Annotated in this window: 104 protein-coding genes, 2 tRNA genes and 1 pseudogene (2 of these 107 only partly in view); 58 read left to right on the top strand and 49 right to left on the bottom strand. The window is 68.6% G+C overall.

The window, feature by feature from the left end:
* From AC1RIF_RS12235 to AC1RIF_RS12210, 6 genes are all read right to left on the bottom strand, one after another.
* A protein-coding gene (locus AC1RIF_RS12235; protein ID WP_492601632.1) for a transglycosylase domain-containing protein crosses the window boundary here: on the bottom strand, positions 1-1,563 show its 5' portion. The gene continues 726 nt to the left of window position 1, outside the view; the window shows 1,563 of its 2,289 coding nt (coding positions 1-1,563); it begins with the start codon at positions 1,561-1,563; its stop codon lies off the left edge, out of view.
* Positions 1,564-1,803: 240 nt separating this feature from the next.
* Positions 1,804-2,001: a hypothetical protein gene (locus AC1RIF_RS12230; protein WP_492601631.1), complete on the bottom strand. Its 198-nt coding sequence runs from the start codon at positions 1,999-2,001 to the stop codon at positions 1,804-1,806.
* A gap of 1 nt (position 2,002) precedes the next feature.
* Positions 2,003-2,818, bottom strand: a complete 816-nt coding sequence (locus AC1RIF_RS12225; protein WP_198285458.1) for a carbohydrate ABC transporter permease — start codon at positions 2,816-2,818, stop codon at positions 2,003-2,005.
* Positions 2,819-2,973: 155 nt separating this feature from the next.
* On the bottom strand, positions 2,974-4,062 hold the full coding sequence (locus AC1RIF_RS12220) for a carbohydrate ABC transporter permease (protein ID WP_492601630.1): 1,089 nt from the start codon (positions 4,060-4,062) through the stop codon (positions 2,974-2,976).
* 37 nt (positions 4,063-4,099) lie between these two features.
* Positions 4,100-5,383 (bottom strand): ABC transporter substrate-binding protein, encoded by a 1,284-nt coding sequence (locus tag AC1RIF_RS12215; protein WP_492601629.1) that lies wholly within the window; start codon positions 5,381-5,383, stop codon positions 4,100-4,102.
* 146 nt (positions 5,384-5,529) lie between these two features.
* Positions 5,530-6,612: an ABC transporter ATP-binding protein gene (locus tag AC1RIF_RS12210; protein WP_492601628.1), complete on the bottom strand. Its 1,083-nt coding sequence runs from the start codon at positions 6,610-6,612 to the stop codon at positions 5,530-5,532.
* 148 nt (positions 6,613-6,760) lie between these two features.
* Between AC1RIF_RS12210 and AC1RIF_RS12205 the strand changes: the two are divergent.
* The 7 genes and pseudogenes from AC1RIF_RS12205 (at position 6,761) to AC1RIF_RS12175 (ending at position 15,158) form a co-directional block, all read left to right on the top strand.
* A pseudogene (locus tag AC1RIF_RS12205) lies at positions 6,761-7,092 on the top strand (nuclear transport factor 2 family protein).
* Between the two features lie 672 nt (positions 7,093-7,764).
* Positions 7,765-8,964, top strand: a complete 1,200-nt coding sequence (locus AC1RIF_RS12200; protein ID WP_492601627.1) for an Ig-like domain-containing protein — start codon at positions 7,765-7,767, stop codon at positions 8,962-8,964.
* Between the two features lie 29 nt (positions 8,965-8,993).
* Positions 8,994-10,127: an Ig-like domain-containing protein gene (locus AC1RIF_RS12195; RefSeq protein ID WP_492601626.1), complete on the top strand. Its 1,134-nt coding sequence runs from the start codon at positions 8,994-8,996 to the stop codon at positions 10,125-10,127.
* Between the two features lie 465 nt (positions 10,128-10,592).
* Positions 10,593-11,387: an LLM class F420-dependent oxidoreductase gene (locus AC1RIF_RS12190; RefSeq protein ID WP_492601625.1), complete on the top strand. Its 795-nt coding sequence runs from the start codon at positions 10,593-10,595 to the stop codon at positions 11,385-11,387.
* Between the two features lie 14 nt (positions 11,388-11,401).
* Positions 11,402-13,207 carry an ABC transporter substrate-binding protein/permease gene (locus AC1RIF_RS12185; RefSeq protein ID WP_492601624.1) on the top strand — a complete coding sequence of 602 codons (1,806 nt, stop codon included), beginning with the start codon at positions 11,402-11,404 and terminating at the stop codon, positions 13,205-13,207.
* 4 nt (positions 13,208-13,211) lie between these two features.
* Positions 13,212-13,955 (top strand): amino acid ABC transporter ATP-binding protein, encoded by a 744-nt coding sequence (locus tag AC1RIF_RS12180; protein ID WP_492601623.1) that lies wholly within the window; start codon positions 13,212-13,214, stop codon positions 13,953-13,955.
* A gap of 114 nt (positions 13,956-14,069) precedes the next feature.
* The gene (locus AC1RIF_RS12175) at positions 14,070-15,158 is read left to right on the top strand and encodes a cellulase family glycosylhydrolase (protein ID WP_492601622.1); all 1,089 of its coding nucleotides are present in this window, start codon (positions 14,070-14,072) and stop codon (positions 15,156-15,158) included.
* A 10-nt stretch (positions 15,159-15,168) separates the two neighbouring features.
* Here AC1RIF_RS12175 and AC1RIF_RS12170 read toward each other — a convergent pair whose 3' ends face one another.
* Together AC1RIF_RS12170 and AC1RIF_RS12165 are read right to left on the bottom strand one after the other, a co-directional pair.
* Entirely contained in the window at positions 15,169-16,659 is a 1,491-nt protein-coding gene (locus tag AC1RIF_RS12170) for a glycosyltransferase (protein ID WP_492601621.1), read from the bottom strand.
* Positions 16,656-18,257 carry a hypothetical protein gene (locus tag AC1RIF_RS12165; protein ID WP_492601620.1) on the bottom strand — a complete coding sequence of 534 codons (1,602 nt, stop codon included), beginning with the start codon at positions 18,255-18,257 and terminating at the stop codon, positions 16,656-16,658. Before AC1RIF_RS12165 ends, AC1RIF_RS12170 begins: the two co-directional genes overlap by 4 nt.
* A gap of 399 nt (positions 18,258-18,656) precedes the next feature.
* Here AC1RIF_RS12165 and AC1RIF_RS12160 point away from each other — a divergent pair, with 399 nt between their 5' ends.
* The 3 genes from AC1RIF_RS12160 (at position 18,657) to AC1RIF_RS12150 (ending at position 24,575) form a co-directional block, all read left to right on the top strand.
* Positions 18,657-20,609 carry a hypothetical protein gene (locus AC1RIF_RS12160; protein ID WP_492601619.1) on the top strand — a complete coding sequence of 651 codons (1,953 nt, stop codon included), beginning with the start codon at positions 18,657-18,659 and terminating at the stop codon, positions 20,607-20,609.
* Positions 20,585-22,345, top strand: a complete 1,761-nt coding sequence (locus tag AC1RIF_RS12155) for an ArnT family glycosyltransferase (RefSeq protein ID WP_492601618.1) — start codon at positions 20,585-20,587, stop codon at positions 22,343-22,345. Before AC1RIF_RS12160 ends, AC1RIF_RS12155 begins: the two co-directional genes overlap by 25 nt.
* 136 nt (positions 22,346-22,481) lie before the next feature.
* Positions 22,482-24,575 (top strand): PhoX family protein, encoded by a 2,094-nt coding sequence (locus AC1RIF_RS12150; protein ID WP_492601617.1) that lies wholly within the window; start codon positions 22,482-22,484, stop codon positions 24,573-24,575.
* A 70-nt stretch (positions 24,576-24,645) separates the two neighbouring features.
* Here AC1RIF_RS12150 and AC1RIF_RS12145 read toward each other — a convergent pair whose 3' ends face one another.
* The 6 genes from AC1RIF_RS12145 to AC1RIF_RS12120 form a co-directional block, all read right to left on the bottom strand.
* A complete protein-coding gene (locus AC1RIF_RS12145) occupies positions 24,646-25,434 on the bottom strand; it encodes an SDR family NAD(P)-dependent oxidoreductase (RefSeq protein WP_492601616.1) in 789 nt (262 codons plus the stop codon).
* 17 nt (positions 25,435-25,451) lie between these two features.
* Positions 25,452-26,186, bottom strand: coding sequence for a glycoside hydrolase family 25 protein (locus AC1RIF_RS12140; RefSeq protein ID WP_492601615.1), 735 nt, complete (start codon positions 26,184-26,186; stop codon positions 25,452-25,454).
* Between the two features lie 96 nt (positions 26,187-26,282).
* A complete protein-coding gene (gene ggh, locus AC1RIF_RS12135; RefSeq protein WP_492601614.1) occupies positions 26,283-27,620 on the bottom strand; it encodes a glucosylglycerate hydrolase in 1,338 nt (445 codons plus the stop codon).
* A 16-nt stretch (positions 27,621-27,636) separates the two neighbouring features.
* Positions 27,637-28,662, bottom strand: a complete 1,026-nt coding sequence (locus AC1RIF_RS12130; RefSeq protein ID WP_492601613.1) for a PHP domain-containing protein — start codon at positions 28,660-28,662, stop codon at positions 27,637-27,639.
* 36 nt (positions 28,663-28,698) lie between these two features.
* On the bottom strand, positions 28,699-29,121 hold the full coding sequence (locus tag AC1RIF_RS12125) for an organic hydroperoxide resistance protein (RefSeq protein WP_492601612.1): 423 nt from the start codon (positions 29,119-29,121) through the stop codon (positions 28,699-28,701).
* Positions 29,118-29,600: a MarR family winged helix-turn-helix transcriptional regulator gene (locus tag AC1RIF_RS12120; RefSeq protein WP_492601611.1), complete on the bottom strand. Its 483-nt coding sequence runs from the start codon at positions 29,598-29,600 to the stop codon at positions 29,118-29,120. The genes AC1RIF_RS12125 and AC1RIF_RS12120 overlap by 4 nt, the downstream gene beginning before the upstream one ends.
* Before the next feature lie 112 nt (positions 29,601-29,712).
* On the opposite strand from AC1RIF_RS12120, the gene AC1RIF_RS12115 reads away from it, so the two are divergent.
* From AC1RIF_RS12115 to AC1RIF_RS12105, 3 genes are read left to right on the top strand one after another with little or no spacing between them, the layout of a single operon-like run.
* Positions 29,713-30,069 carry a hypothetical protein gene (locus tag AC1RIF_RS12115; RefSeq protein WP_492601610.1) on the top strand — a complete coding sequence of 119 codons (357 nt, stop codon included), beginning with the start codon at positions 29,713-29,715 and terminating at the stop codon, positions 30,067-30,069.
* A 16-nt stretch (positions 30,070-30,085) separates the two neighbouring features.
* On the top strand, positions 30,086-30,445 hold the full coding sequence (locus AC1RIF_RS12110) for a hypothetical protein (RefSeq protein WP_492601609.1): 360 nt from the start codon (positions 30,086-30,088) through the stop codon (positions 30,443-30,445).
* A gap of 22 nt (positions 30,446-30,467) precedes the next feature.
* On the top strand, positions 30,468-31,151 hold the full coding sequence (locus AC1RIF_RS12105; RefSeq protein ID WP_492601608.1) for an SDR family oxidoreductase: 684 nt from the start codon (positions 30,468-30,470) through the stop codon (positions 31,149-31,151).
* A 10-nt stretch (positions 31,152-31,161) separates the two neighbouring features.
* Here the strand turns inward: AC1RIF_RS12105 and AC1RIF_RS12100 are convergent, their stop codons facing one another.
* Together AC1RIF_RS12100 and AC1RIF_RS12095 are read right to left on the bottom strand one after the other, a co-directional pair.
* Positions 31,162-31,719: a HutD family protein gene (locus AC1RIF_RS12100; protein ID WP_492601607.1), complete on the bottom strand. Its 558-nt coding sequence runs from the start codon at positions 31,717-31,719 to the stop codon at positions 31,162-31,164.
* 229 nt (positions 31,720-31,948) lie between these two features.
* The gene (locus AC1RIF_RS12095; protein WP_492601606.1) at positions 31,949-32,320 is read right to left on the bottom strand and encodes a nuclear transport factor 2 family protein; all 372 of its coding nucleotides are present in this window, start codon (positions 32,318-32,320) and stop codon (positions 31,949-31,951) included.
* A gap of 163 nt (positions 32,321-32,483) precedes the next feature.
* Between AC1RIF_RS12095 and AC1RIF_RS12090 the strand changes: the two genes are divergently transcribed.
* A complete protein-coding gene (locus tag AC1RIF_RS12090; protein WP_492601605.1) occupies positions 32,484-33,995 on the top strand; it encodes a lipase family protein in 1,512 nt (503 codons plus the stop codon).
* 69 nt (positions 33,996-34,064) lie between these two features.
* On the opposite strand, the gene leuS is transcribed toward AC1RIF_RS12090, so the two are convergent.
* Complete coding sequence (gene leuS / locus AC1RIF_RS12085; RefSeq protein ID WP_492601604.1) at positions 34,065-36,965, bottom strand: leucine--tRNA ligase; 2,901 nt, start codon at positions 36,963-36,965, stop codon at positions 34,065-34,067.
* A 114-nt stretch (positions 36,966-37,079) separates the two neighbouring features.
* Here leuS and AC1RIF_RS12080 point away from each other — a divergent pair, with 114 nt between their 5' ends.
* Together AC1RIF_RS12080 and AC1RIF_RS12075 are read left to right on the top strand one after the other, a co-directional pair.
* Positions 37,080-37,475, top strand: a complete 396-nt coding sequence (locus AC1RIF_RS12080; RefSeq protein WP_492601603.1) for an SdpI family protein — start codon at positions 37,080-37,082, stop codon at positions 37,473-37,475.
* Between the two features lie 27 nt (positions 37,476-37,502).
* Entirely contained in the window at positions 37,503-38,510 is a 1,008-nt protein-coding gene (locus AC1RIF_RS12075; RefSeq protein WP_492601602.1) for a DUF1648 domain-containing protein, read from the top strand.
* 12 nt (positions 38,511-38,522) lie between these two features.
* On the opposite strand, the gene AC1RIF_RS12070 is transcribed toward AC1RIF_RS12075, so the two are convergent.
* Positions 38,523-39,365 (bottom strand): LysR substrate-binding domain-containing protein, encoded by an 843-nt coding sequence (locus AC1RIF_RS12070; RefSeq protein WP_492601601.1) that lies wholly within the window; start codon positions 39,363-39,365, stop codon positions 38,523-38,525.
* An 84-nt stretch (positions 39,366-39,449) separates the two neighbouring features.
* Between AC1RIF_RS12070 and AC1RIF_RS12065 the strand changes: the two genes are divergently transcribed.
* From AC1RIF_RS12065 to AC1RIF_RS12055, 3 genes are all read left to right on the top strand, one after another.
* Positions 39,450-40,436 (top strand): bile acid:sodium symporter family protein, encoded by a 987-nt coding sequence (locus tag AC1RIF_RS12065; RefSeq protein ID WP_492601600.1) that lies wholly within the window; start codon positions 39,450-39,452, stop codon positions 40,434-40,436.
* Between the two features lie 150 nt (positions 40,437-40,586).
* Complete coding sequence (gad, locus tag AC1RIF_RS12060) at positions 40,587-41,936, top strand: glutamate decarboxylase (protein WP_492601881.1); 1,350 nt, start codon at positions 40,587-40,589, stop codon at positions 41,934-41,936.
* Positions 41,937-42,004: 68 nt separating this feature from the next.
* A complete protein-coding gene (locus AC1RIF_RS12055; protein WP_492601599.1) occupies positions 42,005-42,982 on the top strand; it encodes an alpha/beta hydrolase in 978 nt (325 codons plus the stop codon).
* A gap of 68 nt (positions 42,983-43,050) precedes the next feature.
* Here the strand turns inward: AC1RIF_RS12055 and AC1RIF_RS12050 are convergent, their stop codons facing one another.
* The 6 genes from AC1RIF_RS12050 to AC1RIF_RS12025 all read right to left on the bottom strand — a co-directional run bounded on the left by AC1RIF_RS12050 (position 43,051) and on the right by AC1RIF_RS12025 (position 47,626).
* Complete coding sequence (locus AC1RIF_RS12050; protein ID WP_492601598.1) at positions 43,051-43,821, bottom strand: 1,6-dihydroxycyclohexa-2,4-diene-1-carboxylate dehydrogenase; 771 nt, start codon at positions 43,819-43,821, stop codon at positions 43,051-43,053.
* Between the two features lie 36 nt (positions 43,822-43,857).
* On the bottom strand, positions 43,858-45,156 hold the full coding sequence (locus AC1RIF_RS12045; protein WP_492601597.1) for an MFS transporter: 1,299 nt from the start codon (positions 45,154-45,156) through the stop codon (positions 43,858-43,860).
* 364 nt (positions 45,157-45,520) lie between these two features.
* Positions 45,521-46,126 carry a YqgE/AlgH family protein gene (locus AC1RIF_RS12040; RefSeq protein WP_492601596.1) on the bottom strand — a complete coding sequence of 202 codons (606 nt, stop codon included), beginning with the start codon at positions 46,124-46,126 and terminating at the stop codon, positions 45,521-45,523.
* A 53-nt stretch (positions 46,127-46,179) separates the two neighbouring features.
* A complete protein-coding gene (locus tag AC1RIF_RS12035; protein WP_492601595.1) occupies positions 46,180-46,452 on the bottom strand; it encodes a YgaP family membrane protein in 273 nt (90 codons plus the stop codon).
* Positions 46,453-46,478: 26 nt separating this feature from the next.
* Positions 46,479-46,808, bottom strand: coding sequence for a rhodanese-like domain-containing protein (locus tag AC1RIF_RS12030; RefSeq protein WP_492601594.1), 330 nt, complete (start codon positions 46,806-46,808; stop codon positions 46,479-46,481).
* A 125-nt stretch (positions 46,809-46,933) separates the two neighbouring features.
* Complete coding sequence (locus AC1RIF_RS12025; RefSeq protein WP_492601593.1) at positions 46,934-47,626, bottom strand: TetR/AcrR family transcriptional regulator; 693 nt, start codon at positions 47,624-47,626, stop codon at positions 46,934-46,936.
* 141 nt (positions 47,627-47,767) lie between these two features.
* Here AC1RIF_RS12025 and AC1RIF_RS12020 point away from each other — a divergent pair, with 141 nt between their 5' ends.
* Together AC1RIF_RS12020 and AC1RIF_RS12015 are read left to right on the top strand one after the other, a co-directional pair.
* Entirely contained in the window at positions 47,768-48,715 is a 948-nt protein-coding gene (locus AC1RIF_RS12020) for an NAD-dependent epimerase/dehydratase family protein (protein WP_492601592.1), read from the top strand.
* A gap of 9 nt (positions 48,716-48,724) precedes the next feature.
* On the top strand, positions 48,725-50,020 hold the full coding sequence (locus tag AC1RIF_RS12015) for an MFS transporter (protein ID WP_492601591.1): 1,296 nt from the start codon (positions 48,725-48,727) through the stop codon (positions 50,018-50,020).
* Between the two features lie 4 nt (positions 50,021-50,024).
* Here the strand turns inward: AC1RIF_RS12015 and AC1RIF_RS12010 are convergent, their stop codons facing one another.
* On the bottom strand, positions 50,025-50,558 hold the full coding sequence (locus AC1RIF_RS12010) for a hypothetical protein (protein WP_492601590.1): 534 nt from the start codon (positions 50,556-50,558) through the stop codon (positions 50,025-50,027).
* 162 nt (positions 50,559-50,720) lie between these two features.
* Here AC1RIF_RS12010 and AC1RIF_RS12005 point away from each other — a divergent pair, with 162 nt between their 5' ends.
* A complete protein-coding gene (locus tag AC1RIF_RS12005) occupies positions 50,721-52,253 on the top strand; it encodes a glycoside hydrolase family 183 protein (protein WP_492601589.1) in 1,533 nt (510 codons plus the stop codon).
* Here the strand turns inward: AC1RIF_RS12005 and AC1RIF_RS12000 are convergent.
* The 7 genes from AC1RIF_RS12000 to AC1RIF_RS11970 all read right to left on the bottom strand — a co-directional run bounded on the left by AC1RIF_RS12000 (position 52,226) and on the right by AC1RIF_RS11970 (position 59,278).
* Positions 52,226-54,001, bottom strand: a complete 1,776-nt coding sequence (locus AC1RIF_RS12000) for an alpha/beta hydrolase (protein WP_492601588.1) — start codon at positions 53,999-54,001, stop codon at positions 52,226-52,228. The genes AC1RIF_RS12005 and AC1RIF_RS12000 overlap by 28 nt on opposite strands.
* Complete coding sequence (locus AC1RIF_RS11995; protein WP_492601587.1) at positions 53,998-54,321, bottom strand: hypothetical protein; 324 nt, start codon at positions 54,319-54,321, stop codon at positions 53,998-54,000. Before AC1RIF_RS11995 ends, AC1RIF_RS12000 begins: the two co-directional genes overlap by 4 nt.
* A gap of 180 nt (positions 54,322-54,501) precedes the next feature.
* A complete protein-coding gene (locus AC1RIF_RS11990) occupies positions 54,502-55,575 on the bottom strand; it encodes a sulfate/molybdate ABC transporter ATP-binding protein (protein ID WP_492601586.1) in 1,074 nt (357 codons plus the stop codon).
* Complete coding sequence (locus AC1RIF_RS11985) at positions 55,572-56,378, bottom strand: ABC transporter permease (RefSeq protein WP_492601585.1); 807 nt, start codon at positions 56,376-56,378, stop codon at positions 55,572-55,574. The genes AC1RIF_RS11990 and AC1RIF_RS11985 overlap by 4 nt, the downstream gene beginning before the upstream one ends.
* A complete protein-coding gene (gene modA / locus AC1RIF_RS11980) occupies positions 56,375-57,136 on the bottom strand; it encodes a molybdate ABC transporter substrate-binding protein (protein WP_492601584.1) in 762 nt (253 codons plus the stop codon). The genes AC1RIF_RS11985 and modA overlap by 4 nt, the downstream gene beginning before the upstream one ends.
* A 5-nt stretch (positions 57,137-57,141) precedes the next feature.
* Positions 57,142-57,549 (bottom strand): TOBE domain-containing protein, encoded by a 408-nt coding sequence (locus tag AC1RIF_RS11975; protein ID WP_492601583.1) that lies wholly within the window; start codon positions 57,547-57,549, stop codon positions 57,142-57,144.
* A gap of 259 nt (positions 57,550-57,808) precedes the next feature.
* Entirely contained in the window at positions 57,809-59,278 is a 1,470-nt protein-coding gene (locus AC1RIF_RS11970; protein WP_492601582.1) for a CCA tRNA nucleotidyltransferase, read from the bottom strand.
* Here AC1RIF_RS11970 and AC1RIF_RS11965 point away from each other — a divergent pair.
* The 5 genes from AC1RIF_RS11965 to AC1RIF_RS11945 all read left to right on the top strand — a co-directional run bounded on the left by AC1RIF_RS11965 (position 59,273) and on the right by AC1RIF_RS11945 (position 68,132).
* The gene (locus AC1RIF_RS11965; RefSeq protein ID WP_492601880.1) at positions 59,273-59,944 is read left to right on the top strand and encodes an NUDIX hydrolase; all 672 of its coding nucleotides are present in this window, start codon (positions 59,273-59,275) and stop codon (positions 59,942-59,944) included. The genes AC1RIF_RS11970 and AC1RIF_RS11965 overlap by 6 nt on opposite strands.
* Positions 59,941-62,373, top strand: coding sequence for a DUF6049 family protein (locus AC1RIF_RS11960; protein WP_492601581.1), 2,433 nt, complete (start codon positions 59,941-59,943; stop codon positions 62,371-62,373). The genes AC1RIF_RS11965 and AC1RIF_RS11960 overlap by 4 nt, the downstream gene beginning before the upstream one ends.
* A gap of 464 nt (positions 62,374-62,837) precedes the next feature.
* A complete protein-coding gene (locus AC1RIF_RS11955; RefSeq protein ID WP_492601879.1) occupies positions 62,838-66,647 on the top strand; it encodes a murein biosynthesis integral membrane protein MurJ in 3,810 nt (1,269 codons plus the stop codon).
* Positions 66,648-66,709: 62 nt separating this feature from the next.
* Positions 66,710-67,291: an RNA polymerase sigma factor SigM gene (sigM, locus tag AC1RIF_RS11950; RefSeq protein WP_492601580.1), complete on the top strand. Its 582-nt coding sequence runs from the start codon at positions 66,710-66,712 to the stop codon at positions 67,289-67,291.
* Between the two features lie 64 nt (positions 67,292-67,355).
* Positions 67,356-68,132: an RsmA family anti-sigma factor gene (locus AC1RIF_RS11945; RefSeq protein WP_492601579.1), complete on the top strand. Its 777-nt coding sequence runs from the start codon at positions 67,356-67,358 to the stop codon at positions 68,130-68,132.
* Positions 68,133-68,139: 7 nt separating this feature from the next.
* Here AC1RIF_RS11945 and AC1RIF_RS11940 read toward each other — a convergent pair whose 3' ends face one another.
* A complete protein-coding gene (locus AC1RIF_RS11940; RefSeq protein WP_492601578.1) occupies positions 68,140-68,760 on the bottom strand; it encodes a TetR/AcrR family transcriptional regulator in 621 nt (206 codons plus the stop codon).
* 466 nt (positions 68,761-69,226) lie between these two features.
* Here AC1RIF_RS11940 and AC1RIF_RS11935 point away from each other — a divergent pair, with 466 nt between their 5' ends.
* The 6 genes from AC1RIF_RS11935 to AC1RIF_RS11910 all read left to right on the top strand — a co-directional run bounded on the left by AC1RIF_RS11935 (position 69,227) and on the right by AC1RIF_RS11910 (position 74,660).
* Positions 69,227-70,354, top strand: coding sequence for an ABC transporter permease (locus tag AC1RIF_RS11935; RefSeq protein WP_492601577.1), 1,128 nt, complete (start codon positions 69,227-69,229; stop codon positions 70,352-70,354).
* A 32-nt stretch (positions 70,355-70,386) separates the two neighbouring features.
* Positions 70,387-71,085, top strand: a complete 699-nt coding sequence (locus AC1RIF_RS11930) for an ABC transporter ATP-binding protein (protein WP_492601576.1) — start codon at positions 70,387-70,389, stop codon at positions 71,083-71,085.
* Positions 71,086-71,112: 27 nt separating this feature from the next.
* Positions 71,113-71,706, top strand: coding sequence for a TetR/AcrR family transcriptional regulator (locus tag AC1RIF_RS11925; RefSeq protein WP_492601575.1), 594 nt, complete (start codon positions 71,113-71,115; stop codon positions 71,704-71,706).
* A gap of 215 nt (positions 71,707-71,921) precedes the next feature.
* Entirely contained in the window at positions 71,922-72,911 is a 990-nt protein-coding gene (gene trxB / locus AC1RIF_RS11920; RefSeq protein ID WP_492601574.1) for a thioredoxin-disulfide reductase, read from the top strand.
* Between the two features lie 53 nt (positions 72,912-72,964).
* Complete coding sequence (gene trxA, locus AC1RIF_RS11915; protein WP_492601573.1) at positions 72,965-73,288, top strand: thioredoxin; 324 nt, start codon at positions 72,965-72,967, stop codon at positions 73,286-73,288.
* A gap of 169 nt (positions 73,289-73,457) precedes the next feature.
* A complete protein-coding gene (locus AC1RIF_RS11910; protein WP_492601572.1) occupies positions 73,458-74,660 on the top strand; it encodes an N-acetylmuramoyl-L-alanine amidase in 1,203 nt (400 codons plus the stop codon).
* Positions 74,661-74,708: 48 nt separating this feature from the next.
* Here the strand turns inward: AC1RIF_RS11910 and AC1RIF_RS11905 are convergent, their stop codons facing one another.
* From AC1RIF_RS11905 to rsmG (AC1RIF_RS11890), 4 genes are all read right to left on the bottom strand, one after another.
* Positions 74,709-75,407 (bottom strand): GNAT family N-acetyltransferase, encoded by a 699-nt coding sequence (locus tag AC1RIF_RS11905; protein ID WP_492601571.1) that lies wholly within the window; start codon positions 75,405-75,407, stop codon positions 74,709-74,711.
* Positions 75,408-75,624: 217 nt separating this feature from the next.
* Positions 75,625-76,791 (bottom strand): ParB/RepB/Spo0J family partition protein, encoded by a 1,167-nt coding sequence (locus tag AC1RIF_RS11900; RefSeq protein ID WP_492601570.1) that lies wholly within the window; start codon positions 76,789-76,791, stop codon positions 75,625-75,627.
* 2 nt (positions 76,792-76,793) lie between these two features.
* A complete protein-coding gene (locus tag AC1RIF_RS11895; protein WP_492601569.1) occupies positions 76,794-77,801 on the bottom strand; it encodes a ParA family protein in 1,008 nt (335 codons plus the stop codon).
* Between the two features lie 70 nt (positions 77,802-77,871).
* Entirely contained in the window at positions 77,872-78,552 is a 681-nt protein-coding gene (rsmG, locus tag AC1RIF_RS11890) for a 16S rRNA (guanine(527)-N(7))-methyltransferase RsmG (protein WP_492601568.1), read from the bottom strand.
* 728 nt (positions 78,553-79,280) lie between these two features.
* On the opposite strand from rsmG (AC1RIF_RS11890), the gene AC1RIF_RS11885 reads away from it, so the two are divergent.
* Positions 79,281-80,231: an esterase/lipase family protein gene (locus AC1RIF_RS11885; RefSeq protein WP_492601567.1), complete on the top strand. Its 951-nt coding sequence runs from the start codon at positions 79,281-79,283 to the stop codon at positions 80,229-80,231.
* A gap of 44 nt (positions 80,232-80,275) precedes the next feature.
* Here AC1RIF_RS11885 and rsmG (AC1RIF_RS11880) read toward each other — a convergent pair whose 3' ends face one another.
* The 6 genes from rsmG (AC1RIF_RS11880) to rpmH form a co-directional block, all read right to left on the bottom strand.
* A complete protein-coding gene (gene rsmG / locus AC1RIF_RS11880) occupies positions 80,276-80,962 on the bottom strand; it encodes a 16S rRNA (guanine(527)-N(7))-methyltransferase RsmG (RefSeq protein WP_492601566.1) in 687 nt (228 codons plus the stop codon).
* Positions 80,963-81,064: 102 nt separating this feature from the next.
* A complete protein-coding gene (locus AC1RIF_RS11875) occupies positions 81,065-81,616 on the bottom strand; it encodes a Jag family protein (protein WP_492601565.1) in 552 nt (183 codons plus the stop codon).
* A 21-nt stretch (positions 81,617-81,637) separates the two neighbouring features.
* The gene (gene yidC / locus AC1RIF_RS11870; RefSeq protein WP_492601564.1) at positions 81,638-82,750 is read right to left on the bottom strand and encodes a membrane protein insertase YidC; all 1,113 of its coding nucleotides are present in this window, start codon (positions 82,748-82,750) and stop codon (positions 81,638-81,640) included.
* Positions 82,751-82,825: 75 nt separating this feature from the next.
* Entirely contained in the window at positions 82,826-83,167 is a 342-nt protein-coding gene (yidD, locus tag AC1RIF_RS11865) for a membrane protein insertion efficiency factor YidD (RefSeq protein WP_492601563.1), read from the bottom strand.
* On the bottom strand, positions 83,164-83,541 hold the full coding sequence (rnpA, locus tag AC1RIF_RS11860; RefSeq protein ID WP_492601562.1) for a ribonuclease P protein component: 378 nt from the start codon (positions 83,539-83,541) through the stop codon (positions 83,164-83,166). The genes yidD and rnpA overlap by 4 nt, the downstream gene beginning before the upstream one ends.
* 27 nt (positions 83,542-83,568) lie before the next feature.
* Entirely contained in the window at positions 83,569-83,712 is a 144-nt protein-coding gene (gene rpmH, locus AC1RIF_RS11855) for a 50S ribosomal protein L34 (protein WP_005516618.1), read from the bottom strand.
* A 661-nt stretch (positions 83,713-84,373) separates the two neighbouring features.
* Here rpmH and dnaA point away from each other — a divergent pair.
* From dnaA to AC1RIF_RS11770, 17 genes are all read left to right on the top strand, one after another.
* On the top strand, positions 84,374-85,963 hold the full coding sequence (gene dnaA / locus AC1RIF_RS11850) for a chromosomal replication initiator protein DnaA (RefSeq protein WP_492601561.1): 1,590 nt from the start codon (positions 84,374-84,376) through the stop codon (positions 85,961-85,963).
* A 551-nt stretch (positions 85,964-86,514) separates the two neighbouring features.
* Entirely contained in the window at positions 86,515-87,699 is a 1,185-nt protein-coding gene (gene dnaN / locus AC1RIF_RS11845; protein WP_492601560.1) for a DNA polymerase III subunit beta, read from the top strand.
* 67 nt (positions 87,700-87,766) lie between these two features.
* Complete coding sequence (gene gnd / locus AC1RIF_RS11840) at positions 87,767-88,672, top strand: phosphogluconate dehydrogenase (NAD(+)-dependent, decarboxylating) (protein ID WP_492601559.1); 906 nt, start codon at positions 87,767-87,769, stop codon at positions 88,670-88,672.
* Complete coding sequence (recF, locus tag AC1RIF_RS11835) at positions 88,672-89,898, top strand: DNA replication/repair protein RecF (protein WP_492601558.1); 1,227 nt, start codon at positions 88,672-88,674, stop codon at positions 89,896-89,898. The genes gnd and recF overlap by 1 nt, the downstream gene beginning before the upstream one ends.
* Positions 89,895-90,458 (top strand): DUF721 family protein, encoded by a 564-nt coding sequence (locus AC1RIF_RS11830; protein WP_492601557.1) that lies wholly within the window; start codon positions 89,895-89,897, stop codon positions 90,456-90,458. Before recF ends, AC1RIF_RS11830 begins: the two co-directional genes overlap by 4 nt.
* A 116-nt stretch (positions 90,459-90,574) precedes the next feature.
* Complete coding sequence (locus tag AC1RIF_RS11825) at positions 90,575-91,486, top strand: metal-dependent hydrolase (RefSeq protein WP_492601878.1); 912 nt, start codon at positions 90,575-90,577, stop codon at positions 91,484-91,486.
* The gene (locus tag AC1RIF_RS11820; RefSeq protein ID WP_492601556.1) at positions 91,483-92,604 is read left to right on the top strand and encodes a PDR/VanB family oxidoreductase; all 1,122 of its coding nucleotides are present in this window, start codon (positions 91,483-91,485) and stop codon (positions 92,602-92,604) included. Before AC1RIF_RS11825 ends, AC1RIF_RS11820 begins: the two co-directional genes overlap by 4 nt.
* Positions 92,605-92,640: 36 nt before the next feature.
* Positions 92,641-93,582 (top strand): alpha/beta fold hydrolase, encoded by a 942-nt coding sequence (locus AC1RIF_RS11815; RefSeq protein ID WP_492601555.1) that lies wholly within the window; start codon positions 92,641-92,643, stop codon positions 93,580-93,582.
* 265 nt (positions 93,583-93,847) lie between these two features.
* Positions 93,848-95,884, top strand: a complete 2,037-nt coding sequence (gene gyrB / locus AC1RIF_RS11810) for a DNA topoisomerase (ATP-hydrolyzing) subunit B (RefSeq protein WP_492601554.1) — start codon at positions 93,848-93,850, stop codon at positions 95,882-95,884.
* 330 nt (positions 95,885-96,214) lie between these two features.
* Positions 96,215-98,935 carry an ATP-binding protein gene (locus tag AC1RIF_RS11805; RefSeq protein ID WP_492601553.1) on the top strand — a complete coding sequence of 907 codons (2,721 nt, stop codon included), beginning with the start codon at positions 96,215-96,217 and terminating at the stop codon, positions 98,933-98,935.
* Positions 98,936-98,949: 14 nt separating this feature from the next.
* Complete coding sequence (locus tag AC1RIF_RS11800; protein WP_492601877.1) at positions 98,950-99,372, top strand: roadblock/LC7 domain-containing protein; 423 nt, start codon at positions 98,950-98,952, stop codon at positions 99,370-99,372.
* A 13-nt stretch (positions 99,373-99,385) separates the two neighbouring features.
* Entirely contained in the window at positions 99,386-99,760 is a 375-nt protein-coding gene (locus AC1RIF_RS11795) for a DUF742 domain-containing protein (RefSeq protein ID WP_492601876.1), read from the top strand.
* Positions 99,761-99,776: 16 nt separating this feature from the next.
* Positions 99,777-100,328 (top strand): GTP-binding protein, encoded by a 552-nt coding sequence (locus AC1RIF_RS11790; protein ID WP_492601875.1) that lies wholly within the window; start codon positions 99,777-99,779, stop codon positions 100,326-100,328.
* A gap of 207 nt (positions 100,329-100,535) precedes the next feature.
* On the top strand, positions 100,536-103,049 hold the full coding sequence (gene gyrA / locus AC1RIF_RS11785) for a DNA gyrase subunit A (protein ID WP_492601552.1): 2,514 nt from the start codon (positions 100,536-100,538) through the stop codon (positions 103,047-103,049).
* Positions 103,050-104,312: a DUF3566 domain-containing protein gene (locus AC1RIF_RS11780; RefSeq protein ID WP_492601551.1), complete on the top strand. Its 1,263-nt coding sequence runs from the start codon at positions 103,050-103,052 to the stop codon at positions 104,310-104,312.
* Between the two features lie 75 nt (positions 104,313-104,387).
* A tRNA-Ile gene (locus AC1RIF_RS11775) sits at positions 104,388-104,461 on the top strand.
* A gap of 165 nt (positions 104,462-104,626) precedes the next feature.
* Positions 104,627-104,699: transfer RNA gene (locus tag AC1RIF_RS11770), tRNA-Ala, on the top strand.
* 142 nt (positions 104,700-104,841) lie between these two features.
* Here the strand turns inward: AC1RIF_RS11770 and AC1RIF_RS11765 are convergent.
* Positions 104,842-105,783, bottom strand: a complete 942-nt coding sequence (locus AC1RIF_RS11765; RefSeq protein ID WP_492601550.1) for an ABC transporter substrate-binding protein — start codon at positions 105,781-105,783, stop codon at positions 104,842-104,844.
* Positions 105,784-105,954: 171 nt separating this feature from the next.
* Here AC1RIF_RS11765 and AC1RIF_RS11760 point away from each other — a divergent pair, with 171 nt between their 5' ends.
* Positions 105,955-106,872 (top strand): ferredoxin family protein, encoded by a 918-nt coding sequence (locus AC1RIF_RS11760; protein ID WP_492601549.1) that lies wholly within the window; start codon positions 105,955-105,957, stop codon positions 106,870-106,872.
* 117 nt (positions 106,873-106,989) lie between these two features.
* Here AC1RIF_RS11760 and AC1RIF_RS11755 read toward each other — a convergent pair whose 3' ends face one another.
* Positions 106,990-107,364 carry a nuclear transport factor 2 family protein gene (locus AC1RIF_RS11755; RefSeq protein ID WP_492601548.1) on the bottom strand — a complete coding sequence of 125 codons (375 nt, stop codon included), beginning with the start codon at positions 107,362-107,364 and terminating at the stop codon, positions 106,990-106,992.
* Between the two features lie 692 nt (positions 107,365-108,056).
* On the opposite strand from AC1RIF_RS11755, the gene AC1RIF_RS11750 reads away from it, so the two are divergent.
* Together AC1RIF_RS11750 and AC1RIF_RS11745 are read left to right on the top strand one after the other, a co-directional pair.
* The gene (locus AC1RIF_RS11750; RefSeq protein ID WP_492601547.1) at positions 108,057-109,316 is read left to right on the top strand and encodes a TetR/AcrR family transcriptional regulator; all 1,260 of its coding nucleotides are present in this window, start codon (positions 108,057-108,059) and stop codon (positions 109,314-109,316) included.
* 31 nt (positions 109,317-109,347) lie between these two features.
* Positions 109,348-110,610: an alpha/beta fold hydrolase gene (locus AC1RIF_RS11745; protein WP_492601546.1), complete on the top strand. Its 1,263-nt coding sequence runs from the start codon at positions 109,348-109,350 to the stop codon at positions 110,608-110,610.
* Here the strand turns inward: AC1RIF_RS11745 and AC1RIF_RS11740 are convergent.
* Positions 110,607-110,786, bottom strand: a complete 180-nt coding sequence (locus AC1RIF_RS11740; protein ID WP_492601545.1) for a hypothetical protein — start codon at positions 110,784-110,786, stop codon at positions 110,607-110,609. The genes AC1RIF_RS11745 and AC1RIF_RS11740 overlap by 4 nt on opposite strands.
* Before the next feature lie 58 nt (positions 110,787-110,844).
* Here AC1RIF_RS11740 and AC1RIF_RS11735 point away from each other — a divergent pair, with 58 nt between their 5' ends.
* The gene (locus AC1RIF_RS11735) at positions 110,845-111,366 is read left to right on the top strand and encodes a peptidylprolyl isomerase (RefSeq protein WP_492601544.1); all 522 of its coding nucleotides are present in this window, start codon (positions 110,845-110,847) and stop codon (positions 111,364-111,366) included.
* A gap of 10 nt (positions 111,367-111,376) precedes the next feature.
* A complete protein-coding gene (locus AC1RIF_RS11730) occupies positions 111,377-112,279 on the top strand; it encodes a rhomboid family intramembrane serine protease (protein ID WP_492601543.1) in 903 nt (300 codons plus the stop codon).
* A gap of 16 nt (positions 112,280-112,295) precedes the next feature.
* Here the strand turns inward: AC1RIF_RS11730 and AC1RIF_RS11725 are convergent, their stop codons facing one another.
* Positions 112,296-112,793 (bottom strand): PH domain-containing protein, encoded by a 498-nt coding sequence (locus AC1RIF_RS11725; RefSeq protein ID WP_492601542.1) that lies wholly within the window; start codon positions 112,791-112,793, stop codon positions 112,296-112,298.
* Positions 112,794-112,901: 108 nt separating this feature from the next.
* Positions 112,902-113,165 carry a cell division protein CrgA gene (gene crgA, locus AC1RIF_RS11720; protein WP_492601541.1) on the bottom strand — a complete coding sequence of 88 codons (264 nt, stop codon included), beginning with the start codon at positions 113,163-113,165 and terminating at the stop codon, positions 112,902-112,904.
* Between the two features lie 190 nt (positions 113,166-113,355).
* Between crgA and AC1RIF_RS11715 the strand changes: the two genes are divergently transcribed.
* Entirely contained in the window at positions 113,356-114,120 is a 765-nt protein-coding gene (locus tag AC1RIF_RS11715; RefSeq protein WP_492601540.1) for a DUF881 domain-containing protein, read from the top strand.
* A gap of 34 nt (positions 114,121-114,154) precedes the next feature.
* On the top strand, positions 114,155-114,820 hold the full coding sequence (locus tag AC1RIF_RS11710; RefSeq protein ID WP_492601539.1) for an aminodeoxychorismate/anthranilate synthase component II: 666 nt from the start codon (positions 114,155-114,157) through the stop codon (positions 114,818-114,820).
* Between the two features lie 24 nt (positions 114,821-114,844).
* Here the strand turns inward: AC1RIF_RS11710 and pknB are convergent, their stop codons facing one another.
* Positions 114,845-115,343: the 3' end of a Stk1 family PASTA domain-containing Ser/Thr kinase gene (gene pknB, locus AC1RIF_RS11705; RefSeq protein WP_492601538.1), read on the bottom strand. The gene runs 1,436 nt beyond the window's last position; 499 of the gene's 1,935 nt are visible here — the last part of the coding sequence; its start codon lies off the right edge, out of view — the gene reads right to left on this strand; its stop codon occupies positions 114,845-114,847.

The raw sequence follows: 115,343 nt of genomic DNA, 5'->3' as shown, positions 1-115,343 counted from the left end.
GTCCAACAGCACCTGGCCGTCGGCGTTCACGACCTTCTGCACGAAGTACGGCTCGTGGAACTTCCCCGACGCCGCCAGCGTCGCGTACGCGGACGCCATGTCGATGGGCCGGGTCTGATACTGGCCCAACACGATTCCCGTCTCGGGCGGACCACCGAACTGTGTGAGCGTCTCGTGGTCGAGACCGGGGATCTGCTTGGGGATGCCGGCCTGGTGGGCGGCGTCGGCGATCTTCTGCGCCCCGTTCTCCATCGACAGCGTCAGCCGGTAGTAGCTGGTGTTGAGCGACCGTTTGAGTGCCTCGGCCAGGCTGCACGTCCCGCACGTCTCGCCCTCGACGTTCTTGATGGTGAGGTCGCCGACGGTGAGTGGCGCGCTGCTGAACTGCGCCGTCAGCGGCACCTTGTCCTCGAGTGCCGCGAGCGCGCCGAACACCTTGAACGACGACCCCGTCTGCAGCCCGGCCTGAGCGAAGTCGAATCCGGCGCCCTCCGCACCGCCGTAGTAGGCCCGCACCGCCCCCGACCGCGGATCGATCGACACCACGGCCGCCCGCAACTGGTCGGGCTGCCGGTCGAGGGTTCGGTTCACCGCGTCCACCGCCGCCTGTTGCGCCTTCGCGTCGATCGTCGTGGTGATCTGCAGCCCGCCTGTGTCGATGTCGCGTTGACTGATTCCGGCGGCATCCAGTTCGCGGGCCACCGCCGTGCGGATCAGGCCCTCCGGCCCGGGTGACATCTCGGACGCCTGCATCGGCGCGACAGGCAGGACCTCGGGGAACTGGGTGCTCGCGCGCTCGGCCGCGGCGAGCACCCCCATCTCGACCATGCCGTCGAGGACGTAGTTCCACCGGGCCCGCAGCGCGTCCGGATTGCTCACCGGATCGAGCGCGGACGGACTCTGCACCACGGCCGCCAGCACCGCGCCCTCCGCGAGCGTCAACTGCTCCACCGGTTTCCCGAAGAACGCGTGGGACGCCTCCGCGATGCCGTACGCGTTACGGCCGAAGTAGATGGTGTTGAGGTACGCGCCGAGGATCTCGTCCTTGGACCACTGCCGGGCCATCTTCGCCGACACCACCAGCTCGCGGGCCTTCCGGATCACGTTCCGATCGGTACCGACCAGCGCGTTCTTGACGTACTGCTGCGTGATCGTCGAGCCGCCGCCGGCGCTCTCGCGGCCCAGCAGGTTGTCCCGCCCGGCCCGCAGGAACCCCGAGATCGAGTAGCCGGGGTTGGAGTAGAAGTCACGGTCCTCCGCCGAGAGCACCGCGTTGCGAACGTATCCGGGGACCGCGTCGAGCGGCACCTCGGTCCGGTTGCCCTCGGGCGGCACCACCTTCGCGACGACGGTGGAACCGTCCGAGGCGAGGATCGTGGCCACCTGTTTGGTCTGCATCTGCCCGGGACTCGGCACATCCACCAGCAGATACGCCGCGGCAAGCAGGACGATCGGGACGATCACGACTGCTGCGAGGATGCGTATCAGCGTGCGGCGGCGGGGTCGAACCCCACCCTCGGGCCGCTTCGGTTTCTCGGGGTTCGTGCTGCTCGTGGAGTTCACGCGCGCAACTTCCGGTCCGCAATCGGCGATCCGACCAAGTCCCCAACCGGGGTCGGTCGAATCCGGTCGTCCTCCGATCGTCGCATCTCACGGCCGGGACGGCACGCGAACGTCGAACGACCGAGGACGGACCCGACATACCCGGCGCACCCCATCACCCCCGCGTTTTGCGCACTTGTCGCTCCCGAGTGGGCCCCCGGAGGACCGACAAGTGCGCAAAACGCGGAACAGGAGGGGGAGCTAGGTGCGGCGGTGCAGCACGATCACGCCCCCGAGCGCCGCGACGCAGCCGAGGAGGACCAGCGACGCGGTCGCCGACGGCTCGCCGCGCACGATCGGGACGACCGCGGCGAGGAACGCCATGAACGTGAAGAACCCGAGGATGCCGATCAGCATCTCGAGGGGCTGACGGCCCCGCGGCGGCTTACCGGACGGCATGTCAGCTCTTCACGCCGCCCGCGGTCAGACCCGAGACGATGCGGCGCTGGAACAGCAACACCATGATCACCAGCGGGATCGTCACGATCGTGCCGGCCGCCATGATCGCCGCGTACGGCTGCTCCCACGAGTTGGCGCCCGCGAACCGGGCGATCGCGACGGTGACCGGCTCGGTCTTCTCCGTCGACAGCAGGCTCGCGAGCATGAACTCGTTCCACGTCGCGATGAACGCGAGGATCGCGGTGGTGAACAGCGCCGGCGCGGCCAGCGGCAGGATGACCAGCCGGAACGCCTGGAACCGGCTCGCGCCGTCGATGCGGGCGGCCTCCTCGAGTTCCCACGGCAGATCCGACAGGAACGACGTGAGCGTGTAGATCGTCAACGGCAGCACGAACGAGATGTTCGGGATGATCAGCGCCTGGTACTGGCCGATCCAGCCGAAGTCGCCGAACAACTGGAACAGCGGTGTCATCAGCGCGACGGTCGGGAACATCGACGCACCCAGGATGATGCCGGTGACGATGTACTTGCCGCGGAACTCGATCCGGGCGAGCGCGTACGACGCGAACACGCCCAACAGCAGGCCGACGGCCGTCGTGACGACACCGATGACGAGGCTGTTGACGATCGCGCCGAGGAAGTCGTTGCCCTTGTCCGTGGACAGCGCGGCGCGGAAGTTGTCGAGCGTGAGGTACGTGGGCCACGGCGTGGTGTCGAAGGTGTGGTCGACCTGCCGGAACGCGGTGACGACCATCCAGTAGAACGGCGCCAGACCCCAGATCAGGATGATCGCGACACCGAGGTAGGTGCGGGCCATCTTGCCGCGGTCGGTGCGCCGGCGCGGCTTGTCGAGGACCGTGGACGTCTTGGCCTCCGGTGGGGGAGCGACCTGAGTGGCGACCGCAGTCGGCACCGACGCGGTGGATGCCACCACGTGGTCGTCGAGGTCCTCGGGCTTGCTGTGGCGTCCCATCAGCGATCAGCTCCCTTCCGCTGCTCGTCCTGGGTGCGCACCGCGTTGGCGCCGAGGAACTTCACCATCACGAACGCGACGGCGAAGATCAGGAGGAAGATCAGCGTCGACAACGCCGACGCACTCTGGAAGTTGCCCTGCCGGATATCGGCCATCACCAGGATCGACAGCGTCGTGTTGGGTGTCGCGCCGGACGTGCCGGACAGGATGGCGGGCAGGTCGTACATGCGCAGCACGTCGAGGGTGCGGAACAGCACCGCCACCATGAGCGCCGGCTTCACCAGCGGGAGCGTGATCCTGGTGAACCGCTGCCACGCGCTGGCGCCGTCGACCTTGGCGGCCTCGTACACGTCCTGCGGAATCATCTGCAGGCCCGCGAGGATGAGCAGCGCCATGAACGGCGTCGTCTTCCACACGTCCGCGATGATCACCGCGAACCGCGACGCCCATGGGTCGGTGGTCCACGCGATCGAGGTGCCGAGCAGCTTGTTGGCGATGCCGTTCTCGGCGAAGATGAAGAACCACAGCTTCGCGGTGACCGCCGTGGGGATAGCCCACGGGATCAGCACGCTGGCGCGGAGCAGTGAGCGACCCCAGAAGGTCTTGCCCATGACCGTCGCCATCCACAGACCGAGGAGCACCTCGATCGTGACCGTGACGACGGCGAAGAAGATCGTGACGCCGGCGGCGGACCAGAAGTCGTGCGCCAAGGTGCCGGGAGGACAGGTCCCCGCGCCGCCACCACAGTCCTGCACGATCCACTGCAGGTAGTGCTTGAAGCCGGCGAAGCCGCCCTCGGTGAACCGCCCGGTGTCCGGGTCGATCCCCTTGTTCGCCTGGAAGGACAGGTAGACCGCGCGGATCACCGGATACACGATGACGACAGCGAGGATCGCCATGGTGGGGGCGATCAGCCAGATCGGCCGGAAGTCGCGCTTCTTTCGCGGAGCGACCACCGGTGGTTCGTCGTGACCCGTGCGCGGCGTTCCGGGTCCGTGCCCGGAAGCGCGACCGCCGTGGTCGGGATCGTCGATCCCGACCACGGCGCGGGCCTCGTCTGCTCGCCTCAGCCCAGCAGAGTCAGCCATCGTGCGTTACCTGATCTCTCGTGTTCGAACCGCGGAACTACTTGGCCGCGTTGTTGATCGCTGCGGTCATGTCGGTCGCGGCCTGGTCGACCGTCACCTTGCCCGTGAGCGCCGCGTTGGCATTGTCCATGATCGCCTTGGAGATGGCGTCGTAGTACGGCGTGACCGGGCGCGGCTTCGCATTCTCGAGTGCGGACTTCAGGGCCGGCAGGTACGGGTACTTGGCGATGAGCTCCTGGTTGTCGTAAACCGACTTCAGGACCGGCGGGAACGCAGCATCCGCGAACGACATCTGATTCTCCTCGTTCTGGATGAACGCGATGAAGTCACGTGCGGTCGCCTTGTTCTTGGAGAAGACGTTGATGCCGTTGTTGTAGCCACCAACGGTGGATGCGCCGGCGCCGGTCGGTCCGACGATCGGAGCGACGGCGACGTTGCCCTTGACCTTCGAACCGTCCTTCTGGGCGTTGTCCCACATGTACGGCCAGTTGTAGGCGTACATCGACTCGCCGCCGACGAATGCGAGGGCGGTCTCCTCCTCGGTGAAACCGATGGAACGCTTCGCGATCTGCCCGCCCTGGTAGGCGTCGACCAGGGCCTGCATGCCGGCCTTGGCCTGCGGGGAATCCACCTCGGGGGTGCTGCCGTCGGCGCCGACGACCGAGCCGCCCCACGAGTTGATGAACTGCGTGGTGTTGATGACCAGGCCCTCGTACTGCTTGAGCTGGGTGACCATGCAGTCCTGGACGCCCTTGTCCTGGGCGATCTGGCAGCTGTCGGTGAGCGCCTTCCAGTCCGCGGGGGCCGCGGGGGTGAGGTCGGTGCGGTAGTACAGCAGCTGCGCGTTGGTGTTCTGCGGCGCGGCGTACAGCTTGCCGCGGTACGTCGCGGACTCGACGGTGGCCGGCAGCAGCGGCGCGGTGTCGATCGCAAGTCCACCCTCGAGCGGCTGAATCCAGCCGTTCGCGGCGAACTCTGCCGTCCAGGGCAGGTCGAGAGCCATCACGTCGTAGTCGGCGTTGCCGGCCTGCAGCGACTGCACGAGCTTGGTGCGCTGGTCGTTCGCCTCGCCCGGCAGTTCCTTGAGGGAGACCTGCTCGTCCGGGTTGGCAGCGTTCCACTTCTCGATCACCGGCTGCAGCTTGTCGGTGTCGTTCTTGCCCATCGCGAACGAGATCGCGCCGCGGCCGTCGAGGTTCTGCTTGACGGCGTCGTCGGCGCTAGCGCTGCCGCCGTCGTCGCTAGAGCACCCGGCGAGGGCGAGCAGCGCGACGGCCGAGGCCGCCACCGCAACACGCGAACGCGTCTTGAAAGAACGCATGGTCCACCTTTCAGATAGACGTCTCCGGCCCCGGCGAACGAACACTGCGGACGTGAACTCCGCCGGACCGAGGCATATGTCGCCGCTTACTCTGGCACGGACGGGGGCAAATTTCGGTCATTACCCCCGGACTGGATCGGTCAGGGTCACCCGAGCCGTCGGCCGTCGGTGACCGAGAACAGATGTACCTCGGACGGATCGACGTGCAGGTTCACCCGTTCGCCACGGGCGGGAGGGTTGCGCCAGTCGGTGCGGGCAACCATCTGGTGTTCACCGGGGCCGCCCAGTCCGGTGCGCCCGTAGACGAAGGCGTCGGCGCCGAGTTCCTCGACGACGTCGACGTCCAGTGCGATGCCGGTCGTGCCGGGTGCCGGCTCCAGGTGCTCGGGACGGATACCGAGCACGACCTGGCCCTCGGGGATCTCCGCGATGGTTTCACGGGAAACCGGGATCACCGCGTCGCCCAGTTGCACGCCGCCGTCGGTGACCGGCAGCGTCAGCATGTTCATCGACGGCGAGCCCATGAATCCGGCGACGAACTGATTGACCGGACGGCTGTAGAGCTCACGCGGCGGGGCGCACTGCTGCAGGACACCGTCCTTGAGCACCGCGACCCGGTCGCCCATCGTCATGGCCTCGACCTGATCGTGCGTCACGTAGACGGTGGTGGTGCCGAGTCGGCGCTGCAACTGCGCGATCTGGGTGCGGGTCTGCACACGCAGCTTCGCGTCCAGGTTCGACAGCGGCTCGTCCATCAGGAACACCTGCGGGCTGCGGACGATCGCGCGTCCCATCGCGACGCGCTGCCGCTGGCCGCCGGACAGCGCCTTGGGCTTGCGGTCGAGGTAGGGCTCGAGGTCGAGCATCTTCGCGGCTTCCTGCACGCGGCGTTTGATCTCGTCCTTCGGTGTCTTCGCGAGTTTGAGCGCGAAGCCCATGTTCTCGGCGACGGACATGTGCGGGTAGAGCGCGTAGTTCTGGAACACCATCGCGATGTCCCGCTCCTTGGGCTCCTGGCCGGTGACGTCGTGGTCGCCGATGAGGATGCGCCCGTCGTACACCTCCTCGAGCCCCGCGAGCATGCGCAGCGAGGTGGACTTGCCGCAGCCGGACGGGCCGACCAGCACGAGGAACTCGCCGTCCTCGATATGGAGGTCCAGCTTGTCGACCGCGGGGGTCGTCGCGCCCGGGAACAGGCACGTGGTCTTGTCGAATGTCACCGAAGCCATGGTGGAGCGGTCCCTTCACCGGCAGGAACGTGCCGGACGATCCGAGTTAGGGGTGATGCGCGCAGATTATCCCCCGATGAGTTTTCGCGCCACGCCGAGTCGACACCGGGGAGACGCCCGCACAGGTTCGGGAGCGAAGGGATCGACCATGAACAGCGACCGCGAGCAGATCCGCGTCCTCATCGAACGCTGGGCCGCCGCCGTGCACCTGGGCGATATGAGCGGGGTCCTCGCCGACCACGCCGACGACATCGTGATGTTCGACGTTCCGCCGCCGCACGACGGCGTCCGAGGGATGGCCGCGTACCGCGAAACCTGGCCGCCCTTCTTCGAGTGGCAGGCGCAGGGCGCCGTCTTCGAGATCGTGTCACTCGAAGTCACCGCCTGCGCCTGACGGTGGGGTTACGCCGCGAGCGGGGGAACTGGCTCGTCGCGCACGAGCACCACTCCTTCGCGGACGTCGGCGCGACGGTGTCGTGACCTGGCCACCGTGACGTCGGCGCGAGCCGTACGAGATGGAGATTCCGGCCCGCCTCCGCACAGGCTCGCCCCAGCTGCCCTGCACTCACCCTGATCCACGGACGCGGCGACTTTCGGTCGTCGTCCTTCCGGTCACTGTCACGGCATCGGGCTCGAATTGTCTTCCACCAGTGGGTCGTCAATCCGGGCGAACGGCTTCGAGCTTCCTGCGGCCGTGGACCCCGAATCCCGAATGAACTACCGAACCCAGTGCTTCCGAGAGCTTTTCACGGCAGCTCGGAGATACAGCCTCGACAGTCGGCCCGACACCCCGAGTACCCCCGCAGCACCATCAACCGTCGCTCACCCGATCAGGACCTGTCACCGCCATCGCATCACACTGCGATGGCACCGTGCGACTCCGCCGCCGATGGCAAGAATGTCGCGAATACTGTTCTCCAGCAGCTAGTTTACCCACGTTGCGCTGACCTACCCGCCGTGGCGCCTTACCGGTTCTCGAACGGCCGCGAACAACCAACCCCCAACCGGCGCCGTTCCGGCAGGGGAGTCGTCTTCCTCGCATAGCGAGAGGTTTGGAAGTTCTTTACCTAGAAGTTGATCACCCGTCCAACTCGAACTGTACGTTGCATCGTGCTCCGACCGATCCGGTTACCCTCACGCTGAAAGGACGCCATGTCGTCCCGTGCACTCCGAATTACCACGATCGCCGGTCTTGCCGCCGGAATCGCTGTCGCAGGCCTCCCGTCCGCTGCGGCCGCACCTGCCCCGACCACCACCACGTCGTCCTTCCAGGTGACCTGCCAGGCGGTACCGAGCGCCTACTCGGGTCCCAGCTCCGACGGCCGGGTTGCCACGGTGAAGGTGTCCGCGCCCTCCACGGTGGCTCCGGGCGAGCGCTTCGACATCGAGATCGACCCCGGCATGGTGGAGATTCCGAACACCGTCAGCGGCGCGAACGTGCAGAAGATCTCCCGCGCCAAGATCGATATTGCCCTTCCGGCCAATGCCCGGTTCGTTTCGGCGGTCGTCACTCACCCCGGCAATCTGTTCGCGGGCACGTCGGCGTCGGCCATCCGCGTCGACGAGTCCGGCACCCCGTCCCGCACCGGCTCGATCCTGCGAGTCTCCGGCGGCAATGCGACCATCGGCAACGGCCCGAACTCGTCGACCACCTCGCACGACGGCATGGCGATCAACGCCCAGTCCGGGCCGTCGACCAGCATCGTGTTCCCCAAGGTACGAATCACACTGGACGCCGGGAAGTCCGGAACGATCGAGCCGGCAGTGCGCACCGCAGGTGCCGCGGGCACGTTCGGCACTCCGGAGTCCTTCCTCACGTTCCTCCCCCAGGTGAACCACTGGCTGGCGGGCAACATCTGGGCACCGAGCTACTGTTCGCCGCGCGACAACGAGAATGCCGAGTTCAATTCGGGTGCAGGACCTCTCGCGACAATCGGCATCGAAGGCGATCCGGTCGACCCGGTCGACCCGGAACCCAGCACCGAGGTGCTCGCCCTCGTCGAGGGGCCGACGACTGCGGCCACCGGCGCGAACCTCGCCTTCGCCACCAAGGTGGATCCCGAAACATCCACCGGTACAGTTCAGTTCATGGTCGACGGGAAGCCGGTCGGCGATCCCCGTCCGGTCGTCCGCGGCATCGCGGTGCTCGACCTGACCTTCGACAAGGCAGGCACCAAGTCGATCACCGCCGTGTTCACCGACCAGGACGGTAACCAGCACACCACCACCGCTCATGCCCTCACCGTCACCGGTGGCGGCACGGGCCCGGTCGACCCTGACAACCCCAGCGGCTCCGGCAGCCTTGCCGGGATCCTGCCGGGCCTCGACACCGGTTCGCTCAGCGGACGCTGATCCAACATCCTTGCACCGAAAGGCGTTCAATGAAGCTCGCTCCCTTGACTACCGCGCTCGCCACGTCGGCGATGGCGGCAGGCCTCCTGACGGTCGGCACCCCCACGGCCGTTGCTGACACCGTCACCAAGTACATCCCCTTCCAGCATTCCTGCCGGGTCGACGGGGCCCCACGCTGGGATTTCACCTTCACGGACAATCTCGAAGTCAATGCGCCGGAGGCGGTCCGCCCCGGAGAAGAGTTCACCGTCACCCTGCACCCCGGCGTCATGCGTTCCGGCGGCGCGGACACCGGCCGAATCAAGTACGACCTTGCCGTGCCGCAGGGCGCGGAGCTGCTGGCCTACACCCTCACCCCCGACAGCTCGAGCAACCTCGTCGGTGAGACCCCGACGCTGCTGCGCGTCGGCGCCGACGGCAATCCGAGTGACACGGGCGAGTTCCTCCGGATCACCGGCACCGGAAACAAGACGGTCATCGACGGGCCGAGCCCCGACGACAGCACTTCCAGCGAGGGACTACAGGTCAAGGCCGACACCGATTTCCAGCTCCCCAAAGTCGAATTGACCCTACGGGCCGGTGAGACGGAGGGTTCGTCGATCACCACAGCCCTCCGCACGGGTGACGCGTACCCGAGCACCAAGATCAGGAACTCCAGCATGAGCTTCCTCGAGTCGCACGTGAGGTCGAGCGGCGAGACGCAGTTGAGGCCGGCCGCCGGCTACTGCGTCGCGACGGGCGCCGGTCGCGACGCCCTGTCCGTCACCGAGGTGTTCTCGCCGGACCAGACCGAGACGGCGGTTGACGTCGCGCTCGAGGCGCTGGCCGGGGACGAGGTCAAGATTGCGGCAACAGTGAATCCCAGCCCGGGCGAGGGCACGGTCGAGTTCTTCGACGGCACCACGCTGATCGGGAGCGCGGAGGTCGACGCGAACGGCAGTGCCGAGATGATCTGGTCGTTCCGGGACCGCGGCGAACACCCGATCACCGCGAAGTTCACCGGCAGCAAGAGGTTCGGCGCGTCCACCTCGGATGACAAGACGGTCACCGTCACCGCGCCCGGCGTTGTGGTGGTCGAGCCTGCCGATCCGGTCACCACGGGCGGCGGCAGCCTGGAGAATCTGCTCTCCGGCCTGATGGCCGGATCCGCCGGCGGCCGCTAGCCTGCCGGGCAGGGTGGCCGGTCGGGCAGGGTGACCGGTCGGGCAGGGTGACCGGTCGGGCGTGTGATCCTCACAATCCACCTGCCCGATCACGTCGCCACGCGTCGCCCCAGGCCGACAGGAGACTGCGACGATCCGCGACGAGCGCGGGTCGTCGCAGTCGCGGCCTTGCTCGTCTGTCCCGACGGGAGCTCGGTCTGGCCGCGATCGGTCGGACCCGGCGCCTCCGGGTGACAGCGGCGTGGATGGGCCATCGGAAGTCGGCCGTAGCGGGTCGAACGGTTGGAACACCTTCGATCAACCCCACCGTGCATCCGACGATCACCGGGAACCTCGAAACAAAGACACGGTCTCGGGCAACCACTGCAACCGTTGTCAGACACGTCCCAACCTGGGCGCAACCCCGTGCAGCGGGGCGCATGCGGGTTTACGGTGAGAACGAACCCCCGCACGAAGGAGTCGCCCATGACCCGAGCTGTGCGCATCGGCCTGCAACTGCAGCCGCAGCACGCCCCCGATTACGGCATGATTCGCGACGCCGTACTGCGCGCCGAGGACGCCGGGGCCGACGTCGTCTTCAACTGGGACCACTTCTATCCGCTGTACGGCGACCAGGAGGGTGCGCACTTCGAGTGCTGGACCATGCTGGGCGCGTGGGCCGAGCAGACCGAGCGGGTCGAGATCGGCGCGCTCGTCAGCTGCGCCGGCTACCGCAATCCGGACCTGCTGGCCGACATGGCCCGCACCGTCGACCACATCAGTGGCGGACGGCTGATCCTCGGGATCGGCGCCGGCTGGTTCGAGAAGGACTACGACGCCTACGGCTACGAGTTCGGTACCCCCGGATCCCGTATCAAGCTGCTGGGGGAGTACCTGCCCCGCATCACCGGACGTCTCGGGAAGCTCAATCCCGCTCCCACCCGGCACATTCCGATGCTGGTCGGCGGTAGCGGCGAGAAGAAGACACTGCGCCTGGTCGCCGAGTACGCCGACATCTGGCACGGATTCGGCGATCGGGACGAGTTCGTCCGCAAGTCGGCGATCCTCGGCGAGCACTGCGGCGACGTGCAGCGGGACCCGCACGCGATCGAGCGCTCCACGTGGTGGCACGGCGTGGACGAGGCCGCGGCCTACGTCGACGCCGGCGTCACGTTGTTCACCGTGAATGCGAGTGGACCCGACTACGACCTGACCAGCCTGCGCGAGGCCGTCGCGTGGCGCGACGAGCACACGCCGCCGCAATTGTCCGGGCTCGCGTAGGCCCGAGCACTCCGATGTCCACCGCCGCCGCTTCCCGATCCAGGGCGGGAGCGGTGCTGCTGGCGATACTGCTGCCGCTGTTGGCGTTGGCCGCCTGCTCGTCCGGCGACACCTCGAGGTCGGCGGGCGACCTGTGCACCCCTCCCGGGGTGAGCAGCGCGACGGCGCTACCGCCCAACCTCGACACCGCGGCCTCGGCCGCAGCCGAGGACCGGTACACCACCCCGAACACGATGCCGCTCAGCGGCATCGACACGTCGAAGCTGAATCTGGTCAAGCCCGGGACCCTGACGGTCGGCACGCTGTCGGATGCACCGCCGAGCATCTGCGTCAACTCGCAGAACGTCTTCACCGGATACGACAACGAACTGCTGCGGGCGGTCGCGGCGAAACTCGGCCTGCAGGTGGAGTTCGTCGGCACCGACTTCGCGGGGCTGCTCGCACAGGTCGCCGGTCACCGGTTCGACGTCGGATCGTCGTCGATCACCACCACCGACGCCCGCCGGGAACTCGTCGGGTTCACCAACGGCTACGACTTCGGCTACTTCTCCCTCGTGGTGCCGAACGGGAGTGCGATCAAGGGCTTCTCGGACCTGACCGAGTCCACCCGGATCGGGGTGGTGCAGGGCACCGTGCAGGACGACTACGTCGTCAACACCCTGGGGCTGGACCCGGTGAAGTTCCCGGACTACAACACGGCGTACGCCAACCTCAAGACCGGGCAGATCGACGCCTGGGTGGCGCCGTCGCAGCAGGCCGAGGGCGCGATCGCGCCCGGCGATCCGGTGTCCATCGTGCAGAACACCTTCAGCCTCAACAACTTCGTGGGCTGGGCGGTCGCGAAGGACAATCCGGCGCTGATCGATGCCCTGAACTCGGGGCTCGACGCGGTCGTCGCGGACGGCACCTGGGCGCAGCTGTACTCGGACTGGGTGCCGCGCGCCCTGCCGGAGGGCTGGAAGCCGGGCAGCAAGGCCGCACCGGCGCCCGAACTGCCCGACTTCGCGGCCCTCGCGGCCGAGAAGGAGCCCGAGTCCGAACCGGCCGCGACGCAACCGAAGTCGACGCTGCAACAGCTCGGCGACACGTTCTTCGACTGGGAGTTGTACCAGCGCGCCTTCCCCGACCTGCTCCGCACCGGGCTGCCGAACACCCTGATCCTGGCGTTGACGTCAGGCATCGCGGGCACGGTGATCGGAATGCTGCTGGCGGTGGCCGGGATCTCGCGCACCCGGTGGCTGCGCTGGCCGGCCCGAATCTACACCGACATCTTCCGTGGCCTGCCCGCCGTGGTGATCATCCTGCTCGTCGGTCTCGGCGTGGGTCCGGTCGTCAAGGGGCTCACCGGGAACAACCCGTACTGGCTGGGTGCGGCGGCACTGTCGCTGCTGGCCGCCGCGTACATCGGCGAGATCTTCCGGTCCGGCATCCAGAGCGTCGAACCCGGGCAGATGGAGGCCGCTCGTGCGCTGGGCTTCTCGTACCGCCGGTCGATGGTGCTCGTGGTGATCCCGCAGGGCGTGCGGCGGGTGCTGCCGGCGCTGATGAACCAGTTCATCTCCTTGATCAAGGACTCGTCACTGATCTACTTCCTGGGGCTCTTGGTGACGCAGCGGGAACTGTTCGCCGTGGGCCGGGACCTCAACGCCCAGACCGGGAACCTGTCGCCGCTGGTCGCCGCCGGCCTGTTCTATCTGGCGCTCACGATCCCGCTCACACACCTGGTGAACTACATCGACCGGCGGCTGCGCACCGGACGCGCCGACACCTCGGGCACGCTCGACGAACTCGACCAGGCCATCGTCGTGGAGAGGGGCTGACGCCATGAGCGACATCGCGACCGAGTCGGTGTCCCTCACCGGGACCGGGCTGCACCTGGCCTTCGGAACCAACAAGGTGCTGCGCGGGGTTGACCTGCACGTCGACGCCGGCAAGACCGTCACCGTGATCGGGCCGTCGGGGTCGGGCAAGTCGACCCTGCTGCGGGTCCTCAACCGGCTGCACGAACCGAACGCGGGCGACGTTCTGCTCGACGGACGTTCGGTGCTGGCCGACAACCCGGATCACCTGCGCCAACGGATCGGGATGGTGTTCCAGCACTTCAACCTGTTCCCGCACAGGACCGTCGCCGACAACATCGCGCTAGGACCCCGCAAGCTCAAGAAGCTGTCCAAGGACGCGGCACGGCAACTGGCGCTCGAACAGCTCGAACTGGTGGGCCTGACCAACAAGGCCGATTCCCGCCCGGGGAACCTGTCCGGTGGTCAGCAGCAGCGCGTCGCGATCGCCCGGGCCCTCGCGATGAAGCCGCAGGTGATGTTCTTCGACGAGGCCACCTCGGCGCTCGATCCCGAACTGGTCAAGGGCGTGCTCGCGCTGATGGCCGACCTCTCGACCACCGGCATGACGATGGTGGTGGTGACCCACGAGATGGGCTTCGCCCGATCGGTGTCGGACACGGTGATGTTCATGGACCGGGGTGTCGTCGTCGAATCCGGCGAGCCCGACCAAATGTTCGACAAACCCGCGACTCCCCGTCTGCAGGCATTTCTGTCCGAGGTTCTCTAGGGTGATGCGCGGATGGGATTCGGACTTCGTGGTTCACCGGGGGTGTTCGCAACCCGTTCGGGGGCCACGCCCTGAGGAAGCGAGACGGTCCTGAGAAGCGTACGAAGATTCAGATTGCTGCTGATAGCGCTGCTGTCGGTGGTCACGCTTGCCAACTGCGGTGCGGGCCTGCCCCCGTCGCCAGACTCTGCGGGCCGTGTGACGGCGTCGGCGGACGGACTGCGCCTGGACGGGGAGAAGTGGTGGCCCGCCGGATTCAACGCCTACCAGCTGTCGACCGACTGGGCCGTCAATCGCGGCTGCGGTGGAATGGTCGACCGGCCCAGCTACTTCGGCTCGCTGCCGCCGCATTCGCTGACGCGGTTCAACGCGTTCCAGGAGCTGGCGATCAACAAGTTCACCGGCGAACTCGATTTCACGGCGATGGACGCGGTGTTCGCCGAGGCCGAGGCCCACGACCAGATGATCATTCCGGTCCTGTCGGCACAGGACGGCGCCTGCGAGAGCGAGCAGTTCAAGGACCGTCAGTGGTACGTGGGCGGCTGGAAGACCGAGAACGACAACGACACCCGGCTGACGTTCGAGCAGTGGGTGCAGACCGCGGTGAACCGGTGGAAGGATTCGCCGGTCGTCGCCGCGTGGGAGCTGGTGGGCGAACCGGATCCCGGTGAGTGCGTCGACGGCAACTGCGACTGGTGGGTGCGCACGTGCCCCACGGACGCCGCCGAGGTCCTGCGCGACTTCATGGAGGAGGCGGGCGCCCAGATCAAGTCGATCGCCCCGGATCACCTCGTCACCGCCGGGCTGATCGGCGGCGGCCAGTGCGGCACCGGCGGCGACGACTACCAGTACGTGACCGAGTCGGACAACGTCGACTTCGTGCAGTACCACGACTACGGCGCCGACGGCGTGCCTCTACCGGGTGACCAGTGGAACGGGCTGGCTCGGCGGATCGACCAGGCCGAGGCGGCGGGAAAGCCGTTGCTGGTGGCGGAGATCGGCGAGAACGCCGGGTCGTGCAAGACGCTGCAGGACCGGGCGTCGAGCATCGGCCGGAAGATCACCGGTCAGCGAGCTGCGGGGACGGCGGGTGCCCTGCTGTGGGCGTTCGTGCCGGACCCGCGCGAGAGCGAGTGCACGATGGACATCGGCGCCGACGATCCCCTCTTCCCACTCATGGCCGGGTTCAACACGGTCGGGTAGCCCTCCGCGGTCAGGGGGTGTCGGGGGTGCTGCCGGGGGTGCTCGGAGTGCTGGGGGTGCCCAGGCCGTGGAAGGTCTTCTCCCAGTACGACGGATTGCGCAGCAACTGCCAGCAGCCCTTGGCGGCAGCGATGCTCATCATCAGCCAGTAGATCGGCACGGTCACGCAGGCGAGCAGCAGGTGCGAGTTTCCGGTCTCGCGGCAGCCGACGATGTTCATGTAGATCGCGGCCGCATTGCCGAACACCAGCGAGATCAGGGCGCCGTAGTAGATGTACGGCGGAAACACCTCGGCGACGACGAGTGGTTGGCCCAACAGCCAGGTGAGCGTGATGAACCAGAACACCAGGTTGAGGCACGCGATGATCGGGGTGCCGGCCAGCAGCAGCGTGAACCGGACGAAGCTCACCGGGCCGATGGTCCGCCACAGCTCCAGCGGGCGCCGGGTGTGCACCAGCCACGATTGCAGATAGCCCTTGTACCAACGGGATCGCTGCCGAATCCAGTTGATCGGGTCGCTGTTGGCCTCCTCGATGGTGGTCGAGTCCAGCACCGCGGTGGAGTAGCCCGACGCCGCGATCCGCACACCCAGGTCGGCATCCTCGGTGACGTTGTAGGCGTCCCACGCGCCGATCTCGTCGAGGACCGACCGTTCGAGATGATTCGACGTGCCACCCAACGGAATCGGCGACCGGGTCTTCATCAGGCCGGGCAGCAGGAAGTTGAACCACACCGCGTACTCGGCCGTGAACCATCCGGTGAGCAGGTTCTGGCGGCCGTTGTCGTACGCCAGCTTGGCCTGCACGCATGCGACGTCGTCGGGCTGACGGGCGAAAGTCGCGACCACGCGACGCAACTGCAGCGGGTCGGGCTTGTCCTCGGCGTCGTAGATGGTGACGATCTCACCGGTCGCGAAGTGCAGTCCGTAGTTGCACGCCTTGGGCTTGGTGCGCGGCTCGGCGGCCGGCACCAGCAGCACGGTGACGATCTCACCACCCGGCACCGCGATCGCGTCCTTCGCGGCCTCGACGGTGCCGAGGTCGTCCTCCTCGAGCAGCAACAGCACCTGCAGCTTGTCCCGCGGGTATTCGATGGCCGTCATGCCCGCGACGAGGTCGTAGATCACCTCGGTCTCGTCGTACGCCGGCACCAGGATCGTGTACGTGGGCAGTTCGTCGTCCGGGATCGCGCGCGCCTCCTCGTCGGTGACGGTGACGATGGCGTCGCGGTCGAGTCCGCGAGCGAAGATGATCAGCCGGTCGATCATGGTCGCGACGTACGCGATGGTGCACACCGCGGTGAGGATCGTGATCGTCACGATCGGGAAGAACACCACGCACACCGCCACGACCAGCGCCGACGCGATTCCGAGGTTGCGCTGCCACGGCACGAACGCGACGGACGCCGACGCCAGCGGATGCTGCTCCCGCAGCCCGGAGACGGCGTCGTGCAGCGCCGCGGACTTGAATGCCTCGGTCGCGAGGGCGTCGCCGGCGGTCATGCCCCGCCCGCCTGCCACTGCGCGTCCACGAGCTGCGTACCGAAGACGGTGAGCATGTCGCGATCCTTGTACTGGGGGTTCTCGTCCACGGTGACTGCGTTGCCGCGAACCAGCACGTTGAACGTGTTCGTGACGTCGGACGCCATCGACGGCGTCGGCTGCGGGAAGCGCGCGTCCGGCCGATGGTCGTCGACGGTGATGAGGTTGACGCGCTGCATCCACTCCCCGCGCGACCACGTGAACGTCAGCAGGCTCCAGGTCAGCAGCGCGTCCTGGTCGACGATCGTCGACAGTTCACCGGCCACACCGTGCCCGAGGTCGACGGGCACGCCGGGACTGCGGCGGGCCTCGGTGAGCCGGTAGAGGGTATCGGTGGGATACACCGTCAGCAGGGCGGGTCGCACGGTGTCGAGGGTGTCGACGACGACGCGGCGCGGGCGCGACTGCGCGTCCCAGTCGGGGTTGCCGTCGGTGGCCACCACCGTCTGCCGGGTCAGTGTCGCGTTGCTCCCGAAGAAGCGGTCGGCCCAGTCGAACTCGGCCTCACGTTCCTGCTTCCAGCCGTCCGGGACCGTCAGCACCGCATCGGTGGACGGCGGTCCGGTCGCGATCACGGTCGCGGGGGGATCGGGCAGGGGGAAGAACGACAGCAGCACGGCGACGGCCACCACGAACAGACCGGACCGTACGAGGCCGCTGCGGACGGCGGCGGGTCGCTGCGGCGCCACCGAGTACGCGGCCCGCCGGTCGGTGAAGAAGTAGCCGTACTGCAGATACATCGCGACGCCGACGACGATCGCGGCCACGGCGGCCGGCACGAACTGCACCACCAGGCGGTGCGCGTCGGGGAACACGAACCGGATGACCGCGAGGACGGCCAGGCCCACGACTACTGTCGCCGTCGCGCCGATCAGTCCCCGCCGCCGGGACCGACCGACCGCGATCGCGGTGGCCGCCGCCGCGAGAGCCGTGAGCACGACGCTGACGTGCTGAGACTGTCCGCCGATCATCACGACGACCATCCGATAGGGGAGCGGCGCGACGACGACGAGCATCAACCACACCGGCCAGAAGCGGCCCACCGGGCGCAGGCCGAACAGCAGGACGGCGGCACTCATCACGAACAGCAGCCACGCGAGCACGTCGATGCGCAGGAGACTGAACTGCGCCTCGTAGCGCGGCAGCAACTGCCACTGGATCGCCACCGCGACCACCATCCCCATGCCGCCGACGATGCTGTCGATCTGACGGTCGTGGATGGGCAGTTCGTCGGTGCGCCGGCGCGCGACGCCGATCGCCGCGACGGCGGCCAGGAACGGCATCACGAATATGTACCCGAGCAGGTCACCGCCGCGCAGGTCGTCGACGGTGCGGAGGATCGACGGCCAGAACGCTCCGAGTGAGCACACCACGATCAGCAGCCATCGCGCCGTGATCGACAGCGTGGTCGAACGCGCGAGCGAATATGCAGCCGAAGGACTCTCGGCGGAGCCCGAGGCCGCGACGGCGTCCGCCACAGCGGCTGTCGGGGAATCGACCGGCACGGCGAGGCCGCCATCGGCGGGGGACGTCTCGACACCCGGGGTGGCACGCGACACTTCCGGCTCCCTCCCGCACGCACTCGAACAGATGTGTGGTCGTTACGTTTTCGCGACACCCGGGCGGCGTGATCGACTCCGACTCGCTTCCGTTCCCATCTTGACTCATCGCCCACGCAGGCGCGACGTTACCGGGTGTGACGGGTGTCGCGAGGTGACAGAACTCTCCGAATCACATGGATGAAACTTCAACTAGTGAATGCCCGTTTGGTGAGGCATCGTGATTGAATGACCGGCGAGCGAAGCTTGCGTCTCAACAGGTTCGAAACGGACCCCATCGGCGCACAACGAGATTCGAGGGGCTCGATCCCCGACTTCTTCGTTCGGTCGACCCGCGCGCATCTCGTCCGGCGCCGGGGGAACGGCAGCAATCGGGGTACGACGACACGGGGAGAATCCATGGTGACCATCGGCAGTGCGCCACCGCGACGCACGCTCGCGACGCTCGCGGCGGGCACGTTGATCGCGATCGCATCACTGATCCCGGCCGCCGGCGCAGCGTCGGCTCAGGACGACGACCCGACAGCTGTTACCGGACAGTCAGTTACGTTCACCGAGTTGGGCCGGCCGTCCGACATCCAGTTCGCGTCGGACTCGACGCCGGTGACTGTGACCCTTCCCGTACCGGACGGATTGTCCGCACAGCGTCTCGTCGGAACCCTCACCACCCCAATGGACTTCCGCGAAGGCTGGCTCGAGGTCCGCGCGGAGGGTCGCACCGTCGCGCGCATCGACATTCCCGCCGCATCCGAGGCCGGCGTCCCGTTCTCGGTTCCGCTCGACGGCCTCACCGTCGCCGACCGCTCCGTGACGCTGTCGATCGCGAGCCATTCCATCCCGCTCGACGACCGGTGTTACGACCGCAGCCAGTTCGCGCCGATGACGCTGCGCGACGCGTCCGTCGTGTACGGCGGCACCGAACGCCAGCCCACCACGCCCGCGGAGTTCCTGCCGCCGATCCTACGGAAGCTGAGCATCGTCGTCGCCGACGGCACGTCGCAGGCGGAGCAGAACGCGGCGCTGACGCTGAGCACCGCGATCGTCAACCACTACGGCAGCCAGCCGACCCGGGTCGAGCTCGCCGAGCTGCCCACCGGCGGCGCCCTCCCCGACGTCCGACCGGCCCCGTTCGAACGGACCATCGTCGTGGGCGGTGCGTCCGAGGCCGGGATCGGTCTCCAGCCCGCGCCGTCCGGCGTCCCGCTGCTCCGCATCACCGGCAACGACGCCGCGCTGTCCTCCCAGATCGATCTGTTCGTCGCCAACCTCGACGGGTACGCGGCCGCGAGCCGCGCAATCGCGACCCCGGACAAAAAGGTCCCCGCGGTCGCGCAGGACGTCGTCACACTCGGAGAGCTCGGGATCGGCTCGCTCACCGCGTCCGGACTCAACCACATCGCGGTGCCGATCGAGATCAACCAGACCCAGCTGGGCCGCCCGATCCGCGACCTGTCGGCACACCTGACCGGCACGTACGTTCCGCTGCCGGCGTCGCGCAGCGGCATCCTCACGGTCAGCCTCGGCGGCGTGCAGCTGACCAGTGCCGCACTGGACTCCTCCGGGAAGTTCGACGTGCAGGTCACCGTCCCGAACAACCTGCTCGCGCGGTACATGGTGCTCGACGTCGCCCTCGACATCACCGGCGACTTCCAGTGCGGTACCAGCGACGCGTCGTCGCTGACGGTCGATCCGCGCAGCACCGTCGCGTCCGAGGTCGCGTCGCCGCCGCTGCCCGGCGGGTTCCCGTCGCTGCCGCAGACGATGCTGCCCACCGTGGACGTCGGGCTGGGCGGCGGTGACTTCGCGGACCTGGTGCGCGCCGACCGACTGCTCGTGCAGATGCAGCGCGGCAGCTACCTGCCGCTGCAGCCGCGGGTCCGCTCGTTCGACGACGCGGCGTCCGGCACGCTCCCGGCCATCCTGATCGCCGCCGACGGCGACGTCCCCGACTTCGTCGACCAGCCGCTGCGATCGGCCGACCCGGCGCTGCTGGCGCTGCAGGGTGTCACCGGCAACACCGCGTACGGCGCGATCCAGGTCCTCGAACCCGGCAAGCGGACGCTGGTCGTGGCCACCTCGAACGGCTCGGCGGGTGATCTCGACGCGCTGCTCGACTGGCTCGATGCCGACCCCACCCAGTTCCCCAGGCTCACCGGCGACGTCCTGATCGGTCCCCGCGACGCGGCACCGTTCGCGATCGGCGTGCGCGTCACCGACATCGCCGGGCAGACCGCCGCCGACGACGACTCCGGAATCGGGGCCGGGACCATCGTCGCGATCGCCGCCGGCACCGCGGTACTCGCCGTGGTCGTGGTGGGCGCGACAGTATGGCAGCGCCGGCGCAGGGCATGACGGCCACGACGGCTCCGAGCTCGGCGACGGTTCCGGCCGCCGGGCTCGACCGCGCGCCGACGCCGCGGCCACGACGCAAGCCGTGGCTGCTGTACACGCTGGTGTTCGTCGCCTACCTCGCAGTGGGCGTGTACATGAACCTCGGTATCGGCTTCATCTTCACCGACTCCCTGTCCCGGGTCGCGGCCGTGTCGGGCGTACTCCTCAGCCGTGATCCGCACCTCGCGGCCATCGGCTTCGTGTTCACCCCGCTGACCGCGCTGGCTCAGCTTCCGCTGGCGACACTCGGCCACTGGTGGCCGGAACTGTTGCGCTGGAACCTGACCGCCGTCGTGATGTCGGCGTCGTTCATGGCCGGCGCGGTGATCCAGATTCGCGGAATCGCCCGCGACCGAGGCTGTTCCACGATCCTCGTCGTGACGCTCACGGCCCTGTTCGCGCTCAACCCGATGATCGTGATGTACGCGGCCAACGGGATGAGCGAGGCCCCGTTCCTGTTCTTCGCGTGCTGGGCGGTGCGCCGGCTGATCCGCTGGATCCGCAGCGACGGCGTGCACGACCTCATCACCGCCGGAATGGCTTTCGCGCTCGCGTACCTCACCCGCTACGACGCGATCGCCCCGATGTTCGTCGCCGGCGCACTCGTCGCCCTGATCAGCCTGCTACGGCACCGGAGCGGCCCGCGCTCGACGCGCAGCGACCGATGGTGGGCCGCCGCCGTCGACGCCACCCTCGTGATCGGGCCCGGGGTCGCGGCGTTCGTCGCGTGGTCGTTCACGAGTTGGCTGATCACCGGCACGGCGTTCCAACAGTTCTCGTCCGTGTACGGCAACAGCGCGATCCTCGAACAGTCCGGCGGCGGCACCACCACTGCGGTGGAACGCGCGCTGTTCTCGCTCACGGAGATGGCGGTGCTCGCCCCCGCCCTGCCGCTACTGTTGGTGGTCGCCGGTGTCTTGGCCGTCCGGCGGCGTGACGCCGAGATCCTCGTGCCCGTCGCAGTGTTCGGCGCGGTTCTCGGAACGCAATCGCTTCTCTACCTGATGGATTCGACGTTCCCGTTCCTGCGGTTCTACATCACGATCATTCCGTTCGCGTTCGTGCTGGTGATGCTGTTCGCACCCAGTCGCGCGCCGGTGATCTCGCACCGTCCCGGCCACTCGGCCCCGCCCGCGCGGCCCGTTCCGCCGTATCCGGGCCCGTCGCCGCTGGTGGCCTTCGCGGTGTGTCTGCTGGTGGGCTCCACCGCGGTCACGACGGTCGCGATGGGCAATGCCCGACTCGCGGCGCTCGAACACTCGATCGCCAGCGCGATCGTGCCCGGACGGAACGACCCCGCCGAACTCGCGATCCTGCGCACCTTCGGCGCCGAGCGGCGCATCGCCGAGTACCTCGACAACCTCGACCTGCCCGACGGCTCCGTGCTGCTCGACACCGTCGAGGGCTTCGCGGTGGTGACCGCGTCGACCGATCCCAAGCAGTTCGTGATCACGTCCGACACCGACTTCTCCCGGATCCTCGAGGACCCGGCCGGACACGGCGTGCAGTACATCCTCGCCGTGCCCAACACCAAGCGGGGCGTTGCCGATGCCGTCAACCGACGCTATCCGACGATGTTCGAGACGGGGTCCGGTGGTGTCGGCGCGCTCGTGCTCGAGATGCGCAACGACGGTGGCACCGAACCGGAGATGTGGCGCCTCTACCGGGTCACCGGGCAGCTCACGCCGGGCGGCTGAGCAAGGACACCCAACCTCCGATCGCTGTTGGCCCGCCGTTCACCCGGGGGTCGCCGAAGGCTCGTTCCCGGCTTCTACGGTGCGTGCGTTGCCGACGTATGTCGGCGTTGTCCGTTTCCGAGTTCGGGAGTCCACGGTGAGCCTCAAACCCCTCGCACTGTTCGTCAAGCACGACGGTATGTCCTCGCGCGCGTCGATCACCTGCCAATACAAGTGCGGCAATGCCTGTGCGCACGACGTTCCCAACGACTCGCAGGGCGAGTATTTCGGCGACATCGTGCGCAACGCGGTCACCCGCCGCGGAGTCCTGCGGGGCGGAGCGGCCGCCGTGCTCGCGGTCGGCGCCGGCAGCGTGCTCGCCGCGTGCTCCGACGACACCGCCACCGCCCAGTCCGGCTCGGCCGACGGCGCCGCATCCGGATCCGGTTCGTCCGGCAGCACCCCGGCCCCCGGCACGAACTTCGAGGCGATCGCACCGAACAAGGAAGACTTCGTCACCGTCCCCGAGGGTTACGAGCAGGCCGTCGTGATCCGCTGGGGTGACCCGATCTTCGAGGACGCGCCCGCGTTCGACTTCGACAACCAGACCGCGGCCGCCGCCGAGAAGCAGTTCGCGTTCAACAACGACTTCGCGGGTCTGCTGCCGATCGAGGGCAAGCCCAACACGTACCTGCTGGTCGTCAACCACGAGTACTCCACCGAGCCGTTCATGTTCCGTGGCTACGACAAGGAGAACCCCACCGAGGAGCAGGTGCGCATCGGCTGGGCCAACCACGGCCTGTCCGTCGTCCAGGTCCAGGGCGAGGCCGGGTCCGGCAAGCTCACGCCGCAGTTCGGCGCCTACAACCGCCGCATCACCGGGCTCACCGACTGCGTGGTCACCGGCCCCGCCGCCGGCAGCCCGCTGCTGAAGACCTCGGCCGACCCCACCGGCGCGCTCGTCAAGGGCACGCTCAACAACTGCGCGGGCGGCGTGACCCCTTGGGGCACCGTGCTTTCCGGTGAGGAGAACTTCAACCAGTACTTCGCCGGAGCCGAGCGGGTGACCGATCCGGCCGCCGCCGCACAGCTCAAGCGATACGGCATCGAGGGCGACGCCTCCGAGCGCAAGTGGGAGCGCTTCGACCCCCGCTTCGACGTGGTGGCCGAGCCCAACGAGTCCAACCGCTTCGGCTGGGTCGTCGAGGTCAATCCGTGGGACGCATCGTCGACCCCGGTCAAGCACACCGCGATGGGCCGCTTCAAGCACGAGGCCGCGACGATCTACATCACGAGTGACGGCACCGTGGTCGCGTACAGCGGCGACGACGAGCGCTTCGACTACATGTACAAGTTCGTCTCGTCGCGCAAGATGCAGCCCGGCAACAGCCAGGCCGCGATGCGCCACAACATGACGCTGCTCGACGCCGGCACCCTGTACGTCGCGAAACTGACGGGCGACGCCCCGGACGCGATCGACGGCTCCGGCAAGCTGCCGCCGTCGGGCGTGTTCGCCGGCAAGGGCCAGTGGATTCCGCTGCTGCGCACCGGCGAGGACGGGCGTGGCGAGTCGCTGGTCGACGGCATGAGCGCCGACGAGGTCGCCGTGTTCACCCGCATGGCCGGCGACAAGGTGGGCGCCACCAAGATGGACCGCCCCGAGGACTTCGAGCCCAACCCCAAGACCGGCAAGGTCTACGTGGCGCTCACCAACAACACCAAGCGCGGCGAGGAGGGCAAGGCTCCCGCCGACACCGCGAACCCGCGCAACAACAACAAGAACGGCCAGGTCCTCGAGATCGACGACCAGCACGCCGGGACGTCGTTCACGTGGAATCTGCTGCTGGTGTGCGGCGATCCGGCCACCGCCGACACCTACTTCGGTGGCTTCGACAAGTCTCAGGTCAGCCCCATCTCGTGCCCCGACAACCTCGCGTTCGACCCGCACGGCAACCTGTGGATCTCCACCGACGGCAACGCCCTCAAGTCCAACGACGGCCTGTTCTCGGTCGTCCTGGAGGGCGAGCGCCGCGGCGAGACCAAGCAGTTCCTCACGGTGCCGATCGGTGCGGAGACGTGCGGCCCGATCGTCGACGAGAAGCGCGTCGTCGTGTGCGTGCAGCACCCCGGTGAGACCGACGGTGCCAGCATCGAGACGCCGTCGTCGCACTGGCCGGACGGCGGCACCTCGCAGCCGCGTCCGTCGGTGGTGGCGGTCTGGAAGTCCGGTGGCGGGCGGATCGGCCTGTAGTCGCACCCGATCCTGAACACAGCGATGGGGTGGAGGACTCACGTCCTCCACCCCATCGCTGTGTCTGAGGCTATGACTGCTCGGCGGTGTGGGCGCCGACGAGGTCGGCGATCGACGGATTGCGTCGCAGCGTCTGCCCGCCGCTCACCTGCAGCACCTGGCCCGTGACGAACGCGGATTCGTCGCCCGCGAGCCACGCGGCCACGTTCGCGACGTCCTCGGCGACGCCGACCCGCCCGAGCGGGATCTCCCGCAGGTAGAGCGACCGGATCGGCGGGTAGTTCAGCCCACCACCCGACATCGGGGCGTCCGCGACACCGCCCGGGGCGATGGAGTTCGCCCGGATCCCACGGTGGCCGTATTCGTTGGCGATACAGCGGATGACGTGGTCGATACCGGCCTTCGTGCCCATGTAGGCGGCATGGTTCTCGAACATGATCGACGCGGTGACCGAGGAGATCTGGATGATCGAACCGCCGTCCGCCAGGTTCGCGACGAGCCGCTGGAAGAACTGGAACGGCCCGGTGAACTGGACCGCCGCCATCTTCTCGAGATCCTCGCGCGTGGTCTCCTCGAACGGGGCGAGCAAACCCCACCCGGTCGCGTTGACGCCGACGTCGATGCGGCCGAGGCGTTCTCGGGCCGTGGCGACGAGTGCGTCCAGGTCCGACTCCGACGTGATGTCGCACTGCTGCCACTGCGCGCCGATGTCCTCGGCAACCGACGCCACCGCGTCGGGGCGTCGTCCGGCGATCAGCACCGCGGCGCCGTCGTCGACGTAGCGGCGGGCGATGGCGTGTCCCACGTTGCCGGGCGCGACGCCCAGCACGATTGCGGTCTTACCGCTCAGTTTCGTCATGCGGACAACTATCCCTGTCAGCTCCCGAAGAAGTTGCGCGCGTACATGTTGATGTCGCCCATCGACCCGCTGTAGACGTTGAGGTCGATGTTCGCGCTCACGCCGGGGATCCGGCCGCTGTCGGTGTACTGCCAGAAGGCCCAGTTCTTCCAACCACCCGGCAGCGGGCCGGGGTAGTTGCCGCCGTTGTAGTCGGCGATCCACAGCGGGTAGTTCGAGAACTCGGTGGTGTCGGCCATCGCGGTGCGCCAGAAGTTGGGGTATGTGTAGATGATCGGGGTACGGCCGGTGAGGCCCTGCACCGCGTTGAGGTAGCGGCGCGTCCAGTCGATCAGCTGCGGCGCGGCGAGGCCGCCGGTGCTCTCGAGGTCCAGGACCGGCGGCAGTCCGCCGATCTGGTTGACGGCGAGCGCGTTCGCGGCGAAGAACGCGGCCTGCGCCTCGGGCGAGGCGGACGGATCCGCGTAGTGGTACGCGCCGCGCGCCACCCCCGCAATGCGCATCGCGAACGAGTCCTGCGCGAAGTACGGGTTGGTGTAGAACAGGCCCTCGGTGGCCTTGACCATGCCGAATTCGTACCCAGCCCCGCGCACCGCCGACCAGTTGATGGCAGCGCCGTTCGGGTGCTGCCACGACGCCACGTCGACACCCTGCGGGTTCGCCACCGCGACCGCGGGTGCCGCGACAGTCACCGCCCCCGCCAGGAGAAGTGCAGCGACACGCGGAAGGGAGCGACGACGGTTCCTCGGCATTGCCCGAGACTAAATGACTTCCTCACCGGGCGCGCCGATTTCGTGCCGTTGTTCATCTGCTCTCAGCCGGTTCACAGGCTCGTTCGAAACCGTGTACTAACCGAGCCAGTCCAGCACCGCCGCCGCCGTCCACGACTGCTGCATGCTACCCAGCGGCTCACCCGTGAACGGCTCGTAGTACTCGGCGAAACTGCCGTCCGCGGCCTGCCGCAGTCCCTCCGCACGCAGCATCAGCGACCGCTCGGCCCACCCGCGGCGCGCGAACGCCCACGAGAACAACCACGTCATCACCGGCCACACCGGGCCCCGCCAGTACTCGCGGGCCCGGAAGTCGCGGGACACCGGCGACGTGGACGGTGGGACCGCGTACCGCAGATCCGGGTGCGTGCAGAAGCGAGGCCCCTCGAACGTGTGCAGCAGGGCCCGTTCGGCGTGACGATCCAACCCGCCGCACAGCAGCGGTGCGAACATCGCGATCGTCTCGGTGCCGATCCACCTTCCGGTGCGCACGTCGAAGTCGCGCGCCGCGCCCGTCCGCTCGTCGGTCGTCGCCGCGACCCCCTTGCGGAAGTGGTCGGCCCAGTAGTGCAATTCGCGGACGTCGGCGTTGGGGCGTGAATGCTCCTCCCCGATCACCGCGAGCACGTCGCACGCCAGCGCGAACACGGCGCTGACGAACACGTCCTGCACCGCGAAGCTCATCTTCTCGGCCAGTGCGTCGTCGTCGTACCGGGCGCTCTTCATCTCCTCGAGCAGCCACAGGTAGCGGTCGTACTCGCCGTTGCTGGGACGCTGCGAGACGTCGGTGACGACCGTGACGTCCTCGCGGCGGTACGGCGGGACGAGGCCGGGAATCACGTTGGTGTAAGCCGAATCCCAGCGGGGCGAATTGTCCATTCCGGACTCCCAGCCGTGATACAGCGTGATACGGCCGGCACCGTCGCGATCCCGGGCGTGCGCAAGCCACCGGTGCCAGCGCATCAGATCCGGCCAGCGCCGGTCCAGGAACTCCTCCGCGACCGCCCGGGTGCTCCGACCGTGCCGCCGGGAGTGGTCGAGAATCCGCTGCACCGCAATCGCGTGCACCGGCGGCTGCATGATGCCGGACGTGTCGACCCCGATCGGCGCGTATCCCGCCAGTTCCCGGCACGCCCAGCGAGCCGGTCCGGGGAAGTAGCCGTCGACACCGTTCGCGAACACGATGTGCGGGATCATCCCGTTGGACCACTGCGCCGACAGCAACGTGTCGAGTTCGACGACGGCCCGTTCGACGGACAGCGGCGCCAGACCGACCGCGACGAACGCCGCGTCCCAGCTCCACATGTGCGGATACAGCCGCGGGGCCGCGGTCGTCATCGCGCCCAGGTCGTTGCCGCGCAGGAGGTAGGCGGCGCGAGCCGCGAGCTGCGTCGGAGTGAATCCGGGGTCGATCATCGTCCCATTCTGCGACTCACCCGGCGAACGCGCGCGTCCAGGTGAGCAGGTCGTCCACCGGCCACGTGTTCACGACCCGGTCGGCCTCGACGCCGCAGCGGATCGCACGCTCGCATCCCAGCCCCTGCCACGCCAACTGCCCCGGAGCGTGCGCGTCGGTGTCGATCGAGAACAGGCAACCGATGTCGACGGCCAGATCGATCAGCCGGCTCGGCGGATCCCGGCGCTCGGGCCGACTGTTGATCTCGACAGCGACGTCGTGGTCACGGCACGCCCGGAACACCTTCTCGGCGTCGAACTTCGATTCGGGGCGGTTACCACGCCTGCCCTCGACGAGTCGTCCGGTGCAGTGCCCCAGCACGTTCACGCGCGGGATCCGGACCGCTCCGAGCATGCGCCTGGTCATCTCGCCACGATCGGCGCGCAGGTGTGAGTGCACGCTCGCCACCACCACGTCGAGTTGGTCCAGAAGGTCCGAATCCTGGTCCAGTGCACCGTCGTCCAGGATGTCGACCTCGATGCCGGTGAGGACCCGGAAGGGCGCCGTCACCCGATTGAGGTCACGCACCACCCGGAGTTGATCCCGCAGACGCTCCGCCGACAGGCCGTTCGCGACCGTCAGCCGTGGCGAATGGTCGGTGAGCGCACAGTACTGGTGGCCCAGGGCGGCGGCCGTCCGCATCATCTCGTCGATCGGGCTGCCACCGTCGGACCAGTCGGAGTGCACGTGCAGATCGCCGCGCAGCGCCGACTGCAGATCGCCGCCGTATCCGATCGGCTCGGCCGCGTCCCGCAGTTCCCGCAGATAGTCGGGGACCGCGCCCGACATCGCCTGCTCGACGATCGCCGCGGTCTTCGCTCCCAGACCGGGCAGCCCGGTCCAGCCGCCGGTGCGCTGACGCGTGTCCCGCTGAGCTTCGGTGAGCCCCGCGACGACGTCGGCGGCCCGCCGATACGCCCGGACGCGATAGGTGTCGGCGCGGCCGCGCTCGAGCCAGAACGCGACCTCGCGCAGCGCCTCGACCGGATCCGGGTTCGCCATGTGTCCATGGTGCCCCGCGACCCGCGACGACAGGGCCTATTCGTCGGTGACGGTGAGGGTGACCTCGATGTTGCCGCGCGTCGCGTTGGAGTACGGGCACACCTCGTGCGCCTTCTCCGTGAGCGTCAGCGCCTCGCCACGCTCGAGGTGCGGCAGCGAGACCTCCAACGTCACGGCCAGCCCGAAGCCACCGGAACCGTTGGGGCCGATACCGACCCGCGCGCCGACCGCGGAATCGGTGGTGTCGGCACCGGCCTGACGTGCGACCAACTGCAGCGCGGAATGGAAGCAGGCCGCATAGCCGGCCGCGAACAACTGCTCGGGGTTGGTGCCGTTGCCGCTGCCACCCATTTCCTGCGGAATGGCCAGGTCCAGGTCCAACCGGCCGTCGGACGTGCGGGCGCGGCCGTTGCGACCCTCGCCGGTGGCCAGTGCCTCTGCGGTGTAGACGATGTTCACGGTGCCTCTTCTCGGTTGTCGGACAGTGGGATCGGGGGAATGTCGAACTCGGTGGAGTGCAGATTGCGGCCGACGCCCAAGAGGACGTCGCGCAGCCGTTCGAGGTCCGGCCCGCTCAGGCCGGTGGCCCGCGCGAGACGGGCGGGGATGTCGGACGCCCGCGCCCGCTGTGCCGCGCCGGTCGCGGTGAGTCGGACGGTGACGCGACGCTCGTCGTCGGCCGCCCGCGTCCGCTCGATGAGCCCGGCGACCTCCAGCCGCTTGAGCAGCGGCGACAAGGTGCCGGTGTCGAGCTGGAGGGCGTCGCAGATCTCCTGCACGCCCTGTCCGTCCCGCTCCCACAACACCAGCATCACGAGGTACTGCGGGTACGTGATGCCCAGGTCGGCGAGCAGGGTCCGGTAGGCCGCGGTGGTGGCTCGGGACGCCGAGTACAGCGCGAAGCACACCTGCCGGTCGAGGGCCAGATCGTCGGTCACACCCACGAATGTAGACCACAATAATATTGTGCACAATATAAATCTGCGGTGAGGTCGCGACGGTGCCATGCTGGAGGAGGGTGCCGACATTTCCGGCGCGAAAGGCATGACGATGAGCCAGCAGAGACACGGACAGCACAATCGGATGCTCGTAGCGGCCACAGCGGCCGCGGCAGGACTCCTCGGCGGTGCGATCACCGGGTGCGGCGACATCATCGATTCGAGTCCCGCAACGCTCACCACCGAGGAGGAGGGCACCGACACACCCGAGAACCCGAGCGGACTGGAGCAGACGAACTCGTTCGGCTACATCCCCGAGCACGAGGAGACGTCCCTCGACACCGACCCGATCGAACCCGAGGGCGGCGGCATCGAGGACGACCCGTTCCAGCTGGGGGGAGGAACGATCCTTCCCGGCAGTGACGTCCGACTACCCGCCGAGCCGACTCTCACCACACCCGCCGGCTGACCAGGAGCGCGCCATCATGTTGCGACAGAGCGGCGGACCGGTACCGCGGCGGCTTGCGGTCGCCGTGACGGCGGTGTGCACGGTCCTGCTGCTCGGGGGCGCAACCACCGCGTGTGACGACAACATCGGGTCCACACCCGAACTCACCACGACCGAGCAGGGCAGCCCCGAGGACACCAGCGGCCTGCAGCCGTCGGACTCGTTCGGCTACATCCCGGAACACGAGTCACCGCTGCCGAGCGCACCGATCGGGCCGGAGGGCGGTGGACCCTTCGGCAACGGCCCCTTCGACAATCCGGGACCGCCGCTGCCGGGAGGCCCGGGACTGCCCGCGCACGCCACCGTCGCTCCGACGCTGACCTCACCCGCGGGATGATCTTCGGTCTAACCTCGAGGGCATGTCCACACCGCACCCCACAGCCCTCGTCACCGGCGGTAGCCGCGGACTCGGTGCCGCGATCGCCCGCGAACTCGCGCCCACCCACCAGCTGATCCTCGGTGGTCGCAGCGCCGAGTCCCTCGAACCGATCGCGGGGGAGCTGGGCGCCGCGCCGTGGCCCGTCGACCTCACCGACTACGCCGCGGTGGCCGACGCCGTCACCGACATCGACCGACTCGACGTCCTGGTGCACAACGCCGGCGTCGCGGACATCGGCACCATCGAGGAGACGTCGATCGACACGTGGCATCGGACGTTCGAGGTCAACGTCATGGCCGTGGCGGAACTGACCCGGCTGCTACTGCCCGCCCTGCGCGCCGCGAACGGGCATGTCGTACTGATCAATTCGGGCTCGGGACTGCGGGCCAACGCGAGTTGGGGCGCATACGCGGCCAGCAAGTTCGCGCTGCGCGCATTCGGGGACGCGCTGCGACTCGAGGAGCCGACCCTGCGGGTGACCTCGATCCATCCCGGGCGCATCGACACCGACATGCAGCGTGCGATCGTCACGACCGAGGGTGGCGAGTACGACGCCGGCAAGTTCCTCACCCCGGAAACCGTGGCGGGCGCGGTCCGAAACGCCGTCGAGACACCCCGCGACGCGCACCCCACCGAAATCGTGCTGCGCCCCGTACCGAGGTGAGGACGTCCCGTCAGGGACGGGCGAGAGTCGTGATGGAGACGATCGCGCAGGGCCCGGTGATCTCGGGTGCGTCGACGCACCCGGGCGGGAGCAGCACCGCATCCTCCGTCGCCGGATCGACGAGAACGACGAGCGCGGCGGAATCGGCGGCCAGGGGTGGTTCGCCGAACCGCATCGTCGCCGCGGCCGAGCCGCGCCGGACCATGACGTTCAGCGCCCGGGTGGGCACCTCCACCCGGCATGCCGGCGCCCACTCGCCGGGAAACGCGATCGTCTCCTGCGGTTCGACCACGTGGCGCACGGGCGCGTCGTCCGGCGCGACTCCCGGTCCGAAGGGCGCGCCGGTCAGTTCGATCGAGACCTCCCCGATCGGCATGAACAGCCGGTCGTATCCGTCGATCACCGAGAACGTCGACGACGTCGGCTCGTCCGCGATGCTCACCCGCCACAGGTCGGTCTCGGCGACCACCTGCGTGGTGCCCTGACCGTTGCGCCAGCGGACCGACTCCCGGTCGTCGCGGCTGGTGCGGAGCGCCGGTGCGCTGAGCGAGTACGGTCCGTCGTTCACAGTTCCTCCGGTGACATCTCCCGCCAATACTTGTCCAGTCTTGTATATACAAGTCGCGCCGGTCAATCCGTCACCCGAACCGCCACAGGGGCAGCTGCCGCCTGGAATCCGCCGTAAAGAGTTGGTGTGCAGAATGATTGATCATTCCGTCTCGACGACAGTGGGGTGCGACGCGGCGCCGCCAGGACTCCGAGCCGCACCCCACCGACAGCGGAGCGGTGCCGTCTCGTCAGCTGACGATCATGTCCTCCTGCGCCCAGTAGGCGCGGGTGCTGGTGATCTTGGCGTCGTCGTCGAAGGTCATGACGTCGATGGGCTCCATGACGTAGGTCGTGTCGCCTACCTTGGAGACGGTGCGGAAGTGGAAGGCGGCGCTGTTGCCGGCGACGCGGATCGTCAGCAGCTCGGCGGTCTGGTCCATCGCCTCGATCGCCTTGAAGAAGGCGCGGATCTCCTCGACGCCCCGCTTGGGCTCGGTGCCGACCGGGTCCTCGACCGTGGCGCCCTCGGCGAACAGCGCGGCCACCTGGTCGGCGCTCTTGCTCTCGAGTGCCTTCATGTAGGAGGCGACGGTGTTCTTGATGTCTTCTGCGGATGCCATGCTCGCTGAACCTTTGCTCGTGGAACGAATTTCAGGGATTTCTCGGCGGCGAGCGTATCCCGGCCCACGCGGGCCGCACAGCGCTCGGTCCCGCCCACCGGACACTCCAGACAAAGCTCCGAAGCGACGTGAGCCGTGACAATGCGGTGCTAGCGTCCGGCGCATGCCGATCCAGCACGGGGGTTTCTGGGGCCGAATACTCGTCGCCGCACTCGCGGTGGGTGTCGTGGGCGGAGGTGGTACCGCAGGCACAGCCGCGGCCCAATCGAGTGGCAGTGCGCTGCCGAACACCAGCATCGGCGGTGTGGGATCGACCGGCAGCGCGGCCGGACAGGGATTCATCGGCCCCGGGTCGCTCACCGACGGCACCGGCTCGGACGGCACCGGGTCCAATGGCACCACCCCGATCACGGGGTCGTGGGGGACCGCGTCGCTGGCCCGGTCGGCGTTCGGGTCGTGGATGCCGGGTCTGGTCGGCTCGTTGATCCCGGAACCCGACCTGGCGCCGCCGCCGCTGGACACCCTGCACCAGGAGTCGCTGCCCTCGCCGATCGGGGAACCGTTCTTCGACTTCTACCCGCCCGGCCTGCCCGGGATGGCGAACGGCCAGGTCATCGAGGTCCGCGATGTCACGCCGGTCGCGAAGAACCTGCTACTCGGCCCGGTGCGCGAGGTGAAGCAGATCAAGGTAAAGACCACCGATGCGTCGGGCGCACCATCCTTCGCGACCGCGACGCTCGTCATCCCCGCCGGGGTGTGGCCCGGCCCTGGGCCGCGTCCGGTCCTGGTCAACAACGTGCCGATCAACGGACTCGGACGGGCCTGCACGCCCTCCCACACCCTGGCCAACGGGATCACGCCGTCGACCAACTTCATCGAATTCCTGCGGCCCGTCACCACGAAGGCCGAGGAACGCGGCTACGCCGTCCTGATCCCCGATCACGAGGGGCCCTCGATGGCGTACGCGGAACCGTACGTGGCCGGGCACGCGATCCTGGACACCATCCGCGGCATGCGGAACGAGTTCCCCGCCGAGTTCGGCACCAGCAAGATCGCCATGATGGGCTACTCCGGCGGGGCGATCGCGACCCACGGCGCGGCCAAACTGCTCGACGGCTACGCGCCGGAGCTGGCCCCCGACATCGTCGGCGCCGCGATGGGCGGCGTCCCGGCCGACTTCGAGATGCTCGGACGCACCATGAACGGTAACCTCGCGAGCGGACTGTTCCTGGCGGCGGTGTTCGGGATCTCCCGGGAGAACCTCGAGATCCTGCCGCTGATCAACAGCCTCGGGCAGCGCATCGGCATCTCGTCCATCAAGGACCAGTGCTCCACCAACCTGGCGGTCTCGGGCATCTTCGGGCTTCCCGCCGAGGCACTCGCGAACGTCGAGGATGCCCTGAATTCACCTGTCGCCCATGACATCTACGCCAAGATGAAGATGGCGGACCTCGTCTCCGGAACCCCGCTGTACATCTACAACGGCGGGCAGGACTTCTGGATCCCCGCCCTCGGCGCCCGCAACCTGTTCGACGAACAGTGCGGCTACGGCGTCGCCGCCGTCTACCGGCAGGTGCCCGGCGAGCACCTGCTCGGCGAGGCCCTCGGCAACTCCGGCGCCTTCGACTGGATCGACGCCCTCTTCCGGGGGGAGCCGGCGCCGTCCGAGTGCTGAGGCGGCTGCGCCACCCGTGCGCCTTTCTGGTGGTTCCAGCTACCAGAAAGGCGCACGGGCGCGGAGCGCCTAGAGGACGACGTTGACCATCTTGCCGGGCACGACGATCACCTTGCGGGGATCGTTGCCGTCCAGCAGTGCGACGATCTTCTCGTCCGCGAGTGCGATCTTCTCGATGTCCTCACGTGCCGCGTCGGCGGCGACGTTGATGCGACTGCGAACCTTGCCGTTGACCTGGATCGGGTACTCGACGGTGTCCTCGACCAGCCACTTCTCGTCGGCGGTCGGGAACGGGCCGTGCGCGAGCGAGGCGGTGTGGCCCAGGCGCGACCACAGTTCCTCCGCGAGGTGCGGTGCGATCGGACCGAGCATGAGCACCAGCGGCTCCACCACCGACCGCGGGGAACCGGCGGGGTACTCCTTGGTGAGGTGGTTGGTGTACTCGATCAGCTTGGCGACAGCGGTGTTGTCACGCAGGGCCGCGTAGTCCTCGCCGACACCGGCGATCGCCTTGTTGAGCGCCCGCAGCGTGTCCTCGGACGGCTCGGCGTCGGTGACGCGCAGGTCACCGGTCTCCTCGTCGACGACGACGCGCCACGCGCGCTGCAGGAAGCGGTGCGCACCGATGACGTCCTTGGTCGCCCACGGACGGGACGTGTCCAGCGGACCCATCGCCATCTCGTACACGCGAAGCGTGTCGGCACCGTACTCGTCGCAGATCTGGTCCGGCGCAACGGAATTCTTGAGGCTCTTGCCCATCTTTCCGTACTCGCGCTTGACCTCGGCGCCCTGGTAGAAGAACTTGCCGTCCTCCTCGGTCACCTCGGCGGCCGGCACGTACACGCCGCGCTCGTCGGTGTACGCGTACGCCTGGATGTAGCCCTGGTTGTACAGGCGGCGGTACGGCTCGCTCGAGCTGACGTAGCCCAGGTCGAACAGCACCTTGTGCCAGAACCGCGAGTACAGCAGGTGCAGCACCGCGTGCTCGACACCACCGACGTACAGGTCGACGCCACCGGGATCGTTGGGGCCGTGGATGTCCGGGCGCGGACCCGTCCAGTAGGCCTCGTTCTCGGGCGCGACGAACTGCTCGCTGTTGGTGGGGTCGATGTAGCGCAGCTGGTACCACGAGCTGCCCGCCCACTGCGGCATCACGTTGGTGTCGCGGCGGTAGTCCTCGAGACCGTCGCCGAGATCGAGCTCGACGTTGACCCAGTCGGACGCCTTGGCGAGCGGGGGCGAGGGCTCGGAGCTGGCGTCGTTCGGATCGAACGACACCGGCGCGTAGTCCTCGACCTCCGGAAGTTCCACCGGCAGAGCCGATTCCGGCAGCGGATGGGCGACGCCGTCGGCGTCGTACACGATCGGGAAGGGCTCGCCCCAGTAACGCTGGCGCGCGAACAGCCAGTCGCGCAGCTTGTACTGGATGGTGCCCGTACCGACGCCCTCCGCCTCGAGCCGCTCGATGACGGCCTTCTTGGCGTCCGCGACGTCCAGGCCGTTCAGGTAGTCGCTGTTGACGAGCGGTCCGTCACCGGTGAACGCGGCCTCGGACAGGTCGCCACCCTTGATGACCTCGACGATGTCGAGACCGAACGCGGTCGCGAACTCCCAGTCGCGCTGGTCGTGGCCGGGCACGGCCATGATCGCGCCGGTGCCGTAGCCGGTGAGCACGTAGTCGGCGATGAACACCGGCAGCTTGTGCCCGTTGACCGGATTGGTCGCGTACACGCCCAGGAAGACGCCGGTCTTCTCCTTGTTCTCCTGGCGCTCGAGATCGGTCTTCGCCGCGATGGACGCGCGGTAGGCCTCGACTGCCTCGGCCGGCGTGGCGGCGTTCCCCGTCCAGCGCGGGTCGACGCCCTCGGGCCACTCGGCCGCCACCAGCTGGTCCACCAGTTCGTGCTCGGGCGCCAGCGTCACGTACGTGGCACCGAACAGCGTGTCCGGGCGGGTGGTGAACACCTCGATGTCGTGATGCTGCGCCGAACCCCCGTCGCTTCGCTCGGACAGGGCGGCGAACTTCACCTGGGCACCGTGCGAGCGCCCGATCCAGTTGCGCTGCATGGACTTGACCTTGTCCGGCCAGTCCAGGAACTCGAGGTCGTCGACCAGGCGGTCGGAGTACGCGGTGATGCGCATCATCCACTGCTGCAGGTGCTTCCGGAACACCGGGAAGTTGCCGCGCTCGCTGCGGCCGTCCGCGGTGACCTCCTCGTTGGCCAGCACCGTGCCCAGACCGGGGCACCAGTTGACCATCGAATCCGAGTGGTAGACCAGGCGGTACGAGTCCAGCACCTTGCTGCGCTCCACGGCGTCCAGCGACGCCCAGTCGCGACCGTCGTCGAGCGTGCGCTCACCCGAGGCGAACTCGGCCTCGAGCTCGGAGATGCGGCGCGCCTTGCCCTGCGCGGTGTCGTACCAGGCGTTGTAGATCTGCAGGAAGATCCACTGCGTCCAGTGGTAGAAGTCCACGTCCGTGGTCGCGACGGAGCGGCGCTCGTCGTGGCCCAGGCCCAGGCGGCGCAGCTGACGCTGCATGTTCGCGATGTTGGCCTCGGTCGTGGTGCGCGGATGCGTGCCCGTCTGCACCGCGTACTGCTCGGCCGGCAGACCGAACGCGTCGTAACCGAGGGTGTGCAGGACGTTGTGCCCCTGCATGCGGTGGTAGCGCGCGAAGACGTCGGTGGCGATGTAGCCGAGCGGGTGACCGACGTGCAGGCCCGCGCCCGACGGGTACGGGAACATGTCCTGCACGAACAGCTTGTCGGCGGGCACGGCGGGCACATCCCCCGTCGCTTCGCTCGCCTGAGGCGCCAGCGGACCCACCGGGTTCGGGGCGTTGAACGTCCCGCGCTCGCTCCACAGGTCCTGCCAGCGCTGCTCGATCCGGCCGGCGAGCTCCGCGGTGTAGCGGTGCTGCGGCGTCGAGTCGTCGGGGGATGAGGCGTGCTGAACTGGCTCGGTCACTGTGGTCGCTATCTACTTGGATGACGGGAATTCCGTCAACCAGGGTAAAGCGTCGGCGGTCGCCCCGAACACCCAGCAACACCAGCCCGCGCGCCCGGGTCGTATCGTGTAGGCGTGGTCATCGTTGCGCTCGTGCTGTTCGTCGCCGCTCTCGCCCTCGCCGGTCTGGGCATCGCTGCACTCACCGGCCGCCTGACGCGCAACCGCTGGGCCGGTGTCCGCACCCCCCAGTCGCTGCGCGACGACGAGACGTTCGCCCTGGCCAACAAGGTCGCGGCCCCCAGCATGCTCGGCGGTGCCAGCGTGTTGGCCATCGGCGGCCTCGCCGTCCTGATCCTGCCCACCGTCGCCGGCGTGATCGCGACGATCGTCGTGATCGCCGGGGCCCTGTTCACCGTCGCAGCCGGTGGCGCGCTCGGCTCCAAGGCCGCGGGCGCGATGCCCGACACCAGCGGTTGCGGCACGTCCTGCGGCGCCTGCAGCCTCAGGGGCGCGTGCGAACCGGCCTGATCCGCCCGGCCTGATTGAATCCGGTGTGTGACCACACCCACACCGGACTCCTTCCCGCCACCCGCGCCGGCCCGCACGATCGATCCGGCCGGTGCCGTCTTCGGTATCGGCGTCCCCGTGCTGGCCGCCGCCGCGGGCATCGTGCTGACATACATCCTCGAGCCCCGCCTGCCGGAGCAGATTGCCACCCACTGGTCCGGCGACGGTGGCACGCCCGACGGCTTCATGAACCCCACGTCGAGCGCGTGGATGGTAGCCGTGATCCTGCTGCTCGTCGGTGGCGGCTGCTGCGCGATCGCGGCGCTCGCACAGGCGCAACTGATCATGCGCCGGATGATGCTGTTGGTGGGGCTCGTCGTCGTCGGCGTCATCCTCGCCGTCGAGGTCGCGATGATCGTCGGTCAACTCGACGCGACGTCGGTAGTCGACACCCCGCTGCCCACGACCCCGATCGGTGTGGGGGCCGCCCTCGGCGCGGTCGTCGGGTTGCTCGGCGCGTCGTTGCTGCGGGACCACCGCGTCCGCACCGTCGCCCTCGAGCCTCCCGCCGCGGGCCTGCCCCGCGGCGCCGTCGAGCTCCCGATCACCGACCAGGTCGGCATGAGCGCGGGCGGGCTCGCCGGGGTCGCGCTGGTGGTTGCCGCGCCCGCGGTCGGGGTGTCCTACCTGGCCGGGGCCTGGTGGCCCCTCGCCCTGTTCCTGCCCGCGGTGCTGCTGCTGGTCACGCTCCTGCAGTTCCGCGTCGTCGTCGACGGCGACAGCATCCGCGTGCAGAACCTGGGGATGTCGGCGATCGAGTACGGGACCGACGAGGTTCTCGGCGCCCGCGTCGACGAGATCCGGCCGTTCCAGGACTTCGGCGGTTGGGGGCTCAAGACGAAGGGCCGCGGCAACTACGGCGTCGTCACCCGGACCGGACCGGCCGTCGTGGTGAGCTTCGCGGGCGGGCACCGGCTCACCGTCACCACCCCGAAGGCGGAGGAGATCGCCGGCGCTCTCAACACGCTGGCCGATCGGCGATTCGCACGATCCTGAAGGTTTCGAGGGTCACAACGCCGAAGCCCGGATCGCCTCCATGAGTGCCGCCTCGGGCTCGCTGGGCGTGCTCGCGCGACCCAGCAGCACGAACTCGACGTCGCCCGGGTCCGGCAGGCCCAGGCTCTCGCCGACGGGCCGCAGCTCGGTCGGCAGCAGCGACTGCGCGTGCACGATGAATCCGAGCCCGGCCAGGACGGCGGCCCGCAGCCCGGCGCGGCTGTTCGCCAGGCACGTGATCCGACTCGGCAGCCGCGCCGCCTCGAGGGCGCCGAGCGCGCACGCCCGGGTGATGCTCGGCGGCGGATACGCGACGAGCGGCACAGGCGTCGTCGGATCCCACTCCGCTTCGGCCGTCCCGCCCCACACCAGCCGGTCGCGCCACACCAGGTCGCCGTGTGTCTCGCCGGGGCGTCGCATGACGAATGCGAGATCGAGGTCGCCGGCCCGCAACTGCGCGTGCACGGTGCGGCTGAGGCCGACGGTGAGCTGCAGGTCGACGAGCGGGTGGGTACGCCGGAAGTCCCGCAGAATCTGCGGCAGTCCCTTGGCGACCAGATCCTCGGCCGCCCCGAACCGCAGCCGTCCGGTGAGCGTCGAGCCCGCGAAGTAGCGGCCGGCGCGGTCCTGGGCGTCGAGTATCGAGCGTGCGAAGCCCACCATCGCCGTTCCGTCCGCGGTGAGCTCGACGGTGTGGGTGTCGCGGCTGAGGAGGTGGCGTCCGGCAGCCTTCTCGAGCCGCGCGATGTGCCCGCTCACCGTCGACTGCCGCAGCCCCAACTGCCGGGCGGCGGCGGTGAAACCACCCGTCTGCTCGACGGCGAGGAACGTCCTGAGGAGTACCGGATCGAACATCCGTCCTGCTTATCACGAAACGTGATCACAGTTAACGGGTTGAACGGCTTTCATGATCAAATCCGGGGCAGATACCGTTGACCGGTGAAGTTTCTGAGCAGGTTCTACATCGATGGATTCATCCTGGCCATCGTCACGGTGGCGATCCTCGGCAGCCTGTTCCCCGTATCCGGCAGCGGACAGACCCTCCTCGACTGGGCCACCAAGATCGCGATCGGCTTCCTGTTCCTGCTCTACGGCGCGCGACTGTCACCGGCCGAGGCGCTGCAGGGCCTCAAACACTGGCGCCTGCACTCCGTGGTGTTCGCATCGACGTTCGTGCTGTTCCCGCTCATCGGCCTGGCGCTGCGGATCCTGGTGCCGACCGTCATCACCGACGAGATGTACACCGGCATCCTGTACCTGTGCCTGGTGCCGTCGACGGTGCAGTCGTCGATCGCGTTCACCTCGATCGCGCGCGGCAACGTCGCGGGCGCGATCGTGAGTGCGTCGTTCTCCAACCTGCTGGGCGTGTTCGTCACGCCGCTGCTGGTGATCCTGCTGATGAACACCACCGGCGAGGCGACGGTCGACTTCTCGTCGGTGCTCGACATCGTGCTGCAGTTGCTGCTGCCGTTCATGATCGGCCAGCTCATCCGCCCGCTCGTCATCGACTGGCTGAAGAGGTACGCGGAACCGACCAAGCTCGTCGACCGCGGGTCGATCCTGCTCGTCGTGTTCTCGGCGTTCAGCGAGTCGATGAACGAGCACGTCTGGAGCACCGTGACGGTGCTCGAGGTCGCCGCCGTGGTCGCGGTGTGCTGCGGCATCCTGGCCGCCGTCCTCGGCATCACCGCGTTCGCCGGCAAGAAGCTCGGGTTCTCGCTGCCCGACCGGATCGTCATCATCTTCTGCGGCTCGAAGAAGAGCCTCGCGACCGGCCTGCCGATGGCGTCGGTGCTGTTCGCCGGCCAGCCCGTGGGCCTGATCGTGCTGCCGCTGATGATCTTCCATCAGATCCAGCTGATCGTGTGTGCCGCACTCGCGCAGCGCTACGCGAAACGGACGGATCCGGACCCGGTCACCACCTGACCGCACTCGCGTTCGCGCACACCGGCGTCACTCCTGGGGTTCAATGGGTGCAGGCCAGGTGTGTCCGAGCTAGCCGCAGTCCTATCGGAGGCGAGCGTGAGCAACAACCATCACCACCACCATCATCATCACAAGTCCCGCGACGTCATCATGCCCGCCTACACGGGCCGCATCGCGACGAATCCCGTTCCCGCGCTGCGGCTACCCGAGGACGACATGGATCCGCGCGCCGCCTACCGGTTCATCCACGACGAATTGATGCTCGACGGCAGTTCCCGCCTCAACCTCGCGACCTTCGTGACGACGTGGATGGACCCCGAGGCCGGCACCCTGATGGCGGAGACGTTCGACAAGAACCTCATCGACAAGGACGAGTACCCGGCGACGTCGGCGATCGAGCAGCGCTGCGTCAACATGGTCGCCGCCCTGTTCAACGCCCCCGACCTGGTCGACGACGATCCGACGTCGGCCACGGGCGTCTCGACGATCGGGTCGAGCGAGGCCGTCATGCTCGGCGGGCTGGCAATGAAGTGGCGGTGGCGCCAGGCACGCGAGAAGGCCGGCCTCGACGCGTCCCGGCCGAGCCTGGTGATGGGCAGCAACGTCCAGGTGGTGTGGGAGAAGTTCTGCCGCTACTTCGACGTCGAACCGGTGTACCTGCCGATGGAACCCGGGCGGTACGTGATCACCCCCGAGCAGGTGACGGCCGCCGTGGACGAGAACACCATCGGCGTCGTCGCGATCTTCGGCACCACCTACACCGGCGAACTGGAACCGGTGAAGGAGATCGCGGAGGCGCTCGACGCCGTCGCGGCCGGCGGCGGGCCCGATGTCCCGCTGCACGTCGACGCGGCCAGCGGCGGCTTCGTCACCCCGTTCCTCAACCCGGAACTGGAGTGGGACTTCCGAATTCCGCGGGTCGTCTCGATCAACGTGAGCGGCCACAAGTTCGGCCTGACCTACCCGGGTATCGGGTTCGTGGTGTGGCGCGACGGCGATCACCTACCCGAGGAACTGGTGTTCCGCGTGAACTACCTCGGCGGCGACATGCCCACCTTCACCCTCAACTTCTCACGACCCGGAAACCAGATCGTGGGCCAGTACTACAACTTCCTCCGCCTGGGACGCTCCGGCTATCGCAACATCATGAAATCGTTGCGCGGCACCGCGATGTGGTTGAGCGGCCAACTCGCCGAACAGGGCGATTTCCGCATCATCAGCGACGGATCGGCCATCCCGGTCCTCGCGTTCGAACTCACCGGCGAGCAACGCTTCACGGTGTTCGACGTCTCCCACGAACTCCGCGCCCGCGGCTGGCAGGTGCCCGCCTACACGATGCCCGCCGACGCCACCGACGTCGCGGTGCTGCGCATCGTCGTCCGTGAGGGCTTCAGCGCCGACCTCGCCCGTCTGCTGTTCGACGACATCCGCACGGTGCTCGACTACCTGCGGCAGGAGGACGTCGCGATCCACTCGAAGGCGCGGCACTTCGCGCACTGATCCTCGGGGTTTGCCGTGCAACCGGCCGGGGTATCCGGCGCGGGATGGTCGACGCGAAGGAGCCCGCGATGTCCGCACTGCCCGATCCGCCCGACCCCGTACTGGAGAGTGCTGCAAAGGAACTCGCCGACGCGACGGCACCCCATCCGCGGATCTACGAGGTCCCGCCCGAGCAGGGCCGCAAGATCCTCGCCGACCTGCAGGCCGGGGGCGACGTACCGAGACCGCTCGTCGAGGAACAGTGGGTGGATGTCGATGCGGGTCCACACGGAACGGTGCGGACCCGCATCGTGCGTCCCGTCGACGCGTCCGGTGACCCGCCCGTCCTGATCTACATCCACGGCGCCGGCTGGGTGTTCGGCGACGAGAACACCCACGACCGCCTGGTGCGCGAACTCGCGGTCGGCGCGGGCGTCGCCGTCGTCTTCCCCGTGTACGACCGGGCGCCGGAGGCCAAGTACCCCACCCAGATCGAGCAGAACTATGCGGTCGCCCGGTGGGTCGCGGGGCAGGGCCGCGAACACGACCTCGACACGTCCCGCCTCGCGGTGTGCGGGGACTCGGTGGGTGGCAACATGGCGACGGTGCTGGCGCTCATGGCGGCCGAACGTGGCGACGTGGACCTGCGCGCGCAGGTGCTGCTGTACCCGGTGACCGACGCGAACTTCGGGACGGCGTCGTACCTGCAGTTCGCCGACGGTTACTACCTGACCCGCGACGGCATGCAGTGGTTCTGGGACCAGTACATTCCGGACCCGGAGCAGCGAGGGGACGTGTACGCGTCACCCCTGCGTGCGTCCGAGGAGCGGCTCGCCGCGCTGCCGACGACACTGGTGATCACCGACGAGGCCGACGTCCTGCGCGACGAGGGCGAGGCGTACGCCGCGAAACTGCGCGCGGCCGGTGTGGACGTCACCGCTGTCCGGGTGGGCGGCATGGTCCACGACTTCCTCATGCTCGACAGCCTCCGCGACTGCCGGGCCACCGTCGTCGCGCGCGAACTGGCGATCGCGGCGTTGCGAAAGGCGCTGTCCGACCGACCCTGAACGGGAGTTCACGACGCGGATCCCGTTCGAGATCGTGCCGTGAACTCCCGTTCAGGGAAGCCGCGTGGTCAGCCCAGGTCGCCGCCACCGACCGGCAACGTCACGCCGGTGATGTAGGACGCGTCGTCCGAGGCGAGGAACAGGATCGCCGACGACATCTCCTCCAACGTCCCGTACCTCTTCATCAGACTGCTGTCGACGGTCTGGTCGACGATCTGCTGGTACCAGATGCGGTCCTGCTCGCTCTGCTGCTCGGTGTTGCGGGGGATCCGGCGGACGGGTGCCTCGGTTCCGCCGACCGCGACCGCGTTGACGCGGATCGGAGCGGGCGCCACCTCGAGCGCGAGACACGCCGTCAGCGCGTTGACTCCGCCCTTCGCGGCGCCGTACGGCACGCGGTTGACGCCGCGGGTCGCGATCGACGACACGTTGACGATCGCTCCGGATCCCTGGCGCTGCAGGTGCGGCAGCACGGCGCGGCATCCCCACAGCGTCGGGAACAGCGACCGCTGCACCTCAGCGGTGATCTGTGCCGCCGTGTACTCCTCGAACGGCTGCGCCCAGATCGTGCCGCCGACATTGTTGACCAGCACGTCGATCCGACCGAACCGTTCTGCGGCCGCGTCGATCGCTGCGGCGCACTGGTCGAAGTCCTCCATGTCGGCGAGTGCCCACCCGACCGTCGCGGAAGCGCTCAGCTCCTCCGAAACCTCCTTCACCAGTTCGGATCTGTCGATCAGAAACAGTGCCGCACCCTCGGCCGCGCACCGCTCGGCCACCCGCTTGCCGATGCCCTGCGCCGCCCCGGTGACGACGACGGTCTTGCCCTCGAAACGCATTCCCTGCACCTTCCTGTGACTGTCGATCGTGGCGGCTCAGGCCGCGGCGGGCTCGGTCTCGGTCCGCGAGGACCGGCGCAGGACGAGCACACAGCAGGTGGCGACGACCAGCGGGACGACGAGGGCGAAGAAGAACCCGTTGACGCCGCCCCAGTTCAGGAAGACACCACCGATTGCCGAGCCGATGATGGCGCCGACACGCCCGATGCCGATGGCCCAGCCGGTCGCCGTCGCCCGTAGCGCCGACGGGTAGGCGGACACGACGAGGTAGTTGAGCGCGAGTTGCTGTCCGCCGATACCGAATCCGGCGGTGGCGATGAGCGCGAACACCAGCGGCCACTGCCCGCCGCCGATCGCCAGACCGAGTCCGACGGCGGTCACGATGCCGCAGCCGAACATGAACATGAGGATCTTGCCGGTGTCGAGCTTGGGCAGGAAGTAGGCGAGCGGGATCGCGAAGGCGATGAACGCCGCGTTCACCGTGACGGAGCCCATCGGGGCCGAATCCTTGGCCAGGCCGGCCTCACGCAGCACGGTCGGCAGCCAGGAGAGCAGCATGAACCACGCGATCCAGTTGAACAGGTAGGTACCCCAGACTGCCACGGTGTTGCGCGCATACCCAGCGGCGAACAGCGCGGCCACTCGCGCCTTCTTCTCGGGTGTCGGGGTGGAGTCGGCAGCGAACTCGCCGGGGCGGACGTCACGGCCCAGGATGCGGCGGAGCGTCGACGCGATCCTCTCGTCGTCGCCGGCCTTCCCTCGGGTCGCGAGGTACTGCATCGACTCGGGAAGCAGGAAGTACAGCACGACGATCAGCACGAGCGGAACGATGCCGCCGACCGCGTAGATGCCCTCCCAGCCCATGCTGGGCAGCATCTCGGCGGCGAGGATGCCGCCGGACATCGCGCCGGCGGGCAGCGCCAGCAACACACCCGTCGTGATCGCACCGCGCAGCCGCGACGGTCCGTATTCGGCGGCCAGCGCCAGCAGCACCGGCGTCGCACCACCCATGCCGAGACCGGCGATGACGCGGAGCACGAAGATCTGTTCCGGAGTCTGAGCGAACGCGGTCGCGAGACTCGCGGCGCCGAACAGCGCGATCGCGCCGAGCAGCGCGGGCTTACGGCCGAAGCGGTCACCCAGCAGTCCCAGCGTCATGGCACCGATGGCCATGCCGATCGTGCCGGCGGTCAGTAGCGGAGCCAGACTTCCGGTGCTCATACCCAACGCGTCGATCATCGCAGGACCGGTGAAAGCGACTGCCTGCGTGTCGAATCCGTCGAACAGAGCGACGAGGAAACAGAGGACCAGCACCTTCCACTGGAAGGCGCTCAAACCGCGACTGTCGATCGCCTGGGAAATCGTATGGGTCGGCGCGGTCCCCCTCCGCGTGTCGGACCGTGTTTCGGGAGTACTCATGCCTACCTCTCGCGTGTACGCACTGCGTACATATTGCCCGTTCTTCGTACAGAGAGAAATAGTGACACAGCACACGACATCAGGCAAAGGGGCAAAGGGGACGGATCAATCGCCGGAGGGGAGCCCGAGGTGCGGCGCGACGCGGTGGGCGCCGGCGGCGCATGAGCCGCCGATGGCACGGAAGTCCTTCCGGCCCTGAGGTTTCGGTACCGGACCGGCATCCGCCGTAAATCGTTCGGGAATCGTTCGGGAATCGTTCGGGGACCGCGCGGCAGCGGCGTCAGTTCAGTTCGACGTCGATCGGGTGCGTCGCGAGCAGCGCGAGGGGGAGCGGCTGCCGCCGCAGCGCCTGCCCCCAGACGTCGGCGCGCGGCGGGCTGATCACGTCGGAGGCCAAGGCCGACAACACGATCCAGTCGTCGTGTTCGATCTCGGCGTCGAGCTGTCCGAGCGTCCAGCCGGCATAGCCGGCGAAGATCCGCAGCCCCTCGACCACCGGGGCGATGGGCTCGGGGTCGGCGTCGAGGTCGACCATCATCACCCGGCCGTCGATCCGGCGCAGTCCCGCGATGCCGGTGATGTCGGCGCCCGTGCGCAGGGTCGCCAGGCACAGCGCGGCGTCCCGGGTGACCGGGCCGCCGATGTACAGCGCCTGCGGCTTGGCGGCGAGCGGGGCCCACTGCGGCAGCACCTCCTGCACGGAGGCGTCGCTGGGCCGGTTGAGGACGACACCGAGGCTGCCGGCGTCGTTGTGTTCGATCACGTAGACGACGGTCCGCCGGAACGTCGGCTCGGTGAGGTCCGTCGACGACACCAGCAGGCTGCCCGGCCGCACCCCCGGCTGTGCCGGGGCCGTGCGGTCCTCAGGTTCCTCCGACTGCGCCACCGGGTCATCATCTCATCGACGGGCCCCGGACGGGAGATTCGAACGCGAACGGATTACGCCGCGTCGGGTGCGGGCTTCGCGTCGGGTGCGGGTGCGGGAACCGCGCAGGTTCCCGTGCGGGGAACGCCGAGCTTCTGCAGCAGCAGGCTCATCGGGCACCAGCCGACGATGCCGTAGAGGACCAGGTTCGCGGATGCGAACGCCGTCAGGCCACGCCACTTGGGCGAGTGCTTGCGGCCGAGCAGCAGGCTCGTGCCCACCACGGACCCGCCGAGCAGCGGGACGATGCGCTCGACGGTCCAACCGGAATGCTTCGGCAGTGCCATGTTCGTGTACTCCTCGTGTGGCGTGATCAGTCCGGAGTGGTGATCGCGAGGCCGGCGCGGCGCCAAGCGTCGATCCCGCCGCGCACCAGGTAGGTCTCGGCGCCCAGCCGGGACAGCTGACGCGCCGCGTTCGCCGATCGTCCGCCGGAGCGGCAGATCACGACGACGGGCCGACCCGCGACCACATCGATGCCGTGGTCGATCACCTCGTGCAGCGGCAGATGGGTGGCACCCGGCACGTGGCCGGTGTCCCACTCCGGACGCGATCGCACGTCCAGCAGGACCGCGCCCTCCTCGACGAGGGTCTGTGCCCTGCTCGCGTCGACCGTTCCGTACGACTTTCTGAAGATGCCCACGACATCCGACCCTAGGGCCACCCTGCCCGCTCTCTCCAGACCCCCTGGGGGGATCCTTTCTCCACCCGCGACTTTATACCCCTAGGGGTATGACGTCGACGTGTCGTCGGCCACGCTCCGACGGCTCAGTCCAACCCCAGGATCCGGTCCAGCACCGTCAGGTGATGCTCGAACAGCGCGGCCGGATCCGCGAACGTGTCGGCACCGTACTGACCGAACACCTCGAAGTTCACCGCACCGAACAACGCCGCCCAGGCCATGACACCACGGGCCAGCACCTCGTCGGGCACGGTCAGGCCCATCTCCATACGGATGCGGTCGAGGTCCACGGACAGCGCCGGATCGACCTGCGACGCCGGCACCGACAGCACCCCCGCGCGGTGCGCGTCCTCGACGATGCCGACCAGCGCGACGATCACCCGGGTGCCCGGTCCGGTCGTGCGCTCGGCCGGTGCGTGGTAGCCGGGGACCGGACTGCCGAACAGCAGCGCGTAGCGGGCGGGTTCCCGGACCGCCCACGCGCGCACCGCGTGGGCGAGGGCGTGCAGCCGGCCGCGATGGTCGTCGGCCGGGAGCGCGTCGACGGCGGCGTCCACCTCGGCTCCGAGCTCGCTGTAGCCGTCGATCACGAGCAGCGTGAGCAGCTCGTCCCGGCTCGCGACGTACCGGTACACCGCCGACGAGACGACGCCCAGATCGCGCGCGACGGCGCGCAGCGACAACGCGGCGGCGCCGTGTGTCGCCAGGTGATCCCGCCCGATGCGGGTGATCTCGGCGAGCGTCTGCTCGCGGGCGCGTTCGCGGGGGGTGACGGTCATGCACCCACCCTGCCCGAGAAACGAGAGCACTGTCAACAAAAGAGAGCACTGCTCTTGACACGTGGCCGACCCGAGGTGCATCGTAGAACTCGAGAGCAGTGCTCTCGTTTCCGAATCCCTCGTCGAGAAAGTGAGCATGAGATGTCGAATCTGCAGGTAGTGACCGGCGCAGGCCCCGTCGGCTGGACCGTCGCCGAGCAACTGGCCGACGCCGGCCACGACGTCCGCGTCCTGACCCGCTCGGGCAGCGGACCCGATCATCCGCGGATCGAGCGACTGAAGGTGGACGTCTCCGATCCCGCCGCCCTGGCGCCGGCACTGCAAGGCGCCACCGCCGTCTTCCACTGCATCCACGGCTCCGCCTACGACGCCCGCGCCTGGGAACGCGAGCTGCCCGCCGCCGAACAGGTGGTGCTCGACGCCGCCGAACGGATCGGCGCGGTGGTGGTGTTCCCGGAGAGCCTGTACTCGTACGGCCGCCCGGACGGACCGATGACGGAGGACGGCCCGCGCGACGCGACGACCGGCAAGCTGGGTGTCCGCACGCGTCTGCTCGCGGCCCGCTCGGCGCACCGGACGCCGACGGTCAGCGTCGTCGCGTCCGACTTCTTCGGCCCACACGTCCTGAACGCGCACGCCGGCGAGCGGATGGTGCCGCACGTGCTGAACGGGAAGACGATCCGGGTGTTGGGACGCGCCGACGTCGTCCACTCGTTCACCTATGTACCCGACCTGGCGGCCGCGATGATCGCCGCCGCGCACGATCCGGACCGGTGGAACAGCGTGCTGCACGCGCCCACCGCACCGGCGGTGACCCAGCGGCAGCTGGTGGAGGCGTTCGCGAAGGCCGCGCACGTGCCGACACCCACGGTGGGCACGCTGCCCGGATGGGCACTGCGCACGGTCGGGGCGGTGCACCGGCCCACCCGGGAACTCGCGGAGATGCTGTATCAGTTCGAGGCGCCGTTCGTGATGGACTCGCATCGCAGCGAGCAACTCCTGGGGCTGGCGCCGACCGCACTCGACGACGCCGCGGCCGCGACGGTGCGATGGTGGCGGAGCGAAATGGCGACACCGGCCGCCCGATAGGGTCGCCGTGTGCGCAGATGGAGTTCGATTCGTGGGTCGTGGGCGGCCGCCGCCACGACCCTGCGCCACTCGCCCGGCCTGGCCCGCCTCACGACGGTCCGGTTCGCGAGCCAGTTCGGCGACGGACTCTTCCAGGCGGCACTCGGCGGGGCCATCCTCTTCAACCCCGAACGCGAGACCGAACCACTCGCGATCGCCGCAGGCTTCGCGGTCCTGCTGCTGCCGTACTCGGTGATCGGCCCGTTCGCGGGCGCACTGCTGGACCGCTGGGACCGACGCGCGGTACTGCTGTGGGCGAATCTGCTGCGGGGCAGCCTGATCCTGCTCATCTCGGCACTGCTCCTCGCGGGCGCGGGGGAGACACCACTGTTGCTCATGGCGCTCGCCGCGATCGGCGTCAGCCGGTTCGTTCTCGCCGGTGTCTCCGCAGCACTGCCCCACGTGGTGCGGCAAAGTTGGCTGGTACCAACCAATTCGGTGCTCGCCACGGCAGGATCGGTGTTCTCGGCGGTCGGCGCCGGAACGGCGGTAGCCGTCATCGCCGCGATCGGCGAGGGCGATCTGGGCTCCGGTGTCGCGGTGGCGGTCGGGGCGCTCGGATCCGTGATCGGCGCGTGGGCGGTGAGCGGATTCGGCCGTCGCGCGCTGGGCCCCCTGGACGGTGTCACCACGGCGCGAGGCACGATCACCGCGGTCCTGTCCGGACTGCGCACCGGCGCGACCGCGGTGTGGCAGGCGCCCGGGGTCACCACCGCGATGATCGGAATCGGTGCCCACCGCATCGCCTTCGGCGTGAACACCCTCGTGATGGTGCTGATCCTGCGCGACCCCACGGCGGACGGCGCGCTGCCCGGGGGACTGGCCGGATTCGGTGTCGCCGTCGGGGCGACCGCGGCCGGCATGCTGCTCGCTGCCCTCGCCACCCCCTGGCTGATTCCCCGCCTCGGACGCCCCCGCACCGTGACCGTCGCACTCGTGTTCGCGACCGTCGTGCAGTTCACGCTGATCACGACACTGTCGCAACCGCTGCTGCTGGTCGGCGCATTCCTGCTCGGGTTCGCCGGGCAGACGGTCAAGCTCACCGGCGACGCCGCGATGCAGATCGAGATCGACGACGACCGGCGCGGCCAGGTGTTCGCGCTGCAGGACACCGTCTTCAACATCGCCTTCTGCGCCGCCGTGGCCGCCGCGGCCACTGCGGTCGCCCCGGACGGGCGCTCGCTGGGACCGGTCCTCGCGGCCGGTGGCGTCTACGCGCTGGGACTGGTCGGGATCGCGTTCAACGCGGGGCGCACCCGCAACTGACCGGTCACCGCACGTCCCGCCGGACGATATCCACCCGGCCGTCGCCGTCGGTGTCCGCGAGCTGCACCGACATCCGGCCCCGTTCCTCCTCGGCGACCAGCACCGTGTCGTACCGCGCCGGGTCCCGCGTCGAGACCAGTACGACATCGGGTTCACCGTCGCCGTCGAAGTCGACGAGCGCGTCGTCCGCCGCACCGTCACCGTCGTGGTCGACGGTCCGCCACCCGGCCGGATCGGACTGTGCGGGAAACTGCGGCGCGAGTGCCGGAGGCGCGGCTTGCGTGACCTCCCGGTCCCAGACGCCACTGTGCGCGGGGTCGGCGAAATACCGGGCCGACGCCCCGACGTCGAGCACCGAACGGTCGGCGACGCCGTCGCTGTCGCTGTCCCACATCGCGTCGTCGAACAGGCCGTCACCGTCGAAGTCCAGACGCACCGCGTCGAACCCGCCGTCGCCGTCGAGGTCGAGATCGGCCACCGAGGTCCACGTGGTGGGCGGACCGTCCCCCGTGCCGAACCAGTACTCGAGTGATCCCATACCTCTGTGGACGCACCCCGACGCGACACGGTTCCGTCACGGTCACCGGGATTGTCGGTGAACACCCCCACGCAACGGTGCTACCTTTCCTCGAAACACCAGGTAGTGAACGGTTTCGGACCAATCGCCCAGGGGTGAACCATCATCAGACGCCTGACGTCGATGCTCGCCGTCACGGTCGCGGGCCTCGCGCTCACCACCGCTCCCGCGCTCGCGGAACCCGCGGCCGGCGAACGCCCCCTGCCCATCAACTCGTGTGGTGAAGTGGGGTTCGATCCGGCGGCGGAGCGCCCGGACCCGCCACCGCCGCCGGACCCACCCGTCATCGGGGTTCCGCTGCCGTACCCGGAACTCGTGCCGGTGCCCGTGCCGGGACCGGCGCCCGATCGGACGCGGGTGGGGCCCGATCCCCTACCCGCGGACCCCTGCCTGGCCCCGTGCCCGGACCTCACCGATGCGACCGACGATCCCGGCGGGCCGGACGCCGCACCCGGTTCGGGGTCCGGTTCCGGTTCGGGGTCCGGTTCGGGCTCGGGCTCGGACTCGGGCTCGGGCTCGGGCTCGGGCTCGATCACCCTGCCGCGCATGGAGATCCAGCCGCGAGCCGAGACGGTCCCGATTCCGGTTCCGGGCGGACCCGGCCCGGGCCCGCAGCCCGCACCACCGCTCGACATCGGGACGATCGAGCCCGGACCGGTCACCGCCCCGCTCGGTACCCCGGCCGTGGGCGCGGTGAGCCTGGTGTCGCAGGTGACCGGGCGCGGCTCCGAGAACCGCACCGACAAGCGGTGGCAGGTCGACGGCACCGACCTGGGGATCACGTGGGAGAGCCGTCCCGGCGAGGTGGCCGTGGCGTTCGGAGACACGTTCGGCGCCGACTGGCAACCGCCCGGGGCGAACGGCCGGGACTGGCGCAGCAGCGTTCTCGGGCACAGCACCGACACCGATCTGTCCGACGGCATGACGATCGACCGCATGGTGCAGGACAGTCGCTGCCACGCCGCCGAGATCATCGACGCCCGGCACGTCGCGAACTGGGAGACCACCGCCATCCCCACGTCGGGCTTCGCGATCGGCGACCGCCAGTACCTGAGCTACATGTCCGTGCGACGCTGGGGCGACCCCGGCATGTGGGAGACGAACCACGGCGGCATCGCGTACTCCGACGACAACGGCCAGACTTGGAAAAAGGATCAACACGCCCAGTGGGACAACATCTTCGGCCAGGGGCGCTTCCAGGTGACGGCGATGGTTCCGCAGGGCGACCACGTGTACATGTTCGGCACCCCCGACGGACGGATGGGCACGATCGGTCTCGCCCGCGTGCCCGTCGACAAACTACTCAACATCAGCGCGTACCAGTACTGGGTGGCAGGCAACTGGGTGCCGGTGGTGGAGCACCTCGCCACACCCCTCGTCTCGGGCCCGGCGAGCGAACTGTCCGTCCGCTACGACGCCGATCGGCAGCGGTGGCTGATGAGCTACCTCGACCAGATCGACGGACGAATTCTCCTGCGGCAGTCGACGAGTCCGCAGGGAACCTGGTCCGACGGCGCAACCCTGATCGACAGCGCGGAGTACCCGAAGATGTACGGCGGCTTCATGCATCCCTGGTCCACCCCCGACGACCTGTACTTCACGATGTCGGAGTGGGACAGCTACAACGTCTACCTCATGCGGGCGGAGTTGAACTGAGCGTCGCTGCCGGGGCGACCCGTGGCGGCACCGCCCGAGGTGGTGACGGCCCGCTCGGGCAGATCCGCGACGACCGCGGCGAGGTTGTAGCCGCTGGTCCGCAGGCGGCCGTTGCCACCGGTCCGCGGGTACTCGCTGTGGCCGGACGCCCCGTCGCGCGCCACACCGTCGGGTGTCGTGGCGGCATCGGTCTCGAGATGGGTGAACCCGTCCGTCGCGTACGGTCCGCCTCCGAGCGGTCCGGGCCCGAACCGGTTGAGACGTGCGATCACGTCGCCGTCCGCCGTCATCTCGTACGCATGTCCCGGGGCGAGACCTAGATCGAGCGGCGAGCGGACCTCGACCAGGCCGGGGGAGCCGTAGACCACCAGGTCGTCCACCGCGTGACAGCCCGGTTCGCGCAGCGCCAGGCCCGTCGTGACCGAACCGTACGAGTGCCCGACGGCGGTGAGGTGCGGGTCGGAGCCCGTGTGCGCGACGCCGAGACCGTCGTAGAACCGGGCGAGGTCCCGAGCTCCGGCGCGCGCTCGATCATCCAGTGCCACAGCCAGTCCGCCCTCGATCCGGTCGACCATGCTCCCCGACATCTGCGGCGCGTCGTAGCCCACCCAGGCGATGGCCGCGACCGTCTCCTGCTCACGTCCGGGCGTGGCGCGCAACTGCAGCAGCGCCTCGTACTGCAGCGCTCCGGCCTCGTCCGCCATCGAACGGAGCGACGCGCGCACGGTGGAATTCAGCCCCGGTGTGGACACCGCGATGTGATCGGCGGTATCGGGATCACCGATCGCCACGGCGGCGCGTACCTGTTCGCCGGAGCGTACCTCCAACAGCATCAGCCTCCGGTCCGGATCCTGTTCGACAACGGCCCGCACCACATCCAGATCGGCCAGTCTTCCGGCCACGTCCACGAGTTGCTTTCGCGCGAAGAGTGATTCGAAGTCGTTCGGGCTCGCCGCCCGCGCCGACAACTCTCGGTGCGTCGCCTCGAGCTCCGCCCGCTCCACCGCCAGGCGTTCGACGTTGGCCCGGTGACGCATCGCGGCCGGTAGCCCGTCCCGGTTGCCGACGCTCGCCGGCGCGGTCGCGGTCGACGTCTTCTGCTGCTCCGCCGTGAGCGAGTCCCACCACGCGCGATTGGTCGCCGCACTCGCACCGCCCGGGGGCGGCACCGGAGCCCCCTGCACCCCGATCCATCCGGTGCCCGGGTCACCGGCGCGGGGCAACTGGGCGAACGCCGCGGTGATCAATGACGTCGCCCGGCCGTCGGCCGCACCCAGTTCGCCCAGTGCGGAGCGGATCTCGGCCCGGTGCCCACCAGCCCGGATCTCCAGGGCGGCCATTTCCGTCGCCGCGCGCGTGCCGGATCCCAGCGCGGTGCGGACCATCCCCGGCGCCACCGCGACGGTGCCGTCGTCGGCCACCTCGAATCCCTCCGCCCGGGCCGCGGCGACGGCCCCGAGAACGGCGTCACGCGCCGCGTCCAGCTGCGCCGCACCGGAATTCGCCGCATCGACGGCTGCGTGCAGCGCCGAGACGGTCCTGGCCCCGAGCGTGCCTATCTCGTCGGCTCCCGCCCGGGCGGCGTCCGCCGCGATGCCGCCGAAGTGGTCACGCATCGAGTCCACCGCCCGGACGAACGCGTCGAGCCCCTCCCCGACGACATCGGCACACGCGCGCCACTGCGCACCCTGGCGCCGCAACGCCGTCGGCGTCCACGACTCCGCCAGGGAGACCGTCGGACCCGTCACCGGATCTCACCCGGTCCCGGCAGCCCCGAACCGATTCCGGCCAGAGTCGCCGCGACGGCGGCATCGCCGCGCGCGTACCCGACCGCGGCCCGCATCGCGCTCGTCGACCAGGTGTGCAGTCGGTCGCCCACCATCGCCAGAACGGCCGACACCTCCCGGGATCCCGCCTCGCATGCACGGCCCGTCCGCGATCCCGGTAGCCCGGTGCCGGTCGACGCTGCGTCGGCACCCGCGTCCAGGTGCGCGATCTCGTCGCCGATCGCCGACACCGCCTCCGCCGTGTCGCCGAGCCTGCCCGGATCGACCCACATCTCCGTCATGACGTCCCCCAAGTCCGCATCCCCCCGGATCGGATCCGGACGCTACTGCAGACCGCACGCGGCGCGCGGCGGTCGCGGGTGGGTCCGCGACCGGTGATCTCGCGGTCACGGGCGCGTCCGACGGAGTTATCCACAACCCGCGCACCGGGGGAGACCGCCTGTGGACAGACGCGCTCGGCGTCACCGTGCCGGGTAGACCGCCACCTCCGTCGCCTTGACGGCGAACCACACGTCGTCGCCGGGGGCCAGGTCGAGCTCGGCGACGGCGGTGGCCGTGACGTCGGCGACCAGGCCGGCCGAACCGTCGAGGTGGTCGTCCGCGCGGACGCGGATCGTGTGGCCCCGTCCCTCGATCTCGGCGATCCGTACCCGGAAGATGTTGCGGGGGCTGCCTTCCGGATGCTCGCGGTGCACCGCGACCGCGGATGGTGCGAACACCGCCACGGCGTGCTCGCCGTCGTCGCAGCCGTCCTCGCCGATGCCGCTCACGGCCCCCGCGACCGTGTCCAGGAGGCCGTTTCGGACCTTGCCCGACAGCAGATTGATACCCGCGATCCGGGCCGCGAACGCGCTGCGCGGCCGGGTGAGGACCCGGTCCACGGATCCCTGCTCGACGATGCGGCCGCCGTCCAGCACTACGGCCCGGTCGGCCAGCGACAGCGCATCCAGCACATCGTGGGTCACAAGGAGTGCGGTCCGGTCTCCGGTGCGCAGCACCCGCCGCAGCAGGGCCCGCAGCGCCGGCGCGGCCGCGACGTCGAGGGCCGCCATCGGCTCGTCGAGCAGCAGCACCCGCGGGTCGGCGGCGAGGGCCCGCGCCACCGCGACCCGCTGGGCCTGACCGCCGGACAGTTGCCGCGGCCGTCGGGTCGCGAGGGCCGCCGCGTCCACCTCGTCGAGCCACCGTTGCGCCGACGCATACGACTCGCGCCGCCCCGACCCCGCGCTGCGCGGCGCGAAGGCCACATTCTCGCGGACCGTCAGGTGCGGGAACAGCAACGCCTCCTGGGCGAGCAGCGCCACCGATCGTCGGTGCGGCTGTACTGCAATGCCTTTCGCAACATCGGTGAGTACCCGGTCGCCGAGTTCGACGCGACCCTCGTCGGGCCGCAACAGCCCGGCCACCACGTCCAGCAGCGTCGACTTGCCGGCCCCGTTGGGGCCGAGGACCGCAAGCACCTCGCCCGGGGCGACATCGAGTTCCACGTCCAACCCGCGGGTGTCGACACGCGCCTGCACGCGCAACCCGTTCACAGGGCACCGGCCGCGCGTCGCGTGCGGGCACCGAGGACGATCGCCACAGCCACCACCACCAACACCAACGACAGCGCGACCGCGGCCTCCGGATCGGTCTCACGCTGCAGATAGATCTCCAACGGCAATGTCCTGGTGACGCCCTGCAGACTCCCGGCGAACGTCAGGGTTGCGCCGAATTCGCCCAGGGCGCGGGCGAAGGCCAGAACCGCACCCGAGATCAGTCCGGGCAGCACCAACGGCAGTGTGACCCGGCGCAGCACGGTCGTGGGCGGGGCACCGAGCGTCGCCGCCACCGCCTCGTAGCGCCGTCCCGCGGTCCGCAGCGCGCCCTCGAGGCTGATCACCAGGAACGGCAGCGCGACGAACGTCTGCGCCAACACGACCGCGGTGGTGGAGAACGCGATCTGGATGCCCGCCACCTCGAGGTGCTGCCCGATCAACCCGCGGCGGCCGAACGTGTAGAGCAGCGCGAGACCTCCCACGACCGGCGGCAGCACCAGCGGGAGCAGCACCAGCGCCCGCAGTGCCGCGAGGCCGGGAAACGAACAGCGGGCCGACACCATCGCCATCGGTACGCCCAGCAGCACACACAGCAGCGTGCTGATCGACGCCGTCTTCAGGCTCAGAGCCAAAGCGTCCAGGGAGGATTCGGAGGTGACGAGCTCCCAGAAGTGGGGCCAGTCGACCCCGGCGAGCATCGCGACCAGCGGCAGCACCACCAGCAGCGCGCCGACGGCCGCGGGAACGTAGATCCAGACCGGCAGACCGGCCGGAACCCGCACCCGCGGCCGTGTGGTCACGGGGCGCCGAACCCGGCCTCGGTCAGGACCGCACGACCCTCCGGGCCCACCACGAATCCGACGAACTCGCTTGCCACCTCGGGGTTTCCGGACTTACCCAGGACCGCGATCGGATAGGTGTTGACCACGCGCGCCGCCTCCGGGAACGGGACCTCGGTGACCTTGTCGCCCGCGCCGGCGGCGTCGGTGACGTACACCAGCCCGGCATCGGCCTGACCGGTGACGACCTTGCCGAGCACGTCGGTCACCGACGATTCCTCGCTGACGGGGGCGAGGCGGACGCCGGTGGCGTCCTCGACCTTCTGCGTCGCCGTGCCGCACGGCACCTGCGGCGCACAGACCACAACCGTCACGTCCGGTCGCGCCAGGTCCGCGAACGATGCGACATTCGCCGGATTGCCGGGCGGCACAACGATGGTCAGCACGTTGGTGGCGAAGTTCACCGGATCCGACGCCGTCAGCCCCGCCCGGACCGCCTTCGTCATGTTGGCGGTGTCGGCGGACGCGAAGACGTCGCCCGGGGCGCCCTGGTCGAGCTGGGCGACCAGGTCGGACGATCCGGCGAAGTTCAGCACGACCCGGGTGCCGGGATTCTGCGCCTCGAATCGCTGCCCCAGCTCGGTGAACGTCGACTTCAGTGACGCCGCCGCGAACACCGTGATCGACTCGCCACCTTCGGTTCCCGCGTCGGTGGCGCTGCTGCACCCGGCGAGGGCCGTCGTCAGTACCGCGGCGACCGCGACCACTGCACCCCGCATCCACCTCACGTCGGGACCCCCGGCGTCTCGACGATCACGGTGGTCGCCTTCACGACGGCTACCGCGATGCTGCCCGGTTCGAGCTTCAGCTCGTGTACGGCCTCGGCGCTCATCAGCGACACCACCGAGAACGGCCCGCACTGCATCTCCACCTGGGCCATCACCCCGTCGGCGACAACCCGGGTGACCAGTCCGACGAACCGGTTCCGGGCGGAGCTGCCGACGCCCAGCGGATTCTCCGGGGTCGGCGCCGCATTGGCGCGGGCGTACTCGGCGAGCTGCTTCCCGTCGACGACCATGCGGCCGGAGTCGTCCTTGTGGGCGGCGAGGGTGCCGGCATCAACCCACCGGCGGACGGTGTCGTCGCTGACGCCTAGCAACTGGGCCGCGTCGCGTATCCGGATGTCTGGCATTCCGGGAGTCTAGATCCGCAGGCGCGGAACGATCAATCGAATCGCTCCGCGCCTGCGTGACACCGTCCCGGAGTCGGACTCGGCGACCCGCGGAACCGGTGAGGGGTCCGAGGTAACCCGAATGCCAACTGCCGCTGCCCGGACCGTCGATGTCCTCCGACGGCGAGTGATCGTCCGCCCGCCAGAGGCCGGCCCGGCCGTCTGAATACCAACCGTCACGAAGGCGACATCCGACCGAAAGGCACGAAAAGCGACAGATTCAGCCCTTCGGCTGCGGGTTCTCCGGCTGCTCCGCCCACCATTTCAGGAGCTCCGCCTCGGCCTCGTCCCGCGCGAGCGGTCCGCGGTCCAGGCGCAGTTCCTTGAGGAACTTCCACGCCTTGCCCACCTGCGGGCCGGCCGGGATGCCGAGCAGCTCCATGATCGCGTTGCCGTCTAGGTCCGGGCGCACCCGCGCCAGATCCTCCTGCTCGGCGATCCGGGCGATCCGCTGCTCGAGATCGTCGTACGTGGCCTGCAGAGCCGCGGCCCGACGCTTGTTGCGGGTGGTGCAGTCGGCACGCACCAGCTTGTGCAGCCGCGGCAGCAGGTCACCGGCGTCGGTGACGTAACGGCGCACCGCCGAATCCGTCCACTGCCCCTTGCCGTACCCGTGGAACCGCAGGTGCAGGAACACCAGCTGGCCCACCTCGTCGACCATCTGCCTGGAGTACTTCAGTGCCCGCATCCGCTTTCGGACCAGCTTGGCGCCCACCACCTCGTGGTGGTGGAAGCTGACGCCGCCGCCGGGCTCGTTGCGCTTGGTGTCCGGCTTACCTATGTCGTGCAGCAGCGCCGCCCAGCGCAGCACCAGGTCCGGGTCGCCGTCCTCGAGGTCGATCGCCTGCTTGAGCACCGTCAGCGAGTGCCAGTACACGTCCTTGTGCTGGTGATGCTCGTCGATCTCGAGCTTCATCTGCGGCACCTCGGGCAGCACGTGGTCGGCCAGACCCGTCTCGCACATCACGTTGATGCCGTCGATCGGGTACTCGCCGAGGATCAGCTTGTCGAGCTCGGTGTGCACCCGCTCCGCGGTGATCCGGTCGATCTGCCCGGCCATGTCGACGATCGCCTGGTGCACCCGCGGCGCGAGCGTGAAACCGAGTTGCGAGACGAAACGGCACGCGCGCAGCATCCGCAGCGGATCGTCGTTGAAGGAGATCTCCGGCGCCGCGGGCGTGTCCAGCACGCCGGCGAGCAGCGCATCCATGCCCCCGAGCGGGTCGACGAACTCGAACGTGCCCGCCGCGTCGATCCGCACGGCCATCGCGTTGACCGTGAAATCGCGTCGGACCAGGTCCTCCTCGAGCGTCGTGCCGTACTGCACCTCCGGGTTCCGCGTGACGCCGTCGTAGGTGTCGGTGCGGTAGGTGGTGATCTCGATCTGGTCGTCGCCCTTGGCGGCGCTGATCGTCCCGAACGCGATGCCCGTGTCCCACTGGTTGTCGGCCCAGCCGCGCAGGATGGCCTGCACCTGCTCGGGATGCGCGTCGGTGGTGAGGTCGAGGTCCGTGCCGAGACGACCCAGGACCGCGTCGCGCACACTGCCGCCCACCAGATACAGCTCGTGACCCGCGTCGGCGAACCGGGCCCCGAGCGGGGTCAGCACATCCGACAGGGCGCTCAGGGTCTCGTGCGCTCCGCGCAGCAGTCGGGCACGCCGGTCCGCGTCGGGGGAAGGGGCATTCACGTGAGCAAACCTTACCGAGGTCGACAAATAGCCGGACGCGCATCAGTGAGCCTGCACGCACGCTGGCGTGGGAGTCAGGCCGAACGGGCTCTGTCAACTACGATCGATGAGGTGTCCGCCGCCGAACGTGCCAACCGTAACCGCCGCTCCTCGCGGCGTCGCGGCGCGGGCTCGGATTCCGCGACTCCGCACATGCGGACCGTCCGCGAAACCTCCGCCGGGGGACTGGTCGTGGACGGCCTCGGCGGCCCCCGGGACAAGCTGTGCGCGGCCCTCATCGGGCGGACCGACCGGCGCGGCCGGCTGCTGTGGTCGCTCCCCAAGGGGCACATCGAACAGGGCGAGACCGCTGAACAGACCGCGATGCGCGAAGTCGCCGAGGAGACCGGTATCCGCGGATCCGTCGTCGCGTCCCTCGGCAGCATCGACTACTGGTTCGTCACCGAAGGCCGTCGCGTCCACAAGACCGTGCACCACTACCTCATGCGATCGCTCGGCGGTGAGCTGTCCGACGCCGACATCGAGGTCACCGAGGTGGCCTGGGTGCCACTGTCGGAGTTGGACTCCCGCCTCGCCTACGCCGACGAACGCAAACTCGCGGAGATCGCCGGTCAACTCATCGCCGAGATGGAACCCTCCCGTGCCAGGAGGACCGACGCGGAATGACAGTGGCATCGCGTCCGGCATGGCGACGATCCGGTGCCAGAGTTCTCACGGCGCTGACGCTCGTCCTGATGATGATCGGCGCCGTCGTCGGCGCCGGGACCGCAGCCGCGCAGCCCACGACGCAGAACCCGACCGAGTCGACGACCGGCGCGCCGGTGACGAAGTCCCGCGCGCAACCGAAGTTCCTCGAACTGCACATCGACGACGTCACCCCGACCGCGGTGACCACCACGACCGACCCGGTGGTCACCGTCCGCGGAACCGTCGCGAACGTCGGTGACCGGCCGGTCACCGACGTCGGTGTCCGGCTGCAGCGGGCACCCGCCGTGAGCTCGAGCGAGGAACTGCGCACCTCCCTGGACCTCGATCAGGGCGAGTTCGACGTCGTCGGACCGTTCGTGGAGGTGGCGTCCAGCCTCGACGAGGGTGAGCGGAAGCAGTTCACGCTGGCGCTGCCGCTGCGCTCGCTGTCGGGGTGGTCGCTCGACATCACCGAGCCCGGCGTCTACCCGCTCCTGGTCAACGTCAACGGAACCCCCGCGTACGGCGGGCAGGCCCGCCTCGACGACGCCCGGTTCCTGCTGCCCGTACTGGGACTGCCCCGGGCATCGGGGACCGCCGACAGCGCGCCGCAGGGCACCGACTCCGGATCGGTGACCGCGCCCGTCCCGCCCGACACCTCCGACCCGCTCGCCGTCACGATGCTGTGGCCGCTCGCCGACCAGCCGCGACTGGCGGCCGGGATCCCCGGCTCCGTGAACGACAAGGTCCGGTTGGTCGACGACGTCCTCGCGGGATCCCTGTCCCAGGGCGGACGGCTCGAGCAACTCCTCGCCGCCGTCGAGTTCGCCACCGGGCCCGACGTCGACAAGGACAAACGGCTGACCGACAGTCTGTGCCTGGCCGTCGACCCGGACCTGCTGATCACCGTCAGCAACATGGCCGGCGGGTACCTCGTGGTGGACGACCCGGCGAATCCGTCCGGACCCGCACACGAGGGCGCCGGGCGCGACGCAGCGGCAGCCTGGCTCGACCGCCTGGAATCGCTCGCCCGCAACATGTGCATCACCGCGATGCCGTTCGCGCAGGTGGACCTCGCGGCACTGAGCCGGGTCGACGACCCGACGCTCACAGCGAGCGCACTGCAGTCGCCGTCGGACATCGTCGACTCGATCCTCGGGGTGACGTCGCTGCGGAACGTCACCTGGCCGGACTCCGGTGTCCTCGACGACACGTCGGCGCAGATGCTGCACGGACTCGGACCGACGACGACGCTGCTGGCGGCCAACGCGGTGGAGTCCACCCAGTCGTCGGGCAAGACGGTGACGATCGCCGGTGGGGGAGCGGACGCCGTGACCGCCGCGCTGTTCGACGTGTCCGCGGCCGCGGCGCTGGCGGCGGTCGGGTCCAGCCCGCAGACACCGTCGTACGTCCCCGAGCGGGCACGCTACAACCTGGACCGGGACTCGCGCACGGCCCGCCTGCAGGATGCGCTGGGCGCGGTGACGTGGCTGTCGCTGCAGCAGCCCGGCACCACGAACCGAACGGCCGACCGTTCGATGCTGATCGCGCCACCGCAGCTGTGGTCCGCCGACGGCGACGAGGCCGCGACCGTGCTGTCGACGGTGTCGACGCTGCTCCGCACCGGTCTGGCGACACCACGGGCGCTGACGAAGGTCGCCGAGCAGCGGCCCGCGACACCCGAGATCGCCTCGCTGGCGTACCCCCAGCGCGCGATCGTCGACGGCACCCCCGAATCCGTCGAATGGGGGGTGGGCGCGCAGGCGCCGCGGATCGACGAACTGATGCAGACCCTGGTCGACGATCCGCAGGTGACGCTCACGCCGACCCGATTCATGGCGCCACTGCGCGAGGATCTGGTCCGTGCGATGAGCCTGTCGGGCCGACGCGACCAGAACACCGCGACCGTGACCGCCGCCGACGAGGCCGCCCACGTCCGGGTCGGCAACGTGGCGACCGCGATCGACGCCATGTACTCCGCGGTCACGATTCTCGCCCCGGGCGGGGTGTACTCGCTGGCCTCCGAGCAGAGCCCGCTGCTTCTGGTCGCCCGGAACGATCTCCCCGTCGCGATCAACGTGAAACTGCGCGTCGACGCCCCCGACGAGATGCACGTCACCGACATCGGACCGCAGCAGCTGCCACCGCGGGGCAGCCGCTCGCTGCAGGTACCGGCCGAAGTCTCCGACTCCCGCACCATGGTGGTCGATTTCTCACTGACCACCGAAAGCGGCCAGAACCTGGGAGAACAGACTTCCGTCACGGTGCGGTCGAACGCGTACGGTCAAGCATTGGCGATAATTACCGCGTGTGCTGGTGCACTCCTGCTGTTCCTCGCCGGGCGACGCCTCTGGCACCGGTTCCGGGGCCAGCCGGATCGAGCCGACGAAGGGTATGAACGTCCATGACCGAGAACTCTCGCGACGAGGGCTATCGGTCGTCGGCGCCGTGGGAGCGCGGCCCCCAGCCGACCCAGCAGCACGATGACCGGCAGGGGCAGCCGCGGAGCGATCAGCGACCGGTGCCCCCGCGTGATCAGCGACCGGTGCCCCCGCGTGATCAGCGACCGGTTCCACCGCAGGGGCCGCAGGGGCCGCGCCCGCCGATGCGTGGCCGGCCCGACCAGCCGAGCGCGCCCGGTCGTCCGCAGCAGGGCGTTCCGCGTCCGATGCCGCCCGGTCGGGTGCCGCCGAACGGTCAGCGATCCGTACCCCCGCAGGGACCGCGGCCGATGCCGCCGAGCGGACAGCGACCCGTGCCACCGAGCGGACAGCGACCCGTGCCACCGAGCGGACCACGTCCGGTTCAGGGCGGACCACGGCCCACCCCCCAGCAGGGTCCCGGGCCCGTGCCCCCGACCGGCCCCCGACCGATGCCCCCGGGTGGGCAGCGACCGCCGGTTCAGGGCGGGCAGCGCCCGGTACCGCAGCGAGGCGTCCCGCCGCGGCCGCCGGTCACACGTCCGGCCCCGGCCCCGGCCCAGGCGCCGAAGACCGAGGTCCAGCCCGCGACAACGACCACCGACGAACCGCAGAAGAAGAGCCTGCTCGCCGCGACGGGGTCGATCGCGTTCGCGACGCTGATCAGTCGCGGCACCGGCTTCCTCAAGCAGCTGCTGCTGCTGACCGCGCTCGGCCCGGCCGTGGCCAGTGCGTTCACCGTCGCCAGCCAGATCCCGAACATGATCTCCGAACTGGTACTCGGCGCGGTCCTCACCGCGATCGTCGTCCCGGTCCTGGTGCGCGCGGAGCGGGAGGACCCCGATCAGGGTGCCGCGTTCGTCCGAAGACTCTTCACGGCGGCGCTCGCGCTGCTGGGCACGGCCGCGCTGTTCGCGACGGCGGCCGCACCGATCCTCACCACCTACGTCTTCCTGCCGGAGGACGGCGAGGTCAACACCCAGCTGACGACGGCGCTGTGTTTCCTGCTGCTGCCGGCGATCCTGTTCTACGGTATGTCCGCGCTGCTCACGGCGATCCTCAACACCCGGCAGGAGTTCAAACCCGGCGCATGGGCGCCGGTGCTGAACAACGTCGTGGTGCTCGGCATCCTGGCGGCGTACTGGTTGGTGCCCGGCGAGATCTCGCTCGATCCGGTCCGGATCAGTGACCCGCACGTCCTGATCCTGGGGCTCGGTGTGACCGCCGGTGTCGTGACGCAGGCGGTGAGCCTGGTACCTGCGATCCGACGGCAGGGCATCTCGCTGCGGCCGCTGTGGGGGATCGACGACCGGCTCAAGCAGTTCGGTGGCATGGCCGTCGCGATCGTGCTCTACGTGCTGATCAGTCAGCTCGGCATGATGTTCGCGACCCGCATCTCGGCGGCCGCCGACGAGGCCGGCCCGGCCATCTACACCAACGCCTGGCTGCTGCTGCAGCTGCCGTACGGCGTCCTCGGAGTCACGGTGCTGACGGCGATCATGCCGCGGCTGAGCCGCAACGCGGCCGCCGAGGACACCCCCGCCGTCGTGGACGACCTGTCCGTCGCGACCCGTCTGACGATGATCGCGCTCATCCCGGTCGTCACGTTCTTCACGTTCGCCGGGCCGCAGATCGGACACGCCCTGTACGGCTACGGCAACTTCGGCGCGGGCAACGCCGAACGCCTCGGCGAGGCCGTCAGCTGGTCCGCGTTCACGCTCATCCCCTACTCGCTGGTGCTGATCCACCTCCGGGTGTTCTATGCGCGCGAACAGGCCTGGACGCCGACATGGATCATCCTCGGCATCACCGGCGTGAAGATCGCGCTGTCGGCCCTGGCCCCGGTGCTGGCGTCCGACGACCAGCAGGTCGTGGTCCTGCTCGGCGTCGCGAACGGACTCGCCTTCATCGCGGGCGCCTTCATCGGCGGCTACCTGCTGCACCGCAGCCTCGGCGACCTGCGCATGGCGAACGTCGGCAAGACGGTGTGGGTGGTGCTGCTCGCGTCCGCGGCGGGTGCGATCGCGATGTTCGCGGCGGACAAGTTGCTGGGCCTGGACCGGCTGTCGGAGTCGTTCGGCGGACCCGGCGCGATGATCCGCGTCGCGATCACCGGCGCCCTCATGCTCGTGGTGACGTTCATCCTGATGTGGCTCGCGAAGGTGCCGGAGATCATGGCGATCACCGTGGCCGTGACGCGGAGGATTCCGGGCCTGCGCGGTCGAGGCGCGGCCGAGGAGGCACCGGCGACGGTTGCCGTCGGATCCTCGTACGAGCCTGATACCGAATTGATTCCGGTCATCCGTGACCTCCCGCGGTCACTCGATAGACCTGACGGTCTCCCGTACCCTGGACGCAGCGAGGCATACGTCGGAGCGGACTACATTCCCGACGAGTTCATAGAAGGAGCACGTGTGAGCGACGACGACGGTGCCGACAAGCGAACCGGCACGTCCGAAGACTTCACTGGCGTCGAGGACGGCACCACCAAGGTGGCAGATGCCGGAACCACGTCGACGAACCCCGCGGACGAACCGTCCGACGCGTCGTCCACATCGAGCAACACGGACGAAAATGACTCTGCGACAGCGGATTCCACCGCAGTGTTCGAGGATGCGTCCGCGCACCGGGATCGCCGACGTCGGGGTGACCTCAACGTCGACACCGGTGTGTTCTCGATCGGTGCGCCGCTGCCGCCGTTGCGTGTGGCCGGCGCCGTCCCGGAACCCCGTCCGCAGCTGCGCGGTCCGCAGTTGATGCCCGGGGCGTCGGTGGCCGGTGGCCGCTACCGCCTCCTCGCACCGCACGGCGGCGCCCGCGGGCTCCAGTTCTGGCAGGCGCTCGACATCAAGCTCGACCGCGAGGTCGCACTCACCTTCGTCGACGCCGATCAGCGCGCCGAGGGTCCGGCGGCCACCGGTCCGGACGGGCCGCAGGCCATCCTGTCCCGGACGCTGCGACTGGGACGGATCAACTCGTCCGGACTCGCCCGCGTGCTCGACGTGGTCCGCGGCAGTTCCGGCGGCATCGTCGTCGCGGAGTGGACGCCGGGGCGCTCGCTGAAGGAGATGGCGGACACCGATCCGTCCCCGATCGGTGCGGCTCGGGCCGTCCGGGCGCTCGCGGCGGCCGCGGAGGCGGCGCACCGCGGTGGCAGCGCCCTGTCCATCGACGATCCCGACCGAATCCGCATCAGCACCGCCGGCGACGCCGTCCTCGCGTTCCCCGGCACCCTGTCCGACGCCGACCCTGCCTCGGACGTGCGCGGGCTCGGCGCAATGCTGTACGCGCTCATCACCGCCCGCTGGCCGCTCGACGACGGCACCGAGTCGGCGGACGGCATGCGTCCGGCCGACCGTGACCCGTCGGGTCGTCCCGTCGAACCCCGCGCGATCCGTCCGGAGGTCCCGTTCGAGATTTCCGCCGTCGCGGTGCGGGCTCTCGGAGGCGACAGCGGCATCCGTGCGGCGGCGACGGTGCAGCACATCCTCGACCAGGCGACGGTCGTCGACCAGAAGACCGACCTCATGCCCGCGCTGCGGCTGGGCCAGCGGGTCCCCGGCAGCGACTCGCACGCGCTGGCCGATCCGGAGGCGGTGGCCGCCGAGAAGCAGAAGTCCAACCGCACGCTCGTCGCGCTGGTGTCGCTCGGTGCCCTCACCATCGTGGTCCTCGCACTGATCGGGTGGTGGCTCGCGAACCTGCTGGCGGGCGGCAACTCCGACGAGCCGTTGACGAACCAGAATCTGGGCCTGACGACAACGGCCCAGGTGCCCGCGGAGTCTGCGGAGTCGTCGGCGGCCGCACCGCCGCCCGCGGCGACCCGCCCGGTCACGCCGAGCGGCGCCGCCGTGTTCTCACCCCAGGGCACTCCCGACAACGCCGCGAACGCCGGGCTGGCGATCGACGGCAATCCGGCGACGGCGTGGAGCACCGATGCGTACTTCCAGCCGTTCCCGGCACTGAAGAACGGCGTGGGGCTCATGGTGACGCTCCCCGAGGCGGCGAACCTGTCGGCCATGCAGATCACCTCGACCAGCCCGGGGACGCAGGTCGAGATCCGCTCCGCGCCGGCACCGAACACGTCGCTCGACCAGACCCGCGTGATCGGCAACGGCACCCTGAAGGACGGTGTCACCGAGATCCCGCTGAAGACGGACGGTGCCACCAAGAACGTCATCGTGTGGATCACCGGGCTCAGCACGACCGGCGGCAAGAATCAGTCCGCCCTCGCCGAGGTGTCCTTCACCGCCACGTCCTGAGCCGGTCGCCGGCGGGCGCCCCGAGAACGCGTGACGGGCAATTGATCGGCTAACATCCGCCGGTGCGAATCTTCAGGGGGGTCGCCAAAGCTGATTTGTCGGATGCACAACTCTTGGCAGCGCACGCGTCGGGTGACGGGGGCGCGTTCGCGGAGCTGCTGAGCAGGCATTACGACCATCTTTGGCATGTTGCGAGGAGAACGAGCTACACCGTCGAGGACGCGGCGGACGCGCTACAGGAGGCGTTGCTGTCCGCGCACCGAACGGCGGGGTCGTTCCGGCAGGATGCGGCCGTGCGCAGCTGGCTGCACACGATCGTGGTGAATGCATGTCTGGACCGGATCCGGCGGAACCGTGTGCGTCCGACGGTGTCGCTGTCGGCCGACGAATCCGTCGATCCTCGCGACGAGCGTGACCACATCGCCGAGACCGAGACGGCGATGCTCGTCGACCGGGCGCTGCTGCGGCTGTCGGCGGAGCAGCGGGCCGCAATCGTGGCCGTCGACATGGAGGGCTATTCGGTGGCCGAGGCCGCGGAACGGCTCGGGGTTCCGGAGGGAACCGTCAAGAGTCGCTGCGCCCGCGCACGGGCCAAGCTGGCGCCGCATTTGGAATACTTGCGAGATGTAGGGAACCGATCTTGATCTCCCGGCGTCTGAACTACTTGAAGGCACAATCGTGCCCCGGACATTGCGGGTTGGAGGTGGGATGACGGACCACGACGGCGGAGAACGGCTCGGCCCCCCGTTCTCGACGGAGTTGCTCGCCGACCTGCACGCCGGCGTCCTGTCCGACGAGGTGAGCACCCGACTGTGGCCGCTCGTGCGCCGGGATCGGGACGCGCTCGCCTTTCTCGACTCACTCGATGCCGTCACCACCCGACTCCGCGAGGCCGGGCGCGACCACAGCGTCGAGACCTCCATTCCCCGGGATGTCGCCGATCGCATCAATTCCACTCTCGGACTGAATGATTCACATACCTCGGCCGGTGTGACCATGGTGTCCGACGCGCCGTCGCGGCGCCGGATGCTCACGTGGATCAGCGTGTCCGCCGCATCGATGGCCGCGGCCGTCGCCGTCGTCTTCGCTCTCACCGCCCTCGACGGCCCCGAATCCACGCCGCCGACCGTGCTCGCGACACCCACCTCGACCGCCTCTGAGCCCGCACCGCCGTCCACCGTCGACCTCGACGGCGACCTCGACGGCGAACAGGTGCTGGCCCTCATGCGCGATTCGCGGACCACCCGGACCGAGACGGTCGTCGGGGAGCTCGCGAACCCGGACGTCCGGAACGGGTGCCTGCAGGCCATCGGGATCGACCCGGCTCGCCCCGTGGTGGGCACCCGGGAGGTGTCGTACCGGGGCAGTGCCGCCGTGTTGATGCTGATCGCCGGGCCCCACCCTCCCGCTCTGACGGCGGTGGTCGTCGGTTCCGGCTGCGGCCCCACCACACCGGATCTGCTGACCCAGACCGAAATCGGCTGACCCGCAATCAGTTCCCGTCGCCGGGAACCGTCCTGTCGGCGACGGGTGTGAGAAGTTCCCGGATCCGTTCGCGCAGTTCGGGGGTGTCGTCGTCCTTCGCGATGAGGCTCGAGAAGAGGGCCGCACCGGCGGCCGCCACCAGCACCGCCTTGGCATCGCGCAGGTCCCGTGCCCGGTCCTCCGCGGTGGCGTCGTCGCTGCCGTGCGCGACGAACAATGCTGTGGCCGGACCGCTGAACCCCCGCCACAGCGCGATCCGCAGGTCCTCGTGGTCGCGCAGCGCCGCCAGCAACCCGGGCAACGCCTCCCGCACATCGGGCCGGGAGAACAGCTGCGCGCTGCCCGCGACCACCCAGTCGATCCAGCCCGCGCGGTCGGTCCCCTCGAACGGCTCGAGGTCCGGTGTCGCGCCCAGCAGGGCGTCGAGCACGAGGTGCGCCTTCGACTCCCATCGTCGGGACAGGGCGGCCCGGCTGACACCGGCGCGGGTGGCGATGGCCCGCAGACTCAACTGCTCCCAACCCACCTCGAGCAGCATCTCGCGGGTCGCGGCGAGGACGTCGGTGTCGATCCGTGGGTCCCGGGGCCGCCCGGTGGGCGGTACGCCGGCTGTTGTCTGTGCACTCATCGCCTTGAATTGTCGGACACCGCGTCGCATCGCGCCATAGGCTCCATTTACGATCCCAGCGGCAACGGAACCGGGGGCGGGTGTCGGGTCGCGGGCACACCACCCCCATCCGGCGTCCCGGATCATCACTCCCGCACCGGGTTCGGCACGGGCCGCGACCCACCAGCAGTCCGCCACCTCGACGCGTTGCCGTCCTGCGTGAGCGGTGAGGATCCGGTGACGGAACCCGTTGCCACACAACCGAAAAAGGTCGCATCGGTTGCGCACCTCACGACGGCTTCCAGTTCGTCGCGGGGCGCCGTGCGGTGGGCGTGGCGGGAGAACACCCCGGGACTCGATCGCCGGGCGAGAGCAACGTCACCAATCTTGCCGACACTGCGTTGGTATATTTGCCGACAGGCCGTCGGGAAGATTGAGATTCCGTCGTCGGCTACATCGACAGATCACACCGACCAGGAGTTCACAGATGTTCCTCGCCCTGCGGGAGCTACGGTTCGCGCGATCCAGATTCGGCCTGATGGGTGGTGTCATCGCCCTCATCTCGGTGCTGATGGTGCTGCTGTCCGGGCTGTCCTCCGGCCTCGTCGAGGACGGCGTCTCGGGCCTGAAGGCCATGCCGGTCGACGGGTTCGCGTTCAACGAAGGCACCAAGACCGACTCCGCCTTCTCGCGCAGCGTCGTCACCGACGAACAGGTCGACGCGTGGCGCGCACAGCCCGGAGTCGCCGAGGCCCAGCCGTTCGGCAACATGCTCGTCAACGCCCACAACGACAAGGACGTGCCGGTCGACTTCGCGCTCTTCGGCGTTCCGACCGACTCGTTCCTCGCCCCCTCCGTCGCTCGCGGCACCGGACTGGGCGAGCCGAACGGCATCGTCATCAGCCGCAGCGCCCTCGACGCCGGCGTCGACCTCGGCGACACCGTCACGATCGATCGCCTCGGCACCGAACTGAAGATCGTCGGCGTCACCGACGGCAAGCAGACGTTCGGCCACGTCGACGTCGCCTACCTGCCGATCGACACGTGGCGCCTGCTGCACTCCGGTGTCCGCCCCGGCGAGCCCGTGCCCGCGCCGGCGATGACCGAGTCCACCGCCGTCGCGCTGAAGGCACAGCCCGGCACCACGCTCGACTACACCGCGGGCGACACGGCGGCGGGGACCTCCACCGTCGCGCTCGAGGACTCGTTCGCGTCGTCACCCGGCTTCAGCGCCGAAACCATGACCCTGAACCTCATCAAAGTGTTCCTGTACGCGATCTCCGCGCTCGTCGTCGGCGCCTTCTTCACGGTGTGGACGATCCAGCGAAAACACGAGATCGCGGTCATGCGGGCGATGGGCGCCTCCACCGGCTACCTACTGCGCGACGGCCTGGCGCAGGCGCTGATCCTGCTGCTCGGCTCGGTCGCCGTGGGCGCGGGCGTCGGCTACGGCTTCGGCTCGCTGATCGGCGGGGGAGTGCCGTTCCTGCTCGAGCCCGGCGCCGTCGCGGTCGCCGCGGCCGCGCTGACGGTCCTCGGACTGGTCGGCGCCGCGATCGCAATCGTCCGGATCGCCTCGGTCGACCCGTTGAACGCGCTGGGAGGCCAGCGATGAACGCCCGGGGCAGCAGCGCACAGGAGAACACCGTGAGCACCACCGACACCGCCATCGAGACCGCCGCCCTCGACATCGCCGACGCCAACCTGCGCCTCGGTGACGGCGAGCAGACCGTGACCGCCCTCGACGGGGTGAGCCTGACCGTCCGGCCGGGCGAGATGGTCGCCGTCGTCGGCCCGTCGGGCTCGGGCAAGTCCAGCCTCCTCGCGGTGGCGGGGGCGCTCACCACGCCGGACTCGGGCACCGTCCACGTCGGCGGCCGCAGCCTGCTCCACATGAAGCGCGCCGAGGCCGCGAAGTTCCGCCGGGCGCACATCGGCTTCGTGTTCCAGAGCGGCAACCTCATCCCGTCGCTCACCGCCGCCGACCAGTTGCGCCTGGTGTCACACCTCGGCAACACCGAGGGCAGGACATTCCGCGACCCGCTCGCACTGCTCGAGCAGGTGGGCCTGGGCCACAAGTCCGACCGCCGCCCCGACCAACTCTCCGGCGGCGAACGGCAGCGCGTCGGCATCGCCCGTGCCCTGGTGTCGTCGCCGTCGCTGCTGCTGGTCGACGAACCCACGGCCGCGCTCGACCGGGCCCGTAGCCACGAGATCGTGCAACTGCTGGCGCGGGAGACCCGGGAGTCGCGGGTGGGCACCGTGATGGTGACCCACGACTACGATGTTCTCGACTATTGCGACCGCGTGGTCGAGATGACGGACGGGCGGCTCGAACCCCGGTAGCCGACACGAGTGCGAGGAGGAGGGCGCGTGCCGCGGATCAGTGCACCGACTGTCGGTGAGCATCGAGCCGCGCAACAGCGTGCCCTCCTCGACGCCGCTCGGGAGGTGCTCTCCGAGGGCGCCACGGAGATCCCGTCGTTCGGCGAGGTCGCGGCCCGCGCCGGACTCGCACGTTCGAGCATGTACCAGTACTTCCGGTCCCGACAGCACCTCCTCGAGGCGCTCATCGAGGACTCCTTCCCCCGGTGGTCCGCCCGGGTCACCGCCGAGATGTCCGACGCAGGCGGCCCCGATCAGCGGGTGCTGGCCTATATCGACGCGAACCTGAAGCTCGTGGCCGAGGGCGAGCACGCCATCGCCACGGCGCTGGCGCAGATGGCGCCGGGGCCCGAACTGGACGCGAAGAGCCGCGCGATGCACGAGGACCTCGTCACCCCGCTGTCGGACGCGCTCGCCGAGCTCGGGGTGCCCGACGTGGCGGCGACCTCCGAACTCGTCAACGCCGTGCTGCACGCCGCGACCCGGCAGGTGGAGCGGGGCGGGGACATCGACCACGTCCGGCGCACCGCCGCGGATCTGATCCGTCCGTTCGTCACCGAGCTCGCCGGTCGGCCGGAGTGACGGTGCGGGCACTATGACTCGTTCCACACGTTCGGTTCCACGTGAAACGTTCGACAGCTCCGGTCCCGTGCGGCTCACGGACGCGGGGAACAACACCCATTAATCTGTTGTTGACCTGACCGACTCCGCGAGCTGCGCCGCCACCGGCGGAATCGCGCGAGCAGCAGTGAACCACCGCATCGCACGACTGCATCACAGGAACAGGAAAGGCCCGCATGACTACTCCGACCACGGTCCGTGACCTCATCATCGTCGGCTCCGGACCCGCCGGATACACGGCCGGCGTCTACGCCGCCCGTGCGGAGCTCGAGCCCCTGCTCTTCGAGGGCACCCAGTTCGGCGGCTCGCTGATGACCACCACCGAGGTGGAGAACTTCCCCGGCTTCCGCGAGGGCATCATGGGCCCGGACCTGATGGACGAGATGCGCGAGCAGGCCAAGCGCTTCGGCGCCGACATCCGCACCGAGGACGTCGAGGAAATCGAGCTGGACGGTCCGGTCAAGAAGGTCGTCGCGAACGGTGAGACCTACTACGCCCGCGCCGTCATCCTCGCGATGGGCGCCGCGGCCCGCTACCTCGGCATCCCCGGCGAGGAACGCCTCCTCGGCCGCGGCGTGAGCGCCTGCGCCACCTGCGACGGCTTCTTCTTCCGCGACCAGGACATCGTCGTGGTCGGCGGCGGCGACTCCGCGATGGAGGAGGCCACCTTCCTCACCAAGTTCGCCCGCTCCGTCACCCTCGTGCACCGCCGCGAGGAGTTCCGCGCATCCCGCATCATGCTCGAACGCGCCAAGGCCAACGAGAAGATCCGCTTCGTCACCAACGCCGAACCGATCGAGGTGCTCGGCGAGAACAGCGTCACCGGCCTCGTCGTCCGCGACACCGTCACCGGCGAGCAGTCCACGCTCGACGTGACCGGCATGTTCGTCGCGATCGGCCACGACCCGCGCAGCGAGCTCGTCAAGGGCCAGGTGGACGTCGACGCCGCCGGCTACGTGCAGGTGCAGTCGCCGACCACCGCGACCTCGACCGAGGGCGTGTTCGCCGCCGGCGACCTGGTCGACCACACCTACCGTCAGGCCATCACCGCCGCCGGCACCGGCTGCGCCGCCGCGATCGACGCCGAGCGCTGGCTGGCCGACCAGGGCGACATCACCGAGAACACCCTCTCGGCCGCAGGCGAGCCCGTCGCCGTCGACGCCTGACCCGCTCGTCCCCTCACCCGTTACCCATCCGGACAAGATCCCAGGAGGATCCCGTGGCGAACACCATCACCATCAACGACGACTCGTTCAAGCAGGAGGTTCTCGACGCCGAGAAGCCCGTGCTCGTCGACTTCTGGGCCACGTGGTGCGGCCCGTGCAAGATGGTGGCGCCGGTGCTCGAGGAGATCGCCGGTGAGCACGCCGACAAGCTCACCGTCGCCAAGCTGGACATCGACCAGAATCCGGGCGCGGCCCGTGACTTCCAGGTGATGTCGATTCCGACGATGATCCTGTTCCAGGGTGGCAAGCCCATCAAGACGATCGTCGGCGCGAAGGGCAAGGCGGCCCTCCTCAAGGATCTCGCCGACGTTCTCTGACCCGAATCCGCTCCATTCGGCCCGGTAGACACCGAACATGTCACCGGAGCAGGCCACAGTGTGACCCGACGGGCGCTACAGCCTTGTCACACTGTGGCCTACTGGATTGCCGATATCCGGGGGCGGTCTGAGAGAATCGATCGACGTCCGCAACGAAAGGCCCGCGAGCATGCAGCTACTCCGTCACGGCGATCACGGCCCCGCCGTCGCCGAGATTCGGGGTACTTTGACCGGCCTGGGCTTCCTCCACAACGGGGTAGCGGAAACGCAGCGTGAGACCGTCAACGGCTCACACTGGGTGGCTCCGGACGCCGTGTTCGATCACCACCTCGATTCCGCCGTCCGAGCCTTCCAGCAGCAGCGTGGCCTGTTGGTGGACGGCATCGTCGGCCCCGCGACGTACCGGTCGCTCAAGGAAGCGTCGTACCGCCTCGGCGCCCGCACCCTCATCTATCAGCTGTCCGCGCCGCTCTACGGCGACGACGTCGCCGCCCTGCAGACACGCCTGCAGGACCTCGGCTTCTACGTCGGACGGGTGGACGGCTACTTCGGCCCGCAGACGCACGAGGCACTCAGCTCGTTCCAGCGGGAGATCGGCATCGCCGCCGACGGCATCTGTGGTCCCGCGACGCTGCGGTCACTGGAACTGCTCGGCACCCGGGTCTCCGGTGGCTCGCCGCACGCGATCAGCGAGGAGGAGCTGGTCCGCCGCTCCGGCCCGCAGCTCAGCGGCAAGCGGATCGTCATCGATCCGGGGCTGGGCGGCGCCGACACCGGCCGCATCGTGCAGACCCCGAACGGCCCGATGAGCGAGGCCGAGATCCTGTGGGATCTCGGGAGCCGGCTCGAGGGCCGGATGGCGGCGACCGGGATGGAGACGTTCCTGTCCCGCCCGCCGCACGCCAACCCCAGCGAGGCCCAGCGGGCCGAGACGTCCAACGGGTTCGACGCCGACCTGATGATCGCGCTGCGGTGCGACAGCCACACCAGCCCGGCCGCGGGCGGCGTGGCCAGCTTCCACTTCGGCAACTCGCACGGCTCCACGTCGATGATCGGCCAGATCCTCACCGGCTTCATCCAGCGCGAGATCGTGGCTCGAACGCCCATGCGCGACTGCAGAACTCACGGACGGACCTGGGATCTGTTGCGGCTCACCAAGATGCCTACCGTTCAGGTTGACATCGGTTACCTCACAAACGATTCCGATGTTTCGGTGCTGACGAATCCCCGGTACCGGGACACCATCGCCGAGGCGATCCTCGTCGCTGTCAAGCGGCTGTACCTGCTGGGCCAGGACGACGCCCCCACCGGCACGTTCACGTTCGCCGAACTGCTCGCCGAGGAACTGTCCGGCGCGGAGCGGGCCCGGTAACGGTCCCTCGCCGTCACTCGGCGTTGCCGGAACCGCCCGGAAAGGGCCCTAGTGAGCCCCCACAGGGCTCTGTTCGCCGATATCGACCAGGGACAGGGTCGAGACCTCCAGAAGCCGCTCCAGGGCCGCTTCGACGTCCGCCTTCCACAGGTGGTCCCGATCGAGTTCGAGCCGCAACCGCGGGAACCGGTGGTGGGGTGCGACGACCTCGAACCCGACGTCGGTCAGGAAGTCGGCGCTGATCATGCATTCCTGAGGGGAACACTCGCGGGCCGCGGTCGCGGAGGGGACGTCGCTGGGAGAGGAGTCGGCGTCGGCGCGGATACCGAAGGCTTCCAGTGCTCGGACACCGCGGCGGACCAGATCGCCGACCGCCGCCTGGATGAGCGTCGCCCCCAACTCGAACTCGTCACCGGTCGGTTCCAGCCGCATCGTGGTCAGCAGGATCGCGTCGGCGCTCACCGGAGAGGTAGGGAAGAGGTCGGCCCGGGGCACCATGTTCGGCGGCGCATACAGCGCACAGCCGGCCGGCTTGTCGTCGACGAGGGCGACCTGGCCGCACGAACCCCACTCGAGCATGACCATCGACAGCCATGCTTCCTTCTCGAACTCGGGGTCGTGGAAACCACTGAACTCACGGGAGCTGCGAACCGCGGCCGGGTCCATTTCCCAGAAGACGCATCGCCGCGCGTGCGAGGACAGCTTGTCGAGTCCGTCCAGTGTGAGTGACGTGACGCTAGTCGACACTGTGTAAGCCAGCCTCCATGCTCGCCCCTCCTCGACGGAACTATCCCCTCCAGAATAGGGGATAGTTCCGTCGAGGGCCCGGCGACGATGTCCGCCCGTGAATCGGGCTGTCGAGCAGGATCTTTCGGAACCCACGACGCCGCAGCGTCCAGGGCCGACGATCTATAACGTCACAGTGACGAATTGGTCACGGGTGGCCGGGACCGGTGAGACGGGCTCAGTTGCCGCCCTGCTTCTCCATCATGCCCACGATGCGTTCCAGATCGTCGACCGAACCGAACTCGACGACGATCTTGCCCTTCCGCTTACCGAGGCTCACCGTGACGCGCGTGTCGAACGAACTCGACAGACGTTCGGCGACATCCTGCAGACCCGGCATCTGGATCGGCTTGCGCTTCACCGGTGGGGTAGGGGAGGGGCCCTCGCGGTTCGCGAGCATGACCGCTTCCTCCGTCGCACGGACCGACATGCCCTCGGCCACGATGCGGGCGGCGAGCACCTCCTGCGCGTCCGCTCCCGCCTCGAGCGACAGCAGCGCCCGTGCGTGGCCCGCGGACAGCACACCGGCCGCCACCCGACGCTGCACCGGGATCGGGAGCTTGAGGAGTCGGATCATGTTCGTCACGACCGGACGCGACCGGCCGATCCGCGCCGCCAGCTCCTCGTGGGTGACCTCGAACTCCTCGAGCAGCTGCTGATAGGCGGCCGCCTCTTCGAGCGGGTTGAGCTGCACCCGGTGAATATTCTCCAGGAGAGCATCGCGCAGCAGCGTTTCGTCCGTCGTCTCGCGGACGATCGCGGGAATCGTCTCGAGACCGGCGATCTGACTCGCCCGCCAGCGGCGCTCGCCCATGACGAGCTGGTACTGCTCCGGGCCGATCCGCCGGACGACGATCGGCTGCATCAGTCCGAACTCGCGGATCGAGTGCACCAGTTCGTTCAGCGCCTCCTCGTCGAAGACGTGGCGGGGCTGCTTGGGATTCGGCTCGATCAGGTGCGGCGGGATCTCGTGGTACACAGCACCGGCGGGGGAGAGGGGTTCCTCGTCGGTGCGGACCGCGGGAGTCGGGGTCGGGGCGCTCGCGACGACATCCGCGTCCTTCACGGCCGCGGCCGACTTCGCCGTGGTCTTGGCCGGAGCCTTCGCCGCGGCCTTCGCTGCGGTCTTCTTGGCAGCCTTCGGCGCGGGCGTGGCGGCCGCCGACTCCGCTGCGTCCGCCGGGGGATCCACAGGATCCTTGGTGGCGACACCGCCGGCCGGTGCCGACGTCCCGATGATGACGTCCGCGGCCGCGTTGCCCAGTCCCGGTCCACCGTTGGCCGGCCCTGTCGGGATCAGCGCCGCCAGCCCGCGGCCGAGCCCGCCCTTACGTGTCTGCGCCATCTCTACTGCTCCTGCGTCGTCGTGGTCATCCCGCGTGCCGCGAGTTCTCGGCCGGCGTCGAGATAGCTCATCGCCCCCCTCGATCCGGGGTCGTAGTCGAGGACCGTCATCCCGTAACCGGGAGCCTCGGACACCTTCACGCTGCGGGGAATGATCGCGCGCAACACCGCGTCGCCGAAGTGCTTGCGCACCTCCTCGGCCACCTGGTCCGCCAGCTTGGTGCGGGCGTCGTACATCGTCAGGAGCACGGTCGAGACGTGCAGTTCCGGATTGAGGTGCGCCTGAACCAGTTCGATGTTGCGGAGCAACTGCCCGACGCCTTCGAGTGCGTAGTACTCGCACTGGATCGGGATCAGCACCTCCTTCGCGGCGACCATCGCGTTGACCGTCAGCAGGCCCAGCGACGGCGGGCAGTCGATGAGGATGAAGTCGACGTCGATGTCGGCGAGCGCCTTCTCCGACAGCGCGTTCTTGAGGCGGTTCTCGCGCGCCACCATCGAGACGAGTTCGATCTCCGCGCCGGCCAGGTCGATCGTCGCGGGGATGCAGTAGAGGCGCTCGTTGTGGGGGCTCTGCTGGATCGCTTCCTTCGCGGTCACCTCACCGAGGAGCAGTTCGTAGCTCGACGGCGTCCCCGACGTGTGGGGGACACCCAGCGCGGTGCTCGCGTTGCCCTGCGGATCGAGATCGACGACGAGGACGGTGAGCCCCTGGATCGCAAGCGCCGACGCCAGGTTCACCGTGGAGGTGGTCTTGCCGACGCCACCCTTCTGGTTGGCGATCGTGAACACCCGACGATGCGACGGCTTCGGCAGGGTCACCGAATCAGGATGGAGCACCTGACTCGCACGCTGTGCGGCGGCGCCGATCGGCGTGTCCGCGAGGGAGATACCGGCGTAGGGGGAGTGGGCGAGGCTCTGGTCTCGACTGCCGCCGGTCGATTCGGGCGGGGCCGCAGTTTCACGTGAAACCGTTTCCCGTGAAACGGCGGATTCAGGTCCAGCCGACATCTACTGCTCCTTCACTTGATGACCACTCATGACGCAATTCTCAACCCTCGAGCTCTCGAATCCCGGTAACTCAGCGGTGCCGGCGACCGTGTTGCGCGACTCGTTCCGCGCTCACCACGATCGTCGGCACCGGCAACACATCACCACCACACTCGACGACCTCCAGCTTGCCAGCACCCAACCGACCAAGGGAAGCACGGTCCCGGGAAATCTCCTCCGCCGCACTCGAACCCTTCAACGCCAACATCCTCCCACCCACACGCACCAACGGAAGCGACCACCGCGCCAACCGCTCCAACGGAGCCACCGCACGCGACGTCACCACATCAGCACCCCCCACTTCCTTCACCACCCCCGCCTGCTCCGCACGCCCCCGCACCACCGTCACATTCTCCAACCCCACCGAATCCACGAACTCCTGCAAATACACCGACCGACGCAACAACGGCTCCACCAACGTCACCCGCACATCCGGACGCGCAATCGCCAACGGAATCCCCGGCAACCCCGCACCCGACCCCACATCGACCACCGACTCACCGGCCCCCACCAACTCACCCAACACCCCACAATTGAGCACATGCCGCACCCACAACCGCGGCACCTCACGCGGACCGATCAACCCCCGCACCACACCATCCGACGCCAACGACGCGTGATACGCCTCCGCCAACGACGCCCGCTCACCGAACACCCGAGCCACCGCACCGACAACATCCCACTGCTCATCAACCAGTTCCACGTGAAACATCCTCCCCAACCCACCACCACAACAACAAACTCTGACACCAGTTCTCGACACCACGACCGAGGTGGGGGAGGGGGGAGTTCGGACCCGGCCCAGTTCCCCGAGTCGACGGCGGGGATCCGGCGATCATGTTCCACGTGGAACAGTGCCCGTGCCACCGTTTCACGTGGAACACCGCGGTCCTGACCGGCGACACCCGCCCCTCGACGATGATCCGGGCCCGACATGCGCGATTCGGGGCACGCCGACAGTCGGCCCAGACTGGTGGCACGCCATCACATTCGGTCGCGGAAGGCGCACGGTCCCCGATGACGCATCGGGTCGCCGCGTGCGAGAGACCTGCGAACCACGCCCGGATGATTCACGTGAAACACCGCCACCGGATGACCGGTCCGCACGCTCCGACGGGACCGGATTGACGAGAGCCGAGCCGCACACTCCGCGGTCACCACCCCGATCGGCCTCCGCGTGCCGTGAGGGGCGCCGCGGGCATCCGATTCGAAGCCCCGATATCCGTTGAACCCCGAATCTGCTGTCACAGTGACGAAATGAGCCGGTATGGCCGGGTGGGGGCTCACGCCGGCACTGTCGCCGATATCCGACCAATCTGCTCTTTCATTGCCGCACAGCATGATTCACGTGAAACAAACCCGAATCGCGGTTCTTGTGACGCTGACGGCCTCGCTCGCGTAGCGTTCCGGCACACGGGGACGCGATCAGGGGGTGGCGGGATGGCAATCGGTCAGAGAATCCGCAGGGGGTGGCGGACCGCGGTCGTAGCGGCGGTTCTTGCCATCGGCTCGGCACTGTCGACGGGACCGGCCGGCGCCGAGCCGTTCCCGGTGCCGTACAACCTCTTCGTCCAGGACGAGTTCACCAACCCCGGCGGCTCGGCCGCCGGATCCAACGACTGGTCGTGCAAGCCGACCCCGGAACACCCCAACCCAGTGGTGCTCGTCCACGGCACTGGCGGCAATCGGCTCAACAACTGGACCACGTTCGCACCGTTGCTCGCCAACGAGGGCTACTGCGTCTTCGCGCCGACCTTCGGGAACTACGCCGACCAGCCGTACCCGATCAGCGCGGTCGGGGGTATGGCACGCGCGGAGGACAGCGCGGCCCAGATCGGCGCCTTCGTGGACGAGGTGCTCGCGGCAACGGGCGCGGCTCGGGTGGACATCCTGGGTGTCTCGCAGGGATCGGTCGTGCCCAACTACTTCGTCAAGTACCTCGGCGGCGCAGCCAAGGTCGACAAGTACGTCTCGCTCGGTCCGGCCTGGAACGGCAGTGCAGTCACCGGACCGGACGGTGGCGCAACGATTCTCGGCCTCGGCACCGACGACGCCCGTGGCCTGCTGCCGTTCTGCCAGGCGTGTCTCCAATTCCTGCCCGCGTCGCAGTTCATCGCGAAACTGCACGAGGGCGGCCTGTACGCGCCGGAAGTCACCTACACCAACATCATGACCCGCTACGACGAAGGGATCTGGCCGTACACCAGTGGCTACGTGGAGGGCCCCAACGCGACCAACATCGTGGTTCAGGACGGGTGTTCGCAGGACTACTCGGACCATATCGCGCTCTTGGCATCCCGCGTCACGGCCGGTCATGTGCTCAACGCCCTGGATCCGGCACATCCGCGGCCAGTGCCGTGCGTGTTCGTCGCGCCGTTCGTGGGCGGCTGACCGCTCCACGGCCGGAACGGCGGTGGGGGAGGGGAGGGTTCGAGTCAGCGCCGCTGACCGCGATGACGGTGGTGCGCAACGCGTTCAGCACTCACCACGATGGTCGGCACCGGCAACACGTCGCCGCCGCATTCGACGACCTCGAGCTTGCCGGCGCCCAGTCGTGCCAGCACCGCGTGGTCCCGGGAAATCTCCTCCGCCGCACTCGAACCCTTCAACGCCAACATCCTCCCACCCACACGCACCAACGGAAGCGACCACCGCGCCAACCGCTCCAACGGAGCCACCGCACGCGACGTCACCACATCAGCACCCCCCACTTCCTTCACCACCCCCGCCTGCTCCGCACGCCCCCGCACCACCGTCACATTCTCCAACCCCACCGAATCCACGAACTCCTGCAAATACACCGACCGACGCAACAACGGCTCCACCAACGTCACCCGCACATCCGGACGCGCAATCGCCAACGGAATCCCCGGCAACCCCGCACCCGACCCCACATCGACCACCGACTCACCGGCCCCCACCAACTCACCCAACACCCCACAATTGAGCACATGCCGCACCCACAACCGCGGCACCTCACGCGGACCGATCAACCCCCGCACCACACCATCCGACGCCAACGACGCGTGATACGCCTCCGCCAACGACGCCCGCTCACCGAACACCCGAGCCACCGCACCGACAACATCCCACTGCTCATCAACCAGTTCCACGTGAAACATCCTCCCCAACCCACCACCACAACAACAAGAGAAAGGCCGAGGGGATCTCAGTCCTGGGACTGAGATCCCCTCGGCCTCTGCACCGACGTCAGCCGGCCGCAATCAATCCTTCAGCACGACCACGCGACGGTTGGGCTCGGCGCCCTCGCTCTCGCTGGACACACCGTCGACCTTGGCGACGGCGTCGTGCACGATCTTGCGCTCGAACGGCGTCATCGGGGTGAGCTCCTCGCGCTCGCCCGAGGCGAGAACACGCTCCGCAGCGGCCTTGCCGAGCTCGCTCAGCTCCGCGCGACGTCCGGCACGCCAGCCGGCGACGTCGAGCATGAGGCGGCTACGCACACCGGTGGACTGCTGGACCGCGAGACGCGTCAACTCCTGGAGCGCGTCGAGCACCTCGCCCTTACGGCCGACGAGCTTGGACAGGTCGTCGCCGCCGTCGATGCTCACGACCGCGCGGTCGCCCTCGACGTCGAGATCGATGTCGCCGTCGAAGTCCAGGACGTCGAGCAGTTGCTCGAGGTAATCGCCGGCGATCTCGCCTTCCTCGATCAGATCGTCCTCGGTGTCGGTGTCCGCATTCTGAGTCTCGAGTACCACGTCTGTACCCTCCCTGATCTCACCGGCCCGGGCGGTGTCCTGCTCACTGGTCATCGTCGTTCTCTCTTCTCGAGGTCAGCGCCGCTTGCGCTTGTTGCTCTTGGGGCGGTTCGCTGCCGGCCGCGGCTTCGGCTTGGGACGCTGCTGCGCGGTCGAGCCACCACCCGATCCGGTGCGTCCGTCAGCCGCCGATTCTCCGGTCTCCGAGGCCTCTGAGGTCTCCGTGTCGCTCGACTCGGCGTCGACCACAGTGGTGGACGGGGCCGCCTTCTTCTTCTTGTCGAGCGACGGACGGGCACCCGGCTTGGGCGCGTTGTCGGCACGACGCTCCAGTGCGGCCTGCTTCTTGGCGTCCTCCTCCGCGTCGATCTTGCGGAACACGAGGTGCTGCTGCGCGTAGGTCCAGATGTTGTTCGACACCCAGTACAGGAGGATGGCGATCATCAGGAACGGACCACCGACGAGCACGCCGAGCGGGAACACCCACAGCGCGAGCTTGTTCATGATCGCGGACTGCGGGTTGGCCGCGGCGGCGGCGCTCTGACGCGCGACCGAGGCCCGCGAGTTGAAGTGCGTCGCGACCGAGGCGATGACCATGAGCGGAATCGAGACTGCCGCCACGTTCAGGACCGTCGGCACGGTGCCGTACGCACCGAACGACTCGAGTGTCTCCTTCGGCATCGTGATGTACGACGAGATCGGGGCACCGAACAGTCGAGCACTCAGGAACGACTGGACGTCGGCGGCGCTGAAGAAGTAGTTCGCGGTGTTCGCGTTGTCCTCGACCGACATGCCGAGCTGGCCGTAGCCGGTGCCGGTGCGGTTGAACGAGCGCAGTACATGGAACAGACCGATGAACACCGGCGCCTGCAGCAGCACCGGCAGACAGCCCATGACGGGGTTGAAGCCGTGTTCCTTCTGCAGCTTCTGCATCTCCAGGGCCATCCGCTGGCGGTCCTTGGAGTACTTCTTCTGCAGCGCCTTGATCTGCGGCTGCAACTCCTGCATCTGCCGCGTGGTGCGCACCTGCTTCACGAACGGCTTGTAGAGGATGGCGCGCAGCGTGAAGACCAGGAACATGACGGACAGCGCCCACGCGAAGCCGTTGTCGGCTCCCAGAACGGCGCCGAACACCTTGTGCCAGACCCACAGGATCCCGGACACCGGATAGTAAATGAAGTCGAGCACGGCTCTAAGTACTCCTCTGTTCGTCCACGTTCACCACACCGTGGTGTTGGGCAAGTTCGGGGCGAGCGTGGCGCGTCATTCCTGGCTCGCATGATGGTGGATGTGTCGTCCGCGTCGCTCCGGGACGGGATCCCACCCACCAGGGTGCCAGGGCGCGCACTTCACCAACCTCACGACAGTGAGCGCCGAACCCTTCACCGCACCGTGAGTGCGTAGCGCGTCGACCGCGTACTCGCTGCAGGTCGGTGTGAACCGACAGGTCGGCAGACGGAGTGGGGACACGTAGGTCCGGTACAGCTCGATGAGGAAGATCAGGACGCGCGCGGGAAAGCGTCGCAGCGTCGTCCAGAGGGTGCCCGCGAACGACGAAGAGCGCGGACCGGAATCGGTCCGCGCCTCGTCGAGTTCGCTGCTCATGCCGGATCGCTTTCGTCAGCCAGCAGATCCATCTTTCGGAGCACGGATCGCAACTGCTTGTCGAGTTCCCGGGAAGTCGCGGTCGCCGAACCGGGCAACGCGCGAATCACCACGTCGGTATCCACGGGAACGGTGTCGACCAACCCGGCACAGATATGACGAAACCGGCGAGCGACTCGATGTCGAATCACCGCCGGCCCGACAGCCTTGCTGACGACGAGCCCGAAACGGGGGCCGTCGATGCTCACCAGGGTGTCGGTCGAACCACGCTCGAGAGCGTGGACGACCAGATCTCGTCTACCCATCCGACGTCCGCCGCGCACCGTCGTGGAGAAATCCGAGCGACGACGCAGGCGGTACGGCTCAGGTAACACCCCGAGCTCCTGAAGTCAGGATCGAAATCAGGCGGTGAGCTCGGCGCGGCCCTTACGGCGACGCGCCGACACGATTGCACGACCCGCACGGGTCCGCATACGAAGACGGAAGCCGTGAACGCGCGCGCGGCGGCGATTGTTCGGCTGGAACGTCCGCTTGCCCTTGGCCACGGTCAACACTCCTCGAAGCTCGGTGACGCCGGTCGGCGTCGGTCTAACATTTCAATGGGAAATCCGGTGATCACACGAGAGCACGGGGGCGCGACCTCAGGCCAGCGCACATCCTCCACCATCGGGTGACTGTTCGAGAGTACTGATCGCCGCAGGCAAGGTCAAACCAGCTCAGTCTCGAGACCTCGAGAGTTCGGCGGCCGCGCCGGGAGCGAGTTCGAATGCACCAATCGCGTGGAATCGCAGTGCAGGAACCGACCGATTGTTACCGTCCCTGCATGGCACAGCCGAAGCCCGGATGCTCGCGTCGCTTCGTGGATCTCGCCCGCTGCGAATCAGCCTGCACCTCGCGACGCTCGAGAACCGGGACTGTAAGACAACTAACACCACCGCGCCGGCACCGTGTCGCCGCCGGCGGTGCCGGCACCTCCTCCGCCTGAGCGCATACCACCAGGTGACAGCCTCGAGTGTTCGGTGCGTGCCGGACACCGAGCGGACGAGCCCCACACTCGAGCGTTGTCCACATCTGTGGATAATTGTGTGGAAACACAGCTCGGGTGGCATATTCGTTGCCCAGTAAGGGGTCCAGCCTCACCGGGGGGAGCTCAACCGACAACCACGGCGACGGGTCGATCAGGCCCGCATACGGGGAGGACACACAGTGAACGACGATCCGAACGCCTTGGCGAATGTCTGGCGCGACGTCGTTGCAGAACTGACCTCCGATGCCGGGGACGGCGCAGCACTCACCAAGGCACAGAAGGCGTGGCTCGCGCTGGTCAAGCCGCTCACGTACGCGCAGGGCTTCGCGCTGTTGTCGGTGCCCTCGCCGCTCGCGCAGGAAGCGATCGAACGCGATCTGCGGGAGCCGATCCTGCGCGCCCTCAACCTCCATCTGGGGCAGAAGGTCGAAGGACTCGGCGTGCGCATCGCCGCACCGTCCGAGGAAGCCGACCCCCTCGACGAGCCCCTGAGCAGCAACGACCTCGACGCCGTGCCCCGCGGGAACGAGCGCGTCGGGTCCACCGATTTCGCCGACGCCGGGTCGAATGCGCACCGCCGACGCCATCTGGCGATGGGCGCCGCCGACCCCGTCGCGACGGACCTCGCCGAGCACGAGGAGGTCGACGACGACCGCGAGGCGCTCGCCAGCGTCCACGAATCCTGGCCGTCGTACTTCACCAAGCCGCCGGCGAGCACCACGACGTCCTCGTCGGGCGGCAACAGTCTCAACGCGAAGTACACGTTCGACACGTTCGTCATCGGCGCCTCCAACCGGTTCGCGCACGCCGCGGCGGTCGCGATCGCCGAGGCACCGGCACGCGCCTACAACCCGCTGTTCATCTGGGGTGCGTCCGGCCTGGGCAAGACGCATCTGCTGCACGCCGCCGGCCACTATGCGCAGCGGCTGTTCCCCGGCATGCGGGTCAAGTACGTCTCCACCGAGGAGTTCACGAACGACTTCATCAACAGTCTTCGTGACGACCGCAAGGTCGCCTTCAAACGGCGGTACCGCGAGACCGACATCCTGCTCGTCGACGACATCCAGTTCATCGAGGGCAAGGAAGGTATCCAGGAAGAGTTCTTCCACACCTTCAACACCCTCCACAACGCGAACAAGCAGATCGTGGTGTCCTCGGACCGCCCGCCCAAGCAGCTCGCGACGCTCGAGGAGCGGCTGCGGACCCGCTTCGAGTGGGGCCTGATCACCGACGTCCAGCCGCCTGAACTCGAGACGCGGATCGCGATCCTGTCGAAGAAGGCACGGATGGACCGCCTGGATGTCCCGCACGACGTCCTCGAGTTGATCGCCAGCCGGATCGAACGCAACATTCGCGAGCTCGAGGGGGCACTCATCCGTGTGACGGCGTTCGCGTCGCTCAACCGGCAGGCGCTGGACCTCAAGCTCGCGGAGGTGGTGCTCCGGGACCTGATGCCCGATTCGGCGGCACTCGAGATCAATGCGGCGACGATCATGGCGGTGACCGCCGAGTACTTCAATACGTCGATCGACGACCTGTGTGGACCGGGCAAGGCCCGACCGCTCGCGCAGGCCCGCCAGATCGCCATGTATCTGTGCCGCGAGCTCACCGACCTGTCACTGCCCAAGATCGGCCAGACGTTCGGCCGGGACCACACGACGGTCATGTACGCGGACAAGAAGATCCGCAAGGAGATGACTGAGCGGCGCAAGGTCTACGACCAGGTGCAGGAGCTCACGGCCCGCATCAAGCAGCGCTCCAAGAGTTGACGGGCCCGGCCCGTCTCGAGAACGGCCATACCGCACGATCGACCGACATCCGCACGGATTCTCCCGTGCGGATGTCGTGTTTCCGGGGTGACTCGAGACACGAATTCGAAAGAATTAACACCTGTGGATAGGTGTGTGTATAAGGTGTAATCGCTGTGGACAACTGTGGGACAACTTCGAACTGTCTCGAGGTATCCACAACCGTGCCCGATTCGTCCTCGAGTGCGTCCTCGAGAAGTCCCCATGCCTCGAGCACCAGGGACCAGCGGCTTCGGGTGTCCATCCACAGATTCCACAGTGCCTATTACTGAGATTGAAGTCTTCTCGAGAGAGATTCTTTGAAAACAGGTCCTGTGAACACTCCGGGCGAACCTGACTGTTGACGGCCCGCCTCGAGGTGTCTCGAGACGCCGGCGTCCGCTTTTCAACACGACGTCCGAACGCATACGGTGTCCTCTGGCCGCTGTGTCAGACTGCTAACGCAGCCTCTGCAGCCTTCGTTCGCAGCTGCCGCAGATTCGTCCGTGCCTACCGAGAGGAACACCCGAGCGATGGAGCTTGGAAGTATGAAGTTTCGCGTTGCTCGGGAGGACTTCGCCGACTCCGTCGCATGGGTCGCGCGCAGTCTGCCGTCGCGGCCGCCGGTGCCCGTCCTCGGTGGCGTGCTGCTCGGCGCAGACGAGCAGGGACTGACCGTCTCCGGTTTCGATTACGAGGTCTCGGCGCAGGTCCGCGTCTCCGCGGAGGTCACCACCACCGGTCAGGTCCTCGTGTCCGGCAAGCTCCTCGCCGACATCACCCGGGCCCTGCCCAACAAGCCCGTCGACGTGACCGTTGACGGCACCCGCGTGCTCATCACGTGTGGCAGCGCCAAGTTCTCACTGCCCACCATGCCCGTCGAGGACTACCCGCAGCTGCCGACGCTGCCGCAGCAGACCGGCTCGGTGCCGGTCGATCTGTTCTCCGAGGCCATCAGCCAGGTCGCCGTCGCGGCCGGCAAGGACGACACCCTCCCGATGCTCACCGGCATCCGTGTCGAGATCGAGGGCACCAGCGTGGTCCTCGCGGCCACCGACCGCTTCCGGTTGGCCGTGCGTCAGCTCGAGTGGATGCCCACCGCCGGAGAGACCTCCGCCGCGGTTCTGGTGCCCGCCAAGACGCTGTCCGAGTCCGCGAAGACGCTGGGCGGCAACACCCTTGCACCGGTCGAGCTCGCGCTCGGAGCGGGGGCATCGGTCGGTTCGGAGGGCATGCTCGGCATCGTCGCCGACGGCCGCCGCACCACCACTCGCCTGCTCGACGCCGAGTTCCCCAAGTTCCGCCAGCTGCTCCCGGCAGAGCACACCGCGATGGCCACTGTCGAGGTGGCACCGCTGGTCGAGGCCATCAAGCGTGTCGCCCTGGTTGCCGAGCGCGGTGCGCAGGTGCGGCTCGAGTTCAACGCCGACGGCCTGCTGCTGTCCGCCGGTGGCGACGACGCCGGCCGCGCCGAGGAGTCGCTCGAGGCCGATTTCCAGGGTGAGCCGCTGATCATCGCGTTCAACCCCGGCTACCTCATCGACGGACTCACGTCGCTGCACTCCGAGCGTGTGCTGTTCGGCTTCACCACGCCCAGCCGCCCCGCGGTGCTACGTCCGGCCGGCGAGGAGGAGCCCGAGCGCGGCGAGTCCGGTGCATTCCCGGCGCCGGAGAGCGACTACACCTACCTGCTGATGCCGGTTCGACTGCCGGGCTGATCCCCGCGTCGCAGCCGGCGCCGCAGGGACCCCGCTCGAATCACCACTAGTGGAGGGACATCTCACGATGCAGCTCGGACTGGTCGGACTCGGCAAGATGGGCTTCAACATGCGCGCCCGGCTGCGCGACCGCGGGCACGACGTGGTCGGCTACGACCCGCGACCCGAGGTCAGCGACGTCTCCTCGCTCGCCGAGTTGGCGTCGCGGCTGTCCGGTCCCCGCGTGGTGTGGGTGATGGTGCCCGCCGGCGAGATCACCCGGAGCACGGTCGCGGAACTGGCGACGGTCCTCGAATCCGGTGATCTGGTGATCGACGGCGGGAACTCCCACTACCGCGACGACCGGATGCACGCGGATCTCCTCGCGAAGCGCGGCATCGGATACCTGGATTGTGGTGTCTCCGGTGGCGTCTGGGGGCTTGCCGAGGGCTACGGCCTCATGGTGGGTGGCTCGGACACCGACGTGACGCGGGCGATGCCGGTCTTCGACGCGTTGCGTCCCGACGGCGACCGGGCCGGTGGCTTCGTCCACGCGGGACCGGTCGGTGCCGGCCACTACGCGAAGATGGTCCACAACGGCGTCGAGTACGGGCTGATGCAGGCATATGCCGAGGGCTACGAACTGCTCGACGCCGCGGACCTCGTCACCGATGTGCCCGGCGTGCTGCAGGCGTGGACGCACGGCACCGTGGTCCGTTCGTGGCTGCTCGAGCTGCTGGTGAAGGCGCTCGCCGAGGATCCCGGTTTCGCCGAGATCTCCGGGTACACAGAGGATTCCGGTGAGGGACGCTGGACGGTGCAGGAGGCACTGGACCGCGCGGTCCCGGCACCGGTGATCTCCGCCGCGCTGTTCGCGCGGTTCGCGTCGCGTCAGGCCGATTCGCCGGCGATGAAGGCCGTGTCGGCGCTGCGGAACCAGTTCGGCGGGCATTCCGTGCGGGCGGCGGATTCGGGAACGGCGACCCGAGGCTAGTGTTCGTCCGCAAGTTCTCCCTCCGCGACTTCCGGTCGTGGGACGCCGTGACCGTCGATCTCGAGCCGGGTGCCACCGTGTTCGTCGGCCGTAACGGGCACGGCAAGACCAATCTGCTCGAGGCACTGGGGTACCTGTCGACGCTGTCGTCGCACCGGGTGTCGACCGACGCCCCGCTGATCCGGGCGGGTGCCGCCCAGGCGTACGCGGGCGCGATGGTGGTCAACCACGGGCGCGAGCTGGGCATCGACATCGAGATCAACGACGGGAAGGCCAACCGGGCCCGCATCAACCAGTCACCGGCCCGCCGCCCGCGGGAGATCGTCGGGATCCTGCAGACGGTGCTGTTCGCGCCCGAGGACCTGTCGCTGGTACGTGGCGACCCGGGGGACCGTCGGCGGTTCCTCGACGAGCTGCTGACGTCGCGGATTCCGCGGATGGCCGCGGTGCGCGCCGACTACGACAAGGTGCTGCGTCAGCGGTCGGCCCTGCTCAAGACCGCGGGCGGGGCGTTGCGCCGCGGCTCCAGGTCGTCCGATGGCGCGAGTGCCCTTGCCACCCTTGATGTCTGGGACGGACATCTCGCGGCACACGGTGCACAGCTACTCGAGGCTCGGTTGCGTCTGGTACACGATCTCGCCCCGCACCTGGTGGCGTCGTACCGCTCGTTGGCGCCGGAGTCGCGACCGGCGTCGGTGCGCTACCGCAGTAGCCTCGGCAGCTCGCTCCCTCCCGAATTGCTCGACCCGACAAGGGAACCCGACCGCGAGGACGTGGAACTGCTCGAGGCGAGCTTCCTGCACGAGCTGTCGGTGATGCGGCAGCGGGAGATCGAGCGCGGCGTGTGTCTGGTGGGTCCGCACCGCGACGACCTAGAACTGATTCTGGGCGATCAGCCAGCGAAAGGTTTTGCAAGCCATGGTGAATCGTGGTCTTTTGCGCTGTCCATGCGACTGGGTGCGTTCTTCCTGCTGCGCGACGACGGCAGCGACCCGGTCCTGATGCTGGACGACGTGTTCGCGGAACTGGATCGCAAGCGCCGGACCGCGCTCGCGGGTGTCGCGGCCGAGGCCGAGCAGGTGCTCATCACCGCCGCGGTGGCCGAGGACGTACCGGACGAGCTGTCCGCCACCCGTTTCGGGGTGGAGGCGCACGACACCGAGCGGGGGCGGATCTCGCAGATCACCGCGCTCGGCCGGATCACCACGACGGGAGGCGAACGATGACCGACGAGCAGTCCGAGTCCCAGGCCGGTCCGCAGCCGGAACTCAAGGGCATCGACCTGGCCCGGCGGGCGCTCGAGGAGGCCCGCGCCGCCGCCAAGGCCAACGGCAAGGCCGTCGGGCAGGGGCGGTCGTCGCCGCGCGGCGGCGGCATCCGGGCGTTGCGGTCCCGCCGTCGGAAGAGCTGGTCGGGGGCCGGCCCGGACGATCGCGATCCGCAGCCGTTCGGCGCGCTGGTGGGCGCCGTGTCGAAACAGCGCGGCTGGTCTTCGCAGGTGTCCGAGGGCACAGTCCTGGGCCGCTGGGTCGATGTCGTCGGCCCGGACATTGCGGCACACGCCGAGCCGACCGGTCTGCGGGACGGTGTGCTGAGCGTGTCGGCGGAGTCGACGGCGTGGGCGACCCAGCTGCGGATGATGCAGTCACAGATCCTCGCGAAGATCGCGGCGGCCGTCGGGCACGGTGTCGTGAAGTCGCTGCGAATCACCGGTCCCACCGCGCCTAGCTGGAGAAAGGGCGATCGGCACATTTCCGGTCGGGGCCCGCGGGACACCTACGGCTGACCCCTAGGATTACCTATTACGTCGTGTTACAGTTACGCCACTTCGTCGAGTGAGTGAACTGGGTCACGATGCTGCCGGGTGCGGCGGACGGGATCCGTCAGTACCTGGGAGTGGTCATGTCCGTAACGCACACCCCGCACACGCCCGCCACCGCCGAGCCGGAGCACATCCTGCTGCAGGCCCGCAACGTCGAGTTCGACTGGTCCGACCTGCCGATGCACTGGATTCCCGGTGACCCGTTCAGCACCCACGTGCTCAACGTCCTGCACCTACTGCTGCCTGCCGGCGAGGAGTGGTTCGTCGAGACCTACAAGGAGGCGCTGCCCCTCATCGGGGACGAGCGGCTGCGCGAGGACGTCGTCGGATTCATCGGCCAGGAAGCGATGCACGCGGGCGCCCACACCGGTGTTCTCGAGCACCTGCGGGCGAACGGGCTCGATCCGACGCCCTACACCGACCAGATGCACTGGGCGTTCCGGAAGCTGCTCGGTCCCCGGCCGCTGACCGGTCGCCGCGCCGAGAACCACCTCATCGAACGCCTCGCGATCATCGCGGCCGTCGAGCACATCACGGCGTTCCTGGGGGACTGGGTGCTCAATGCCGACGGGCTCGACCGCGCCGGCATCCACCCCACGATGCTGGACCTGTTGCGCTGGCACGGTGCCGAGGAGGTGGAGCACCGTTCGGTCGCCTACGACGTGATGCGCTACTTCGACAAGCGTGAGACACGCCGGATCCGTACCCAGCTGATCGTGACACCGATGATCGTGTGGCTGTGGGTGCGCGGCACCCGATTCCTGATGCGCAACGATCCCGAACTCGCGAACTGGGCGCCCAGTCGCCGACGTCCGAAGGTGTCCGACTTCGTGGCCGCCGGTCGACGTGGAACCCTGCCCACGGCAATGGAACTCGGCAAGCGGATGTCGACCTACTTCCGTCGTGACTACCACCCCGGCAAGGAGGGGTCCACGGCCCAGGCCGTGGCCTACCTGGCATCCTCCCCGGCAGCGCGGGCGGCCACGCGGTGAAACTGCCCCGCGTACGCGACCTGCTCGCCGCTCACGAGGCCCTCGCCCGACCGGCCCCGCCGGCCGATCTGCGCGGTCGTGACCGACCCGACCGCGCCATGACGATCGTCGAGGCCGTGGCGGACAAATACCTGCGGGTGCTCACCGCGTACGACTACGACCCGGCGGTGGCGGGGCACAACCCGGACACCGCGATGACGCTCGTCGTCACCGAGCGCACGATCGTCGCCGAGGACGAGAACGTCGCGGCGCTGACGTTCGCGGCTGTGGACGGCGGCGAGGTGCCGCCATGGCAGCCGGGCTGTCACCTCGACTTCCATCTGCCGTCGGGCCGGCGACGCCAGTACTCGCTGTGCGGTGATCCGGCCGATCGCCGGCACTACCGCATCGCGGTCCGCTCGATCCCCGACGGCGGGGGCGGATCGATCGAGATGCACGGCCTCACCCCGGGCACCGCGGTCACGGTGCGGGGTCCGCGCAACGGTTTTCCGTTCGTGCCCGAGGGCAGCGCCCTGTTCGTCGCCGGGGGCATCGGCATCACGCCGATTATCGCGATGGTGCGCGCCGCACGTGAGGCCGGAATGGACTGGCATTTCGTCTATTCCGGCCGTTCCCGCGAGTCCATGCCGTTCCTCGCGGAAATCGAGTCGTGGGAGGCCGAACGGGTGTTCGTCCGACCCGACGACGAGTTCGGCCTGCCCACCACGACCGACCTGCTGAGCCGCGCACCGGCCGGGGGAGCGGTGTACTGCTGCGGTCCCACCCCGATGCTCGACGCCGTCAGGGGCGGTTTCGCGGCCTCGGGTGCCAATGCCCTGCACTTCGAACGATTCGGTGCGCCACCGGTTCTCGACGGCAGGCCGTTCGAGGTGCAGTTGGTGAGCACCGGGGAGGTGCTGGACGTTCCGGCCGACGAATCGGCGCTCGAGGTGATCCGGGAACGCCTGCCCGGTGTCGGCTACTCGTGCCGGCAGGGCTTCTGCGGCACGTGCCGGGTGCGGGTGCTGTCGGGCACGCCGGACCACCGTGAAACGCGTCTGACGCCGGAGGAGCAGGTGGACCAGATGCTGATCTGCGTCTCCCGTTCCGACGGCGGACGCCTCGTCCTCGATCTCTGATCCGTGAGCCGAAACGCTTGACCGAGAGGAACTTCCATGAGCACGCCGCACTCCGCCGACTCGGGCTCGCCGCGGCCCCGGTTAGTCACCGTCGGTGACGTCCGGCTCGCGGTCTTCGAGCAGGGCAACCCGGACGGTGAGACCCTCCTGCTGGTGCACGGCTGGCCCGACACCCACGAGCTGTGGCAGCACGTGATCCCGCACCTCGCGGACCGGTTCCGGATCGTCAGCTACGACACCCGCGGTGCCGGGGCCAGTTCGGCGCCGGTCGCGGTGTCGGCGTACGCGCTGCCCGAGCTGGCGAAGGACCTGTTCGCGGTGATCGACGCCGTCAGCCCCGACGCCCCGGTGCACGTGCTCGCGCACGACTGGGGTGCGGTGGAGACGTGGGAGGCGGTGTGCGAGCCGGGCGCCGGGCGGCGGATCGCGTCGTACACGTCGATCTCGGGGCCCAACCTCGACCACCTCGGTGCGTGGATGCGGCGGTCGCTCACGCAGGGCCGGATCGCGGGACCACTCGCGCAGGCCGCGGCGTCGGGGTACACGGTGCTGTTCCAGATCCCCGGAGTCGGCACGCTGCCGTTCCGGCTGGGGCTGTGGCGGATCTGGCCCACGTTCCTGCGGTTCTTCGACCGGATCGACCCGTCGCTGGTCCGGCCGGCGCCGACGCTGCGGGCGGACATGGTGACCGGGCTCAAGCGGTACCGGGCCAACATCCGGCCGCGGCTGCGTCACCCGCGTCAGCGGCGCACCGACGTGCCGGTGCAACTCATTCTCAACCGGCGGGACCTGGCGGTGCGGCCGGTGGGCTACGAGGACACCGGACGGTGGGTCTCGGACCTGCGGCGACGCGAGCTTCCGGCGGGCCACTGGTCGCCGATCTCGCACGGGTCGGACGTGGCCCGGCTGACCGCCGAGTTCGTCGATGATCTTCGCGGGACAACCGCAGCCGAGGGCGCTGAGGCCGGTTCCGCCTAGGGTTTCACCCGCCGGGGGGCGAGAAAAGTCGCCTGCGGGGCAGCTGGGGGTGTGTTAGGTGCCCTGTATGTCGGTACGTACACGTAAGATGGTCGAGTAACTAGCGGCGAATCTCGACACACCGCTCGCGGTGCCTCGTTGTGCGTGGCCGAGCAGGGACCTCTCCGGGACCTCTCCGGGACCCTCAGGGAACTACGGCCACCGTGTCTCGAAGCGCAGTGCAGAGCCGTGTCGGCACAGTACGGAGAAGGAGAGCTACCCACCCGTGGCTGCCCAGAAGTCAGACAAGAGCAACACCTACGGCGCTTCCTCCATCACCGTCCTCGAAGGACTGGAAGCGGTCCGCAAGCGTCCCGGCATGTACATCGGTTCCACCGGTGAACGCGGCCTGCACCACCTGATCTGGGAGGTCGTCGACAACTCGGTCGACGAGGCGATGGCCGGCTACGCGAGCAAGGTCGAGGTGACCCTGCTCGAAGACGGCGGCATCCAGGTCGTCGACGACGGCCGCGGTATCCCCGTCGCGATGCACGCCTCCGGTGCCCCCACCGTCGAGGTCGTCATGACCCAGCTGCACGCGGGTGGCAAGTTCGACTCCGACGCCTACGCGGTGTCCGGTGGCCTGCACGGCGTCGGCATCTCGGTCGTGAACGCGCTGTCCACCAAGGTCGAGGTCGACATCAACGTCGACGGCCACCACTGGACACAGACGTACGACCACGCCAAGCCGGGTCCGCTGGTGCAGGGCGAGCCGACGAGGGAGACCGGCACCACCGTCCGGTTCTGGGCGGATCCCGAGATCTTCGAGACCACCACCTACAACTTCGAGACGGTCGCACGTCGCCTGCAGGAGATGGCGTTCCTCAACAAGGGACTCACCATCACCCTCACCGACGAGCGCGTCGCGGAGGAGGAGATCACCGACGACGTCGTCTCCACCACCGCCGAGGCCCCCAAGACGGCCATCGAGACCGAGGAAGAGGCCGCGGCGCCGAAGGCACCGAAGGTCAAGTCGCGCGTCTACCACTACCCGGGTGGCCTCGAGGACTACGTGCGGTTCATCAACCGCACCAAGCAGCCGATCCACAACTCGGTCGTCGGCTTCACCGCGAAGGGCACCGGCCACGAGCTCGAAATCGCGATGCAGTGGAACTCCGGCTACTCGGAGTCGGTGCACACGTTCGCGAACACCATCAACACCCACGAGGGTGGCACCCACGAGGAGGGCTTCCGTGCGGCGCTCACCTCGGTGGTGAAGAAGTACGCGAAGGACAAGAAGCTCGTCAAGGACAAGGATCCGGAGCTCACCGGTGACGACATCCGCGAAGGTCTCGCCGCGATCATCTCGGTGAAGGTCGCCGAGCCGCAGTTCGAGGGCCAGACCAAGACCAAGCTCGGCAACACCGAGGTCAAGTCGTTCGTGCAGAAGGCCTGCAACGAGAACATCGCGCATTGGTTCGAGTCGAACCCCGCGGACGCCAAGACCATCGTCACCAAGGCCGTGTCGTCGGCGCAGGCCCGCACCGCGGCCCGCAAGGCCCGTGAGCTGGTCCGCCGCAAGAGCGCCACCGACATCGGCGGCCTGCCCGGCAAGCTGGCCGACTGCCGCTCCAACGATCCGAGCAAGTGCGAGATCTACATCGTGGAGGGCGACTCCGCAGGCGGCTCGGCCAAGTCGGGCCGTGACTCGATGTACCAGGCGATCCTGCCGCTGCGCGGCAAGATCATCAACGTCGAGAAGGCCCGGATCGACCGCGTCCTCAAGAACGCCGAGGTCCAGTCGATCATCACCGCGTTCGGCACCGGCATCCACGACGAGTTCGACATCAGCAAGCTGCGCTACCACAAGATCGTGCTGATGGCCGACGCCGACGTCGACGGCCAGCACATCGCGACGCTGCTGCTGACGTTGCTGTTCCGGTTCATGCGCCCGCTCGTCGAGCAGGGCCACGTGTACCTGGCGCAGCCGCCGCTGTACAAGCTCAAGTGGCAGAAGGGTGCCGCCCCCGAGTTCGCGTACTCCGACCGCGAGCGCGACGGCCTGCTCGAGGCCGGCGCGTCGTCGGGCAAGAAGATCAACAAGGACGACGGCATCCAGCGCTACAAGGGTCTGGGCGAGATGAACGCCAAGGAACTGTGGGAGACCACGATGGACCCGAGCGTCCGCGTGCTGCGTCAGGTCACCCTCGACGATGCCGCGGCAGCCGACGAGCTGTTCAGCGTCCTCATGGGCGAGGACGTGGAGGCGCGCCGCAGCTTCATCACCCGCAACGCCAAGGATGTTCGTTTCCTGGACGTCTGAGCCACCATGCGACAGAGCCGGGCGCTTGTGATGTCAGTCACTTTGGCGCCCGGCTCGACGCGTTCCGGTGAAGGTAATAGGGCACGCCGGTATCACTGTGACTTTTCGGTCGGGTCGACCGAAAAGTCACAGAGGTCGGTCGTCCACATGAATCACGACACGATATCGACTCGGGAACGATAAGGCCCCGGCGGGAGTCGCGGAGCCTTTAGACTCCGGATCCGCCCAGGGCTGTCCTCGACTCCCTCCGGCGAAACTTGTTCTGTGGTCCGGGGGAGGGCACGGGCGCGGCAACGTGTGCTGGACCTGGGTGGAAAGTGAGCTTGGACGATGAAGACCCAATCGCGGCCTGTCAGCAGGCTCGGGAGGCTGTGGAACCTCGAGGGCTGGGGTCTGCGCTGGAAGGTCACCGCGGTGGTCGCCCTTCCGATCACCGTCGCGACAGTGCTCGGCGGCCTGCAGGTGCAGGACCAGTTCAGTCGTGCAGTGAGATACAGCGACACCGCGGACCGAGTCGCCGGTGTTCCCGACATCGTCACTCTCAGTAACGAATTCGGCCTGCTCTCCGCCGGCTACACGGCCGGTACGTTCAAGAAATCGGACCTCGGGGACTTCAACGAGACGGTCGTCGCGGGACGCGCCGCCGCCGAGAATCCCGCGATGCCCGCCGATCTGGCCGACCTGGTGCGGTCCTCGCTGGTCGTGGTCGAGAGCCTCGTGGCCGACATCGAGTCCGGCACCGTGGCCAGCCCGAACCTGCCGGCCGAGACCGCGAAGGTCCGCGAAGACCTGATGCGCGTCGTCGACGAGATCGTCGGACCCATCCAGGACCCAGCCGTCATCGTTGCCTTCCGTCACCTTCACGACCTGGCAGATGCGCAGCAGGCCCTGACTGACCAGGTCGCCGGCATGATGACCCACCTGATGGACACCACCAAGCCGCCGAGCGCGATGGTCGCCGCAGGTGGCGCGGAGCTCGCGCTGATCGACGCCATGATGCGCGCGTACCCGGACTCGATTCCGGTGCTCGAGAAGACTCGGGATTCGGGTCAGGCTCGTCTGGACCTGATCATCAACTCTCCGGCCAGCGAGATCCAGTTCCAGATGCGTGATCTGTTGTACGGCAGTGTCAACAACTACACCGAACTCGTCGGGAAGACATCCAACGTCATCGCCGACACGGTCGCCGCACGCGCCGACGAGACGTCCGCCGCGGCGTTGCGCGCCGCGGTCGTGGTGCTTCTGACGCTCCTCGCGACGATCGTTCTGGGCATCCTGGTCGCCCGGTCCCTGATCCGCCCGATCCGCCGGCTCCGGCACGGGACGCTCGAGGTGGCGAACGAGGACCTGCCCGCGGCGATCGAACGGATCAAGGTCGGTGACGGCTCCGCGGTCACCGACTTCGAACCGATCCCGGTGTACACCACCGAGGAGATCGGTCAGCTCGCGCGCGCGGTCGACGACATGCACGGTCAGGCACTGCGGCTCGCCGGCGAGCAGGCGCACCTCCGCCTGCAGATCGGCGACATGTTCGAGACGCTCGCCAGGCGCAGCAAGTCGCTGGTCGACCAGCAGTTGGGCCTCATCGAGAACCTCGAATTCGAGGAGAAGGATCCCAAGCGGCTCGAGAGCCTGTTCCGGCTCGACCACCTCGCTGCCCGCATGCGCCGCAATGGCGACAACCTGTTGATCCTGTCCGGCAACCGTGTTCACCGCGCCCAGTCCGCCCCGGTGCAGATCGGTGACACCGTGCGCGCCGCGATGTCGGAGGTCGAGGATTACCAGCGGGTGCAGGTCGGGTCCACCCCGCAGGGCGCTTTGAGTGGTGCCGTCGCCGCCGACGTCGTGCACCTGCTGGCCGAACTGCTCGACAACGCGCTGCGCGCCTCCCCGCCGGACAGCAGGGTGAAGATCTCCTTCGCCCGCGCGGTCGACGGTGGCATGGTGCTCGAGATCGCCGACAGCGGAATCGGCATCCCCGCGGAGCGATTCGCCGAGATCAACGAGCGTCTCGCCTCGGGTGGCGCGGTCGGTCCGGAGACCGCCCGGCACATGGGCCTGTTCGTGGTCGGCCGCCTCGCGGCCCGGCACGGACTCACGGTCCGCCTGCGGCGCACGCACGAGACCACGTCCGATCAGGGCGTCACCGTGAGCGTGCACATTCCCGACACCCTGTTGGTCTCGCCGCTCGAGATGCCGCACACCGGCCCGATTCCGCGCCTCGACACCGGTGGGCTTCCGCCGGTGTCCATCGTCCACTCCGGTGCGATGCCGCAGCTGGTCGCCGAATCCGCCCCGCCCGCACCGGAGCCTGCGGCGAATCCGAGCGTCACCCTGCCCCAGCGGACTCCCGGCGCGATGGACCTGCCGCGACGCACCCCAGGTGCCACGGAGTTGCCGCGGCGCACTCCCGGGGCCGGTGTCCCCGCACCACAGCTCCCGGTGGATCCCGATCGCGTGCGCGATGCGCCCGTGGACCGGTCCTCGGCTCCGACCACGCCCGCACCGAAGTCGCTGCCGCCCGTGTCCGCGCCCGGTGCACCGGCTTTCGTGGGTCTCGAGCCCGCCGAAACCCCTCGCGAAGCGCCGGTCGACAGCCCCTCGCCTTCGCGGCGTCACCGCTACCTGAGTAATGCCGCGAAGACCGCGTCGTTCTTCCAGGCGCGTCCGAATGCTCCTGCATCCCAGGAGGTCACGGCGGCCGGGACGCCGATCTTCTCGGGCATGGTGACGGACTGGCTCACGGACCCGACCGAGTCGGGGAACGTCGGGAAGTTCGAATGGGCTTCGGCGGCCGACCAGGGATGGACGGCCGCCCACCGAGCCAGCGAGGCTCCGGTGGAGGACAGGACCGAATCGGGTCTGCCACAGCGCAAGCCGGGACATCGACTGGTACCGGGCGGGGTCGACGCCGGGGATCGGAGCGGGACCCGATCGCGGCTCCGCGACCCGGAAGCCGTCCGTGAGAATCTGAGCCGCCACCAAAAGGGAACTCGCGAGGGCCGCGCGGCGAGCGCGGCCGAGCGCGCCAGTATCGGAGGAGACACATGAGCATCGATCAGGGAATGGTGTCGAACGGGGACCAGCGCTCCGGCGGCGCCCACCCGCTCGACTGGTTGGTCTCGAACTTCGCGAGGGAGGTTCCGGGCGTCTCGCACGCCGTGCTGGTGTCCGCGGACGGCCTGCTCATGGCAGGCAGCGAGCACCTTCCGCGGGATCGTGCCGAGCAGCTCGCGGCGGTCACCTCCGGGCTCGCCAGCCTGTCCGCGGGGGTGTCGAACCTCTTCGACGGCGGCGGCGTCCTGCAGTCCGTCGTGGAGATGCAGCGCGGCTACCTGTTGCTGATGAGTGTCGGTGACGGGTCGCACCTGGCCGCGCTGACCTCGACGTCGTGCGACATCGGGCAGGTCGGGTACGAGATGGCGCTGCTCGTCGAGCGGGTCGGCGCTTCGGTGCAGGCCACGCCGCGATCGACGTTCGGGTCCTGACCGGGCCGTGGTGATGAACGACGAGTACGACGAGGTGAACGTGCGCGGGCCGAATCTGGTCCGTCCGTACTCGCTGACCTCGGGTCGGACGAAACCGGCGGTGGAACTGGCACTCGAGGCCCTGATCCAGGCGATGCCGGCCCGGGACTTCCAGAACTCGGATCTGGGGGACATCGAGGCGATGATCATCGCGCTGTGCGCGCAGTCGCCGTCGGTGGCCGAGATCGCCGCCCGCGTGGGTGTGCCGATCGGGGTGGCGCGGGTGCTCGTCGCCGATCTCGTCGAGTCCGGTCACCTGCGGATCCTGGCAACCCTCCAAGACGACGCGAGCGACACCGAACGCCGCGAACTTATCGAAAGGGTCCTCGGTGGACTACGCAACCTCTAGCTTCCAGCGCAACCGGGTGACCTCGACCAAGATCGTCATCGCGGGTGGCTTCGGCGTCGGCAAGACCACCCTCGTCGGTGCGGTGTCGGAAATCGTCCCGCTGCGGACGGAGGCACTCGTCACCAACGCGTCCGACGGTGTGGACAATCTCACCGCGACGCCGCAGAAATCGACCACGACCGTGGCGATGGACTTCGGCCGCATCAGCCTCGCGCCCGACCTGGTCCTGTATCTCTTCGGGACGCCGGGGCAGCAGCGGTTCTGGTTCATGTGGGACGACCTGATCCGCGGTGCGATCGGCGCGATCGTGTTGATCGACACCCGTCGACTGGACGAGTCCTTCGCCGCGGTCGACTACTTCGAGGCCCGCAACCTGCCGTTCGTGGTGGCGATCAACGAGTTCGACGACGCGCCGCGGTACCCCCTCGAGGAGATTCGTCAGGCCCTCGCGGTACCGGCGCACGTGCCGATCCTGTCCATCGACGCCCGCAACCGGGAGTCGGCGAAGGCCGCTCTGGTCGCGATCACCGAGTACGCGCTCACCCGACTCGGTCAGACCGTCGGGTAGCACCGCAGCCGTCACCGCCTTCGCCGGCGTATCCGACCCGACGCGGAAGGCCGGACAATCAGCGAGTGCTGCCGGGTCTGGCTGACCTGCACCTATAGACTTGACGGGTTGCGCGTGCCTGGCATTGGAGCCGTCGAGCTTCAACGCTTCGCACGCCCAGGGTCCGCAGGCTCTACCAGGACCGTTTGCTGAGAAGAAGAGGAGCCGATGACTGACACCACGTTGCCGCCGGAGGAATCGGGGCACGACCGCATCGAGCCGGTGGACATCCAGCAGGAGATGCAGTCCAGCTACATCGACTACGCGATGAGCGTGATCGTGGGCCGTGCGCTGCCCGACGTGCGCGACGGCCTCAAGCCCGTGCACCGCCGCGTCCTGTACGCGATGTACGACAACGGTTACCGCCCGGACCGCGGTTACGTGAAGTCCGCGCGTCCGGTCGCCGACACGATGGGTAACTACCATCCGCACGGCGACAGCTCCATCTACGACACCCTCGTGCGTATGGCGCAGCCGTGGTCGCTGCGCTACCCGCTGGTCGACGGCCAGGGCAACTTCGGTTCCCGCGGCAACGACGGCGCGGCCGCGATGCGTTACACCGAGTGCCGGATGACGCCGCTCGCGATGGAGATGGTTCGCGAGATCGACCATGACACAGTCGATTTCGTTCCCAACTACGACGGCAAGACGCAGGAGCCGACGGTTCTGCCGAGCCGGATCCCGAACCTGCTCGTCAACGGTTCCGGCGGCATCGCGGTCGGTATGGCCACCAACATCCCGCCGCACAACCTGCGCGAGGTCGCCGAGGCCATCTACTGGGCGCTCGACAACCACGAGGCCGACGAGGAAGCCACCCTCGAGGCGGTCATCGAGCGGGTCAAGGGCCCCGACTTCCCGACCGCCGGCCTCATCGTCGGCGGCCAGGGCATCCAGGACGCCTACCGCACCGGCCGCGGCTCGATCCGCATGCGCGGTGTCGTCGAGATCGAGGAGTCCGATCGCGGCGCCACCCAGATCGTCATCACCGAGCTGCCCTACCAGGTCAACCCGGACAACCTGATCACCTCGGTCGCCGAGCAGGTGCGTGACGGCAAGATTGCCGGCATCTCCAAGATCGAGGACCAGTCGTCCGACCGTGTCGGCATGCGCATCGTCGTCGTCATCAAGCGTGACGCCGTCGCGAAGGTGGTGCTGAACAACCTCTACAAGCACTCGCAGCTGCAGACGAGTTTCGGCGCGAACATGCTGTCCATCGTCGACGGGGTGCCCCGCACCCTGCGGCTGGACCAGATGATCCGTCTGTACACCACCCACCAGCTCGAGGTCATCGTCCGGCGCACGCGCTACCTGCTGCGCAAGGCCGAGGAGCGCGCCCACATCCTGCGTGGTCTGGTCAAGGCGCTCGATGCGCTCGACGAGGTCATCGCGCTCATCCGCGCGTCGCAGACCGTCGACATCGCGCGTGCCGGCCTGATCAACCTGCTGGACGTCGACGATGTCCAGGCGGACGCGATCCTCGCGATGCAGCTGCGTCGCCTGGCCGCCCTCGAGCGTCAGAAGATCATCGACGAGTTGGCCGAGATCGAGCTCGAGATCGCCGACTACCAGGACATTCTCGCCAAGCCCGAGCGGCAGCGCGCGATCGTCCGCAACGAGCTCGCCGAGATCGTGGACAAGTACGGCGACGACCGCCGCACGCGGATCATCGCGGCCGACGGTGACGTCACCGACGAGGACCTCATCGCCCGCGAGGACGTCGTCGTCACGATCACCGAGACCGGCTACGCCAAGCGCACCAGGACCGACCTGTACCGCTCGCAGAAGCGCGGCGGCAAGGGCGTGCAGGGTGCCGGGCTCAAGCAGGACGACCTGGTCAAGCACTTCTTCGTGAGCTCCACGCACGACTGGATCCTGTTCTTCACCACGAAGGGACGGGTCTACCGCGCGAAGGCGTACGAGCTGCCCGAGGCCAGCCGCACCGCCCGCGGTCAGCACGTCGCGAACCTGCTGGCGTTCCAGCCGGACGAGCGGATCGCGCAGATCATCCAGATCAAGACCTACGAGGACGCGCCGTACCTGGTGCTCGCGACCCGCAACGGCCTGGTCAAGAAGTCCAAGCTCACCGACTTCGACTCCAACCGCAGCGGCGGCATCGTCGCCGTGAACCTGCGCGGCGAGGACGAACTGGTGGGCGCGGTGCTGTGCTCGTCGGACGACGACCTGCTGCTGGTCTCGGCGAAGGGTCAGTCGATCCGCTTCTCGGCGACCGACGAGGCGCTGCGCCCGATGGGCCGTGCGACGTCCGGGGTCCAGGGCATGCGGTTCAACCAGGACGACGAACTGCTCTCGCTCAACGTGGTCCGCGAGGGCACGTACCTGCTGGTCGCCACCTCGGGTGGCTACGCCAAGCGCACGCCCATCGAGGACTACGTCCCGCAGGGGCGCGGCGGAAAGGGCGTTCTCACCATCCAGTACGACCCGAAACGTGGCACCCTGGTCGGGGCGGTCATCGTCGACGACGACGACGAGCTGTACGCGATCACCTCGGGCGGCGGTGTCATCCGCACCGCCGCCAAGCAGGTGCGTAAGGCCGGCCGTCAGACGAAGGGCGTGCGGTTGATGAACCTCGGGGAGGGTGACACCCTGCTCGCGATCGCGCGTAACGCCGACGAGCCCGAGGAAGCTGCTGCGGGTTCGTCCGATGGAGCGAAGGAGTCGTAGTTGAGCACTCCCCAACAGCCCGGCGCCGGCAAGACGGACGGCAAGAAGGACGAGGTGTCCGGCGAGTCGGCCGCCGGCCCCGCCGCCGCGAAACCTGCTGCGGGATCGGCCGAGTCGACAGCTCCCACGTCGGGTGGCGTTCCTGCAGCGGGTAGCGCTCCCGCGCAGGGTCCGGGTCCGCAGAAGCCTCCGGTCGGGAAGCCGGCGGAGCCGAAGGCGCCCGAGCAGAAGCCCGTGGAGCCGAAGGCGCCCGAGCAGAAGCCTGCGGAGCCGAAGGCACCGGAGCAGAAGCGGCCGGGACAGACGCCGCCGTGGCAGCGGGGACAGCAGCAACAGCAGCGTGAGCCGCAGACCAATCTGCCCCGCCCCGGTGGACCCGGCACGGGTCCGTCGGGGGCGGGGCCGGGCGGGGCCGGCCAGGCCGGGGGGCCCAAGCCGCCCGTCGGCAAACCCAACACCAACGGCAACGTGTCCCCGCAGGCTCCGGCCAAGTCCACCCGGCCCGTCGTGACCGGCACGGCCGCCCCCAAGCCGTCGGCTCAGCCCCAGGCTCAGCCGCCGGCCGGACCGGCCAGACCCGCCCGGCCCGTCGTGACCGGCACGGCCGCGCCCAAGCCGCCCACGTCCCCTCCTGCGGCCCCTGGCGGGTCGCAGGGGGGTGCGGGTGCCCGCCGGCCCGCTGACGCGGGTCCGGCGCCCGCCAAGACGGCGGCGAAGGCTGTGGCCAAGTCGAAGGCCGCGGCCATCGACGGGCCCACCCGCAGCATCGCCCGCACCGATCTGGCGAAGGACATGCCGGATCTGTCGTCGGTGAAGCATCCGGTGCCCGCCGGCGCGCCGAGCTCGGCCGGTTCGGCCCGTAAGGCCTCTCCTGCCGCGCTCACCGCGTCGGCACCGGCCGAGGGCGAGGGCCTGCGGGCGACTGTCCAGGTGCGTCGTGTCGACCCGTGGTCGATGCTCAAGGTGTCACTGGTGATCTCGGTGGCGCTGTTCTTCGTGTGGATGGTCGCGGTGGGCCTGCTGTACGTCGTCCTCGACGGCATGGGCGTGTGGGACAGGCTCAACAGTGCCTTCACCGAGATCGTGACCGACACCGGCAGCGGCGGACTGGTGACGTCCGGTCAGGTGTTCGGCTACTCGGCACTCGTCGGCCTGATCAATGTGGTGCTTATCACAGCGATCGCGACGATCGGTTCGTTCATCTACAACCTGTGTTCCGACCTGGTCGGTGGCGTGCAGGTCACTTTGGCGGACCCCGACTGACCAGGCAAAAGAGCGCCCCGCCGGAGCCGTTTTGGTATCCGACGCTTCGGTGGGGTAATCTTCTGCCCGGTTCAAGGGCCTATAGCTCAGGCGGTTAGAGCGCTTCGCTGATAACGAAGAGGTCGGAGGTTCAAGTCCTCCTAGGCCCACTCCACGTGCCGACGAAGGGGTCACCAACGTGAAGGTCATCCTGATCGCAGGAGCCGGATTGCTGGTGGCACTCGGACTCGCCAAGTTGCTGTCCAAGCAGCGTGGCGAGGATGTATGGCACGAGGTCACAAGTCGCTGATTCCGGTTTCCGGAGCAGTGCAGACGGGGCCTTAGCTCAGTTGGTAGAGCGCTGCCTTTGCAAGGCAGATGTCAGGAGTTCGAATCTCCTAGGCTCCACAAGTTGGTTTCACAGAACAGAGTCACTTTCTCGGAAACGAGAGGGTGACTCTTCTTCGTTGGTTCGAGCGCTTGCCGCGAGTGGGTGCGCAACCATGCACCCACTCGCGGCGACGCCGGTCTCCCTCCTCCGAGCTGCGAGCTAGCCGTCGGTGCCGGCTTCGGCGGCGAGGATGCGGTCGAGGTCGTCGAGGACGGTCATCCCGCCCAGGGGACCGACCCCGGTGATCCAGTAGGACATGTCGACCAGGTGGAGGCTGGGGAAGTACTGCGCGTTGTTCGTCACTGCCGCAGGCATCGTGCTGGCGTCGTCCGGCTTTGCGCTGGTGACGAGCACGAGGTCGGCCTTGGCTTCCCCGGCCAGTTCGGGGGACAGATCGACCGAGATCGAGTTCTCCCAGTCACGCGGAGGGATGGTGAATCCCGCGCATTCGAGAGTGCTGCCTGCGAACGAGGTGGGCCCATAGAGGGTGAGGAGCTCGTCGCGAGGCCGGACGAGCTGGGCGGTCTTGGTCTGGGTTCCGTACTTGGATGCGACCTCTTCACAGCGGTCGGTGTAGCCGTCGAGCAGTTCCTGGGCTTCTGTCGTCTTGTTCAGGGCCTGGGCGACGAAGCGGACGTTGTCCTGCCACGGGTCGGACTGGGATGCCATGTAGACGGTGGGGGCTACGGCGGCGAGCCGGTCGTACAACTCGGCGTGACGGGTTTCGGTGCCGAGGATGAGGTCCGGTTGCAACGCAGCGATCTCTTCGACGTTCGGCGCCGCTACGGTACCGACCATCTCGACGGCAGAGGCCTGTTCTCCGAGGTAGGCCGGAAGGCCCGTGGCCTCACTGAGTACCGCGGCACCGACCGGGATCACTCCCAGTGCAATCGACGTATCGAGATGGACGGGTTCCAGAACGACGATCCGTTGCGGATTGTCGGGGACGTCTGTGGTGCCGCGGGCATGTTCGACGGTGTGGACCGACGCGGATTCGGGCGTCTCGTCGGCACTCTGTCCCCCACATGCGCTCAACGCCGCGGCGGCGGTGACCACCACGCCGATGAAGACACGATTCACCTGTGTCGTAATGGGTTTCATCCGCTCTCCTGGAAGCTGTGTCGGCAGTCGGGGCCTTCGGCACCGCTGTCGGACACCCAACTAGGATCGTTAACGGTGGTGAGCCTAACCTACAAAGGAGTTCGATTGTCTACATGCTCCGACGAGGCTGACAGGGGCTGTACAGCTCCGGATCCGAGCCTCCTGGGGTCGGTGATCGCCAATCCGCAAACGAGCCGACGCCTCGATGCCTGTACGCGGCAGTCGTCCATCGCGGGGGAGTCGATCGTCGCGCGCGCTGGACAGACGGCGCTGTGGGTGCTGATCGAACACCCCGGACCGTGGCCGTCCTCCGCCCCGGACGAGGTTCTCCCGCAGTCACTCCTCGACCGGATCGACTCGGCGCCCGGGCGGGTTCGTGTGGTGTTGATCCGCCGTCCCCGCATCAGACGTGTCGCCGAGCCGAAGTGGATTCTCGCGTGGTCCGACGGTGTCGATCATTGGATGAGAGAGGGCGCCGTCACGCGGTACGAGGAACTGGCGGAACTACCCTTCGAGACGCTGTCCGGCGGAATCGAACCGGACATCGGTGTCGCGCGTCGCACCCCGCTGTTCGCCGTATGCACGCACGGAAAGAAGGACGCGTGCTGTGCCGAACTCGGTCGGCCGATCCTGTCAGCCCTGTCCACGGTCGACGGGGCGGATGTCTGGGAATGTACCCATGTGGGCGGGGACCGTTTCGCCGCCAACATGATTGTGCTGCCGACCGGGCTGTACTTCAGCCGTCTCGGCGCCGAATCTGCACGGGAGACTGTCGATGACTATCTCGCCGGCACGGTGTCCCTCACGCATCTGAGGGGGCGAGCGGCGCTGTCCCAGCCCGCGCAAGCGGCAGAACACGCCGTTCGCGCCGCCACCGGCACGGTCGCGGTGGACGCGCTCGAGCGAATCTCCGAAGTGTCGTCATCGGATTCCGCGACGACGGTCGACCTGCGGATCGCTTCTCGGGACTTCCGTGTCGTGGTGCGGGCCGGGGCTTCCGAGACGCCGTTTCGGCACGGCTGTACAGCGGACGGTGTCGCGACCTGGACGCGGTGGATCATCGACGAGATCCGCGAGGTCCGTGCCTGACGATTGCGGCGGTCGTGTACGTACCCCGGTGCCTGCTGCGCGCAAAGATGGTGCGCCGCGCGGTCGACGGCGCGCGCGGGAGGCGATTCTGCGCGCAGCAGGGTGGCCTGGGTCCGATCAGCCCGTGATCATGTCTTCCTGGCCCCAGACGGCACGCATGCTGACGATCTTGCCGTCGTCGTCGAACTCCATGATGTCGATGGGGGCGATCTCGAGTGTCTGATCGCCCAGCTTGGTGATCAGGCGGAAGTGGAAGGCCGCGGTGTTGGCCGCGATGCGCAGCGTCACCAGTTCGGCCTCCTGGTCCATCGGCTCGATGATCGCGTAGAACTCGCGGATCGACTCGCGTGTGGTGCGGGGCTCGGTGCCCACGGGGTCCTCGACGATGGCGCCCTCGGCGTACAACGCCAGGACGTCGTCGGCGGTGCCGGTCGCGACAGCCTTGATGTAGCTCTCGACGGTGTTCCGGATGCTCTCGGGTGACGCGGCCATGCTGCTCCTCCATAGTTGGAACCTGTTTCAGTTTGCGAGGGTAGCGCAGCAGTGCGGCAGGATGGCCCGAGTCGAGGATGCCGATCCCGCCGACTCGGCAGGTACTCTTCGACTTCACAACCCCTGACAGGCAACGTCATCCGGTTCCGTCGCCACCCGGAATCGGGGCCGGATACTTGTACCGGGGTCTATTCCCGGTGAAACCACTACACGAACGTCCAATTGGCGCTCAAATGGATGCGTGCGTGTGAACGAGGTGATGACCGGGTCCGTCCGCTCGCTGCGGGCGAGGACCGGAACCGCAGTGTACGACCCGATGGTCGCGAAGGCGGAGCGGTGCGGAACGGCGGAGTGGCTGCGGGAGCGCTCGTGTCCTGCGTCCGAACGGTCATTTCCCGTTCAACGAGCACGTACGCTCGGAGGATCCGGCTCCGGCGCGGTGGCAGGATCGCCTCGCCGGGGCGTGGTCGGTGTTCGGGCAGGGGTGCCGGTGTGATCGCCGTACTCTGTCATCGATCTCGGCGACGTTCGGGGGCGTCGAAGTCGATCATGGGGCGTGGCAGGGGATGCCGGCGTCGGTTCGTCCACTGGTGATCGGACGGGCAATGCACGGAACGGTGTCCGGTCGCGGCACGTAGCCGCGGCCGGCGATCTGACAAACGGTCGGTAGGCCATGGAAGCAGGGGGATGAAGTGAGTCGTACCGGAAAGGTACCGGTCTCGGTCGACAGCGGGAAGGACAGGCCGGACAAACGGACCGAGATCCTGATGGCGTCGTCGGATCTGTTCGCGGCCAAGGGATATACGGGTACGTCGATGCGGGACATCGCGAATGCCACAGGGATGCTCGCCGGCAGCCTGTACTACCACTTCGATTCCAAGGAAGCGCTGGCCGCGACGATGGTCCGAGGCCTACGCGACGACATCGTCGCCGCCGTGCAGCGTCCCGTGGTGGAGTCGGACACCCCGCTCGAGGCGATCCGGCGCTTCGCACTGGACATCGCCGACGCGTCCGCCCGGCATCCCGGGGCCCTGCAGGTGTGTCTGGGTGTACCCGGAACGCGGGACGACGAACTCCAGGCCCTCCTCGCGGCCGAGCCGCGGTGGTCGGAGAAGAAGTGGCAGACGCTGGTGCGCAACGCCGAGGAGGCGGGTGTCCTGCGACCCGAGGTCGACGCCCGCATCCTGCGCGAGGTGCTCCGGGTCGCGCTCACGCACAGTGCGACGTTGGCGCCCACCGGATTCACGGCGCGCAAGGTGGCGGGATGCACGATCGACATGTTGTTCGACGGGCTCGCCACCAAGCCCGCCGACGACGACCTGTCCGAATCGGCCTCCGCGCGGGCGGCACGCAAGGTGATCGCGTCGTGGGACCGCGAGGACTCGATGATCTTGTCGGACAAGCAGGACCGCATTCTCGACGCCGCCCGGTTCGTGTTCGCCGAGCGCGGGTTCGACGCGACGACCACTCGGGACATCGCCACCGCGGTGGGGCTGACGCAGGGCAGCCTGTACCACCATTTCGAGTCGCGGGAGGCGATCCTCGTCGCGATCCTGCAGCACTTCTCGTCCCGCATGCGCATTGCACACGAGGAGATCGCGGCGGTGGGCGGGACGCCGCTCGAGACCGTCGATGCGCTGATCCGGATGCGCAGTGCCGCCGGTAAGCGGTTCGACGCCGAGGTCTCCATCCTCAAGTCGTGGGTGATGCTCACCGGCAAGGAGCACTTCGACTTCCTGAAGAAGGACGGTCGCAAGGTGCTGCGCGTGTGGGATCGCGCCTTCGCGGCGGGCGTGCGGGACGGGAGCATCACGATGCCGGGGTCGACGCGGCTGGTGTTCCAGTGCATGGGCGAGATCCTCTGGTCCACACACGGACTGCCGCGTGTCTCCACCGAGCGGATGAGCCGGTACAACCTCGAGACCGTCCTGTGGGGGGCCTCGCCCAAGTAGCTCGACATCGGTGCGACAACGGGAGGTAGTCGTGATCGGAAGGTGGTGTGCCGCAGTGGCGGCGGTGATCGGTGTGGTGGTGGCCGGTGCGCCGGCCGCGGCGGCGCCACCGGACTTCTACCAGCCGCCGGCGGTGTTGCCCGCGGGCCCGGCCGGGGAGGTGATCCGCACGGAGCCGATGCCCCTCATGTGGCAGGCGGGGACGTTCCCCGCGACGGCGACGCGGATCATGTACCGCAGCAACGACGCCCACGGCGACCCCAACGCGGTCACCGGCACCTACTTCGATCCGGCGCTGCCGTGGACCGGACCGGGGCCGCGTCCGCTGGTGAGCATGGCGGCCGGCACCCAGGGTCAGGGCGACCAGTGTGCACCGTCGAAGACGATCGGCACCGTCGTCGAGTACACGCCGCCGTCGGAGGTGATCGCGTCGTACGAGGTGGTGTTCGTCAATGCCCTGCTCTCGCGTGGCATCGCGGTGGTGCTCACCGACTACGAGGGCCTGGGTACTCCGGGGACGCACACGTATGTCAACCGGGCGTCGGAGGCGCACGCGGTGCTGGACGCGGCCCGGGCCGCGAAACGGTTGCCCGGCACCGGGATCACGCCCGACGGTCCCGTCGCGTTCTGGGGCTACTCGCAGGGCGGCGGCGCGTCCGCGGCTGCGGTGGAACTGGCTCCCGAGTACGCGCCGGAACTCGACGTGCGCGGCGCGTACGCCGGTGCCCCACCGGCGGACCTGGCCGCGACGCTGACGGAGATCGACGGCGCCTCGCTGGTCGGTGCGATCGGCTACTCGCTGAACAGCATCGTGCAGGCATACCCGGAGGCGCAGATGCTGATCGACTCGGAGCTGAACGATCGCGGCCGGCAACTGCTCGCGGACGTGCAGGACCAGTGCGTCGGCGAGACCCGCCTGACATTCGGGTTCCAGCGCACCGAGTCGTTCACCCGGACCGGTGAGCCGCTGTCGACGGTGCTGGCCCGGTATCCGCTCGCCCAGGAACTGTTTGCCGAACAGAAGATCGGAAACCGGACACCGGAGGCGCCGGTCCTCATCCAGTCCGGGATCCACGACGACACCGTCCCCACCGGGCAGGCGCGTCAGCTCGCCGACGACTGGTGCGCGAAGGGCGCCACCGTGCAGTTCACCGAGAACCCACTGCCGCCGATCAGTCAGGGCACCGGGCTCAACCACGCCCTGCCGTATGTGCTGGGGCTGCCCGAGTCGGTGACGTGGATCAGCGACCGGTTCGCCGGGGTGCCGACACCAGGCAACTGCCGCGTGGGCTAGGGACGCGGATCGGACAGTGACGGCGGCTCGGCCGCCACCGGCGGCATCTCCGGACGTCGGGTGACCGCGACCACGGCCGCCCCTGCCGCTGCCACGACGGCGCCGAGGCCGATCAGTATCCGTCGGCGGCCGGCCGAGGACGTCGGGGCGGAATCACTCTTGGTCGCACGCGTCATGCCTCCACTCTTACACAGCTCGCACACGTCGCCCGGAGCGCAATGGCACGATAGGGGGGTGACTTCACAGACTGCTACCGCAACGCTGCACACCAACCGCGGCGACATCAAGATCGCCCTGTTCGGTAACCATGCGCCGAAGACCGTCGAGAACTTCGTCGGCCTGGCCGACGGTTCCAAGGAGTACTCCACGCAGAACGCCAAGGGCGAGGCCTCCGGCCCGTTCTACGACGGCGCGGTCTTCCACCGTGTCATCGACGGCTTCATGATCCAGGGCGGCGACCCGACCGGCACCGGTCGCGGCGGCCCGGGCTACAAGTTCGGCGACGAGTTCCACCCGGAACTGCAGTTCGACCGCGGCTACCTGCTGGCCATGGCCAACGCCGGCCCGGGCACCAACGGCTCGCAGTTCTTCATCACCGTCGGCCCGACGCCGCACCTGAACCGCCGCCACACCATCTTCGGTGAGGTGCTGGACGAGGAGTCGAAGAAGGTCGTCGACGCCATCGCCACCACCACGACGGACCGCGGCGACCGCCCGGTCGACGACGTCGTGATCAACAACATCACCATCGCGTAAGGATTCACGAATGACGAACCCCGGCTGGGGTGGCACGGCGAGCGAGGGCACCCCGCCACCTCAGCCGAGGTGCGTGCGTCACCCCGATCGTCCCACCGCCCTATCCTGCACCCGCTGCGGCCGTCCCGCATGCCCGGACTGCTTGCGGGCCGCTTCCGTCGGCCACCAGTGCGTCGACTGTGTCGCTGCCGCTCAGCGTGACGTCCCGACGGCACGCACCGTCGCCGGTGCACCGGTCCGCACGCAGATGCCGACGCCGCTGCTGACCTACGTCCTGATCGCGGTCAACGTGGCGATCTTCGCGGTCACCGCCGTCCAGTCCCGCAGCGTGATGGACAACCACATCGCGTCGCCGCTGTTCCTCGATTGGGTTCTGTGGGGTCCGGCCGTCGCCGCCGGCGAGTTCAGCCGGATCGTCACCAGCGGGTTCCTGCACATCGGTCTCATGCATCTGGCCGTCAACATGTTCGCGCTGTACGTCATCGGCCGGGACACCGAGATGGTGCTCGGACGGGCCCGCTACCTCGCGGTCTACGTGATCGCGCTGCTCGGCGGCTCGGCGTCCGTGCTGATGCTCGACCCGCTGATCCCCACCGCGGGTGCGTCGGGCGCGATCTTCGGTCTGCTCGGTGCACAGGCGGTGATCCTGCTCCGGCTCAAGCGCAGCCCGATGCCGGTGCTGGCGGTCATTGCGATCAACGTGATCATCAGCGTGACGATCCCCGGGATCTCCCTGTGGGGGCACATGGGTGGCCTGGTCGCCGGCGCCGCCGCGACCGCTGCCCTGCTGTACGTGCCGAGCGCCGTCGGCGCGAAGGACCGCAAGAGCGCCGGCACCGCCGGTTGGTTCGCGCTCGGTGGTGTGGGCCTGCTGACGCTGATCGTCACCGCCGCGGCCGTCGCCGCCATCTGACCGTCCGGGACCGACGTCAGTCGCTGCCCGCGGCCCGATCCTCCGGCGGCACCAGTCGGTGCACGGACAGGGCGTCGAACACCACCACCGGGTCGGTGCCGAGGTCCCAGCGACCGAAGATCAGCAGCCGCTCGGTGCCGTCCGGGTCGACGGCGTCGATCTCGAGCATCGGCACCCGTCGTCCCAGCCGCGGGTAGCGGACGATCCGGATCCGGGCGATGTCGTCGGCGCGGTAGGTGCGCCGACCCGTCAACCGCGTCACTGCAACGGATGCGGCGTCGGAGTCGCCGGCGGCGCGCACGATCGCGAGCTTGGGGCGCTGTCTGGCGCCGAGGCCCGCGAGCACGAACATTCCGACGGCGGCCAGCACGGCCAGGAACTGTCCCGGCGCGTCGAGTCCCAGCAGCAGCGCCGCGAGGACCATGGCGACGCCGCCGACGGCGAGCGCCACTACGGCGCCGAGCGGGGTGGACCACTCGAGCGGCGGTTCGTGATCGACTTCATCCTCAGGCATGTGGACAAGTACCCCCGTTATCCACAGGGTTTATCCACACTGGGGATGAATAACATCCGTGTAATTGCTTGCCTGTGGATAACTCGGTCCCGGAAACAGACCGGCAGGTCAACGCCATCTCATCGTCATGATCAGGCCGACGACCATGAACCCGAAGCCGATCAGGAAGTTGTAGGCCCCCAAGTTGTTCATCCATGCGAGGTTCTCGCCCGCGAGGTAGTACACAATCAGCCAGGCCAGCCCGACCAACATGAAACCGAGCATCACCGACACGTACAGCGCGCTCGACGGCCCGGCCTTCACCTTCACCGGAGTGCGGTTCGCGGGATTGATCGTGTAGTCGGTCTTCTTCCGGACCTTCGACTTCGGCATGACTTCCTTATTCGTGTGGACGGGCCCAGGCGGGCTCGGGTGGATCGGTCTGCGCGAGCGCGGTGCCCGGATCGGTCCGGGCCGACAGGGTACATTCGCGGTACCTGTTGTGTAATACACGCTAACTCAAACAAGCACAGCCAGGACCGGTCGCGCACCGAATCGTCCGTGGTGGGAGTGGTGGTCGAGGGTGCCGGACGTCGAAGAGGAACCGCAGCGCGAGCGCCCGCGGTTCGGCTTCTGGCCGATCGCCGTGCTGGTGGTCTGCCTGGTCGCGGGGCTGCTGCTGGCGACCACGCGGCAAGTCTCGCACGGCAACGAAATCCGCGCCGCCGATTCGACCCGTTTGTCCGACCTCGTGCGACGTGCCCAGATCGAGGCCGACGCCGCGGCCCGCACCCGTGACGAACTGGCCGCCCAGGTGCAGGACCTGCAGGAGAACGCTGCCGGCACCGACTCACGGGTCGCCGAGGCGCTGGACTCGAGCCGCGAGCTGGCGGCCGCGGCCGGGCTGACCGCGCTCAGCGGACCCGGCGTCGTCGTCACGCTCACCGACGCCCCCCGTGACGCCGACGGCAAGTACCCGGCCGGCGCGTCTCCCGACGACCTCGTGGTCCACCAACAGGACGTGCAGAGCGTGCTCAACGCCCTGTGGACCGGTGGCGCCGAGGCGATCGCGATGCAGGACCAGCGGATCGTGAACACGTCGGCACCGCGGTGCATCGGGAACACGCTGCTGCTGCACGGCCGCACGTACAGCCCGCCCTACGTGGTCACCGCGATCGGCGACCCGGCCCGGCTCGCCGCGACCCTCGCGAACGAGCCCGGCGTCAAGATGTTCAAGCAGTACGCCGTCCGCTACGGGCTGGGATACAGCCAGCAGGAATCCGGCAATCTCACGGTTCCCGCGTACACTGGGCAGCTGCACACCGAGTACGCACAGCCGGTCGCGTAGCAACCGCCCGATACCGCGCACTACCCTTCTTCCCATGCGCATTCTGGTCGTCGACAACTACGACAGCTTCGTGTTCAACCTGGTCCAGTACCTGGGTCAGCTCGGGACGCGGGCCGAAGTGTGGCGCAACGACGACCCCCGGCTGACCGGGGACGACGCGATCGCGGCCGCGGCCGCCGACTTCGACGGCATCCTGCTCAGCCCCGGCCCCGGTACCCCGCAGCGGTCCGGCGCGACGATGCCGCTGGTGGGAGCCTGCGCCTCGGCGCGGACGCCGCTGCTGGGCGTGTGTCTCGGACATCAGGCGATCGGCGCAGCCTTCGGCGCCACCGTCGACCGGGCACCCGAACTGCTGCACGGCAAGACCAGCATCGTCCACCACACCGGCGGCGGTGTCCTCGCCGGTCTGCCCGACCCGTTCACCGCCACCCGATACCACTCGCTGACCGTGGTCGAGGACACCATCCCCGACGAACTGGAGGTCACCGCGCACACCGACAGCGGCATCGTGATGGCGATGCGGCACCGCGAGCTGCCGATCCACGGCGTGCAGTTCCACCCGGAGTCGGTGCTGACCCAGGGTGGGCACCGGATGCTCGCGAACTGGCTCGGCGTGTGCGGTCAGGCTCCGGCCGAGACTCTGGTCGCGACCCTCGAGGACGAGGTCGCCCGGTCGCTGGGGGATGCGCTCACGCGCTGATCGCCCAGCGACCGTTCCGGTCGACTAGCGGGGAATCCCGAACTCGCCCACGGCCACCGACAGCGGCGCGTCCTTCGCGACGTCGGTGCCCGGCGGCTGCTGCTGGGTGACGATCTTGCCCACCAGATCGGTGTCGAGCGTCTGCTGACGAGTCTGCGACAGCTGGTTCGACGACCCGGTCCAACCGGCCCTGCGCAGCGTCTCGAGCGCCTCCGAGACGCTCATCTCGGTCAGGCTCGGCATCGTGAACAGCTTGCCGTTGGACACGCGGACGGTGACGGTGTCGCCCTTCGCTGCGTTGGATCCGCCGGACGGGGACGTGGAGATCACCTGGCCCTCGGGCTTGCCCGAGTCGACCTTCTCGACCTGGACCTTGAAGCCGGCGCCCTCGATGTTGGGCTGCGCCACGTCGATCGTCTGCCCGATGACGTTCGGGATCCGCACCTGCTCGGGGCCCGAGCCGAGCACGACCACGACGGTGGAGTCCAGGTTGGTCTTCGCGCCGGCCGACGGCTCCTGGCCG

Source organism: Prescottella sp. GW823-FHT02E09, from assembly GCF_058797375.1.
Note: the sequence above shows the minus strand (reverse complement) of the source record. Positions and strands in the feature narration are given on the sequence as shown.

Coding starts and splice junctions, on each gene's coding strand:
- AC1RIF_RS11975 (WP_492601583.1), bottom strand. CDS start 57,549: ATGCCAGACATCCGGATACGCGACGCGGCCCAGTTGCTAGGCGTCAGC.
- AC1RIF_RS12020 (WP_492601592.1), top strand. CDS start 47,768: ATGTCGAATCTGCAGGTAGTGACCGGCGCAGGCCCCGTCGGCTGGACC.
- AC1RIF_RS11900 (WP_492601570.1), bottom strand. CDS start 76,791: ATGGCGCAGACACGTAAGGGCGGGCTCGGCCGCGGGCTGGCGGCGCTG.
- AC1RIF_RS11830 (WP_492601557.1), top strand. CDS start 89,895: ATGACCGACGAGCAGTCCGAGTCCCAGGCCGGTCCGCAGCCGGAACTC.
- AC1RIF_RS12220 (WP_492601630.1), bottom strand. CDS start 4,062: ATGGCTGACTCTGCTGGGCTGAGGCGAGCAGACGAGGCCCGCGCCGTG.
- AC1RIF_RS12090 (WP_492601605.1), top strand. CDS start 32,484: ATGCCGATCCAGCACGGGGGTTTCTGGGGCCGAATACTCGTCGCCGCA.
- AC1RIF_RS12130 (WP_492601613.1), bottom strand. CDS start 28,662: ATGGCGAACCCGGATCCGGTCGAGGCGCTGCGCGAGGTCGCGTTCTGG.
- AC1RIF_RS12190 (WP_492601625.1), top strand. CDS start 10,593: ATGACCCGAGCTGTGCGCATCGGCCTGCAACTGCAGCCGCAGCACGCC.
- gnd (WP_492601559.1), top strand. CDS start 87,767: ATGCAGCTCGGACTGGTCGGACTCGGCAAGATGGGCTTCAACATGCGC.
- AC1RIF_RS12195 (WP_492601626.1), top strand. CDS start 8,994: ATGAAGCTCGCTCCCTTGACTACCGCGCTCGCCACGTCGGCGATGGCG.
- AC1RIF_RS11940 (WP_492601578.1), bottom strand. CDS start 68,760: ATGAGTGCACAGACAACAGCCGGCGTACCGCCCACCGGGCGGCCCCGG.
- AC1RIF_RS12070 (WP_492601601.1), bottom strand. CDS start 39,365: ATGTTCGATCCGGTACTCCTCAGGACGTTCCTCGCCGTCGAGCAGACG.
- dnaN (WP_492601560.1), top strand. CDS start 86,515: ATGGAGCTTGGAAGTATGAAGTTTCGCGTTGCTCGGGAGGACTTCGCC.
- AC1RIF_RS12185 (WP_492601624.1), top strand. CDS start 11,402: ATGTCCACCGCCGCCGCTTCCCGATCCAGGGCGGGAGCGGTGCTGCTG.
- AC1RIF_RS11885 (WP_492601567.1), top strand. CDS start 79,281: ATGGCAATCGGTCAGAGAATCCGCAGGGGGTGGCGGACCGCGGTCGTA.
- crgA (WP_492601541.1), bottom strand. CDS start 113,165: ATGCCGAAGTCGAAGGTCCGGAAGAAGACCGACTACACGATCAATCCC.
- gyrA (WP_492601552.1), top strand. CDS start 100,536: ATGACTGACACCACGTTGCCGCCGGAGGAATCGGGGCACGACCGCATC.
- AC1RIF_RS11875 (WP_492601565.1), bottom strand. CDS start 81,616: ATGACCAGTGAGCAGGACACCGCCCGGGCCGGTGAGATCAGGGAGGGT.
- AC1RIF_RS11755 (WP_492601548.1), bottom strand. CDS start 107,364: ATGGCCGCGTCACCCGAGAGCATCCGGAACACCGTCGAGAGCTACATC.
- AC1RIF_RS11740 (WP_492601545.1), bottom strand. CDS start 110,786: ATGACGCGTGCGACCAAGAGTGATTCCGCCCCGACGTCCTCGGCCGGC.
- AC1RIF_RS11960 (WP_492601581.1), top strand. CDS start 59,941: ATGACAGTGGCATCGCGTCCGGCATGGCGACGATCCGGTGCCAGAGTT.
- AC1RIF_RS12025 (WP_492601593.1), bottom strand. CDS start 47,626: ATGACCGTCACCCCCCGCGAACGCGCCCGCGAGCAGACGCTCGCCGAG.
- AC1RIF_RS11910 (WP_492601572.1), top strand. CDS start 73,458: ATGCAGCTACTCCGTCACGGCGATCACGGCCCCGCCGTCGCCGAGATT.
- AC1RIF_RS12170 (WP_492601621.1), bottom strand. CDS start 16,659: ATGACCGCCGGCGACGCCCTCGCGACCGAGGCATTCAAGTCCGCGGCG.
- AC1RIF_RS11710 (WP_492601539.1), top strand. CDS start 114,155: ATGCGCATTCTGGTCGTCGACAACTACGACAGCTTCGTGTTCAACCTG.
- AC1RIF_RS11725 (WP_492601542.1), bottom strand. CDS start 112,793: ATGCCTGAGGATGAAGTCGATCACGAACCGCCGCTCGAGTGGTCCACC.
- AC1RIF_RS12095 (WP_492601606.1), bottom strand. CDS start 32,320: ATGGCATCCGCAGAAGACATCAAGAACACCGTCGCCTCCTACATGAAG.
- AC1RIF_RS12145 (WP_492601616.1), bottom strand. CDS start 25,434: ATGACGAAACTGAGCGGTAAGACCGCAATCGTGCTGGGCGTCGCGCCC.
- AC1RIF_RS11800 (WP_492601877.1), top strand. CDS start 98,950: ATGGTGTCGAACGGGGACCAGCGCTCCGGCGGCGCCCACCCGCTCGAC.
- AC1RIF_RS11730 (WP_492601543.1), top strand. CDS start 111,377: ATGACGAACCCCGGCTGGGGTGGCACGGCGAGCGAGGGCACCCCGCCA.
- AC1RIF_RS12140 (WP_492601615.1), bottom strand. CDS start 26,186: ATGCCGAGGAACCGTCGTCGCTCCCTTCCGCGTGTCGCTGCACTTCTC.
- AC1RIF_RS12215 (WP_492601629.1), bottom strand. CDS start 5,383: ATGCGTTCTTTCAAGACGCGTTCGCGTGTTGCGGTGGCGGCCTCGGCC.
- AC1RIF_RS12200 (WP_492601627.1), top strand. CDS start 7,765: ATGTCGTCCCGTGCACTCCGAATTACCACGATCGCCGGTCTTGCCGCC.
- AC1RIF_RS11815 (WP_492601555.1), top strand. CDS start 92,641: ATGAGCACGCCGCACTCCGCCGACTCGGGCTCGCCGCGGCCCCGGTTA.
- AC1RIF_RS12055 (WP_492601599.1), top strand. CDS start 42,005: ATGTCCGCACTGCCCGATCCGCCCGACCCCGTACTGGAGAGTGCTGCA.
- ggh (WP_492601614.1), bottom strand. CDS start 27,620: ATGATCGACCCCGGATTCACTCCGACGCAGCTCGCGGCTCGCGCCGCC.
- AC1RIF_RS11995 (WP_492601587.1), bottom strand. CDS start 54,321: ATGACGGAGATGTGGGTCGATCCGGGCAGGCTCGGCGACACGGCGGAG.
- AC1RIF_RS12180 (WP_492601623.1), top strand. CDS start 13,212: ATGAGCGACATCGCGACCGAGTCGGTGTCCCTCACCGGGACCGGGCTG.
- rsmG (WP_492601568.1), bottom strand. CDS start 78,552: ATGTTTCACGTGGAACTGGTTGATGAGCAGTGGGATGTTGTCGGTGCG.
- AC1RIF_RS12230 (WP_492601631.1), bottom strand. CDS start 2,001: ATGCCGTCCGGTAAGCCGCCGCGGGGCCGTCAGCCCCTCGAGATGCTG.
- rsmG (WP_492601566.1), bottom strand. CDS start 80,962: ATGTTTCACGTGGAACTGGTTGATGAGCAGTGGGATGTTGTCGGTGCG.
- AC1RIF_RS11825 (WP_492601878.1), top strand. CDS start 90,575: ATGTCCGTAACGCACACCCCGCACACGCCCGCCACCGCCGAGCCGGAG.
- yidD (WP_492601563.1), bottom strand. CDS start 83,167: ATGAGCAGCGAACTCGACGAGGCGCGGACCGATTCCGGTCCGCGCTCT.
- AC1RIF_RS11945 (WP_492601579.1), top strand. CDS start 67,356: ATGACGGACCACGACGGCGGAGAACGGCTCGGCCCCCCGTTCTCGACG.
- AC1RIF_RS12035 (WP_492601595.1), bottom strand. CDS start 46,452: ATGGCACTGCCGAAGCATTCCGGTTGGACCGTCGAGCGCATCGTCCCG.
- AC1RIF_RS12010 (WP_492601590.1), bottom strand. CDS start 50,558: ATGGGATCACTCGAGTACTGGTTCGGCACGGGGGACGGTCCGCCCACC.
- AC1RIF_RS11805 (WP_492601553.1), top strand. CDS start 96,215: ATGAAGACCCAATCGCGGCCTGTCAGCAGGCTCGGGAGGCTGTGGAAC.
- AC1RIF_RS12225 (WP_198285458.1), bottom strand. CDS start 2,818: ATGGCCCGCACCTACCTCGGTGTCGCGATCATCCTGATCTGGGGTCTG.
- AC1RIF_RS12110 (WP_492601609.1), top strand. CDS start 30,086: ATGTTGCGACAGAGCGGCGGACCGGTACCGCGGCGGCTTGCGGTCGCC.
- AC1RIF_RS11895 (WP_492601569.1), bottom strand. CDS start 77,801: ATGTCGGCTGGACCTGAATCCGCCGTTTCACGGGAAACGGTTTCACGT.
- AC1RIF_RS12105 (WP_492601608.1), top strand. CDS start 30,468: ATGTCCACACCGCACCCCACAGCCCTCGTCACCGGCGGTAGCCGCGGA.
- AC1RIF_RS11935 (WP_492601577.1), top strand. CDS start 69,227: ATGTTCCTCGCCCTGCGGGAGCTACGGTTCGCGCGATCCAGATTCGGC.
- modA (WP_492601584.1), bottom strand. CDS start 57,136: ATGCGGGGTGCAGTGGTCGCGGTCGCCGCGGTACTGACGACGGCCCTC.
- AC1RIF_RS12115 (WP_492601610.1), top strand. CDS start 29,713: ATGAGCCAGCAGAGACACGGACAGCACAATCGGATGCTCGTAGCGGCC.
- trxB (WP_492601574.1), top strand. CDS start 71,922: ATGACTACTCCGACCACGGTCCGTGACCTCATCATCGTCGGCTCCGGA.
- AC1RIF_RS12160 (WP_492601619.1), top strand. CDS start 18,657: ATGGTGACCATCGGCAGTGCGCCACCGCGACGCACGCTCGCGACGCTC.
- AC1RIF_RS12005 (WP_492601589.1), top strand. CDS start 50,721: ATGCTCGCCGTCACGGTCGCGGGCCTCGCGCTCACCACCGCTCCCGCG.
- AC1RIF_RS11955 (WP_492601879.1), top strand. CDS start 62,838: ATGCCCCCGGGTGGGCAGCGACCGCCGGTTCAGGGCGGGCAGCGCCCG.
- AC1RIF_RS12210 (WP_492601628.1), bottom strand. CDS start 6,612: ATGGCTTCGGTGACATTCGACAAGACCACGTGCCTGTTCCCGGGCGCG.
- AC1RIF_RS11795 (WP_492601876.1), top strand. CDS start 99,386: ATGAACGACGAGTACGACGAGGTGAACGTGCGCGGGCCGAATCTGGTC.
- AC1RIF_RS11765 (WP_492601550.1), bottom strand. CDS start 105,783: ATGAAACCCATTACGACACAGGTGAATCGTGTCTTCATCGGCGTGGTG.
- gad (WP_492601881.1), top strand. CDS start 40,587: ATGCCCGCCTACACGGGCCGCATCGCGACGAATCCCGTTCCCGCGCTG.
- AC1RIF_RS12050 (WP_492601598.1), bottom strand. CDS start 43,821: ATGCGTTTCGAGGGCAAGACCGTCGTCGTCACCGGGGCGGCGCAGGGC.
- AC1RIF_RS12155 (WP_492601618.1), top strand. CDS start 20,585: ATGGCAGCGCCGGCGCAGGGCATGACGGCCACGACGGCTCCGAGCTCG.